The organism is Micromonospora sp. CNZ297 (assembly GCF_007827625.1).
Genome location: NZ_VISU01000003.1, coordinates 1 through 115,343, shown reverse-complemented (window position 1 = coordinate 115,343; position 115,343 = coordinate 1). Strand labels below are relative to the sequence as shown.

General features: G+C 71.4%; 105 protein-coding genes, 1 rRNA gene, 3 pseudogenes and 1 riboswitch. Of the genes and pseudogenes, 81 read left to right on the top strand and 28 right to left on the bottom strand.

All coding sequences use genetic code 11. The annotated features are described in order from the left end of the window. The first annotated feature begins 48 nt into the window (after positions 1-48). Positions 49-990 (top strand): acyl-ACP desaturase, encoded by a 942-nt coding sequence (locus FB454_RS06800; protein WP_145822668.1) that lies wholly within the window; start codon positions 49-51, stop codon positions 988-990. Between the two features lie 117 nt (positions 991-1,107). Here the strand turns inward: FB454_RS06800 and FB454_RS06795 are convergent, their stop codons facing one another. Then, entirely contained in the window at positions 1,108-1,608 is a 501-nt protein-coding gene (locus tag FB454_RS06795; protein WP_145822667.1) for a PaaI family thioesterase, read from the bottom strand. A 56-nt stretch (positions 1,609-1,664) separates the two neighbouring features. Here FB454_RS06795 and FB454_RS06790 point away from each other — a divergent pair, with 56 nt between their 5' ends. Together FB454_RS06790 and FB454_RS06785 are read left to right on the top strand one after the other, a co-directional pair. After that, a complete protein-coding gene (locus FB454_RS06790; RefSeq protein ID WP_013285477.1) occupies positions 1,665-2,141 on the top strand; it encodes a winged helix-turn-helix transcriptional regulator in 477 nt (158 codons plus the stop codon). Between the two features lie 202 nt (positions 2,142-2,343). Further along, positions 2,344-3,393 (top strand): S1 family peptidase, encoded by a 1,050-nt coding sequence (locus FB454_RS06785; RefSeq protein WP_013285478.1) that lies wholly within the window; start codon positions 2,344-2,346, stop codon positions 3,391-3,393. A gap of 59 nt (positions 3,394-3,452) precedes the next feature. Here the strand turns inward: FB454_RS06785 and FB454_RS06780 are convergent, their stop codons facing one another. Continuing rightward, a complete protein-coding gene (locus FB454_RS06780; protein WP_049794876.1) occupies positions 3,453-4,151 on the bottom strand; it encodes a DUF998 domain-containing protein in 699 nt (232 codons plus the stop codon). Between the two features lie 149 nt (positions 4,152-4,300). Between FB454_RS06780 and aspS the strand changes: the two genes are divergently transcribed. The 4 genes from aspS to FB454_RS06760 all read left to right on the top strand — a co-directional run bounded on the left by aspS (position 4,301) and on the right by FB454_RS06760 (position 9,011). Further along, on the top strand, positions 4,301-6,106 hold the full coding sequence (aspS, locus tag FB454_RS06775; RefSeq protein ID WP_013474880.1) for an aspartate--tRNA ligase: 1,806 nt from the start codon (positions 4,301-4,303) through the stop codon (positions 6,104-6,106). 64 nt (positions 6,107-6,170) lie between these two features. After that, on the top strand, positions 6,171-6,980 hold the full coding sequence (locus FB454_RS06770) for a sugar nucleotide-binding protein (RefSeq protein ID WP_145822666.1): 810 nt from the start codon (positions 6,171-6,173) through the stop codon (positions 6,978-6,980). Positions 6,981-7,041: 61 nt separating this feature from the next. Beyond that, a complete protein-coding gene (locus FB454_RS06765) occupies positions 7,042-7,665 on the top strand; it encodes an ArsR/SmtB family transcription factor (protein ID WP_013474882.1) in 624 nt (207 codons plus the stop codon). Then, positions 7,662-9,011, top strand: a complete 1,350-nt coding sequence (locus FB454_RS06760; protein ID WP_145822665.1) for an MFS transporter — start codon at positions 7,662-7,664, stop codon at positions 9,009-9,011. Before FB454_RS06765 ends, FB454_RS06760 begins: the two co-directional genes overlap by 4 nt. Positions 9,012-9,098: 87 nt before the next feature. On the opposite strand, the gene FB454_RS06755 is transcribed toward FB454_RS06760, so the two are convergent. Continuing rightward, positions 9,099-9,839 carry a GNAT family N-acetyltransferase gene (locus FB454_RS06755; RefSeq protein WP_145822664.1) on the bottom strand — a complete coding sequence of 247 codons (741 nt, stop codon included), beginning with the start codon at positions 9,837-9,839 and terminating at the stop codon, positions 9,099-9,101. A gap of 132 nt (positions 9,840-9,971) precedes the next feature. On the opposite strand from FB454_RS06755, the gene FB454_RS06750 reads away from it, so the two are divergent. The 11 genes from FB454_RS06750 to FB454_RS06700 all read left to right on the top strand — a co-directional run bounded on the left by FB454_RS06750 (position 9,972) and on the right by FB454_RS06700 (position 23,295). Next, complete coding sequence (locus tag FB454_RS06750; protein ID WP_013285485.1) at positions 9,972-10,184, top strand: hypothetical protein; 213 nt, start codon at positions 9,972-9,974, stop codon at positions 10,182-10,184. 74 nt (positions 10,185-10,258) lie between these two features. Next, entirely contained in the window at positions 10,259-11,749 is a 1,491-nt protein-coding gene (locus FB454_RS06745; protein ID WP_030271033.1) for a replication-associated recombination protein A, read from the top strand. A gap of 2,864 nt (positions 11,750-14,613) precedes the next feature. Then, positions 14,614-15,231: a hypothetical protein gene (locus tag FB454_RS06740; RefSeq protein WP_013285489.1), complete on the top strand. Its 618-nt coding sequence runs from the start codon at positions 14,614-14,616 to the stop codon at positions 15,229-15,231. A 146-nt stretch (positions 15,232-15,377) separates the two neighbouring features. Continuing rightward, on the top strand, positions 15,378-15,839 hold the full coding sequence (locus FB454_RS06735; protein ID WP_043324962.1) for a DUF948 domain-containing protein: 462 nt from the start codon (positions 15,378-15,380) through the stop codon (positions 15,837-15,839). Between the two features lie 32 nt (positions 15,840-15,871). Further along, complete coding sequence (locus FB454_RS06730) at positions 15,872-16,177, top strand: hypothetical protein (protein ID WP_013285491.1); 306 nt, start codon at positions 15,872-15,874, stop codon at positions 16,175-16,177. Beyond that, on the top strand, positions 16,174-18,855 hold the full coding sequence (alaS, locus tag FB454_RS06725; protein WP_145822663.1) for an alanine--tRNA ligase: 2,682 nt from the start codon (positions 16,174-16,176) through the stop codon (positions 18,853-18,855). The genes FB454_RS06730 and alaS overlap by 4 nt, the downstream gene beginning before the upstream one ends. Before the next feature lie 127 nt (positions 18,856-18,982). Beyond that, complete coding sequence (gene ruvX, locus FB454_RS06720) at positions 18,983-19,444, top strand: Holliday junction resolvase RuvX (RefSeq protein WP_013474890.1); 462 nt, start codon at positions 18,983-18,985, stop codon at positions 19,442-19,444. Further along, on the top strand, positions 19,441-20,640 hold the full coding sequence (gene mltG, locus FB454_RS06715; protein ID WP_013285495.1) for an endolytic transglycosylase MltG: 1,200 nt from the start codon (positions 19,441-19,443) through the stop codon (positions 20,638-20,640). Before ruvX ends, mltG begins: the two co-directional genes overlap by 4 nt. Continuing rightward, positions 20,640-21,452, top strand: coding sequence for a shikimate dehydrogenase (locus FB454_RS06710; protein WP_013285496.1), 813 nt, complete (start codon positions 20,640-20,642; stop codon positions 21,450-21,452). The genes mltG and FB454_RS06710 overlap by 1 nt, the downstream gene beginning before the upstream one ends. Positions 21,453-21,610: 158 nt before the next feature. Continuing rightward, positions 21,611-22,789, top strand: coding sequence for a chorismate synthase (gene aroC, locus FB454_RS06705; RefSeq protein ID WP_013285497.1), 1,179 nt, complete (start codon positions 21,611-21,613; stop codon positions 22,787-22,789). After that, positions 22,786-23,295 carry a shikimate kinase gene (locus FB454_RS06700; protein WP_013285498.1) on the top strand — a complete coding sequence of 170 codons (510 nt, stop codon included), beginning with the start codon at positions 22,786-22,788 and terminating at the stop codon, positions 23,293-23,295. The genes aroC and FB454_RS06700 overlap by 4 nt, the downstream gene beginning before the upstream one ends. A gap of 215 nt (positions 23,296-23,510) precedes the next feature. Here FB454_RS06700 and FB454_RS06695 read toward each other — a convergent pair whose 3' ends face one another. Next, positions 23,511-24,311 carry a cytochrome c oxidase assembly protein gene (locus FB454_RS06695; RefSeq protein ID WP_013285499.1) on the bottom strand — a complete coding sequence of 267 codons (801 nt, stop codon included), beginning with the start codon at positions 24,309-24,311 and terminating at the stop codon, positions 23,511-23,513. Further along, a complete protein-coding gene (locus FB454_RS06690; protein WP_013285500.1) occupies positions 24,308-24,850 on the bottom strand; it encodes a DUF2243 domain-containing protein in 543 nt (180 codons plus the stop codon). The genes FB454_RS06695 and FB454_RS06690 overlap by 4 nt, the downstream gene beginning before the upstream one ends. 92 nt (positions 24,851-24,942) lie before the next feature. On the opposite strand from FB454_RS06690, the gene aroB reads away from it, so the two are divergent. The 4 genes from aroB (at position 24,943) to nusB (ending at position 27,534) form a co-directional block, all read left to right on the top strand. Further along, a complete protein-coding gene (gene aroB, locus FB454_RS06685) occupies positions 24,943-26,019 on the top strand; it encodes a 3-dehydroquinate synthase (RefSeq protein ID WP_013285501.1) in 1,077 nt (358 codons plus the stop codon). After that, positions 26,016-26,456 carry a type II 3-dehydroquinate dehydratase gene (gene aroQ / locus FB454_RS06680; RefSeq protein WP_013285502.1) on the top strand — a complete coding sequence of 147 codons (441 nt, stop codon included), beginning with the start codon at positions 26,016-26,018 and terminating at the stop codon, positions 26,454-26,456. The genes aroB and aroQ overlap by 4 nt, the downstream gene beginning before the upstream one ends. An 86-nt stretch (positions 26,457-26,542) precedes the next feature. Next, a complete protein-coding gene (efp, locus tag FB454_RS06675; RefSeq protein ID WP_013285503.1) occupies positions 26,543-27,100 on the top strand; it encodes an elongation factor P in 558 nt (185 codons plus the stop codon). A 23-nt stretch (positions 27,101-27,123) separates the two neighbouring features. Next, positions 27,124-27,534: a transcription antitermination factor NusB gene (gene nusB, locus FB454_RS06670; protein ID WP_174361785.1), complete on the top strand. Its 411-nt coding sequence runs from the start codon at positions 27,124-27,126 to the stop codon at positions 27,532-27,534. 62 nt (positions 27,535-27,596) lie between these two features. Here nusB and bldD read toward each other — a convergent pair whose 3' ends face one another. Then, positions 27,597-28,085 carry a transcriptional regulator BldD gene (bldD, locus tag FB454_RS06665; protein WP_013285505.1) on the bottom strand — a complete coding sequence of 163 codons (489 nt, stop codon included), beginning with the start codon at positions 28,083-28,085 and terminating at the stop codon, positions 27,597-27,599. A gap of 286 nt (positions 28,086-28,371) precedes the next feature. Between bldD and pyrR the strand changes: the two genes are divergently transcribed. The 20 genes from pyrR to FB454_RS06565 all read left to right on the top strand — a co-directional run bounded on the left by pyrR (position 28,372) and on the right by FB454_RS06565 (position 52,945). Next, on the top strand, positions 28,372-28,953 hold the full coding sequence (gene pyrR, locus FB454_RS06660) for a bifunctional pyr operon transcriptional regulator/uracil phosphoribosyltransferase PyrR (RefSeq protein ID WP_013285506.1): 582 nt from the start codon (positions 28,372-28,374) through the stop codon (positions 28,951-28,953). Positions 28,954-29,011: 58 nt separating this feature from the next. After that, complete coding sequence (locus FB454_RS06655) at positions 29,012-29,938, top strand: aspartate carbamoyltransferase catalytic subunit (RefSeq protein ID WP_013285507.1); 927 nt, start codon at positions 29,012-29,014, stop codon at positions 29,936-29,938. Continuing rightward, on the top strand, positions 29,935-31,251 hold the full coding sequence (locus FB454_RS06650) for a dihydroorotase (RefSeq protein ID WP_013285508.1): 1,317 nt from the start codon (positions 29,935-29,937) through the stop codon (positions 31,249-31,251). Before FB454_RS06655 ends, FB454_RS06650 begins: the two co-directional genes overlap by 4 nt. Positions 31,252-31,312: 61 nt before the next feature. Beyond that, a complete protein-coding gene (carA, locus tag FB454_RS06645) occupies positions 31,313-32,485 on the top strand; it encodes a glutamine-hydrolyzing carbamoyl-phosphate synthase small subunit (protein ID WP_174361786.1) in 1,173 nt (390 codons plus the stop codon). Then, positions 32,478-35,825 (top strand): carbamoyl-phosphate synthase large subunit, encoded by a 3,348-nt coding sequence (gene carB, locus FB454_RS06640; RefSeq protein ID WP_145822662.1) that lies wholly within the window; start codon positions 32,478-32,480, stop codon positions 35,823-35,825. The genes carA and carB overlap by 8 nt, the downstream gene beginning before the upstream one ends. Positions 35,826-35,946: 121 nt before the next feature. Next, positions 35,947-36,954: a quinone-dependent dihydroorotate dehydrogenase gene (locus FB454_RS06635; RefSeq protein ID WP_145822661.1), complete on the top strand. Its 1,008-nt coding sequence runs from the start codon at positions 35,947-35,949 to the stop codon at positions 36,952-36,954. 102 nt (positions 36,955-37,056) lie between these two features. Beyond that, complete coding sequence (locus tag FB454_RS06630; protein WP_091328935.1) at positions 37,057-38,331, top strand: adenosylmethionine--8-amino-7-oxononanoate transaminase; 1,275 nt, start codon at positions 37,057-37,059, stop codon at positions 38,329-38,331. A gap of 85 nt (positions 38,332-38,416) precedes the next feature. Then, positions 38,417-39,256 (top strand): orotidine-5'-phosphate decarboxylase, encoded by an 840-nt coding sequence (pyrF, locus tag FB454_RS06625; RefSeq protein WP_145752697.1) that lies wholly within the window; start codon positions 38,417-38,419, stop codon positions 39,254-39,256. Between the two features lie 175 nt (positions 39,257-39,431). Then, entirely contained in the window at positions 39,432-39,749 is a 318-nt protein-coding gene (gene mihF, locus FB454_RS06620; protein WP_013285515.1) for an integration host factor, actinobacterial type, read from the top strand. A gap of 25 nt (positions 39,750-39,774) precedes the next feature. Next, complete coding sequence (locus FB454_RS06615; RefSeq protein WP_030271049.1) at positions 39,775-40,326, top strand: guanylate kinase; 552 nt, start codon at positions 39,775-39,777, stop codon at positions 40,324-40,326. A gap of 3 nt (positions 40,327-40,329) precedes the next feature. Next, positions 40,330-40,596, top strand: a complete 267-nt coding sequence (gene rpoZ / locus FB454_RS06610) for a DNA-directed RNA polymerase subunit omega (protein WP_013285517.1) — start codon at positions 40,330-40,332, stop codon at positions 40,594-40,596. Between the two features lie 14 nt (positions 40,597-40,610). Next, positions 40,611-41,819, top strand: a complete 1,209-nt coding sequence (gene coaBC, locus FB454_RS06605; protein WP_013285518.1) for a bifunctional phosphopantothenoylcysteine decarboxylase/phosphopantothenate--cysteine ligase CoaBC — start codon at positions 40,611-40,613, stop codon at positions 41,817-41,819. A gap of 97 nt (positions 41,820-41,916) precedes the next feature. Next, complete coding sequence (gene metK, locus FB454_RS06600; protein WP_013285519.1) at positions 41,917-43,107, top strand: methionine adenosyltransferase; 1,191 nt, start codon at positions 41,917-41,919, stop codon at positions 43,105-43,107. Positions 43,108-43,166: 59 nt separating this feature from the next. Beyond that, on the top strand, positions 43,167-45,212 hold the full coding sequence (locus FB454_RS06595; RefSeq protein WP_145822660.1) for a primosomal protein N': 2,046 nt from the start codon (positions 43,167-43,169) through the stop codon (positions 45,210-45,212). A gap of 229 nt (positions 45,213-45,441) precedes the next feature. Continuing rightward, positions 45,442-46,422 carry an AAA family ATPase gene (locus FB454_RS06590; protein ID WP_013285521.1) on the top strand — a complete coding sequence of 327 codons (981 nt, stop codon included), beginning with the start codon at positions 45,442-45,444 and terminating at the stop codon, positions 46,420-46,422. A 94-nt stretch (positions 46,423-46,516) separates the two neighbouring features. Beyond that, the gene (locus FB454_RS06585) at positions 46,517-47,779 is read left to right on the top strand and encodes a cytochrome P450 (protein WP_186461542.1); all 1,263 of its coding nucleotides are present in this window, start codon (positions 46,517-46,519) and stop codon (positions 47,777-47,779) included. A gap of 42 nt (positions 47,780-47,821) precedes the next feature. Then, complete coding sequence (gene def, locus FB454_RS06580) at positions 47,822-48,382, top strand: peptide deformylase (RefSeq protein WP_030271057.1); 561 nt, start codon at positions 47,822-47,824, stop codon at positions 48,380-48,382. 5 nt (positions 48,383-48,387) lie between these two features. Further along, complete coding sequence (fmt, locus tag FB454_RS06575; protein WP_013285524.1) at positions 48,388-49,314, top strand: methionyl-tRNA formyltransferase; 927 nt, start codon at positions 48,388-48,390, stop codon at positions 49,312-49,314. Beyond that, positions 49,311-50,960: a transcription antitermination factor NusB gene (locus FB454_RS06570; protein WP_145822658.1), complete on the top strand. Its 1,650-nt coding sequence runs from the start codon at positions 49,311-49,313 to the stop codon at positions 50,958-50,960. Before fmt ends, FB454_RS06570 begins: the two co-directional genes overlap by 4 nt. Positions 50,961-51,196: 236 nt before the next feature. Then, positions 51,197-52,945 (top strand): M28 family metallopeptidase, encoded by a 1,749-nt coding sequence (locus FB454_RS06565; protein ID WP_013285526.1) that lies wholly within the window; start codon positions 51,197-51,199, stop codon positions 52,943-52,945. A 43-nt stretch (positions 52,946-52,988) separates the two neighbouring features. On the opposite strand, the gene FB454_RS06560 is transcribed toward FB454_RS06565, so the two are convergent. After that, positions 52,989-53,879: a septum formation family protein gene (locus FB454_RS06560; protein WP_013285527.1), complete on the bottom strand. Its 891-nt coding sequence runs from the start codon at positions 53,877-53,879 to the stop codon at positions 52,989-52,991. A 77-nt stretch (positions 53,880-53,956) separates the two neighbouring features. After that, positions 53,957-54,844, bottom strand: coding sequence for a septum formation family protein (locus tag FB454_RS06555; RefSeq protein WP_013285528.1), 888 nt, complete (start codon positions 54,842-54,844; stop codon positions 53,957-53,959). Positions 54,845-55,105: 261 nt separating this feature from the next. Between FB454_RS06555 and rpe the strand changes: the two genes are divergently transcribed. From rpe to FB454_RS06470, 17 genes and pseudogenes are all read left to right on the top strand, one after another. Next, entirely contained in the window at positions 55,106-55,786 is a 681-nt protein-coding gene (rpe, locus tag FB454_RS06550; RefSeq protein WP_013285529.1) for a ribulose-phosphate 3-epimerase, read from the top strand. A gap of 1 nt (position 55,787) precedes the next feature. After that, positions 55,788-56,744, top strand: a complete 957-nt coding sequence (locus FB454_RS06545; RefSeq protein WP_013285530.1) for a response regulator — start codon at positions 55,788-55,790, stop codon at positions 56,742-56,744. A 73-nt stretch (positions 56,745-56,817) separates the two neighbouring features. After that, a riboswitch (FMN riboswitch) is annotated at positions 56,818-56,990 on the top strand. Positions 56,991-57,160: 170 nt separating this feature from the next. Next, positions 57,161-58,222 (top strand): bifunctional diaminohydroxyphosphoribosylaminopyrimidine deaminase/5-amino-6-(5-phosphoribosylamino)uracil reductase RibD, encoded by a 1,062-nt coding sequence (gene ribD / locus FB454_RS06540; RefSeq protein ID WP_013474908.1) that lies wholly within the window; start codon positions 57,161-57,163, stop codon positions 58,220-58,222. 1 nt (position 58,223) lies between these two features. Beyond that, positions 58,224-58,845, top strand: a pseudogene (locus FB454_RS06535) (riboflavin synthase); the annotation flags it as partial. Next, positions 58,835-59,530, top strand: a complete 696-nt coding sequence (gene pnuC / locus FB454_RS06530; RefSeq protein WP_013285533.1) for a nicotinamide riboside transporter PnuC — start codon at positions 58,835-58,837, stop codon at positions 59,528-59,530. The pseudogene FB454_RS06535 and the gene pnuC, both read left to right, overlap by 11 nt. Continuing rightward, positions 59,527-60,792, top strand: coding sequence for a bifunctional 3,4-dihydroxy-2-butanone-4-phosphate synthase/GTP cyclohydrolase II (locus FB454_RS06525; RefSeq protein WP_145822657.1), 1,266 nt, complete (start codon positions 59,527-59,529; stop codon positions 60,790-60,792). The genes pnuC and FB454_RS06525 overlap by 4 nt, the downstream gene beginning before the upstream one ends. 4 nt (positions 60,793-60,796) lie before the next feature. After that, complete coding sequence (gene ribH, locus FB454_RS06520; protein ID WP_145822656.1) at positions 60,797-61,294, top strand: 6,7-dimethyl-8-ribityllumazine synthase; 498 nt, start codon at positions 60,797-60,799, stop codon at positions 61,292-61,294. A gap of 44 nt (positions 61,295-61,338) precedes the next feature. Continuing rightward, positions 61,339-61,602 (top strand): phosphoribosyl-ATP diphosphatase, encoded by a 264-nt coding sequence (locus tag FB454_RS06515; protein ID WP_013285536.1) that lies wholly within the window; start codon positions 61,339-61,341, stop codon positions 61,600-61,602. A 43-nt stretch (positions 61,603-61,645) separates the two neighbouring features. After that, positions 61,646-62,491: an ATP phosphoribosyltransferase gene (hisG, locus tag FB454_RS06510; protein ID WP_013285537.1), complete on the top strand. Its 846-nt coding sequence runs from the start codon at positions 61,646-61,648 to the stop codon at positions 62,489-62,491. Continuing rightward, positions 62,488-63,450, top strand: coding sequence for a DMT family transporter (locus FB454_RS06505; protein ID WP_013474911.1), 963 nt, complete (start codon positions 62,488-62,490; stop codon positions 63,448-63,450). The genes hisG and FB454_RS06505 overlap by 4 nt, the downstream gene beginning before the upstream one ends. Then, on the top strand, positions 63,447-63,920 hold the full coding sequence (locus tag FB454_RS06500; RefSeq protein ID WP_030271068.1) for a PH domain-containing protein: 474 nt from the start codon (positions 63,447-63,449) through the stop codon (positions 63,918-63,920). Before FB454_RS06505 ends, FB454_RS06500 begins: the two co-directional genes overlap by 4 nt. A gap of 325 nt (positions 63,921-64,245) precedes the next feature. After that, a complete protein-coding gene (gene infC, locus FB454_RS06495) occupies positions 64,246-64,893 on the top strand; it encodes a translation initiation factor IF-3 (RefSeq protein WP_013285540.1) in 648 nt (215 codons plus the stop codon). A 19-nt stretch (positions 64,894-64,912) separates the two neighbouring features. Further along, a complete protein-coding gene (gene rpmI, locus FB454_RS06490) occupies positions 64,913-65,107 on the top strand; it encodes a 50S ribosomal protein L35 (protein WP_007075851.1) in 195 nt (64 codons plus the stop codon). Positions 65,108-65,139: 32 nt separating this feature from the next. Continuing rightward, positions 65,140-65,532 (top strand): 50S ribosomal protein L20, encoded by a 393-nt coding sequence (rplT, locus tag FB454_RS06485; protein ID WP_013285541.1) that lies wholly within the window; start codon positions 65,140-65,142, stop codon positions 65,530-65,532. 32 nt (positions 65,533-65,564) lie between these two features. Then, positions 65,565-66,449, top strand: coding sequence for a TrmH family RNA methyltransferase (locus tag FB454_RS06480; RefSeq protein WP_145822655.1), 885 nt, complete (start codon positions 65,565-65,567; stop codon positions 66,447-66,449). Positions 66,450-66,617: 168 nt separating this feature from the next. Next, a complete protein-coding gene (pheS, locus tag FB454_RS06475; protein WP_013285543.1) occupies positions 66,618-67,679 on the top strand; it encodes a phenylalanine--tRNA ligase subunit alpha in 1,062 nt (353 codons plus the stop codon). A gap of 26 nt (positions 67,680-67,705) precedes the next feature. After that, a complete protein-coding gene (locus tag FB454_RS06470) occupies positions 67,706-70,267 on the top strand; it encodes a phenylalanine--tRNA ligase subunit beta (protein WP_145822654.1) in 2,562 nt (853 codons plus the stop codon). A 70-nt stretch (positions 70,268-70,337) separates the two neighbouring features. On the opposite strand, the gene FB454_RS06465 is transcribed toward FB454_RS06470, so the two are convergent. Then, positions 70,338-71,222, bottom strand: coding sequence for a Crp/Fnr family transcriptional regulator (locus tag FB454_RS06465; RefSeq protein WP_255368071.1), 885 nt, complete (start codon positions 71,220-71,222; stop codon positions 70,338-70,340). A gap of 214 nt (positions 71,223-71,436) precedes the next feature. Between FB454_RS06465 and FB454_RS06460 the strand changes: the two genes are divergently transcribed. The 11 genes from FB454_RS06460 (at position 71,437) to argH (ending at position 83,769) form a co-directional block, all read left to right on the top strand. Beyond that, a complete protein-coding gene (locus tag FB454_RS06460) occupies positions 71,437-72,201 on the top strand; it encodes a hypothetical protein (protein ID WP_255368336.1) in 765 nt (254 codons plus the stop codon). Beyond that, positions 72,198-74,456, top strand: coding sequence for an NACHT domain-containing protein (locus FB454_RS06455; protein ID WP_071095710.1), 2,259 nt, complete (start codon positions 72,198-72,200; stop codon positions 74,454-74,456). The genes FB454_RS06460 and FB454_RS06455 overlap by 4 nt, the downstream gene beginning before the upstream one ends. Further along, on the top strand, positions 74,453-75,271 hold the full coding sequence (locus FB454_RS06450) for a hypothetical protein (protein ID WP_255368070.1): 819 nt from the start codon (positions 74,453-74,455) through the stop codon (positions 75,269-75,271). The genes FB454_RS06455 and FB454_RS06450 overlap by 4 nt, the downstream gene beginning before the upstream one ends. Positions 75,272-75,406: 135 nt before the next feature. Further along, a complete protein-coding gene (gene argC / locus FB454_RS06445; RefSeq protein WP_145822653.1) occupies positions 75,407-76,408 on the top strand; it encodes an N-acetyl-gamma-glutamyl-phosphate reductase in 1,002 nt (333 codons plus the stop codon). Beyond that, positions 76,405-77,577 carry a bifunctional glutamate N-acetyltransferase/amino-acid acetyltransferase ArgJ gene (argJ, locus tag FB454_RS06440; protein ID WP_120570482.1) on the top strand — a complete coding sequence of 391 codons (1,173 nt, stop codon included), beginning with the start codon at positions 76,405-76,407 and terminating at the stop codon, positions 77,575-77,577. Before argC ends, argJ begins: the two co-directional genes overlap by 4 nt. Beyond that, positions 77,574-78,461 carry an acetylglutamate kinase gene (gene argB, locus FB454_RS06435; RefSeq protein ID WP_145822652.1) on the top strand — a complete coding sequence of 296 codons (888 nt, stop codon included), beginning with the start codon at positions 77,574-77,576 and terminating at the stop codon, positions 78,459-78,461. The genes argJ and argB overlap by 4 nt, the downstream gene beginning before the upstream one ends. After that, positions 78,458-79,657: an acetylornithine transaminase gene (locus FB454_RS06430; RefSeq protein WP_114920023.1), complete on the top strand. Its 1,200-nt coding sequence runs from the start codon at positions 78,458-78,460 to the stop codon at positions 79,655-79,657. The genes argB and FB454_RS06430 overlap by 4 nt, the downstream gene beginning before the upstream one ends. Further along, positions 79,654-80,580 carry an ornithine carbamoyltransferase gene (gene argF, locus FB454_RS06425; protein ID WP_145822651.1) on the top strand — a complete coding sequence of 309 codons (927 nt, stop codon included), beginning with the start codon at positions 79,654-79,656 and terminating at the stop codon, positions 80,578-80,580. Before FB454_RS06430 ends, argF begins: the two co-directional genes overlap by 4 nt. Next, a complete protein-coding gene (locus FB454_RS06420; protein WP_030271075.1) occupies positions 80,577-81,089 on the top strand; it encodes an arginine repressor in 513 nt (170 codons plus the stop codon). The genes argF and FB454_RS06420 overlap by 4 nt, the downstream gene beginning before the upstream one ends. Next, positions 81,086-82,291 (top strand): argininosuccinate synthase, encoded by a 1,206-nt coding sequence (locus FB454_RS06415; protein WP_145822650.1) that lies wholly within the window; start codon positions 81,086-81,088, stop codon positions 82,289-82,291. Before FB454_RS06420 ends, FB454_RS06415 begins: the two co-directional genes overlap by 4 nt. A 14-nt stretch (positions 82,292-82,305) precedes the next feature. Beyond that, a complete protein-coding gene (gene argH, locus FB454_RS06410) occupies positions 82,306-83,769 on the top strand; it encodes an argininosuccinate lyase (protein WP_030271078.1) in 1,464 nt (487 codons plus the stop codon). A gap of 275 nt (positions 83,770-84,044) precedes the next feature. Here the strand turns inward: argH and FB454_RS06405 are convergent, their stop codons facing one another. The 3 genes from FB454_RS06405 to FB454_RS06395 form a co-directional block, all read right to left on the bottom strand. Next, positions 84,045-84,398, bottom strand: a complete 354-nt coding sequence (locus FB454_RS06405; RefSeq protein ID WP_145822649.1) for an MmcQ/YjbR family DNA-binding protein — start codon at positions 84,396-84,398, stop codon at positions 84,045-84,047. A 72-nt stretch (positions 84,399-84,470) separates the two neighbouring features. Beyond that, positions 84,471-84,896, bottom strand: a complete 426-nt coding sequence (locus FB454_RS06400) for a hypothetical protein (RefSeq protein WP_013285554.1) — start codon at positions 84,894-84,896, stop codon at positions 84,471-84,473. A 154-nt stretch (positions 84,897-85,050) separates the two neighbouring features. After that, entirely contained in the window at positions 85,051-85,689 is a 639-nt protein-coding gene (locus FB454_RS06395; protein WP_047892358.1) for a DNA-3-methyladenine glycosylase, read from the bottom strand. A gap of 139 nt (positions 85,690-85,828) precedes the next feature. Between FB454_RS06395 and FB454_RS06390 the strand changes: the two are divergent. Both FB454_RS06390 and FB454_RS34795 read left to right on the top strand, forming a co-directional pair. Beyond that, positions 85,829-86,590: pseudogene (locus FB454_RS06390) on the top strand (CE1758 family FMN-dependent luciferase-like monooxygenase); the annotation flags it as partial. Between the two features lie 857 nt (positions 86,591-87,447). Further along, positions 87,448-88,470, top strand: coding sequence for an endonuclease domain-containing protein (locus FB454_RS34795; protein WP_186461540.1), 1,023 nt, complete (start codon positions 87,448-87,450; stop codon positions 88,468-88,470). A gap of 279 nt (positions 88,471-88,749) precedes the next feature. On the opposite strand, the gene FB454_RS06380 is transcribed toward FB454_RS34795, so the two are convergent. The 4 genes from FB454_RS06380 to FB454_RS06365 all read right to left on the bottom strand — a co-directional run bounded on the left by FB454_RS06380 (position 88,750) and on the right by FB454_RS06365 (position 92,822). After that, positions 88,750-88,977, bottom strand: a complete 228-nt coding sequence (locus FB454_RS06380; protein ID WP_145755138.1) for a GntR family transcriptional regulator — start codon at positions 88,975-88,977, stop codon at positions 88,750-88,752. A 755-nt stretch (positions 88,978-89,732) separates the two neighbouring features. Continuing rightward, positions 89,733-90,692 (bottom strand): phage major capsid protein, encoded by a 960-nt coding sequence (locus tag FB454_RS06375; protein WP_145822648.1) that lies wholly within the window; start codon positions 90,690-90,692, stop codon positions 89,733-89,735. A 532-nt stretch (positions 90,693-91,224) separates the two neighbouring features. After that, positions 91,225-91,764: a hypothetical protein gene (locus FB454_RS06370; protein ID WP_145822647.1), complete on the bottom strand. Its 540-nt coding sequence runs from the start codon at positions 91,762-91,764 to the stop codon at positions 91,225-91,227. 719 nt (positions 91,765-92,483) lie between these two features. Next, on the bottom strand, positions 92,484-92,822 hold the full coding sequence (locus FB454_RS06365) for a hypothetical protein (RefSeq protein ID WP_145822646.1): 339 nt from the start codon (positions 92,820-92,822) through the stop codon (positions 92,484-92,486). Positions 92,823-94,775: 1,953 nt separating this feature from the next. On the opposite strand from FB454_RS06365, the gene FB454_RS06360 reads away from it, so the two are divergent. Beyond that, on the top strand, positions 94,776-95,699 hold the full coding sequence (locus tag FB454_RS06360; protein ID WP_145822645.1) for a hypothetical protein: 924 nt from the start codon (positions 94,776-94,778) through the stop codon (positions 95,697-95,699). A 522-nt stretch (positions 95,700-96,221) separates the two neighbouring features. Here FB454_RS06360 and FB454_RS06355 read toward each other — a convergent pair. Continuing rightward, positions 96,222-96,755 carry a tyrosine-type recombinase/integrase gene (locus FB454_RS06355; RefSeq protein WP_145822644.1) on the bottom strand — a complete coding sequence of 178 codons (534 nt, stop codon included), beginning with the start codon at positions 96,753-96,755 and terminating at the stop codon, positions 96,222-96,224. A 245-nt stretch (positions 96,756-97,000) separates the two neighbouring features. On the opposite strand from FB454_RS06355, the pseudogene FB454_RS06350 reads away from it, so the two are divergent. Both FB454_RS06350 and FB454_RS06345 read left to right on the top strand, forming a co-directional pair. Beyond that, a pseudogene (locus FB454_RS06350) lies at positions 97,001-97,381 on the top strand (5,10-methylene tetrahydromethanopterin reductase); the annotation flags it as partial. Then, positions 97,378-98,004, top strand: coding sequence for a CE1759 family FMN reductase (locus FB454_RS06345; RefSeq protein ID WP_013285557.1), 627 nt, complete (start codon positions 97,378-97,380; stop codon positions 98,002-98,004). The pseudogene FB454_RS06350 and the gene FB454_RS06345, both read left to right, overlap by 4 nt. Before the next feature lie 178 nt (positions 98,005-98,182). Here the strand turns inward: FB454_RS06345 and FB454_RS06340 are convergent, their stop codons facing one another. Beyond that, on the bottom strand, positions 98,183-99,067 hold the full coding sequence (locus tag FB454_RS06340) for a universal stress protein (RefSeq protein WP_013285558.1): 885 nt from the start codon (positions 99,065-99,067) through the stop codon (positions 98,183-98,185). Positions 99,068-99,137: 70 nt separating this feature from the next. Continuing rightward, the gene (locus tag FB454_RS06335) at positions 99,138-100,046 is read right to left on the bottom strand and encodes a universal stress protein (protein ID WP_047892360.1); all 909 of its coding nucleotides are present in this window, start codon (positions 100,044-100,046) and stop codon (positions 99,138-99,140) included. 158 nt (positions 100,047-100,204) lie between these two features. Here FB454_RS06335 and FB454_RS06330 point away from each other — a divergent pair, with 158 nt between their 5' ends. Next, a complete protein-coding gene (locus tag FB454_RS06330) occupies positions 100,205-100,675 on the top strand; it encodes a cyclic nucleotide-binding domain-containing protein (protein WP_013285560.1) in 471 nt (156 codons plus the stop codon). A gap of 12 nt (positions 100,676-100,687) precedes the next feature. Here FB454_RS06330 and pflA read toward each other — a convergent pair whose 3' ends face one another. From pflA to ppdK, 5 genes are all read right to left on the bottom strand, one after another. Further along, complete coding sequence (gene pflA, locus FB454_RS06325; protein ID WP_145822643.1) at positions 100,688-101,473, bottom strand: pyruvate formate-lyase-activating protein; 786 nt, start codon at positions 101,471-101,473, stop codon at positions 100,688-100,690. After that, positions 101,470-103,713 (bottom strand): formate C-acetyltransferase, encoded by a 2,244-nt coding sequence (gene pflB, locus FB454_RS06320; protein WP_123109675.1) that lies wholly within the window; start codon positions 103,711-103,713, stop codon positions 101,470-101,472. Before pflB ends, pflA begins: the two co-directional genes overlap by 4 nt. Positions 103,714-103,779: 66 nt before the next feature. Continuing rightward, the gene (gene adhP / locus FB454_RS06315; RefSeq protein WP_145822642.1) at positions 103,780-104,790 is read right to left on the bottom strand and encodes an alcohol dehydrogenase AdhP; all 1,011 of its coding nucleotides are present in this window, start codon (positions 104,788-104,790) and stop codon (positions 103,780-103,782) included. A gap of 167 nt (positions 104,791-104,957) precedes the next feature. Beyond that, entirely contained in the window at positions 104,958-105,401 is a 444-nt protein-coding gene (locus FB454_RS06310; protein ID WP_145822641.1) for a hypothetical protein, read from the bottom strand. A 12-nt stretch (positions 105,402-105,413) separates the two neighbouring features. Then, positions 105,414-108,074: a pyruvate, phosphate dikinase gene (gene ppdK / locus FB454_RS06305; protein ID WP_145822640.1), complete on the bottom strand. Its 2,661-nt coding sequence runs from the start codon at positions 108,072-108,074 to the stop codon at positions 105,414-105,416. 133 nt (positions 108,075-108,207) lie between these two features. Between ppdK and FB454_RS06300 the strand changes: the two genes are divergently transcribed. The 3 genes from FB454_RS06300 to FB454_RS06290 all read left to right on the top strand — a co-directional run bounded on the left by FB454_RS06300 (position 108,208) and on the right by FB454_RS06290 (position 110,858). After that, complete coding sequence (locus FB454_RS06300) at positions 108,208-108,711, top strand: GNAT family N-acetyltransferase (protein WP_030271092.1); 504 nt, start codon at positions 108,208-108,210, stop codon at positions 108,709-108,711. Between the two features lie 9 nt (positions 108,712-108,720). Beyond that, positions 108,721-109,356: a hypothetical protein gene (locus tag FB454_RS06295; RefSeq protein ID WP_013285567.1), complete on the top strand. Its 636-nt coding sequence runs from the start codon at positions 108,721-108,723 to the stop codon at positions 109,354-109,356. 146 nt (positions 109,357-109,502) lie between these two features. Continuing rightward, on the top strand, positions 109,503-110,858 hold the full coding sequence (locus FB454_RS06290) for a hemolysin family protein (RefSeq protein ID WP_013285568.1): 1,356 nt from the start codon (positions 109,503-109,505) through the stop codon (positions 110,856-110,858). Positions 110,859-110,888: 30 nt separating this feature from the next. On the opposite strand, the gene FB454_RS06285 is transcribed toward FB454_RS06290, so the two are convergent. From FB454_RS06285 to FB454_RS06270, 4 genes are all read right to left on the bottom strand, one after another. Beyond that, positions 110,889-111,206, bottom strand: coding sequence for a hypothetical protein (locus tag FB454_RS06285; RefSeq protein WP_013285569.1), 318 nt, complete (start codon positions 111,204-111,206; stop codon positions 110,889-110,891). Further along, a complete protein-coding gene (locus FB454_RS06280) occupies positions 111,193-111,573 on the bottom strand; it encodes a hypothetical protein (protein ID WP_013285570.1) in 381 nt (126 codons plus the stop codon). The genes FB454_RS06285 and FB454_RS06280 overlap by 14 nt, the downstream gene beginning before the upstream one ends. Beyond that, positions 111,570-112,796 (bottom strand): divalent metal cation transporter, encoded by a 1,227-nt coding sequence (locus tag FB454_RS06275; protein ID WP_145822639.1) that lies wholly within the window; start codon positions 112,794-112,796, stop codon positions 111,570-111,572. Before FB454_RS06275 ends, FB454_RS06280 begins: the two co-directional genes overlap by 4 nt. An 86-nt stretch (positions 112,797-112,882) precedes the next feature. Then, complete coding sequence (locus FB454_RS06270) at positions 112,883-113,272, bottom strand: PaaI family thioesterase (RefSeq protein ID WP_013285572.1); 390 nt, start codon at positions 113,270-113,272, stop codon at positions 112,883-112,885. Between the two features lie 101 nt (positions 113,273-113,373). On the opposite strand from FB454_RS06270, the gene tyrS reads away from it, so the two are divergent. Together tyrS and FB454_RS06260 are read left to right on the top strand one after the other, a co-directional pair. Then, entirely contained in the window at positions 113,374-114,657 is a 1,284-nt protein-coding gene (tyrS, locus tag FB454_RS06265) for a tyrosine--tRNA ligase (protein WP_030271096.1), read from the top strand. A 609-nt stretch (positions 114,658-115,266) separates the two neighbouring features. Then, a 16S ribosomal RNA gene (locus FB454_RS06260) occupies positions 115,267-115,343 on the top strand; the annotation flags it as partial.

Here is a 115,343-nt window from a genome sequence, read left to right as displayed (position 1 = left end):
CGTTTCGACCTACGGTGGCGTAAGTTACGCCACCGTAGGGAGAACGTCGTGACCGTGCTCAGCCAGACCGCTCTGCTCACCGAACTCGAGCCGGTGGTCGAGAAGAACCTCGACCGCCACCTGTCGCTGGCCAAGGAGTGGTTCCCGCACGAGTACGTGCCGTGGAGCGAGGGCCGCACCTTCGACGGCCCGCTGGGCGGCGAGGCCTGGTCGCCGGAGGACTCGACGCTGCCCGAGGTGGCGCGTACCGCGCTGATCGTCAACCTGCTCACCGAGGACAACCTGCCGTCGTACCACCACGAGATCGCCACCCTGTTCGGGCGCGACGGCGCGTGGGGCACCTGGGTGCACCGGTGGACCGCCGAGGAGGGGCGGCACGGCACGGCGATCCGCGACTACCTCACGGTGACCCGGGCGGTGGACCCGGTGGCGCTGGAGCGGGCCCGCATGGTGCACATGTCGGCGGGCTACCAGAACGTCCACGACCAGGAGATGCTGCACTCGCTGGCGTACGTGTCGTTCCAGGAGCTGGCGACCCGCATCTCGCACCGCAACACCGGCCGGGCCACCGGCGACCCGATGTGCGAGGCGCTGCTGGCCCGGGTGGCCGCGGACGAGAACCTGCACATGGTCTTCTACCGCAACCTGCTCGGCGCGGCGTTCGAGCTGGCGCCGTCGCAGGCGATGCGCGCCGTCGCCGACGTGCTGGCCAACTTCCAGATGCCGGGTGTCGGCATCGACGGCTTCGCCCGCAAGTCGGTGGCGATCGCGCTGGCCGGGATCTACGACCTGCGCCAGCACCGCGACGAGGTGGTGATGCCGGTGCTGCGCCAGTGGAACCTGTTCGAGGTGACCGGCCTGAACGCCGACGGCGAGGCCGCCCGTGACCAGATCGCCGCCCACCTGGAGACCCTGGAGACCCAGGCGTCCCGCTTCGAGGACCGCCGAGCCGCCCGAGCCGCCCGCGTATCCGCGACGACCCAGGCCTGACCCCCGCCCCCTCTCCCTGCTTTCCCGCGCGATCTTGCACTTACGGCCCCCGCATTTGCCGCGAAACCGGCGCCGCGGGGGCCGCAACTGCAAGATCGCCGAGAACGGGCGGGGCGGTCAGGGGAGGGGGAAGATGAGGCAGGTCGAGGTGGCGTGGGCTACCAGGCGGCCGGCCGGGTCCGTCAGGCGGGCCTCGGCCAGGGCGGTACGGCGGCCTCGCTGGAGCACCGTGCCCTCACACCGCAGTGTGCCGGTGTCGACGGTGACCGGGCGCAGGAACTTCACGTTGAGGTCCAGCGACGTGAAGCCGACCCCGGCCGGCAACGTGGTGTGCACGGCGCACGCCGCGGCGGTGTCCAGCAGCGTGGAGATGACGCCGCCGTGCACCGTGCCGAGCGGGTTGTAGTGGAACTCCTGCGGCAGCAGCTCGACCGCGACGCGCCCCTCCTCGGCCTCCATCCGGGACATGTCGACGAGGTGCATGATCGGCGGCGCGTCCAGCTCGCCGGCGATCATCGCCTGCATCAGCTCCAGGCCGCTGCGCCGGCCCAGGTGCGCGGCGCCGGCCGCCGGGTCGGACCAGGTGAACGTGCGGGTGCGCTCCTGCGTCTGCGTCATGGACTCAGCCTCGCAGCGCGTTGCTGAGTCTGTCAATCAGACCTAGCCTGGTCGGCATGAGACCCGCGGCACTGGACTGGTCGGTGGAGAACTGCACCATCGCGCGCGCCATGGAGATCCTCGGCGAGCGGTGGACCCTCGTCGTGCTCCGCGAGGTCTTCAACGGCGTACGCCGGTTCGACGACATGCGGGTGCGGACCGGCATTCCGCGCCAGGTGCTGACGAACCGGCTCGCCATGCTCGTCGAGCGCGGTGTGCTGCGCCGGGAGCCGTACCGCGAGCCGGGCAGCCGGCCGCGCCACGAGTACCGGCTCACCGAGATGGGCCTGGACCTGTGGCCCGTGCTCGTCGCGGTGCTCGGATGGGGTGACCGCTACCTGGCCGACCCGGAGGGCTCGCCGCTGAGCGTGGCGCACCGTGACTGCGGCGCCGAGGTCCGGGTCGCCTTGCGCTGCGGCGAGGGGCACGAGATCACCGGGGCGCGGGACGTGCTGCCCCGCCCGGGTCCGGGCGCCCGTCGCCGTACGCCCTGAACCGGCTCTGACAGATGATGTCGATGTTGTTGCTCCGGCGTTACATCGGGCGCGGGTGCGAATCCGGGCAAAGTCATGTCTTGCTTACGATCTTAAATATGTGAATACTTTGGGCACCCGGGCGGTTTCCCCAGGTCGCCCGGGTTGTCCTCGGGCGCGCCCCCATGACAGCGCCCGTTCACCCCCATTCGGAGGTTGTTACATGCGACCCACGAGGTCCACGCTCCGCCGCGCCGCCGCAGTCGCCGTCGCCGGCACCCTGGTCACCGGCTCGCTGCTCGGCGCACCCGCGCAGGCCGCCCCCACGGCCCTCTCGCCGGACGCCGCCGCCACCCTCGTCGAGAAGCTCGGTGCCCGCGCGGCCGGCACGTACGCCGACGCCAGCGGCAAGATGGTCGTCACGGTGACCGACACCGCGACCGCCCGCCAGGTGCGCGCCGCCGGTGCCATCCCGAAGATCGTGGCCCGCGGCGCGGACAAGCTCAACGCCGCCACCAGCGAGCTGGAGCGCTCCGCCAAGATCCCCGGCACCGCCTGGTGGACCGACCCGGCCACGAACCAGGTCGTCGTCTCCGTCGACAGCACCGTCACCGGCGCCAAGCTGGAGCGGGTCAAGGCCGCCGCCGCCCGTCACAACGGCGCGATCCGCATCGAGGCCGAGGCCGGCACGCTCAGCACCCGGATCTCCGGCGGCCAGGCCATCTACGCCGGCGGCGGGGGCCGTTGCTCGCTCGGGTTCAACGTCCGCAGCGGCTCGACCTACTACTTCCTCACCGCGGGTCACTGCACCAACATCTCGTCGAGCTGGTACAGCAACTCCGCGCAGACCAGCCTGCTCGGCACCCGGACCGGCACCAGCTTCCCGGGCAACGACTACGGCATCGTCCGGCACAACAACTCGGCCAACGCGGCCGGCAACGTGTCGCTCTACAACGGCAGCTTCCAGGACATCACCTCGGCCGGCAACGCGTACGTCGGCCAGTCCGTCCGCCGTTCCGGCAGCACCACCGGCCTGCGCAGCGGCAGCGTCACCGCCCTCAACGCGACCGTGAACTACGCCGAGGGCAGCGTCTCCGGCCTCATCCGCACCAACGTCTGCGCCGAGCCGGGCGACAGCGGCGGCTCGCTGTTCGCCGGCACCGTCGCGCTCGGCCTCACCTCCGGTGGTAGCGGCAACTGCCGCACCGGTGGCACCACCTACTTCCAGCCGGTCACCGAGGCCCTCAGCCGCTACGGCGTGAGCGTCTTCTGATCCACGCACCGCTGTGAACGGGCCGCCGGGTGACCGGCGGCCCGTTCCGCGTACCCGTCTCAGGTGCCTGCCCCGAGGCGGCCCGGACCGACCGGCGGTCCGTCCGGGCGCGGCGGGTCCGACGGCCGGACCGTCCAGTGCCGGTGGGCCCGCCGCGCCGACAGCACCGCCGCCAGCGGCCAGAGCGTCACCGCGAGCGCCGCCACCCGCTCGGCCAGCCCGGTCCGGGAGCCGCCCGTCACCTCCGCCACCGACCAGCCGAACAACGCCAGCAGCACGGCCGTCACGGCCAGCGCCACCGGCCGGCGGAACGCCCACGGCGGCCGGCCCGCCGGGGAGGCGGCCACCTCGCGCGGCACCCTGCGGGGCAGCCGCAGCGCCGACCCGGCCGGCCAGAGCGCCAGCGCGAGCACCGCCACGGTGGCCACCACCCCGTGTGCCGGGGAACCGCCCACCTGCGGCCGGGGGAACGCGATGAGCGCGACGGTGGACACCCCGCCGACCGCCAGCAGGAAGCGGCTGGGCAGCCCGGCGGCGTGCAGCGCGGCGGCGGTGGCGCAGTAGCAGCAGCCGAGCAGCACCAGCGCGCCGCCCATCAGCCACGGATCGGTGGCGCCCTCACCGGCCAGCTCGCTGATCGTGTCCCGCACCGGGTCGTACCCCGGCCCCTGGCGGGCGCCCGCCACCGTCCAGCCCGCCACCAGCAGCGCGGGCGCGGCGGCCGCGGTGACCACGGCCCAGCTCGGTACGGCACGCACCCGGCCACGGTAGACCGCCGGACCCGGCCCGCACGGCGCTTTCGCCACCGTCGGGGTGGACCGGCTCGACGGGTGCCCGGGAGCGGGCCCGCCCGCCCTGACAGAATGCGGGGGAGCAGTGAGTGGACCAGATTGAGGAGACGCCAGCCGTGATCCGTACCCACAATGCCGGAAGCCTGCGCGCCGCGGACGCCGGCTCGACGGTGACGCTCGCCGGGTGGGTGGCCCGCCGGCGCGACCACGGCGGTGTCATCTTCGTCGACCTGCGCGACGCCTCCGGCGTCGTGCAGGTGGTGTTCCGCGAGGAGGACGCGCACGCGCTGCGCAACGAGTTCTGCGTCAAGGTCACCGGCGAGGTGACCCGCCGCCCGGAGGGCAACGAGAACCCGGACCTGCCCACCGGCGAGGTCGAGGTGACCGCGTCCGAGCTGGAGGTGCTCTCCGAGGCCGCGCCGCTGCCGCTGCCGGTGGACGACCAGATCGAGGCCGGCGACGACATCCGGCTCAAGTACCGCTACCTGGACCTGCGCCGGGGCGGCCCGGCCAAGGCCATGCGGCTGCGCTCGCGGGCCAACCAGATCGCCCGCGGCGTGCTGCACGAGCGGGACTTCCTGGAGATCGAGACGCCGACGCTGACCCGCTCCACCCCGGAGGGCGCCCGCGACTTCCTGGTGCCGGTGCGGCTGCAGCCGGGCAGCTGGTACGCGCTGCCGCAGTCGCCGCAGCTGTTCAAGCAGCTGCTGATGGTCGGCGGCATGGAGCGGTACTACCAGATCGCCCGCTGCTACCGCGACGAGGACTTCCGCGCCGACCGGCAGCCGGAGTTCACCCAGCTCGACATCGAGATGTCGTTCGTCACCGAGGACGACGTGATCGACCTCGGCGAGGCGATCGTCTCGGCGCTGTGGAAGGACCTCGCCGGCTACGAGATCGCCCGGCCGATCCCGCGCATCACCTGGCACGACGCCATGTCCCGCTACGGCTCGGACAAGCCGGACCTGCGCTACGGCGTGGAGCTGACCGAGCTGACCGACTACCTGCGCGGCACCGAGTTCCGGGTGTTCGCCGGCGCGATCGACGCGGGCGGCTACGTCGGCGCGGTGGTCATGCCCGGCGGCGCCTCGCAGACCCGCAAGGAACTGGACGGCTGGCAGGACTGGGCCAAGGCGCGCGGCGCGCGCGGCCTGGCGTACGTGGTGCTGGACGCCGAGACCGGCGAGGCGCGCGGCCCGGTGGCGAAGAACCTGTCCGAGGCGCACCTGTCCGGCCTGGCCGACGCGGTCGGCGCGAAGCCCGGCGACGCGGTCTTCTTCGCCGCGAGCACGAACACCCGCGAGGCGCAGGAACTGCTCGGCGCGGCCCGGATCGAGATCGCCAAGCGGGCGAACCTGATCGACGAGAGCGCCTGGGCGTTCTGCTGGGTCGTGGACGCGCCGATGTTCGAGCGCACCGACGAGGGCGGCTGGACCGCCGTGCACCACCCGTTCACCTCGCCGAACGCCGAGTGGGTGGACCGGTTCGAGGAGGCGCCGGACCGGGCGCTGGCATACGCGTACGACATCGTCTGCAACGGCAACGAGATCGGCGGCGGCTCGATCCGTATCCACCGTGGCGACGTGCAGCAGCGGGTGTTCGACCTGCTCGGCATCACCGCCGACGAGGCGCAGGACAAGTTCGGCTTCCTGCTGGAGGCGTTCAAGTACGGCGCCCCGCCGCACGGCGGCATCGCGTTCGGCTGGGACCGGGTCTGCATGCTGCTGGCCGGCGCGGACTCGATCCGCGAGGTCATCGCGTTCCCGAAGACCCGGGGCGGCTTCGACCCGCTGACCGGCGCGCCCACCCCGATCACCGGGCAGCAGCGCGCCGAGGCCGGCATCGACGCCAAGCCGAAGGCGCCGGCCGGCCCGCACGCCGGCACCGCCGGTCCGGCCGCGCCGGTGGCCGACCCCACCTGATCCTCGCCTCGTCGAAGGGCCCGCGTCATGATGACGCGGGCCTTTTCGATCTTCAGGGGGACTGATGCGTCTGCTCGTGGTGGGAGCCAGCGGCTTCCTCGGCGCCGAGGTGTGCCGGCAGGCGGTCGCCGCCGGGCACCGGGTGGCCGGCACGTACCAGTCCGCCACCGTGGCGGTGCCCGGCGTCGCGCCGCACCGGCTCGACGTGACCGACCGCGCCGCCGTGCGCGAGCTGCTGACCCGGGTACGCCCCGACGCGGTCGTCGCCACCCCCTACCGGTACGACGACTGGGCGGTCACGGCGGACGGGGCGGCCCACATCGCGGTCGCCGCCGCCGAGGTGGGCGCCCGGCTGGTGCACCTGTCCAGCGACGCGCTGCACGCCGGGCGCCCGAAGCCGTACGCGGACGAGGACGTGCCCACGCCGCTGCACCCGTACGGGGCGGCGAAGGCGGCGGCGGAGACGGCGGTGCGGGCGGTGGATCCGGGCGCGGTGCTGGTGCGGACGTCGCTGATCGTGGGGGAGGGCAGCAAGCAGATCCGGCTCTGCCGGGACGCGCTGGCCGGCCGGGCCACGTTGTTCACCGACGAGCTGCGCTGCCCGGTGCACGTCGCCGACCTCGCCGCCGCGGTGCTGGAGCTGGTGCCGGGCGGCTACGCCGGGCTGCTGAACGTGGCCGGGCCGGACGCGGTGAGCCGCGCCGAGATGGGGCTGCTGGTGGCCCGGCACGACGGGGTGGACGCGGGCGGGCTGCGGACGACCACGATCGCCGCCGCCGGACTGCACCGTCCGGGCGAGGTGGTGCTGGAAACCAGCCGTGCCGCGGGGCTGCTGCGGACCCGGCTGCGCGGGATCACCGAGCTGTACGGCTAGTTGCACAGATTCTTTGCAAGCATCTTGTGCACGGAAAGTGTGCACAGATATTGTGCATCTCATGGAGGAGAAGAAGCGGCCCGAGGAACGCGCCGTACGCATCGACCACCGTCAGGTTCGCGCGCTGGCCCAGCCGCTGCGCATGCGGCTGATCGGGGCGCTGCGCGTGGCAGGCCCGTCCACCGCCACCGCCCTGGCCGAGATGCTCGGCACCAACAGCGGCGCGACCAGCTACCACCTGCGCCAGCTCGCCGAGGTCGGTCTCGTGGTCGAGGACCCCAACCTCGGCACCGGCCGGCAGCGCTACTGGCGGGCCGCGCACGACGTCACCAACTGGGAGTCGAGCGACTTCGACGACGACCCCGACTCGCGGGCCGCGATCGAGTGGCTGGAGGCCGACTACGTCCGCTTCTTCGCCGGACACGCCGAACGCTGGTTCGCCCAGCGGCACCAGTGGGGACCGGCCTGGCGCGACGCGTTCGGCATGGGCGACTTCTTCATGCGGATCCCGGTCTCCCGGCTCGAAGCGATCAAGGAGGAGGTCTTCGCGCTCTTCGAGCGGCACCGCGACGAGACCGACCCCGACGATCCCGACGCCGAGACGGTCCAGCTCTACCTCGCCGCCCTCCCGATGGACGCGGCGTTCCCGCGGCCCGCCCCGCCGTCCACCGAGGAGAAGCCGTGACCGCGCTGTCCGTACGCCAGATCCGGTTCCGCTACCTCACGCTGTACGGCCTGCGCTGGCTGCCCAGCGGCCTGCTCATGCCGGTGATGATCCTGCTGATGCAGGAACGCGGGCTCACGCTGTCGCAGATCGGCCTGGTCGCCACCGCGCAGGGCCTCGTCGTGCTGGCGCTGGAGCTGCCCACCGGCGGCTTCGCCGACGCGCTCGGCCGCAAGCCGGTGCTGGTCGTCGCCTGGGTGCTCGGCCTGGGCTCGCTGGCGCTGATGGCGGTCGCCGACTCGTTCTGGATGTTCTTCCTGGTCTGGGCGTTGCAGGGCGTCTACCGGGCGCTCGACAGCGGCCCGATGGAATCCTGGTACGTCGACGCCACGCTCGCCGTCGACCCGAAGGCCGAATACGAGCGCGGCCTCGGCTGGGCCGGCACCGTGATCGGCGTCGCGATCGGCGCGGGCGCGCTGCTCAGCGGCGGCCTGGTCGCGCTCGGCCCGGTCGGCCCGGTCAGCGCGCTGGCCCTGCCGGTGATCGTCGCCGCCGTGCTCCAGGCCGTCTCCATCGTGGCGCTGCTGGCGCTGATGGCGGAGCGGCGGCCCGCGTCCGGCCCGGCCGCGCTGCGCGCCTCGGTGGTCGACGCACCCCGGATGGTCGGGCAGGCCGTCGGGCTGCTGCGCCGCAACCGGGTGCTGGCGGCCCTGGTCGCCGTCGAGCTGTTCTGGGGCTTCGGCATGGTCACCTTCGAGTCGCTGCTCCCGGTACGCCTCGCCGACGTGCTCGGTGACCCGGACCGCGCGGCGGCGCTGCTCGGCCCCGCCGGCACGGCGGCCTGGCTGGCGAACGCCGCCGGTGCCGCGCTCACCCCGTTCCTGCTGCGCCGCCTCGGCGCCGCCCCGGCCGCCGCGCTGATGCGCATCCTGCAGGGCGTGACTGTGGTCGGCATGGGTCTGCTGGCCGGCCCGGTCGGCGTGCTCATCGCGTACCTGGCCTGCTACGCCGTGCACGGCGCGTCGAACCCGCTGCACATGGGACTGCTGCACCGGCAGGTCGACGGCCCGTACCGGACCAGCGTGCTCTCGCTGAACTCGATGGCCGCCCAGCCGGCCGGCGCGCTCGGCGCGGTGACGCTGACCGCGCTGGCCGACGCCACGAGCGTCAGCATCGCCATGGTCGTCGGCGCGGTGATGCTCGCCGTGGCCGCGCCGCTCTACCTGCCGGCCTGGCGCGCCGCCCGCCGCAACACGCAGGACGTCACCGTGGAACCGGAGTCGACGGTAGGCGGCCCCGGCCACGCCGGCCCGCCCCTCGACGCGGCCCCCGCGGTGGCCGCGCCCGCTCCCGCCGGCCGCGACTGAGCCGACCGGCCGGGTGGAACGTCATGGGTGTCTCGGACGTCGTTCGACACCCATGGCGTTCCACCCACGCCGTCGGGGCGTCGCGCGTCAGGCGAGCTCGACGGAGGTGCGGCGTTCGGCGGCGGTGAAGCCGAGCCGGCGGTACAGCCGGATCGCGCCCACGTTGTCCGGGTAGACGCCCAGCGCCACGGCGTCGTACCTGCCGAACAGGGCGCATGTCATCCCGGCGGTCAGCGCCGCACCCAGCCCTCGGCCGCGATGCCCCGGTGCGACAGTCAGCCCGGCCAGGAAGCCGATGTCGCCGCGGCTGCGATCGGCGCCGCAGGCGAGCAGGCGGTCACCGTCGCGGATGCCGTACCAGTCGACGATGCCCGGCTCGCCCGGCCGCGACGTGGTGGCCGGGAACGCCTCCTCGATCAGCGCGGCCAGGGTGGGGTGGTCGGCCTCGGTGAGGCGTACCACCCGCTCCTGCTCCGGCTGGTGCGGCGGCGGGCCGGTGGCCCAGAGGAGGTCCCACTCGGTCAGCCGGGCCACCGGCAGCCGCGCGGCCACCTCGTCCGGATCGGCGTGGGACAGGTTGACCGACTGGCCGGCCCGCAGCGTCCCGTCCGCCCGCTGGGCGGCGAACACGTCGAGCGCCGGGCCGGGGGCGCCGACCGCCCCGCCGGCCGACCAGCCACCCGGTGGCAGCAGCCATCCGACCGCGCCGTCGTGCCGCCATCCCCGTACGGCCAGGCCGCGCCGGAGCGCGTGCCGGGCGTACGGGTGGTGGCCGGCCGCGGCGAGCAGCCCCTCCCGTTCGGTCAGCGACTCGTCGACCGTGATCATTCCGCCAGCGTACGACCATCCCCGCTGGTACCGAGGGCCGAGGCACCGCCTGTTCCACGGTGGAGATTGACGAACAGACCGATTGGGTACATCCGTCGCCGACCTGCTGGGAACCCCCACCGGAGGAACGACATGCTCGCCATTCTCGCGGCCATCGTGTTCGGCTTCGCGCTGCTGCTCGACTTCATGAACACCGACCTCGGCGCGCCCGATCTGTTCAGCACCACGACGCTCATGCTCATCGGCTTCCTGCTGCTCTCGCTCTACCTCGCCGGGGTCGGCTCCGGCCCGCGCGGCGGCGGTGGCGGCCGGTGGTACCGGGGCCGGCGGCCGGGTCGCGGCTGACCGGAAAAGACCACCCGGGTCGGGGCGGCGGCGCGATTCCGGCGTCGTCGGCCCGGCCCGGTACTGTCTTCGTGATGGAATCGGACGCCCTCTTCACCCTCGGCGAGCCGGCCGGCGCACCCGCGGGCGCGGGCGGCGCCGACGGCTTCACCGACACCCGGGCGGACTCGCCCCTGCCGGTGCGGATGCGGCCGGCCGGCATCGACGAGCTGGTCGGGCAGGAGCACCTGCTCGCGCCGGGGGCGCCGCTGCGCCAGCTGGTCGAGGGCGCGGCGCCGATGTCGGTGATCCTCTGGGGGCCGCCGGGCAGCGGCAAGACCACCATCGCGCACCTCGTGGCCCGGGCCACCGACCGGCGGTTCGTGGCGATGTCCGCGCTCACCGCGGGCGTCAAGGACGTCCGCGCCGTGATCGAGACCGCCCGCCGGCAGCGCCGGTCCGGCGGCCCGCCGACGGTGCTGTTCATCGACGAGGTGCACCGGTTCAGCAAGACCCAGCAGGATTCGCTTCTCGCCGCGGTCGAGGACCGCACTGTCACGCTGCTCGCGGCGACCACCGAGAACCCGTACTTCTCGGTCATCTCGCCCCTGCTGTCGCGCTGCGTGCTGCTCACCCTCCAGGCCCTCGACGACGACGACGTACGCGGCCTGCTGCGCCGCGCGGTGGCCGACGAGCGCGGGCTCGGCGGCGCGCTGGTCCTGGCCGAGGAGGCGGAGGACCACCTGGTCCGGCTCGCCGGGGGCGACGTGCGCAAGGCGCTCACCGCGCTGGAGGCGGCGGCTGCCACCGCGACCGCGCTCGGCACCGGCCGGATCGACCTCGCAGTGGCCGAACAGGCGGTCGACGTGGCGGCGGTGCGATACGACCGCGACGGCGACGCCCACTACGACGTGACGAGCGCGTTCATCAAGAGCATGCGCGGCTCGGACGTGGACGCGGCACTGCACTGGCTGGCCCGGATGGTGGTGGCCGGGGAGGACGCCCGGTTCATCGCCCGCCGGCTGGTGATCTTCGCGAGTGAGGACGTGGGAATGGCCGATCCCACCGCGCTGACCGTGGCCACCGCGGCCGCCCACGCGGTCGAGTACGTGGGCCTGCCGGAGGCACAGCTGAACCTGGCCCAGGCGGTCATCCACCTGGCCACCGCGCCGAAGTCGAACTCGGCCACGACAGCGATCGGCGCCGCCGTCGCCGACGTACGCGCGGGTCGTGGCGGCGCGGTGCCGCGCGGGCTGCGCGACGCCCACTACTCCGGCGCGCGGGGCCTCGGCCACGGCGCCGGCTACCGCTACCCGCACGACGACCACCGGGGGGTGGTCACCCAGCAGTACGCTCCGGACGACCTCGTCGGAACCGACTACTACCAGCCCAGCGGGCACGGCGCGGAGCGGGCGGTGGCCACCCGGCTGCCGCTGCTGCGCCGGATCGTGCGCGGGCTGCCGGCTCCGGCGACCCGGGCGGAGGCCGGCGCCCCGGCCGCCGCGAACGGGGCCCGGGTGGGGGGCGGCGAGCAGTCCAGCGGGGCGAGTGAGGGCGGCAGCGACGCCGCCGAGGGGGGTCAGTAGTGATGGCGCGTGGTCCGGAGCGGCCGGCGGACGGCCCCGACGAGCGGCGCGACCCGCGCGGCAAGGGCCGCCGGTGGGGACGCGGCCGGGCCGAGCCCGAGCTGGACCCGACTGTCGTCGGCGAGGAACTCGGCTGGATCGACGACCTGCGTACCGCCAAGCAGCAGGGCGGCGAACTCGGACCGGACGGGGGCGTGCCCGCGCCGCGGCCTGACGCCGATCCGTCCTGGCCGGCCGGCGAGCCGTCCCGGCCACCCCGCCCGGCCGCCGCACCGGGGCCGGGCCCCGGCATGCCACCCGGCGGCCGACAGGCTCCGCGGCCCCCGGCACCGGGCTCCCCGCCGCCCTCGACCGGTCAGCCGGTTCCGCCACCCTCGCCCGCCGGCCGGCCCGGTACTCCGCCGGCCGGCGCGCCCCAGACTCCCGGCCGGGCCGTTCCGCCCCCGGCTGCCGCACCGCAGACTCCCGGCCGGGCCGTTCCGCCGCCCGCCGCGCCGCACACGCCCGGCCGGCCCCATCCGGGCGGGCCCGCTCCGGTCGGCCGAACCGACCCGACGCTGCCGCCCGTGACCGGCCGTCCGGGTCCGGCTGCGCCCCCGGCCGCCGGCCGTCCCGGGGGACCGGTCACCGGTCGACCCGGTACCGACCTGCCCCCGGCCCCCGGTCGACCGGGCATGGACACGCCTCCGCCGCCGGGACGGTCCGGCGTGGACACCGCCCCGCCGTCCGGCCGGCCCGGCGTGGACATGCCCCCGGCCCCCGGGCGTCCGGCCGCGGACACGCCGCCGGGGGCCCGCCCACCGGTCGTGGACGCGCCCTCCGGCGGTGGCCGTCCCGGCCCGGAGACGCCGCCCGGTGGTGGCCGGCCCGGTCCGCGTCCGCCGGTCATGCGCCGTCCCGACACGCCCGGTCCGGCCGCGCCGCCGGTGCGCCCCGGCGGTCCCGAGACCGGTGCCCCACGCCGGCCCGGTGACGGCCCCTGGCCGGGCGGCCCCGAAGCCGGCGCCCCGCGCCGCCCCGTCGACGGTCCGTGGCCCGGCGTGCCCGAGGCGCCCCGTCCGGCCGACGCGCCGTACCGCCGCCGCGTGGACGGACCCACCGGCCAGCAGCCGCCCGTCGCCGGCACCCGCGTCCCGCCCGCTGCGCCGCCGCCCGGCCGGGCACCCGCCGCCCCGGGCCGCCCGCCCGCCGACGGCGACAGCCGCGTACCGCCGACGCCCCGCGGCCGGCACGGAGCCGGGCCCGAGGTCCCGCACCAGGCCGATCCGACGATCCCGCCGCCGTCCGGCGGCCGCCGGGCCCGGCCGGACGACACCGCCGGCATCCAGCCGGTCTCCGGTGGTGCCCGCCGGGCGCGCGCCGAGGACGCCGACGCCGTCCAGCCCGTTCCGGGGGGACGCCGAGCGCGCCCCGATGACGTGGCACCCGGCACCCAGCCGGTCTCGGGGGCGGGCCGCCGGGCCCGTGCCGACGACGTTCCGCCCGGTACCCGGCCGGTCTCCGGTGCAGGCCGTCGCGCCGCGCCGGAAGGCGTCGTACCCGGCGGGCCGGCCGGACGAGCCGTTCCGGACGCCGCCCCGGTCTCCGGTGGCGGGCGACGCGCCCGGCACGACGAGCCCACCGGCGGCCACCACGTGCCCGCCCCTGGCGGCGGAACCGCAGCCGTGCCCACTCCGGGCACCGGCCGGCGGGCCGCCCCGGACCGCTCCCCGGTCGTACCGCGCAGCGGAAACGCGCCGGACCTGCCGGGCGCGCCCGTCTCCGGCAGCCCGGCGACCGGCCCGACCCCGCCCGCCGGCCGCCGCGGCGCGCCCGCCGGCCGCGGTGCCGCGCCCGACGGCCGCCGGACCGCGCCCGACGAGCCGGGCGGTACCGGCGTCGGCGCCGAGACACCCGGTCGCCGGGCCGCCCGTGACGACGCCGGTGAGCCGCGGCCGCAACGGCCCGACCGGCCCGCCGACTGGCTGCGGCAGGCGGGTCGCACGCCACACACCGACCCCGCCATGCCGGTCACCCGCCGCCCGGCCGGCCCTCCGGCCGACCAGCCGTCCGGCCGTTCCGAAGCGCCCGCCGGCCGGGCCGGCGTCGCCGTCCCGCCGGTGCGTCCCGAGCCGGGTACGCCGTCCCGGCGGCCCGGACAGCCCGGCCCCGATGTGCCGGCGCGCACCGAACCGGCGGTCCGCCCCGACCAGCCCGGCCCGGTCGTGCCCCCGGCCCGGCCTCAGCCGTCCGACCCGTCGCCCGGTAGGCCCGGCCCGGCCCGCGGCGCGGCCCGCCCCGGTGTCGCGCCCACTCCCGGCCCGCGCGGCGACGTCGAGCGCACGGGTGGGATCCCGGCGGGCGGTGGCCGTCCCGGTGGTGCCCCCGCGGGTCCGGCCGGTCCCGGTCCGCGTGGTGACGTCGATCGCACGGGGGGGATTCCGGCCGGTGCCGGCCGCCCCGGAGCCGGTCCGGCTGGACCCGGTGGTGACGGACGCGGGGTGGCACGCCCCGACGACACCCGGCCCGGTGCCGGGCCTCGTCCGCCGGTGGCCCCCGGTGCCAGAGGGCCGGCAGGCGACGGCCCGGTGCCGCCCGGTGCTCCGGTGACCGCCCGCGCGGCAGCCGGCGTGGCCCGCCCGGTCGCGCCGGACGAGCGGACCACCGGACGGGCGACGCCACCCGGAGCGGAGCCGGACCGGACCGGACCGGGCAACGCGGCGACACCGGCGGCGGCCCGGGCGGCTGTGGTCGTACCCCCGGGGGAGCCCGCGGGGCCACGGCCCGCTGCGGGCGGCGCGCCGCGGCCCGGCGGTCCCGGACCGGACGACAGCGGCGCGGAGGCCGGTGGTCTGCGCGGCGCCCGGTCGGAGCTGCGCCGGCAGATGCGCGAACGCAGCCGGCTGCGGCTGGGCATCCTCGCCCTGGTCAGCCTCGTGCTGCTCGGTGCGGTGCCGCTCTACTTCGGGATGCGTACGCTCAGCCGTGACCCGGTCTTCGACACCCTCGACGCGCTCGCCGTGCCCGCCTGGGCACAGAGCAACACGGTCGACAACGTCAGCGGCAGCCGCTGGTGCCTCCAGGACTGCCGCCTCCGTGAACGCTCCGTCGAGTCGGAGCAGGGGTGGAAGGAGACCGTCGCGGTCTACGAGGAGGCGCTGGCCGGGGACGGGTGGCGGCGCTGGAAGGTCGACCGTTGCCCGGACGAGAAGGTCCCTGGTAGCTACACCTGCTGGCGCCGGGACGAACTCACGCTCGACCTGTGGGTGCGCGACCGCACCTGCACGCCCCCGCCGGTGGACGGGGCGCCCGCGCCGACCGCGCCGCCCGCGCCCGCAGCGGCGGAGTGCACCGGCTCGTTGGTGTCGGTGAAGGTGCGCAACGCGATCGACGACGAGCGCACCGGACCGACGCCGACCACCGATCCGTCACTCACCGGTGAGGATCCGTACCCCACCCTGACCGACGACCCGCTGGGCGAGGCGACCCCCTCACCGTCGTGAGCCGACTTTCATCACGGACGGTAGGGTCTGGGGCTGGCACGCCCGTCCGTGCCCGGTGACCGGGTCGGCGTGGCGCGAAGTGGGTAGGTACGGTCGCGCGTTCCGGGGCGTCGGGTTCCGGGACACTGCTTGAGGAGGACGTGCGCGTGAACGGTAGCGAGGTCGCTTGGCTGGTTCTGGCCGGCGCGTTCCTGATGCTGGTGCTCGTGCTGGCGGTGCCGATCCTGCGGCTGCGGCACACCGTGGACGCGACGACCCGCATGATCAACGAGCTCAACGACCGCACCGCGCCGCTGCTCGGTGACGTGAACACCACTGTGAAGAACGTCAACGTGGCGCTGGAGCAGGTGCAGACCTCGCTGGACGGGGTGAACCTCCAGCTCGCCAAGGTGGACACCATGACCAGCCACGCGCAGAACGTCACCGCGAACGTGGCGAACCTGGCCACCGTGGTCTCCGCCGCCGCCGCGAACCCGCTGGTCAAGGTGGCCGCGTTCGGGTACGGCGTGCGCCGGGCCGCCTCCGCCCGCCGGCACGCCGAGACCGAGCGCGAGGTGCGCGACACGATCAAGCAGCAGCGTCGCGCCGCCAAGCGCGGCAACCGCTGACCCCGGCCGGCGTACGCGGGAAGGATGAGAACATGAGGCGGTTGTTCTGGCTGGGCATCGGGCTGGCCGTGGGCGTCCTGGTGGTGCGCAAGGCCACCCGGACGGCGCAGGCGTACACCCCGGCCGGCATCGCCAGCGGGCTGTCCGAGTCCGCCGGTGGTCTGGTCGAGTCGCTCCGGGCGTTCGTGGACGACGTCCGGGTCGGCATGGCCGAGCGTGAGCAGGAGATCCACGAGGCCTTCGCCCGCGGCGAGGTGTACGACGACCAGTTCGCCGAGCTGCGGGAGGACCCGCGTATCGGAGACCGAGAGATTTTCCCGGAGGACCACCAGCGATGAAGACGGCGGAGATCAAGCGGCGGTTCCTCGCCCACTTCGAGGCGAACGGGCACACCGTGGTTCCGTCCGCTCCGCTGCCCGCCATCAGCGACCCGAACCTGCTGTTCATCAACGCCGGCATGGTGCAGTTCGTGCCCTACTTCCTGGGCCAGCAGACCCCGCCGTACGCGCGGGCGACGAGCGTGCAGAAGTGCATCCGGACGCCGGACATCGACGAGGTCGGCAAGACCAGCCGGCACGGCACGTTCTTCCAGATGAACGGCAACTTCTCCTTCGGTGACTACTTCAAGTCCGGGGCGATCCCGCTCGCCTGGGACCTGGCCACGAAGCCGGTCGAGGCGGGCGGCTTCGGGCTGGACCCGGAGCGGATCTGGGCCACCGTCTACCTGGACGACGACGAGGCGTACGACATCTGGCGGGCCACCGGCGTGCCGGCCGAGCGGATCGTGCGCCGCGGCAAGGCCGACAACTTCTGGTCGATGGGCATCCCCGGCCCGTGCGGCCCGTGCTCCGAGCTGTACTACGACCGCGGCCCGGCCTACGGCCGCGAGGGCGGCCCGGAGGTCGACGAGGACCGCTACCTGGAGTTCTGGAACCTCGTCTTCATGCAGTTCGAGCGCGGTCCGGGCGTCGGCAAGGAGGACTTCCCGATCCTCGGTGACCTGCCGGCGAAGAACATCGACACCGGCATGGGCCTGGAGCGGATGGCCTCGCTGCTGCAGGGCGTGGACAACCTCTACGAGATCGACGAGGTCAAGCCGATCCTCGACAGGGCCGCCGAGCTGACCGGCAAGCGCTACGGCGTGCACTCCGGTCACGCGGCCAACGAGTCGCACCCGGACGACGTACGGCTGCGGGTGATCGCCGACCACGTGCGTACCTCGCTGATGCTCATCGGCGACGGGGTGACCCCGTCGAACGAGGGCCGGGGCTACGTGCTGCGGCGGATCATGCGCCGGGCGATCCGGGCGGTGCGGCTGCTGGGCTACCAGGACCGGGCGCTGCCCGAGCTGCTGCCGGTGGCCCGCGACTGCATGGCGCCGTCGTACCCGGAGCTGGCCGAGGACTTCGGCCGGATCTCCCAGTACGCGTACGCCGAGGAGGACGCGTTCCTGGCCACGCTGCGCGCCGGCACCACGATCCTGGACACCGCCATCGCCGAGACCAAGTCGGCCGGCAAGGCGGCGCTCTCCGGCGACAAGGCGTTCCAGCTGCACGACACGTACGGCTTCCCGATCGACCTGACCCTGGAGATCGCCGCCGAGCAGGGGTTGCACGTCGACGCGGAGGGCTTCCGCCGGCTGATGGCCGACCAGCGCAGCCGGGCCAAGGCCGACGCGCAGGCGCGCAAGACCGGGCACACCGACGTGTCGGCGTACCGGTCGGTGCTCGACGGCGGCGGTCCGGTCGAGTTCACCGGCTACACCGAGCTGAGCCGGGAGTCCCGGGTACGCGCGCTGCTGTCCGGCGGCGCCGCGGTCTCGGCGGCGGTCGAGGGTGACACGATCGAGCTGGTGCTCGACACCACCCCGTTCTACGCCGAGGGTGGTGGCCAGCAGCCCGACCAGGGGCTCATCACTGTGGGCGGCGGCCAGGTCGAGGTCTTCGACGTGCAGCAGCCGGTGCCCGGCCTGATCGTGCACCGGGCCAAGGTGGTGCGCGGCGAGGTGCGTTCCGGGGAGACCGGGTACGCCGAGATCGACGTTTCCCGCCGCCGGGCGATCTCCCGCTCGCACACCGCCACGCACCTGGTGCACCAGACGATGCGCAACTTCCTCGGTGAGTCGGCGACCCAGGCGGGTTCGCTGAACGCGCCGGGCCGGCTGCGGTTCGACTTCAACACCCCGACGGGTGTGGCGCCGAGCGTGCTGCACGACGTCGAGCAGCAGGTCAACGAGGTGCTGCTGGCCGACCTGGAGGTGCACGCGTTCGTCACCAGCCAGGAGGAGGCCCGGCGGATCGGGGCGATGGCCCTGTTCGGCGAGAAGTACGGCGAGCGGGTCCGGGTCGTCGAGGTCGGTGACTACGCCCGCGAGCTGTGCGGCGGCACGCACGTGGCCCGCTCCGCCCAGCTCGGCCTGGTGAAGATCCTCTCCGAGGCGTCGGTGGGTTCCGGCGTACGCCGGATCGAGGCGCTCGTCGGCATGGACGCGTTCGGCTTCCTGGCCCGTGAGCACCTGCTGGTGTCCCGGCTGGCCGAGCTGTTCCGGGTGCCGGGGGAGCAGGTCGCCGACCGGGTGGAGCAGACGGTCACCCAGCTGCGCGACGCGGAGAAGGAGCTGGAGAAGCTGCGCGCCCAGCTCGTGCTCGGCGGGGCCGGCGCCCTGGCGGCGCAGGCGAAGGACGTGCGCGGCGTCGCGTACGTCGGCACCGAGGCGCCGGAGGGCGCGGCGGCGAACGACGTGCGGACCCTCGCCCAGGAGATCCGGGGCCGGATCGACGCGGCCCGCCCGGCTGTGATCGCGGTGGCCGCCCGGGCCAACGGCAAGGCGTCGCTCGTGGTGGCCGTCAACCAGGCCGCCCGGGGGCGGAACCTGAGTGCGAAGGACCTGGTCAAGGCGGCGTTCTCCGGCCGGGGTGGCGGTAGCGACGACCTGGCCCAGGGCGGCGGCCTGCCCGCGACGGAGGCGCCGAACCTGCTGGTCACCGTCGAGCGGGCGGTCGCCGACGCGGCATGAGCGAACGCACCGAGCGGAGCGAGGGCCGTGAGCGCATGCCCGGCTGGCACGGCATGAGCGCACGGATCTACGCCAGGGCGGACCACCCGGTCCGCCCTGGCCCGTACCGGCGGGGAGGTGTCCGCCCGTGAGTGAGCTGTCCCGTGGCGTCCGGCTGGGTGTCGACGTCGGCCAGGTCCGGGTGGGGGTGGCGCGCTGTGATCCGCACGGCATCCTCGCCACGCCCCTGGTGACGCTGGCCCGTGATCTGACCGCGGAACCGGACGCGGTGCCCGCCGACATGGCCGAGCTGGTCCGGCTCGCCGCCGAGCACGAGGCGGTGGGGATCGTGGTCGGGCTGCCGGTCAATCTCGCCGGGAAGCACGGCCCCGCGGCGCTGAACGTATCAGCATATGCCAGCCGATTGGCTGATGTAATGAGGCCGATTCCGGTGACGCTGACGGACGAGAGGATGTCTACCGTCGTCGCGAGTCGTAGGCTGGCCGAACGGGGCGTCCGGGGAAAGCGCCAACGAGCGGTGGTCGACCAGGCCGCCGCGGTGGAGATTCTGCAGAGCTGGCTGGACGCACAGCGGAGGCGGACGCAATGATCGACGATCTTGATCTGGGGTTCGACGAGCCGGACAGGGGGGAGAAGGGCCGGCACCGGCGCGGCGCGGTGCGCCGTCGCCAGGGCAAGTCCGGCGGCGGCCGGGGCAAGACCCTTCTCGCACTCGCTCTCGCGCTGGTCCTGCTGGGCGGCATCGGCGGCGGCGCGTTCTACGGCTTCGACCGGGTCCAGAACTACTTCGTCACACCCGACTACGACGGCTCCGGCACCGGCGAGGTGACCGTCGAGATCAAGCAGGGCGCGCTGATCGCCGACATGGCCGACGCGCTCGTCGCGGCCGACGTGGTGAAGAGCACCAAGGCGTTCATCGAGGCCGCCGAGGAGAACTCGCGCAGCAAGAACATCCAGCCCGGCACGTACAAGATGCGCAAGCAGATGAGCGGTGACGCGGCGGTCGTGGCCCTGCTGGACCTCAAGAACAAGATCGTCAACGGGATCACCATTCCCGAGGGCCTCACCGCGAAGACGGTCTACAAGCGGCTCTCCGAGAAGACCGACATCCCGGTCAAGGACTTCGAGGCCGCGGCGAAGGATCCGGAGGCGCTCGGCGTACCGGACTGGTGGTTCAAGCGTTCCGACGGCAAGAAGGTCAACCCGTCGATCGAGGGCTTCCTGTTCCCGGACACCTACGAGATCCCACCGAAGGCCACCGCCGAGACGGTGCTCAAGCTGATGGTGGACAACTTCCTCACCGTCACCTCCGGCATGCAGTACGCGGAGAAGGTGCAGAAAGATCGCGGCGGCATCACCCCGTACGAGGCGCTGATCGTCGCCTCGCTCGCGCAGGCCGAGGCCGGCAACAAGGCCGACCTGGGCAAGGTCGCCCGGGTGGCCTACAACCGGGTCTACGGCGAGTTCCCCTGCAACTGCCTGGAGATGGACGTCACGGTCAACTACTACCTGGAGCTGACCGGGCAGAAGACCAAGGCGTCCAAGGACATGACCGCCGCCGAGCTGGACAACCCGAAGAACCCGTACAACCGCAAGCTGCGCGGGCTGGTCCCCTCGCCGATCAACAACCCCGGCAAGGAGGCGCTGGAAGGCGCGCTGAGCCCGCCGGACGGCAAGTGGCTCTACTTCGTGGCGATCAGCAGGGACGGCCGCTCCGCGTTCGCCGAGACCTACGCCGAGCAGAAGCGCAACGAGCAGAAGGCCAGGGAGGCCGGGATCATCTGATGGCCGATCCCCGCCGCGCCGCCGTGGTCGGCAGGCCGATCGCCCACTCGCTCTCCCCGGTGATCCACACCGCCGGGTACGCGGCGGCCGGGCTGACCGGCTGGTCGTACACCCGGATCGAAGCCGGCGCCGACGAGCTGCCCGGCCTGGTCGCGGGCCTCGGCCCCGAATGGGCCGGGCTGTCGGTGACCATGCCGGGCAAGGAGGTGGCGCTCGCGCTGGCCGACGAGGTCTCGCCGGCCGCCGCCGCCGTCGGCGCCGCCAACACGCTGGTACGCCGACAAGACGGCACTTGGTACGCGGACAACACCGACGTCACCGGCATGGTCGAGGTGCTCACCGGCGCCGGCTGCGTGGCCGGGGCGGTCGTCACCGTGCTCGGTGCGGGTGGCACCGCCCGGGCGGCCATCGCGGCGGCGGCCCGGATCGGGGCGGCCGAGGTGACTGTGGTGGCCCGCCGCCCGGAGGCGGTCGACGAGCTGCGCCCGGTCGCGGCGGCGGCCGGGGTGCCGCTCGCTGGCGCCGAGTGGGACGGCGCACCCTCCCACGCCCGCGCCGACCTGGTGATCTCCACAGTGCCCAAGGGCGTCGCCGACCCCCTGGCTGACAACTTCGACTGGCGGCCGGAGTCGGTCTTCTTCGACGTGGTCTACGACCCGTGGCCCACGCCGCTCGCGGCGGCGGCGCTCGCCGCCGGGTGCCGGGTGGTCTCCGGGCTGGACCTGCTGCTGGCCCAGGCGTTCGGCCAGTTCGAGCACTTCACCGGCGTCACCGCCCCACGCACCGCGATGCGCGCCGCGCTGCCGGTGTAAGGAAGGGCCCCTTCTTAACGCCTCCGGTAGAGGAAGGGTCCCCTGTTAACACCTCACCCGTCGGGCGGCGGACCAGCGTACGGAGGTGGCCTGTCCGGTTGGCGGGACGCGGCGGGCGGCGTACGCCGGTGACCACCGGGCGTGACAGACTGACCGTCGTGTTGCGCTGGCTGACTGCAGGTGAATCGCACGGACCCGCCCTCGTCGCGATGCTGGAGGGCGTACCCGCCGGCATCGAGGTGACCACCGGGGAGATCTCCGGCGAGCTGGCCCGGCGCCGGCTCGGCTACGGCCGGGGTGCCCGGATGTCGTTCGAGCAGGACGAGGTCGAGATCATCGGCGGGCTCCGGCACGGGGTGACGCTCGGCAGCCCGGTGGCGATCCGGGTCGGCAACTCCGAGTGGCCCAAGTGGCGCACAGTGATGGCCGCCGACCCGGTCGACCCGGAGGAGCTGGCGAGCCAGGCCCGCAACGCGCCGCTGACCCGTCCCCGCCCGGGTCATGCCGACCTGGCCGGCATGCAGAAGTACGGGCACACCGACGCCCGGCCGATCCTGGAGCGCGCCAGCGCCCGGGAGACCGCCGCCCGGGTCGCGGTGGGCACCGTCGCCAAGGCGCTCGTACGCCAGGCGCTCGGCGTCGAGATCGTCTCCCACGTGGTCGAGCTGGGCCCGGTGGCGGTCAAGCCGGGGCTGCGCCCCACGCCGGAGGACGCCGCGCGCATCGACGCCGACCCGCTGCGCTGCCTCGACGCCGAGGCAAGCGCCCGGATGGTCGCCGAGGTCGACGCCGCGAAGAAGGCCGCCGACACGCTCGGCGGCGTGGTCGAGGTGCTCGCGTACGGGGTGCCGCCGGGCCTGGGCAGCCACGTGCAGTGGGACCGCAAGCTCGACGCCCGCCTCGCGACCGCGCTCATGTCGATCCAGGCGATCAAGGGCGTGGAGATCGGCGACGGCTGGCAGCAGGCCCGCTCGCGCGGTTCGGAGGCGCACGACGAGATCGTGCCCACCGCCACCGGGGTGCGGCGGATCACCGACCGGGCCGGTGGCCTGGAGGGCGGCATCACCACGGGTGAGCCGCTTCGGGTGAAGGCGGCCATGAAGCCGATCTCGTCGCTGAACCGGGCGCTCGCCACCATCGACGTGACCACCGGCGAGCCGGCCACCGCGATCAACCAGCGCTCCGACGTGTGCGCGGTCCCGGCCGCTGCGGTGGTGGCCGAGGCGATGGTCGCGCTGGTGCTGGCCGAGGCGGCGGTGGAGAAGTTCGGCGGCGACTCGATTGCCGAGATGCGCCGCAACCTCAACGGTTACCTCGACAGCCTGGTGATCAAATGAGCACCCGGCCGGTCTGCGTGCTGGTCGGGGCGCCCGGCTCCGGCAAGACCACTGTCGGCACGGCGCTCGCCGAGGCGCTCGGCGTCGACTTCCGGGACACCGACGCCGACATCGAGAACCTCGCCGGCAAGCCCATCCCGGAGATCTTCGTGGACGAGGGCGAGGAGCACTTCCGTACCCTCGAACGGGCCGCCGTGGCGGCGGCGCTCGCGTCGCACGCGGGCGTGCTCGCGGTCGGCGGCGGCGCGGTCCTGGCCGAGGAGAACCGGGCCGCGCTGATCGGCCACACGGTGGTGCACCTGTCGGTGGAGCTGCCCGACGCGGTCAAGCGGGTCGGTCTGGGCGCCGGGCGGCCGCTGCTCGCGCTGAACCCGCGCGCCACGCTCAAGCACCTGATGGACCAGCGCCGCCCGCTCTACGCCGAGGTGGCGACCGCGACTGTGGTCACCGACGGCCGTACCCCGCAGGAGCTGGCCGCGGAGATCGCCGCCCTGCTCAAACCCTGACAACGCCCCGCCCCCGCCGTGTCCGGCTCTCTCGGTGGAACGCCGTGGGTGTCTCGCGGGCGTTGTGACACCCGTGGCGTTCCAGTCGGCGGGGATGCCGCGGATGAGTGGAACGCCGTGGGTGTCTCCCGAGCGTTGTGGCACCCGCGGCGTTCCAGTCGGCGTGGAGGACGCCGCTGGGTGGAACGCCATGGGCGGGTGAGAAGGCGCGCCGGTCAGGCGTTGGCCGCAGCGGCCCTGGCCGTCCGGCGTCCGGCGCGGCGGCGCCGGGCCGGTTCGGGCCGCCAGGTGGCGAGCAGCGCGAGCGCCAGCGCGATCTCGGCCAGGTCACCCAGGTAGTACATGAGCGTGGCCCCGGCCCGCAGCTCGGCGGCGGTGGCCGGCACGTCCACGAACAGCCCGGCGTAGAGCAACTGGGCGATGGTGGCGTGCGCGGCCACCCCGACCCCGATCACCACCAGCCGCACCGGTACGCGCGGGCGGTGCGGTCCCGGGTCCGGCCCGGCGATCGACCAGGCGAACAGGCAGCCGCTCAGCAGGAAGTGCAGGTTCACCAGCGTGTGCAGGGCCGGGCTGTCCAAGGTGGCCCGGTACAGCGGGGTGAGGTAGAGCAGCCAGAGCCCGCCCGCGGTGAGCAGCAGGCCGGTCACCGGGTGGCCGAGCACCCGCGCTACCGGATGCCGCAGCAGGTGGACCAGGGCCCGGCCGGTACGCCGGTCCAGCGTGCGCAGCAGCAGCGTGACCGGTGCGCCGAGCACCAGCGCCAGCGGCGCGAGCATGCCGATCAGCAGGTGCTGCCACATGTGCCCGACGAAGTCGCCGGCCGGCCACAGCAGCCCGGCCACCAGCAGCAGCGCGCCCAGACCGAAGCTCGCCGTGCGGGCGTGCGGCCAGCCCGGCCCGCCCGGGTCGCGCAGCCGCAGCGCGGCGGCCAGGTACGCCCAGGACATCGCCACCGGGATCAGCGCGGTCACCGGGAAGCCACCGTCGGCATGCCCGGCGTGGGCCACTGTCACCGGCGCTCCGGCGGGCAGAGGTCCACCGCGCGGGCCCGGCGCTGGATCGCCCAGCCCGCAGCGATCAGCACCACGCCGAGGGCGAGGAACCCGAGGTCCCACCAGAGCTGGTTCGGGCCGCCGCGGACGTGGTGGATGCCGAGCAGGTGGTGGTCGACGATGCCCTCGACCAGGTTGAACAGGCCCCAGCCGATCAGCGCCCAGCCCCACAGCATCGGCGAGCGCCACAGCCGGCCCCGCGAGTGGGTGACCCGGGAGTAGAGCAGGGCCAGACCGGTCAGCACCGCCACCCAGGTGACCACGTGGAACAGGCCGTCCCAGAGCGTGTTCATCTGCAACCCGGGCACGGTGTCCACCGGGTACTCACGCACGCCGATCCGGTCGCTGCCGGTGCTGCTGAGCATGTGGTGCCACTGGAGGACCTGGTGCAGGACGATGCCGTCGACGAAGCCGCCCAGCCCGACGCCGAGGATCGTGGCGGGCAGCCGGATGCTCGTCGCGGACTCCGGTCGGGTCGCGTGTGCCCTCGTCTCGCTCATTCCGGCCGCCCTACCCGCGGTGCGGCCGGTCAAACACCCAGGGAGTGGACAGTCGCCGCGCGGGGGCGGCGCGCTGGACTAGGCTGCCCGCGATGGACGAGGTGACCCGGATCCCGGTCGGCGGCGAGCGGCCGTACGACGTGCTCGTGGGACGTGACCTGCTGAACCCGCCGCCCCGGCTGCTGCCGGGCGCCGAGCGGGTGGCCTTCCTGCACGCGCCGCCGCTCAAGGCACTCGCCGACCGGCTCGCCGACGGTGTCCGCGAGGGCGGCGTGACGCCGCTGCTGATCGAGGTGCCGGACGCGGAGGCGGGCAAGCACGTCGACGTGGCGGCGGCCTGCTGGGACCGGCTCGGCGACGCCGGGTTCACCCGTACCGACGCGGTGGTCGGGGTGGGCGGCGGCGCGGTCACCGACCTGGCCGGGTTCGTCGCTGCCACCTGGCTGCGCGGCGTGCGCTGGGTGCCGGTCGCCACGTCGCTGCTCGGCATGGTCGACGCCGCAGTGGGCGGCAAGACCGGCATCAACACCGCCGCCGGCAAGAACCTGGTCGGCGCGTTCCACCCGCCGGCCGGCGTGCTGGCCGACCTGGCGACTCTGGACAGCCTGCCCCCGGCCGACCTGGCCGCCGGGATGGCCGAGGTGGTCAAGTGCGGTTTCATCGCCGACCCGGTCATCCTCGACCTGGTCGAGGACGACCCGGCCGCCGCGCTGGACCCGGCCGGGCCGGTGCTGCGGGAACTGGTCGAACGCGCGGTCCGCGTGAAGGCCGGCGTGGTCGCCGGGGACCTGCGCGAATCCGGGGTACGCGAGGTGCTCAACTACGGGCACACGCTGGCGCACGCGATCGAGAAGGTGGAGGGCTACCGCTGGCGGCACGGTCACGCGGTGGCGGTCGGCCTGGTGTACGCCGCCACGCTGGCCCGGCTCGCCGGCCGGCTCGACGCGGCCGACGCCGAGCGGCACCGCCGGGTGCTGGCCGCGCTCGACCTGCCCACCGGCTACCGGGCCGACGCCTGGCCGGAGCTGCTCGCCGCGATGCGGGTGGACAAGAAGGCCCGGGGCAGCCGGCTGCGGTTCGTGGTGCTCGACGGGCTCGCCCGCCCGGCGATCATGGAGGCGCTGCCGGACGACCTGCTCGCCGCCGCGTACGCGGAGATCAGCTCGTGAGGGTGTACGTGCTCAACGGGCCGAACCTGGGCCGGCTCGGCACCCGCCAGGTCGACGTGTACGGGGTGACCAGCTACGCCCAGCTCGTGGCCGACTGTGAACGGCACGGCCGGGAGCTGGGCCTGGACGTGGTGGTCCGGCAGACCGACGCCGAGCACGAGATGCTCGCCTGGCTGCACGAGGCGGCCGACGAGGCGGCGGCGGTGGTGCTGAACCCCGCGGCCTGGTCGCACTACTCGATCGCGGTCCGGGACGCCTGCGCCATGCTGCGCGGCCCCCTGGTCGAGGTGCACATCTCCAACATCCACGCCCGGGAGGAGTTCCGGCACCACTCGGTGGTCTCCGCGGTGGCCACCGGCGTGATCTGCGGCCTGGGCGTGGACGGCTACCGGCTGGCGCTGCACCACCTGGCCGCCCGGCTCGCCGCAGGAGCCTGAGCCGGTCCGTTCCGTGGCGCGAGTCCGATTCGACAGAGCGAGTAGACTTGGCCGGTCTGTCCGCCAATTGATGATCAAGGCAGGAAATGGCCACCACCAACGACCTGAAGAACGGCCTGGTACTCAACCTGGACGGCGAGCTGTGGGCCGTCGTCGAGTTCCAGCACGTCAAGCCCGGTAAGGGTGGTGCCTTCGTGCGCACCACGCTGAAGAACGTGCTGTCCGGCAAGGTGGTCGACAAGACCTTCAACGCGGGCACCAAGGTCGAGACCGCGACCGTGGACAAGCGCACCATGCAGTACCTGTACGCCGACGGCGAGGACTACGTCTTCATGGATCTGGAGACGTTCGACCAGATCACCGTCCCCGGCGGCACCGTCGGCGAGGCCGCCAACTACCTCCTCCCCGAGGCCGAGGCGACCGTCGCCACCCACGAGAGCGTGCCGCTGTACATCGAGCTGCCGACCTCGGTCGTGCTCGAGGTCACCTACACCGAGCCGGGCCTGCAGGGCGACCGCTCGACCGGCGGCAACAAGCCGGCCACCGTCGAGACCGGCGCGACCGTGCAGGTGCCGCTGTTCATCACCACCGGTGAGAAGATCAAGGTCGACACCCGCGACGGCCGTTACCTCGGCCGAGCCTGATGGCCGAGGGCCCCAAGCAGCAGATGCCGGCGCGCCGCAAGGCGCGCAAGCGGGCGCTGGACGTGCTCTTCGAGGCCGACCTGCGGGACCGCCCGCCGGTCGAGGTGCTCGCCGGTTACCTGGAACGGATCGAGCAGCCGCGCCCCGACCACCTCGGCTACGCGGTCGGGCTGGTCGAGGGCGTGGCGGCGCACCTCGACCGGATCGACGAGACGATCGCCAGCTACGCCGAGGGGTGGACGCTGGAGCGCATGCCGGTGGTCGACCGCAACCTGGCCCGGATCGCCGTGTACGAGCTGCTCTACGTCGACGAGATCGACGACGCGGTGGCGATCAGCGAGGCCGTGGAGCTGGCCCGGCAGATGTCGACCGACGACTCGCCCCGCTTCCTCAACGGCATCCTCGGCCGGATCGCCGAGTACGCCACGCGCTGACGCGCCGCAACGACGAAGGGCCCGTGCCGACCGGCACGGGCCCTTTCGTCGTACGGGGGATGTCAGGACGCGAAGAACGCCCGCGGGTCGGCGACCAGCACGCCGTGCTCGGTCAGCCGCTCGATCAGGCCCGACGGCGAGGCGTCGTAGACGATCGCGAGGGCGCGCAGGTCGTCGGCGCGGATCGAGAGCACCCGGCCGTTGTAGTCGCCGCGCTGCTGCTGGATGGCGCGCGCGTAGCGGGCCACGTACGCGAGGTCCTCGGAGGCCTCGTCGTAGAGCCGCTCCAGGTCCAGGACGATCTTGCTGGTGGGCTCGTGACGCACCCCGCTGCCGTCGGGCAGCAGCTCCGAGACGGGAACGCGGTAGAAGTCGGCCAGCTCCGCCAGGCGGGACACGGTGACGGCGCGGTCGCCGCGCTCGTACGAGCCGACCACCACGGCCTTCCACCGCCCGTTCGACTTCTCCTCCACCCCCTGCAGGGACAGGCCCTGCTGCTGGCGGATGGAGCGCAGGCGGGCGCCCAGCGACTTGGCGTATTCAGAGGGCATTCGGACACTCCCAGTGCTGTTCGGGTTCCCCGAGCTATCGCTACGGAGCGTGACGGTACGGGGATTGCGACATGTGGTCAAGTGTTGCCGTCCACCGGGTCCGGCACCCACGTGTGGCTTGTCCCCATTTCTCCGGGCTGACCAGCAGGTCAGGACCGGCGGCGGGCAGCCCGGTGACCGCTGGTAACGTGGCGTGAAGCCCCGGTCCGGGCCCCGCGCGGGCCTGCCGGAGCAGACCAGACGTCCTTTAACGACCCGTCCCGTGAGGCGGGGAAGGAGGTCCGCCGTGGCCTACCCACCGGCTGCCCACTCGTCGCCGCCGCGACAACCCTCGGTGAAGGTGATCCTCGCCGCAGCGGACGTGTCGCGGGTGGTCGACCGCATCGCCCACCAGATCCTGGAGAAGACCCAGGGCGCCGCCGACACCGTGCTGCTCGGCATCCCGACCCGGGGCGTGCCGCTCGCCCACCGCCTCGCGGCCCGGATCAGCACCTTCGAGGACGTCACAGTCCCGGTCGGCGTGCTCGACATCACGCTCTACCGCGACGACCTGCGCCGGCACGCCACCCGCGCGGTCGGCCCGACCGACCTGCCGCCCGGCGGGATCGACGGCAAGCGGGTGATCCTCGTCGACGACGTGCTGTTCTCCGGCCGCACCGTGCGGGCCGCGCTGGACGCGCTCAGCGACGTCGGCCGGCCGGCGTCCGTGCAGCTCGCGGTCCTCGTCGACCGCGGCCACCGCCAGCTGCCGATCCGCGCCGACTACGTCGGCAAGAACATCCCCACCGCCCTGGCCGAGAACGTCAAGGTCACCCTCGCCGAGACCGACGGCAGTGACGAGGTACGGCTGTACGGAGGCTCACTGTGAGCGCGAGGAGCGCAGCGAAGCGGAGCCCCGCAGTCGCGAACGAAAGGCGGCGACACGCATGATCCGGCACCTGCTCTCCGGCGCCGATCTGGACGCCGGCACCGCCACCCTGGTCCTGGACACCGCCGCGGAGATGGCGACGGTGGCCGGCCGCGAGGTCAAGAAGCTGCCCGCGCTGCGCGGGCGCACCGTGGTCAACCTCTTCTACGAGGACTCCACCCGCACCCGGATCTCGTTCGAGGCGGCCGCCAAGCGGCTCAGCGCCGACGTGATCAACTTCTCCGCCAAGGGCTCCAGCGTGGCCAAGGGGGAGAGCCTGAAGGACACCGCGCTCACGCTCCAGGCCATGGGCGCGGACGCGGTCGTCGTCCGGCACCCCGCCTCCGGCGCACCGCACCGGCTCGCCGAGTGGGTGGACGGATCGGTGGTCAACGCCGGTGACGGCACCCACGAGCACCCCACCCAGGCGCTGCTCGACGCGTACACGATGCGGTCCCGGCTGGGCCGCCTCGACGGCCTGCACGTGGCGATCGTCGGCGACGTGCTGCACTCCCGGGTGGCCCGCTCCAACGTGCTGCTGCTGTCCACCCTCGGCGCGAAGGTGACACTGGTCGGCCCGCCCACCCTCATCCCGGTCGACATCGCCGCCGCCCTGGCCACCGGCACCGACGTCTGTTACGACCTCGACGCCGTTCTCCCAGATGTGGACGTGGTGATGATGCTGCGGGTGCAGCGCGAGCGGATGGGTGACTCCTACTTCCCGTCGGCCCGCGAGTACGCCCGACGCTACGGGCTCGACGGGCCGCGCATGCGCCGGCTGCCCGAGCACGCGATCGTCATGCACCCCGGCCCGATGAACCGGGGCATGGAGATCACGCCCGAGGTGGCCGACTCGCCCCGCTCCACCATCGTCGAACAGGTCGCCAACGGGGTCTCCGTGCGGATGGCCGTGCTCTACCTGCTGCTCGGAGGGAACAACCGGTGACCGCGTACCTCATCACAGGCGTCAGCATCGTCGGCGGCGAGCCGACCGACCTGCTCATCCGCGACGGCGTGGTGGCCGGGACGGGCCGCGGGCTCGCCGCGGACGACGCCACAGTCATCGACGCGACCGGCCTGGTCGCGCTGCCCGGCCTGGTCGACCTGCACACCCACCTGCGCGAGCCCGGCCGGGAGGACGCCGAGACGGTCGAGTCCGGTTCCCGGGCGGCGGCACTCGGCGGCTACACGGCGGTGTGCGCGATGGCGAACACCTCCCCGGTGGCGGACACCGCGGGCGTGGTGGAGCAGGTCTGGCGGCTCGGCCGGGAGGCCGGCCTGGTCGACGTGCAGCCGATCGGCGCGGTCACCGTCGGGCTGGCCGGCGAGCGCCTGGCCGAGCTGGGCGCGATGGCCGACTCGGCCGCCGGGGTGCGGATCTTCTCCGACGACGGGCACTGCGTGTCGGACCCGCGGCTGATGCGCCGGGCGCTGGAGTACGTCAAGGCGTTCGACGGCGTGATCGCCCAGCACGCCGAGGAGCCCCGGCTGACCGAGGGCGCGCAGATGCACGAGGGCGAGGTGTCCACCCGCCTCGGCCTGACCGGCTGGCCGGCCGTCGCCGAGGAGGCGATCATCGCCCGGGACGTGCTGCTGGCCGAGCACGTCGGCAGCCGGCTGCACGTCTGCCACGTCTCCACCGCCGGCAGCGTCGAGGTGCTGCGTCAGGCCAAGGCGCGCGGGGTACGGGTCACCGCCGAGGTGACGCCGCACCACCTGCTGCTCACGGACGAGGTCGTGAGCGGGAGGAGTGAGCTTGCGAACAACTGGAGCCCAGCGGGCAGCTACGACCCGGTCTTCAAGGTCAACCCGCCGCTGCGCACCGCCACCGACATCGCCGCGCTGCGGGAGGCGCTGGCCGAGGGCGTGATCGACATCATCGCCACCGACCACGCGCCGCACGCCGTGGAGGACAAGGAGTGCGAGTGGGCGTACGCCCGGCCGGGCATGCTCGGCCTGGAGACGGCGCTGTCGATCGCGCTCGACGTGTTCGGTCCCCGCTGGGACCTGATCGCCGAGCGGATGTCCCGCACGCCGGCCCGGATCGCCGGGCTGGCCGGGCACGGCCTCGACCCGGCGCCCGGCGTACCGGCCAACCTGACCCTGGTCGACCCGGCCGCCCGGCGCGTCGTCGAACCGGCGGAGCTGGCCAGTCGCAGTCGCAACACCCCGTACGCCCGCATGACGCTGCCGGGTCGCATCGTGGCGACCTTCCTGCGCGGCGAGCCGACGGTCCTGGACGGAAAGGCTGTCAAGTGAGCGCGAGGAACGCAGCGGAGCGGAGTCCCGCAGTCGCGAACGAAAGGCGGGCCCGGTAATGGTGAAGCGTAGATCGGCGATCCTCGTCCTGGAGGACGGGCGCACGTTCCACGGCGAGGCGTACGGCAGCGTCGGGGAGACCTTCGGCGAGGCCGTCTTCAACACCGGCATGACCGGCTACCAGGAGACGCTCACCGACCCCTCGTACCACCGGCAGGTGGTGGTGCAGACCGCGCCGCACATCGGCAACACCGGCGTCAACGGCGAGGACGACGAGTCCGACCGGATCTGGGTGGCCGGGTACGTGGTGCGCGACCCGGCCCGGATCAGCTCCAACTGGCGGGCCGGCGGCGGCCTGGAGGACCGGCTCGCCGCCGAGGGCGTCGTCGGCATCAGCGGCGTGGACACCCGGGCGCTGACCCGGCACCTGCGCGAGCGCGGCGCGATGCGGGTCGGCATCTCCAGTGTCGAGGACGACCCGGCCGCCCTGCTGGAGCGGGTCCGCCGCTCGCCGCAGATGGTCGGCGCGAACCTGTCCGACGAGGTGACCACCGCCAAGCCGTACGTCGTCGAGGCGCAGGGCGAGCACCGGTTCACGGTGGCGGCTGTGGACCTGGGCATCAAGCGCAACGTGCCGCGCCGGCTCGCCGCCCGCGGCGTCACCACCCACGTGCTGCCCGCCGGGTCGACTATCGAGGACCTGCTCGCCACCGGCGCGGACGCGGTCTTCTTCTCGCCCGGCCCGGGCGACCCGGCGACCGCCGACGGCCCGGTGGCGCTGGCCCGGGAGGTGCTGACCCGGCGGATCCCGCTGTTCGGCATCTGCTTCGGCAGCCAGATCCTCGGCCGGGCGCTCGGCTTCGGCACCTACAAGCTGGGGTACGGCCACCGCGGCATCAACCAGCCGGTGCTCGACCGGGCCACCGGCAAGGTCGAGGTGACCAGCCACAACCACGGCTTCGCGGTGCAGGTGCCGGGTGCCGGGGACGGCGCCGTGGTGCCGGATCAGGTGATCCAGACCGAGTTCGGCGGTGTCCAGGTGTCACACGTCTGCCTCAATGACAACGTGGTCGAGGGGCTGCGGGCCGTGGACGTGCCCGCCTTCACCGTCCAGTACCACCCGGAGGCGGCGGCCGGCCCGCACGACGCGGACTACCTCTTCGACCGTTTCGCCGAGTTGATCGAAGGCCGTGGCTTCGACCGGAACCACAGTGAAGGCGGAAAGAATGCCTAAGCGGACCGACCTCAAGCACGTCCTGGTGATCGGCTCCGGGCCGATCGTGATCGGACAGGCCTGCGAGTTCGACTACTCCGGCACCCAGGCCTGCCGCGTGCTGCGCAGCGAGGGGATCCGGGTCAGCCTGGTCAACTCCAACCCGGCGACGATCATGACGGATCCGGAGTTCGCCGACGCCACGTACGTCGAGCCGATCACCCCGGAGTTCGTCGAGCTGGTCATCGCCAAGGAGCGTCCCGACGCGCTGCTGCCGACGCTCGGCGGGCAGACCGCGCTGAACACCGCTGTCGCGCTGCACGAGGCGGGCGTGCTGGAGAAGTACGGCGTCGAGCTGATCGGCGCGAACATCGAGGCGATCAACCGGGGCGAGGACCGGCAGCTGTTCAAGGAGATCGTCGCGAAGGCCGGCGTACGGCTGGGCCTGGACGATCCGTCGGCGCTGGTGCCGCGGTCGCGGGTCTGCCACTCGATGGACGAGGTCCGCGAGACGGTCGCCGAGCTGGGCCTGCCGGTGGTCATCCGGCCGTCGTTCACCATGGGCGGCCTCGGTTCCGGCATGGCGCACACCGACGAGGACCTGGAGCGCATCGCCGGTTCCGGCCTGGCGGCCAGCCCGGTGCACGAGGTGCTCATCGAGGAGAGCGTGCTCGGCTGGAAGGAGTACGAGCTCGAACTGATGCGCGACCGCCACGACAACGTGGTGGTGGTCTGCTCGATCGAGAACGTCGACCCGATGGGTGTGCACACCGGCGACAGCGTCACCGTCGCGCCGTCGATGACGCTCACCGACCGGGAGTACCAGCGGCTGCGTGACCTCGGCATCGCGGTGCTGCGCGAGGTCGGTGTGGACACCGGCGGCTGCAACATCCAGTTCGCGGTGAACCCGGCCGACGGTCGGATCGTCGTGATCGAGATGAACCCGCGGGTGTCGCGCTCCTCGGCGCTGGCGTCGAAGGCCACCGGCTTCCCGATCGCGAAGATCGCCGCGAAGCTCGCCATCGGCTACACGCTCGACGAGATCCCCAACGACATCACGCTGAAGACGCCCGCGGCGTTCGAGCCGACGCTCGACTACGTGGTGGTGAAGATCCCCCGGTTCGCGTTCGAGAAGTTCCCCGGCGCCGACCCGGAGCTGACCACCACGATGAAGTCGGTGGGCGAGGCGATGAGCCTGGGCCGCAACTTCACCGAGGCGCTGAACAAGGCGATGCGCTCGATGGAAACCAAATCATCCGGTTTCTGGACCGTCCCCGACCCTCAGGACGCGACCCGGGAGAACACCCTCGCGGCGCTGCGCACGCCGCACGACGGCCGGCTCTACACGGTCGAGCGGGCGCTGCGCCTCGGCGCGTCGATCGCCGAGGTGTCCGAGGCGTCCGGCGGCATGGACCCGTGGTTCCTGGACCAGATCGCCTCGCTGGTCGAGCTGCGCGCCGAGATCGTGGACGCGCCGGTGCTCGACGCCGCCCTGCTGCGCCGGGCCAAGCGGGCCGGCCTGTCCGACCGGCAGCTCGCCGCACTGCGTCCCGAGCTGGCCGCCGAGGACGGCGTCCGGACGCTGCGGCACCGGCTCGGCGTCCGGCCGGTCTACAAGACGGTGGACACCTGCGCGGCCGAGTTCGAGGCGACCACGCCGTATCACTACTCGACCTACGACTCGGAGACCGAGGTGGCGCCCTCGGCGCGGCCGAAGGTGCTCATCCTGGGCTCCGGGCCGAACCGGATCGGTCAGGGCATCGAGTTCGACTACTCGTGCGTGCACGCGGTCCAGGCGTTGCGGGACGTGGACTACGAGACCGTCATGGTCAACTGCAACCCGGAGACCGTCTCCACCGACTACGACACCGCCGACCGGCTCTACTTCGAGCCGCTGACGTTCGAGGACGTGCTGGAGGTCTGGCACGCCGAGGACTCCTCCGGCAAGGAGGCGGGCGGCCCCGGCGTCATCGGGGTGATCGTGCAGCTCGGCGGGCAGACCCCGCTGGGCCTGGCGCAGCGGCTCAAGAACGCCGGGGTGCCGATCGTCGGCACCTCCCCGGAGTCGATCCACCTGGCCGAGGAGCGTGGCGCGTTCGGCGCGGTGCTGGCCCGGGCCGGGCTGCGCGCGCCCGCGCACGGCATGGCCACCTCGTACGACGAGGCGAAGGCGATCGCCGACGAGATCGGGTACCCGGTGCTGGTCCGCCCCTCGTACGTGCTCGGCGGGCGCGGCATGGAGATCGTGTACGACGACGCCACGCTGCGCGACTACATCGGCCGGGCCACCGCCATCTCGCCGGACCGGCCGGTGCTGGTGGACCGGTTCCTGGACGACGCCATCGAGATCGACGTGGACGCGCTCGTGGACGCCGACGGCGACGTCTACCTGGGCGGCGTGATGGAGCACATCGAGGAGGCCGGCATCCACTCCGGCGACTCGTCCTGCGCGCTGCCGCCGATCACCCTGGCCGGCTCGCACCTGGCCCAGGTGCGGCACTACACCGAGCAGATCGCCCGCGGCGTCGGGGTGCGCGGCCTGCTCAACGTCCAGTACGCGCTGCAGGGCGACATGCTCTACGTGCTGGAGGCCAATCCGCGCGCCTCCCGGACCGTACCGTTCGTCTCGAAGGCCACGGCGGTGCCGCTGGCGAAGGCGGCGGCCCGGATCGCGCTCGGCGCCACCGTCGCGCAGCTGCGCGCCGAGGGGATGCTGCCGCCCACCGGCGACGGCGGCACCATGCCGGCCGACGCGCCGATCGCGGTCAAGGAGGCGGTGCTGCCGTTCAAGCGGTTCCGCACCCCGTCCGGCAAGGGCATCGACGTGCTGCTCGGCCCGGAGATGAAGTCCACCGGCGAGGTGATGGGCATCGACACCGGCTTCGGCCAGGCGTTCGCCAAGTCGCAGGCCGCCGCGTACGGGTCGCTGCCGACCGCCGGGAAGATCTTCGTCTCGGTCGCCAACCGGGACAAGCGTGGCATGATCTTCCCGATCAAGCGCCTGGCCGACCTGGGCTTCGAGATCGTGGCCACCACCGGCACGGCCGAGGTGCTGCGCCGGCACGGCATCGCCTGCGAGCAGATCCGCAAGCACTATGAGTCGGGTGAGGGCGCGGACGCGGTCTCGCTGATCCTCGGCGGGGACGTGGCGCTGGTGGTGAACACGCCACAGGGTTCCGGGGCGAGCGCCCGTTCCGACGGGTACGAGATCCGCAGCGCGGCGGTGAGCGTGGACATCCCGTGCGTCACCACCGTTCCCGGCGCCGCAGCCGCCGTCATGGGCATCGAGGCCCGCATCCGGGGCGACCTGAAGGTCCGCCCGCTGCAGGATCTCCACGCCGCCCTCCGGGCGGGCGAGTGACCCCGCGCCTCAACGCGCCGATCATGAGGTTGACGGCGGATTTGGAGATCCACATCGCCGTCAACCTCATGATCGACGGGGAAACCGGGCGGGCCGGGCGGGCCGGGCGGGGGGCCGGGGCGTGATCTTCGAGAAGGTGGTGCGGCCCCGGCTGTTCTCGCTCGCGGGCGGGGACGCGGAGGGGGCGCACGAGTGGACGCTGGCGCGGCTGGCCGCGGTGTCCCGGCAGCCGGCGGTCCTCGCCGCGCTGCGGGCGGCGTACTTCCGGTCGGCGCCGCGCACCGTGTTCGGGGTGCGCTTCCCCAACCCGGTCGGGCTGGCGGCCGGGATGGACAAGAACGGGCTCGCGCTGCCGGCCTGGCCGGCGCTGGGCTTCGGTTTCGTCGAGGTCGGCACCGTGACCGCGCACGCCCAGCCGGGCAACCCCCGGCCCCGGCTGTTCCGGCTGCGCGACAGCGAAGCCGTGATCAACCGGATGGGCTTCAACAACGCCGGTGCCGAGGCGCTGGCGGACCGGCTGGCCGCGTTGCCGCGCCCGCTCGGCGTGCCGCTGGGCATCTCGCTCGGCAAGTCCAAGGTGACCCCGCTGGACGAGGCGGTCGAGGACTACCTCGCCTCGTTCCGGGCGCTCAAGGATCACGGCGACTACTTCGCGGTGAACGTGTCCTCACCGAACACCCCCGGGCTGCGGTCGCTTCAGGACCGGTCCCATCTGGACGCGTTGCTCGCCGCGCTGGTGGGAGAGAAGCCGGTGCTGGTGAAGATCGCCCCGGACCTGACCGAGCCGGCCGTGGCCGAGCTGCTGGAGGTGTGCCTCGACCGGGGCGCGGCCGGGGTCATCGCCACCAACACCACACTCGCCCGGGACGGGCTCGCCCCGGCCGACCGGGAGCGCGCCGCCGAGGCCGGCGGGCTGTCCGGCCGGCCGCTGACCGCCCGGGCCCGGGAGATGGTCGCCTTCGTGCACCGGGAGACCGGCGGCCGGCTGCCGGTGATCGGTGTGGGCGGCATCCTGCACCCCGACGACGCCACACGCATGTTCGACGCCGGCGCCTCCCTGCTCCAGCTCTACACCGGCTTCATCTACCGGGGCCCCGCCCTCACCCGAGCCATCACAACCCGAACCTGACCCGCGCGATCTTGCAGTTCCGGCCCTGGCACACCGCCCCATTCCGGGCGCTGCCGGGGCGGCAACTGCAAGATCGCGGGGGAGAGGGCCGAAGGAGGAGACGTGACGCCCGAGGAGATCCTGGAAGCCGACCGGCGGCACGTGTGGCACCCGTACGCCCCGATGCCCGGCGCCGGCGCGCCCTACGTGGTCGACAGCGCCGCGGGGGTGCGGCTGCGGCTCGCGGACGGGCGGGAGCTGGTCGACGGGATGTCGTCGTGGTGGGCGGCGATCCACGGCTACCGGCACCCGGTGCTCGACGCCGCGGTGACCGACCAGCTCGGGCGGATGAGCCACGTCATGTTCGGCGGGCTCACCCACGAGCCCGCCGTACGCCTGGCGCGCACGCTCGTCGAGCTGACCCCGGACGGCCTGGAACACGTCTTCCTGGCCGACTCCGGCTCGGTGAGCGTCGAGGTGGCGGTGAAGATGTGCCTGCAGTACCAGCGGGCGCTGGGACGCCCGCAGCGACGCCGGCTGGGCACCTGGCGGGGCGGCTACCACGGCGACACGTTCCACCCGATGAGCGTCTGCGACCCGGAGGGTGGCATGCACCATCTCTGGGGCGACGTGCTGCCCCGGCAGGTGTTCGCGCCGGTGCCGCCGCCCGGCTTCGACGCGGCGCCGGACCCGGCGTACGAGGCGGCGCTGGTGGAGGCGGTGGAGCGGCACGCCGGCGAACTGGCCGCGGTGATCGTGGAGCCGGTCGTCCAGGGCGCCGGCGGGATGCGGTTCCACCACCCGCACTATCTGCGCGTGCTGCGCGAGGTGACCCGGCGGCACGGCATCCTGCTGGTGTTCGACGAGATCGCCACCGGCTTCGGCCGGACCGGCCGGATGTTCGCCGCCGAGCACGCCGGCGTCACCCCGGACGTGCTCTGCGTCGGCAAGGCGCTCACCGGCGGGTACCTGACGCTCGCCGCGGCGCTGTGCACGCCCGAGGTGGCGCGGGCCATCTCCGCCGACGGGGTGCTGGCGCACGGGCCGACGTTCATGGGTAACCCGCTCGCCTGCGCCGTCGCCAACGCCTCCCTGGACCTCCTGCGGGCCGGGGACTGGGCGGGACGGGTGACGGGCATCGCCGAGGGCCTGCGGGCCGGCCTGGCGCCGTTGCGGGACGCGCCCGGTGTGGCCGACGTACGCGTGCTCGGCGCGATCGGGGTGGTGCAGCTCGACCACGAGGTGGACCTGCCCCGGGCGACCGCCGCCGCGGTGGCCGAGGGGGTGTGGCTGCGCCCGTTCCGGGATCTCGTCTACACGATGCCGCCGTACGTCTGCGACGCCGCGGACGTGGCGCGGATCGCGGCCGGAGTGGCCGCGGCGGTCAAGGCCGGCTGAGCCCGGCCGGTTCGACAGGGCGCGACGGGAGGCCCGTCGCCGGACACGCCAGGCGGCCCGGAGCCGCCGGGAGAGGGAGAGACGCATGGAGACGTTCGGCGCCCGTCTGCACCGGGCCGTGGCGGAACGAGGGCCGCTCTGCGTGGGGATCGACCCGCACCCCGGGTTGCTGACCGCCTGGGGCCTGTCCGACGACGTGGCGGGCCTGGAGCGGTTCTGCGCCACCGTGGTGGAGGCGATCGGTGACCGGGTCGCCGTGGTCAAGCCGCAGTCGGCGTTCTTCGAGCGCTTCGGCGCCCGGGGCGTCGGCGTGCTTGAGTCAACTATCCGACAGTTGCGAGATTTGGGAGCGCTCACTCTGCTCGACGTCAAGCGAGGTGACATCGGCTCTACCGTCGCCGCGTACGCCTCGGCGTACCTCGATCCATCCAGCCCTCTGTATGTCGACGCGGTCACCGCGAGCCCCTACCTGGGAGTAGGTTCGCTCGCCCCGATGTTCTCCACCGCCGCCGAGCACGGTGGCGGGGTCTTCGTCCTGGCGCTCACCTCCAACCCGGAGGGTGCCTCCGTGCAGCGCGCCGTGGGCGTCGGCGGGCGCACCGTCGCGCAGACCGTGATCGACGAGATTTCCCAGCTCAACCGCGGTGCGGAGCCCCTCGGCAGCTTCGGTCTGGTGGTCGGCGCGACAGTCGGTGAGACGGGTCACGATCTGGACTCGGTCAACGGTCCGCTGCTCGCGCCGGGGCTGGGCGCGCAGGGCGGAACGCCCGCCGGGTTGCGTACCGTGTTCGGCGCCGCGCTGCCGTGGGTGCTGCCGTCGTACTCCCGGGAGGTGCTCGGCGCGGGCCCCGACCCGGCCGGCCTGCGGGCCGCCACCGAGCGGGTGCTGGCCGACTGCCGGGCCGCCCTGGGCACGGCGGACTGACTGACGGCTCGGTCACTTTGGGTTGATCATCGCGCGTCCACGTTGCCGAAATCTCCGTTGACCGCTAGTTTTCCCCGCGCTGGGAACCACGGACCCCTTTGGTTGCCAGCGACACCACGTTTCACAGATGCGGTGGGGCGCTCAGCCCGCCGTACTAGGGACCTGAGGAGAACTGGTGCCGCTCCCGTCACTGACCCCCGAGCAGCGCGCTGCCGCGCTGGAGAAGGCCGCGGAGATCCGCAAGGCCCGCGCTGAGCTGAAGGAGCAGCTCAAGCAGGGCAAGACCACCCTCGCCACCGTCCTCGAGCGGGCCGAGTCCGACGACGTCGTGGGCAAGCTGAAGGTTTCGGCCGTGCTCCAGGCGATGCCGGGCATCGGCAAGATCCGGGCCACCCAGATCATGGAGAAGCTCAAGATCGCGGACAGCCGTCGCCTGCGCGGCCTCGGCGAGCAGCAGCGCAAGGCTCTGCTCGGAGAGTTCGCCGCCAACTGAACGGCCCGCCGTGTAGAAACAAGCGGTGAGCACGGATGACGAGGCGCGCTCGGCGGCTCGGCTCACTGTCCTGTCCGGTCCCTCCGGGGCCGGCCGGAGCAGTGTCGTCGAGGCGGTCCGGGCGCGCCTTGCGTCTGTCTGCGTGCCGGTGGTCGCCACCACCCGCCCACCCCGTCCGGACGAGCGTGACGGCGTCGACCGCGTCTTCCTCGACGCGCCCGGCTTCGACCGGCTGATCGCCGCCGGGGAGCTGCTGGAGTGGTGCCGGATCGGGCCGTACCGCCGGGGGGTGCCCCGGGCCGAGGTGCGGGCGCGGCTCGCGGAGGGACGGCCGGTGCTGCTGCCGCTGGACCTGGCCGGCGCGCTGGCGGTACGGGTGGCGGCGCCCGGCGCCCGGCTGGTGCTGCTCGCGCCCCCGGCGTACCGGGCCGACCCGGACGTCGCGGCCCTCTTCGCCCATGCCGTGGCACACGACCACACCGAACGCGCCGCGGCGGAGCTGGTAGGATTGCTCGGTTCGTCCTTCCTGGCTCCGGCCCGACCGCCCGCGGGCGGCGCACGAGACGCAGAGGTTTAATTCGTGGGATCCATCGCCACCAACCCCGAGGGCATCACCAACCCGCCGATCGACGAGCTGCTCGAGAAGACCACCTCGAAGTACGCGCTGGTCATCTTCGCCGCCAAGCGCGCCCGTCAGGTCAACGCCTACTACAGCCAGCTCGGTGAGGGCCTCCTGGAGTACGTCGGCCCGCTGGTGGAGACCACCCCGCAGGAGAAGCCGCTCTCCATCGCCATGCGCGAGATCAACGCGGGCCTGCTCACCGCCGAGCCGACCGACCAGCCGTAACCCCGCCCGCGCCGATGCCCGCCGAGATCGTCCTCGGGGTCGGCGGCGGCATCGCCGCCTACAAGGCGTGTGAGCTGCTCCGGCTCTTCACCGAGTCGGGTCACCGGGTCCGGGTGGTGCCGACCGCCTCGGCGCTCCGCTTCGTCGGGGCGCCGACCTGGGCGGCCCTGTCCGGCCGGCCGGTCGCCGACGACGTCTGGTCCGACGTGCACGAGGTGCCGCACGTGCGGCTCGGGCAGCACGCCGACCTGGTCGTGGTCGCCCCGGCCACCGCCGACCTGCTCGCCAAGGCCGCCCACGGCCTCGCCGACGACCTGCTCACCAACACGCTGCTGACCGCCCGCTGCCCGGTGCTGCTGGCCCCGGCCATGCACACCGAGATGTGGGAGCACCCGGCGACCGTCGCGAACGTGGCCACGCTGCGCTCGCGGGGCGTCCGCGTGATCGAGCCGGCCGTGGGCCGGCTCACCGGGCGGGACACCGGCAAGGGCCGCCTGCCCGACCCGGCGGAGATCTTCGCGGTGGCCCGCCGGGCCCTGGCCCGCGGCGTCGAGGCCGAGGCCGATCTGGCCGGCCGGCACGTGGTGGTCACCGCCGGGGGCACCCGCGAGCCGCTGGACCCGGTCCGGTTCCTGGGCAACCGGTCGTCCGGCAAGCAGGGGTACGCGTTCGCCCGCGCCGCCGTGGCCCGGGGCGCCCGGGTCACGCTCGTCGCGGCCAACGTGGCGCTGCCCGACCCGGCCGGGGCGGACCTGGTCCGGGTGGGCACCACCGAGGAGCTGCGCGACGCCACGCTGGCGGCGGCCGCCGACGCGGACGCCGTGGTGATGGCCGCCGCGCCCGCCGACTTCCGGCCGGCCAGCTACGCCACCGGGAAGATCAAGAAGTCCGACGACGGTGTCGCGCCGACCATCGAGCTGGTCACCAACCCGGACATCGCCGTCGAGCTGGGGCGGCGTCGCCGGCCCGGGCAGGTGCTGGTGATCTTCGCCGCGGAGACCGACGACGCGGAGGCCAACGGCCGGGCCAAGCTGGCCCGCAAGGGGGCCGACATGATCGTGGTCAACGAGGTCGGCGTGGACAAGGTCTTCGGCGCCGACACCAACGCGGCCACCGTGATCGGCGCCGACGGCGCCGTGCACCGGCTGCCCGAGCAGCCCAAGGAGGCCCTGGCCGACGCCGTCTGGGACCTCGTCTGTCCGCGGCTGCCGTCGCGTTCCTGACGGTTGGTCGACCCGCGTTCATCGCGTCGCGGCGGAACGATGATGACTAAACTGCCGCCGAGCGACCTTTAAAAGTCTTCACATGCTTAGGAGTGCCGTGACACGTCTCTTCACGTCCGAATCGGTCACGGAGGGCCACCCGGACAAGATCGCCGACCAGATCAGTGACGGCATTCTCGACGCGCTGCTCGCCCAGGACCCGCACAGCCGGGTCGCGGTGGAGACGTTGATCACCACCGGTCAGGTGCACGTGGCCGGCGAGGTGACCACCAAGGCGTACGCCGACATCCCCACCATCGTCCGCGAGACCATCCTCGGCATCGGCTACGACTCGTCGAAGAAGGGCTTCGACGGCGCTTCCTGCGGCGTCAGCGTGTCCATCGGCGCCCAGTCGCCGGACATCGCCCAGGGCGTCGACAACGCCTTCGAGCTGCGTACCGGTGGGTCGGAGAGCGCGCTGGACGCGCAGGGCGCCGGCGACCAGGGCATGATGTTCGGCTTCGCCTGCTCCGAGACGCCCGAGCTGATGCCGCTGCCGATCGCGCTGGCGCACCGGCTGGCCCGGCGGCTCGCCGCGGTCCGCAAGGACGGCACGATCCCGTACCTGCGGCCGGACGGCAAGACGCAGGTCACCATCGAGTACGACGGGCTGCGCCCGGTCCGGCTCGACACCGTCGTCGTGTCCAGCCAGCACGCGGCGGACATCTCGCTGGAGTCGCTGCTCACCCCGGACATCCGGGACCACGTCATCGCCCCGGAGCTGGAGGGCCTCGGCCTGGAGACCGAGGGCTACCGGCTGCTGGTCAACCCGACCGGGCGGTTCGAGATCGGCGGCCCGATGGGTGACGCCGGCCTGACCGGCCGGAAGATCATCGTGGACACGTACGGCGGGTACGCCCGGCACGGCGGCGGCGCGTTCTCCGGCAAGGACCCGTCGAAGGTCGACCGGTCGGCCGCGTACGCGATGCGCTGGGTGGCCAAGAACGTTGTGGCCGCCGGGCTGGCCGAGCGGTGCGAGGCGCAGGTCGCGTACGCGATCGGCAAGGCGCACCCGGTGAGCCTGTTCATCGAGACGTTCGGCACCGAGACCGTGCCGGTCGCCTCGATCGAGAAGGCCGTGGCCGAGGTGTTCGACCTGCGTCCGGCCGCCATCATCCGGGACCTGCACCTGCTGCGCCCGATCTACCAGCAGACCGCCGCGTACGGCCACTTCGGCCGGGAGCTGCCGGAGCTGACCTGGGAGGGCACCGACCGGGCCGCCGACCTCAAGTCGGCCGCGGGAGCCTGACCGCCACCACGCGCCGCGACCGGCGACCCGCGCAGGGGTCGCCGGTCGCGCGCGTCTGCGTGGACGTGCCGCTGCCCCACCTCGACCGCCCGTTCGACTACCTGGTGCCGGAGGCGCTCGACGCCGACGCCCGGCCCGGGGTGCGGGTGAAGGTACGGTTCGCCGGGCAGCTCGTCGACGGCTGGCTGCTGGAGCGCGCCGAGTCGTCCGAGCACCCGAAGCTCGCGTACCTGGAGAAGGTCGTCTCCCCGGTGCCGGTGCTGTCCCCGGAGGTGGCCCGGCTGGCCCGCGCGGTCGCCGACAGGTACGCCGGCAGCCTCGCCGACGTGCTCCGGCTGGCGGTGCCGCCCCGGCACGCCCGCGCCGAGAAGGCCGTCACGACGGACACGCCACCCACCGACGAGCCCGCGCCCGACGGCACCGAACCTGACGGCAGCCCCACCGACGGCACCGCGCCTGCCGACGGCACCGCGCCTGCCGACGGCACCGCGCCCGGGGGCGTACCGTCCGAGGCCGCCGACGCGGGGGCCCGGCCGGGTGGCCGGGCGGAGGTGGATCCGCGCGGCTGGCGGGACTACCCGGCCGGGCCGGCGCTGCTGCGCGCGCTCACCGACGGCCGGCCCGCCCGCGCGGTCTGGTCGGCGTTGCCGGGGGAGGACTGGGCCGACCGGTACGCCGACGCGGTCGCCGCCACGGTGGCCGGTGGCCGTGGTGCCGTGGTCGTGGTGGCCGACGCCCGTGACCTGGACCGGCTCGACGCCGCCCTGACCGCGGTGCTCGGCGCGGGACGCCACGTCCGGCTCGCCGCCGCCGACGGTCCGGCCCGCCGCTACCGGGCCTTCCTCACCGCCCGGACGGGCGGGGTGGACGTGGTGATCGGCACCCGGGCGGCGATGTTCGCCCCGGTGCGGCGGCTCGGCCTGGTGGCGATCTGGGACGACGGCGACGACCTGCACGGCGAACCGCGGGCGCCCTACCCGCACGCCCGGGACGTGCTGCTGACCCGGGCGCAGCTCGGCGACATCGCCGCGGTGGTCGGCGGCTACGCCCGTACCGCCGAGGCGCAGTTGCTGGTGGAGACCGGCTGGGCGCGCGAGGTGGTGGCCGACCGGGCGGTGGTGCGCGCGCGTACCCCGGCCCTGGCGCCCACCGGCGACGACCCGCAACTGGCCCGCGATCCCGGCGCGGCCTCGGCACGGCTGCCGAGCCTGGCCTGGACCACCGCCCGGGACGCGCTGCGCGCGGACCTGCCGGTGCTGGTGCAGGTGCCGCGCCGGGGTTACGTGCCGTCGGTGGCCTGTGCCGACTGCCGCGCCCCGGCCCGCTGCCCGCACTGCGCCGGGCCGCTCGCGCTGCCGTCGGCGCAGGGCACGCCCGCCTGCCGCTGGTGCGGGCGGGTGGCCGCCGCGTACGCCTGCCCGGAGTGCGGCGGGCGGCGGCTGCGCGCCTCGGTGACCGGTGCCCGGCGGACCGCCGAGGAGCTGGGCCGGGCGTTCCCCGGCGTGCCGGTGCGGACCTCGGGGCGGGAGGAGGTGCTGGCGACGGTGCCGGGCGGCGCCGGGCTGGTGATCGCCACCCCGGGCGCGGAGCCGGTCGCGGAGGGCGGGTACGGCGCGGTGCTGCTGCTCGACTCGTGGGCGCTGCTGACCCGGGCCGACCTGCGGGCCGGCGAGGAGGCGCTGCGGCGCTGGATGGCCGCCGCCGCGCTGGCCCGGCCCGGTACGGCAGGTGGCCGGGTGGTGGTGGTCGCGGACGGCGCGCTGGCCCCGGTGCAGGCGCTGCTGCGGTGGGACTCCGCCTGGTTCGCGGCCCGGGAACTGGCCGAGCGGCGCGAGCTGGGCTTCCCGCCGGCGGTCCGGATGGCGAGCGTCACCGGCGCGGCCGAGGCGGTGGCCGACCTGCTCGCCGGCGCCCGGCTGCCGGGCGACGCCGAGGTGCTCGGCCCGGTGCCGGCCGACGAGGGCCGGGAGCGGATGCTGGTACGCGTGCCCCGGTCCCGGGCCGCCGCGATGGCCGAGGCGCTGCACGCCGCCGCCGGGCAGCGCAGCGCCCGCAAGGCGGCCGACCCGGTACGGCTCCAGGTCGATCCGCTCACCCTGTTCTGATCGGACGCGATCGCGTGACAGTGCGCACGCGGACCCTCGCGCACGGTCGTGACCTGGGGTTTGCCGCACACCTGGTCCGGCAATCGAGTAGCGGGCGGTGATAGCATCGCCCGTCATGCCCAGCCGTGCGGTTTTCCCGCGCGGGACGCGGCGCGGCGGGTGCCAGAGCACGTCGGGCCGACACGGATTCGATGTCGTCAGTCAGCCGGTGAGCAGGGGTGGACCAGTCGTGACCGTTCGTCAGTCGATCGTCTTCAACGGTGACCTCGGCAGTGGCAAGAGCACCGTCTCGGTCGAGATCGCCAAGCGGCTCGGGCTGCGCCGGGTCAGCGTCGGCGACCTCTACCGCCAGATGGCCCAGGAGCGGCAGATGACCGCCCTCCAGCTCAACCTGCACGCCGAGCTGGACCAGGCCGTCGACGGGTACGTCGACCAGCTCCAGCGCGACATCGCCGCCTCCGGTGAGTCCCTGGTCATGGACTCCCGCCTGGCCTGGCACTTCTTCACCGACGCGCTCAAGGTGCACATGATCACCGAGCCGACCGAGGCGGCCCGGCGCGTGCTCGCCCGCCCGTCCGGCCCGGCCGAGAGCTACACCTCGCTGGAGGAGGCGCGGGCCAAGCTGCGCGAGCGCAGCGAGAGCGAGCGCGGCCGGTTCATCGTCCGGTACGGCGTCGACAAGGCCCGCCTGCGCAACTACGACCTGGTCTGCGACACCACCCGGGCCAACCCGGAGCAGGTCATCCAGCACGTCATCGACGTCTACGAGGGCCGCCTCGGCGCGGACGTGCTGCGCGCCGGCCGGCCGCTGCTGCTGCTCGACCCGAACCGGGTGTACCCCACCGAGGACGTGTCGACGCTGCGCGGCCTCTGGGACTCCGACGCCGCCGCCGAGGCGGCCGGACGCGACGAGGAGCCGGAGCCGCTGAGCATCGGCTACACCGGCGAGTACTTCTTCGTCGTCGACGGCCACCGGCGGCTCAGCGCGGCGGTGCGCGCCGGCCTGCCGATGGTCCCGGCCCGGCTGGTCGCCGAGGTGGACGAGCCGGTGGTCGGCGGGATCAGCGCCGTCGACTTCTTCACCGCGCAGGCCCGCCCGGGGCTCATCCACGACTGGGAGGACGCGCACGGCATCACGCTGCCGCTGCCGGAGCACGCGCTGCTCGGCGGCGGCCCGGTGCTCGCCGGGGAGCCGGGCGCCGGCGCCTGACCGCCGGGGACACCGCCACCTCGCCGTCACGGGTTCACCCGATCCGGCGGGCCGGAGCATGATGAAGGCCTCCGATGCCTGGGGAGGCGGAATCGTGGATCCGACCGACGCGCTCGCGCTGCTGATGTCCCCCGAGGGTCGTCTCGACCCCTATCCGACGTACGAGCGGCTGCGCGCGCACGGCCCGGTGGTCCAGGCCGGGCCGGTCTTCTACGTGGTCACCGGCTACGCCGAGGCCGACGCGATCCTGCGCGACGCCCGGTTCGGGGTGATGGACGACGCGCTGCGCGACCAGTTCATGCCCGGCTGGCGGGAGAGCCCGGCCGTGCTGTCGATCTCCCGGTCGATGCTGCGCACCAACCCGCCCGACCACAGCCGGATGCGGCGGCTGGCCGCCGGCGCGTTCACCCCGCGCCGGATCGCCGCGATGCGCGACGTGGTGCGGGCGCAGGCCGACGAGCTGGTCGACGCGATGCTCGCCGCCGACGAGCCGGTCGACTTCATGGCCGCGTTCGCGTACCCCCTGCCGGTCGGCGTGATCTGCGCGCTGCTCGGCGTGCCGGCGGCGGACCGGCCGCTGTTCCGGCGCTGGGCCACCGACCTGACCGGCGTGCTCGAACCGGAGATCACAGCCGACGAGCTGGCGGTGGCCGACCGGGGCGCGACCGAGCTGCGGGGCTACTTCACCGAGCTGGTGGCGGCCCGCCGCCGGGCCCCGGCCGACGACCTCACCACCGCGCTGGTCCAGGCGCACGACGGTGGCGACCGGCTCTCCGGCGACGAGCTGCTGGCCAACCTCATCGTGCTGCTGGTGGCCGGCTTCGAGACCACCACCAACCTGCTCGGCAACGGCCTGGTGGCGCTGCTGGAGCATCCGCGCGCCGCGGCGGCGCTGCGCGAGCGGCCCGACCTCGCCCCCGCGTACGTCGACGAGCTGCTGCGCTACGACTCACCGGTGCAGCTCACCTCGCGGATGAGCACCGCGCCGTCCCGGTACGGCGACGTCGACCTGCCGCCGGAGAGCTGGGTCATCGTGCTGCTCGGCGCGGCCAACCGTGATCCCCGCCGCTATCCCGATCCGGCCCGCTTCGACCCGTGGCGGGCGCAGATCGCGCCGCTCTCATTCGGCGCCGGGCCGCACTACTGCCTCGGCGCGGCGCTGGCCCGGCTGGAGGCGCAGGTGGCGTTCCCGCTGCTGCTGCGCCGGCTGCCCGGGCTGGCAGTGGCGGGCCGGCCCGAGCGGCGGGTCCGGCTCACCCTGCGTGGTCACGCCACGCTGCCGGTGAGCGTGGGGTGGGAGGCGGCCCCGGTCACCGTTCCCGGTACGCCACCCGGGGCGGCCGGGCCGACTCCGTAGACTGGACGCGCATCGTTCGACCCAGACAAGGAGCCACGCCGAGTGACCGTCCAGCCCATCCGTCTGTTCGGCGATCCGGTGCTGCGCACGCCGGCCGACCCGGTCGTCGACTTCGACGCCGAGCTGCGCAAGCTGATCGCCGACCTGACCGACACGATGCGCGAGCAGAGCGGCGCCGGCCTGGCCGCGCCGCAGCTCGGGGTGGGCCTGCGGGTGTTCACCTTCGACGTCGACGACGTCCTCGGCCACCTGGTCAACCCGGTGCTGGAGTTCCCCGACGAGGAGGAGCAGGACGGCCCGGAGGGCTGCCTGTCCATCCCCGGGCTCTACTTCGACACCAAGCGCCGGCAGAACGTGATCGCCAAGGGCTTCAACGGCTACGGCGACCCGTTGCAGATCGTCGGCACCGGGCTGATGGCCCGCTGCGTGCAGCACGAGACCGACCACCTCGACGGGGTGCTCTTCGTCGACCGGCTCGACGCGGCCGGCCGCAAGGAGGCCATGAAGGCGATCCGCCAGGCCGAGTGGTACGACCAGGCCGCGCCGCCGACGGTCAAGCTCAGCCCGCACGCCGCCGGCAACCCGTTCGGCCTGGGGCGGTGACCCGGATGCGCCTGATCTTCGCCGGCACGCCGGCTGTCGCCGTACCGGCCCTGGACGCGATCGCCGCCTCCGGGCACGAGCTGCTCGCCGTGGTCACCCGCCCCGACGCCCCGGCCGGGCGGGGCCGGGGACTGGTCCGCTCGCCGGTCGGCGCGTGGGCCGACGCGCACGGCGTCGAGGTGCTCACCCCGGCCCGTCCGCGTGAGCCGGAGTTCCTCGACCGGCTGCGCGAGCTGGCGCCGGACTGCGTACCGGTGGTCGCCTACGGCGCGCTGGTGCCGCCGGTGGCGCTGGAGATCCCCCGGCACGGCTGGATCAACCTGCACTTCTCCCTGCTGCCCGCCTGGCGCGGCGCCGCGCCCGTGCAGCACGCCGTGCTGCACGGCGACGAGCTGACCGGGGCCAGCGTCTTCGAGCTGGAGGAAGGGCTGGACACCGGCCCGGTGTACGGCACCGTCACCGACGAGATCCGTCCCGCCGACACCTCCGGTGACCTGCTGGAACGGCTCGCGCACTCCGGCGCCGGGCTGCTGGTCGCGGTCCTCGACGCGATCGGCGCCGGCACCGCCCGGGCCGTGCCGCAGCCGGCCGACGGGGTCTCACTCGCCCCGAAGCTCACAGTGGAGGACGCCCGCGTCCGCTGGGGCGACCCCGCGTTCGCGGTGGACCGGCGCATCCGCGCCTGCACGCCCGCGCCCGGCCCGTGGACCACGTTCCGCGACGACCGGGTCAAGCTCGGCCCGGTCACCCCGCTGCCCGACGGCCCGGAGCTGAAGCCGGGGGAGCTGCACGTGGAGAAGTCCGGTGTGCTGGTCGGCACCGCCACCACGCCGGTGCGCCTCGGCGAGGTGCGCGCCGCAGGCAAGAAGGCCATGCCCGCCGGCGACTGGGCTCGCGGCGCCCGGGTCACCGCCGGCGAGGTGTTCGCGTGACGGGGCCGCAGCGCCCGGACCGGCCCGTCGAGGGCGAGCGTCCCGGGGGGTACGCGCGTGAGCACGGCGACCGGCCCGGCGGCGAGCGCCGGGGCGACGACCGTTTCGGCGACCGTGAGCGTGGCGCCCGGCAGCGCTCCGACCGGCCCGCCGCGGACCGGCGTGCCGGCGACCGGTTCGGCGGCGACCGTGAGCGCGGCGACCGGCGGGGCGGGGACCGGCCCGGCGGCGACCGGCGAGGCGGGGACCGGTTCGGTGGGGACCGGCGGGGCGGGCGTCCGGCCCGTCCGGCAGTCGACCTGCCCCGGCAGATCGCGTACGAGGCGATCGCGGCGGTGCACCGCGACGACGCGTACGCCAACCTGGTGCTCCCGGCGATGCTGCGCGAGGCCGGGCTGACCGGCCGGGACGCCGCGTTCGCCACCGAGCTGACCTACGGCACGCTGCGGCACACCGGCACGCTCGACGCGATCGTCACCGACGCGGCCGGGCGGGACGTGCAGCGCATCGACCCGCCGGTGCGCGACGCGCTGCGGCTCGGGGCGTACCAGATCCTGCACACCCGGGTGCCCGCGCACGCCGCGGTGTCCTCCACCGTGGACCTGGTCCGGTCCGTGGGGCCGGGCGCCACCGGGTTCGCCAACGCGGTGCTGCGGGAGATCACCAGCCGGGACGCCGACGCCTGGGTGGCGAAGCTCGCCCCGGCGCAGGAGACCGACCCGATCGGGCACCTCGCGCTCGCGTACAGCCATCCGCAGTGGATCGTGCGGTCGTTCGCCGAGGCACTCGGCGGCGACATGGGCGAGACGACTCGGCTGCTCATCGAGGACAACGAGCGCCCGCCGGTGCACCTGTGCGCCCGGCCGGGCCTGGCCGATCCGGTGGCGCTCGCCGACGAGGTGGGCGGCGCGCCCGGCGCGTTCTCGCCGTACGCGGTCTACCTGCCCGGCGGCGCGCCGGGCGATCTGCCGGCGGTGGCCGACGGCCGCGCGCACGTGCAGGACGAGGGTTCCCAGTTGGTGGCGGACGCGCTGGTGGCGGCACCGCTGGACGGCCCGGACGGCCGGTGGCTGGACCTGTGCGCGGGTCCGGGCGGCAAGTCGGGCCTGCTCGGCGCGCTCGCCGCGGCCCGTGGTGCCCGGCTGACAGCTGTCGAGGTGGCCGAGCACCGGGCCCGGCTGGTCGCCCAGGCCACCCGCGGGCTGCCGGTGACTGTGGTGCACACGGACGGGCGCACAGTGGGCAGCGACCCGAAGCTGCCGGAGGAGCACTTCGACCGGGTGCTCGTGGACGCGCCGTGCACCGGGCTGGGCGCGCTGCGCCGTCGCCCGGAGTCGCGGTGGCGCCGCCAGCCGTCGGACCTGCCGCCGCTGACCCGGTTGCAGCGGGAACTGCTCACCGCCGGGCTGCGGGCGGCCCGGCCGGGCGGCCTGGTCGCGTACGTGACGTGCTCGCCGCACGTGGTGGAGACGCACGTGACGGTGACCGAGGCGGCCCGGCGGTGCGGCTTCGACGTCGACTTCGTCGACGCGCGGCCGTTGCTGCCGGCCGGCATGCCGGGCCTGGGCGACGGCCCCACTGTGCAGCTCTGGCCGCACCGCCACGGCACCGACGCCATGTTCCTGGCGGTCCTCCGCCGGGTCTGACCCACCTCTCCTCGCAGTCGATCAAGGAGTTCGTGTCGCCTGGGCCGCCGTGCCCGGACACGAACTCCTTGATCGTCATGCGGAGAAATGGGGAGGGATGGAGCGTGTGCGGCATCCCGGTGGGGAGAGGGGGCCGGTGGGATGTGACAGCCCGTTGACTGTTTGATCGATGCATGTAACTGTTTCGACCACCGGTCCCGGCACCCCCGCCCGCCGAACCCCCACGAGGAGTCTCCATGAGACGCAGAACGCCGACCACGAGCCTCGCGCTCGCCCTCGTCGCCACCCTGACGACGGCGAGCCTGGCCGGCACCGCCTCCGCCGCGCCCGCTCCGGCCGCCGCCCCCGCCCCGGCCGTCGCCGCCCTCGCCGCGCCGGACGTCTCCCTGAGCAACATCCAGGCCCACCTCACCCAGTTCAACTCCATCGCCACCAGCAACGGCGGCAACCGGCGCTCCGGCTCGGCCGGCTACACGGCGTCGGTCAACTACGTCAAGGGCAAGCTGCAGGCCGCCGGCTACACGGTCACCGAGCAGAACTGCTCCACCTGCACCTACCCCGGCAACAACCTGATCGCCGAGTGGCCGCAGGGCCCTTCCGACCAGGTCGTCATGTTCGGCGCCCACCTGGACGGCGTCTCCGCGGGCCCCGGCATCAACGACAACGCCTCCGGCTCGTCGGTGCTGCTGGAGAACGCGCTGGTGCTGGCCGCGCAGAACCCGACCATGACCAAGCGGGTCCGGTTCGCCTGGTGGAACGGCGAGGAGCAGGGCCTGCAGGGCTCCAAGCACTACGTCAACCAGCTCAGCTCCACCCAGCGGGGCTACATCAAGGGCTACTACAACTTCGACATGGTGGGCTCGCCCAACGGTGGCTACTTCATCAACCGGATCACCTCGGCCACGGCCGCGCCGCTGAAGGCGTACTGGGACTCGTTCGGCATCTCGCCGGAGGAGAACACCGAGGGCCAGGGCCGCTCGGACGACTACTCGTTCGCCAACGCCGGCATCCAGACCTCCGGCTACGCGGCGGGCGCCAGCTACACCAAGAGCTCGGCGCAGGCCAGCAAGTGGGGCGGCACTGCCGGTGCGGCGTACGACGGGTGCTACCACCGCTCCTGCGACAACACCAGCAACATCAACACGACCATCCTCAACCGGGCCGCTGACGGTGTGGCGTACGCGATCTGGCAGCTCGCCGTCGGCGGCGGCACGCCGTCCAACGACTTCTCCGTCTCGGTGAGCCCCACCTCCGGCAGCGTCGCCCGGGGCGGCTCCACCACCGCCACGGTCAGCACCGCCACCACCGCCGGCAGCGCGCAGACCGTGGCGCTGTCCGCCAGCGGCGCCCCGAGCGGCGTCTCGGTGAGCTTCAGCCCGTCCTCGGTCACCTCGGGCGGCTCGGCCACCATGACCGTCACCGCCTCGTCGACGGCCACCACCGGCACGTTCACGCTCACCGTGACCGGCACCGGCTCGGCCACCCGCACCGCCAGCTACACGATCACCGTGACCGGCGGCAGCGGCGGCTGCACCGGCGGCCAGCTCATCGGCAACAGCAGCTTCGAGTCCGGCACCACGCCGTGGACGGCCAGTTCCGGCGTGATCACCAACAGCTCCAGCCAGGCGGCCCGCACCGGGTCGTACAAGGCGTGGATGAACGGGTACGGCTCCTCGCGTACCGACACGCTGTCCCAGTCGGTCACGCTGCCGTCCGGGTGCAGCAGCTACACGTTCTCGTTCTGGCTGCACATCGACTCGGCCGAGACGACCACCTCGACCGCGTACGACAAGCTCACAGTGCAGGTCGGTTCGACGACGCTGGCCACGTACTCGAACCTGAACAAGGCCACCGGCTACACCCAGCGCACCTTCAACCTGGCCGCGTACGCCGGTCAGACGGTCACGCTGAAGTGGACCGGGGTCGAGGACTCCTCGTTGCAGACCAGCTTCGTCGTGGACGACGTGACGCTGCAGGTCGGCTGAGCGGTCCCGGGCGGGGTGGGCGCCGGCCCGCCCCGCCCGGGTCTCACGTGATCGGCAGCGCCTTCGCGCCCGCGCCCTTGACCGACCGGGTCAGCGAACGTTCGGAGACCCACAGGAAGCACTGCACGCCCCGGTCACCGTCGCGCCACTGCTCCTCGAACGGGTGGTAGATGATGGTGCCGGCCCGGTACTGCATGTTGCCGTCGTTCGGCAGCCCGGCGTACTTGGCGATCAGGCCGCGGCAGGCCTTGTGCGTGCGCAGCGGCGTGCGTTCGAACTCGGCGTAGCTGATGTCCGGCGCCTGGTAGACGCCGACGAACTCGGCGTGGTGCTTGCTGGTGCAGGCCACCGGCCGCATCGACTGCACCTCGTCCTTGCTCAGCTTCGGGTTGAAGCAGCCGAGCGCGAGCTTCGAGCCGGGCTTCAACGCACCCCGCAGACTGCCGGTGCGCTGGGCCACGGCACCCTCGTCCAGATCGGTGATCTCGGCGACGTCGCAGCGGTACCAGCGGGCCCCGCCGGACCACGCGAGCGCCGAGGGGAAGACCACCGCCAGGCGTAGCCGCCCGCCGCGCCAGTCCCCGCCGACGGCCCGGGTGACCTGCCGGGCGCAGTCGGCGTGCGCGGCGCGCACGCCGGCCGAGCCGGTCCGCGGCGGTGCGGAACGCTCCGCCTCCGCGCCGGTCATCGTGCCCACGTGCAGTGTCTCGGTGCGGTGCGGGGTGGCGCAGTCGACCGGCTGGTAGCCGCTGAGGTAGCCGACGTCGGCGACAGTGGGATGACAGGCCCCGCTCTGCGGCACGAAACCGACCGGCGCGGCGAACGCGGGCCAGTCGTCGACCAGGTCCCGGTCCACTCCGGCTGGCGCGGCACAGCCGCCGAGCGCCAGCGCCAGCGCCGCGCCCACTGTGACCGCCACCCGCCATCGCCGCATCCCGACCGACCTCCCCCGCGCATCCGGCGCCGCCCGGTCGACCGGTACGCCTCGGCGGTGCAGCATACGGCAGCCGCTCAGGTGACCGGGAGTCCCTCGGGTCCGGCGCCGCGCACCGAGCGGTTCAGCTTGCGGTCGTCACTCCACAGGAAACAGCGCACGCCCCGGTCGCCCTCCTCCCACTCCCGCTGCGACGGCGGGTAGAAGATGGACCCGGCCCGGTACGGCAGTTCGGCGTTGTCCGGCACCTCGGCGAACGCGGCGATGAGCGTCATGCAGCGCCGGTGCGTGGCGGGCGCGCCCCGGGTGAACTCCGCCCAGCTCATGTCGCGTTCCTCGTACACGCCGACGAACTCCGCCCGGTGCGGTTCGGTGCACAGCACCGGGGCCATGTAGTTGAGGTTCTGGCCGATCAGCTTCGGGTCGAAGCACCTGTGCACCAGCGGGTTGTCGCCGACGAGCGCGCCCCGCAGGCTGCCGACCCGATTGACCGGGCGGGTGTTGTCGATGCTGTCGGTCTCGGCCAGGTCGCAGCGGAACCAGCGGGCGCCGGACGTCCAGGCGGTGACGGTGGGCAGCGCGATGTTCAACGTGAGCCGGGCGGCGCGCCAGTCCCCGCCGATCATCTCCCGGGCCCGCTGGTCGCACTCGGCGCGCGCGGTCCGCAGCGCCGGTGAGCCCGGTTCGGGGCGTACGCCCTGCGCCGCCGGCCCGCTGAACCGGCCGACGTGCACGGTCTCGGCCAGGTGGCTGCCCGCGCAGTTCACCGTCTCGTACGTGGCGGCCGCCACCACTGTGCTCAGCCGGGGCAGGCACGCCTCGGTCGCCGGGACGAACAGTTGCGGCACCGGCAGCGCCGCCCAGTCGTCGATCAGGTCGCCGTCGGCCCGATGCACCTGAGCGCAACCTGCGAGCACCGCAGTCGCGGCGCCGGCCAGCGCGAGCACGTGGAGCCACCGTCGCATCGTCCGCCCCTTCCGGGAGAGATGACAGCCGGTCGTCATAGGCCCGACCGGCGTCCCCCGCGCCCGGGCGTGCAGCATACGTGACCGTCCCTGTAGGAGTTTCGTCATCTTTCAATCGATCGGCCAGTCACCGGCGACTATTCGTGCCGATTTTTTCTCCGGACGGCCGGATGGTGCACCGCGGGTGACGGAAGGATCACCACTGGTCGCTCCGGGAGCCGTGCCGCTACCTCCGGATCACCGCGTTCGTACACTGGCCCCGTGACCGTACCGCCGCCGATCGTCGCGCCCAGCATCCTGGCCGCCGATTTCGCCCGCCTCGCCGACGAGGTCCGTGCCGTGGAGCCCGCCGCCGACTGGCTGCACGTCGACGTCATGGACAACCACTTCGTACCCAACCTGACCATCGGGCTGCCGGTGGTGCAGAGCCTGCGCGCCGTCACCGGGATCCCGTTCGACGTGCACCTGATGATCACCGACCCGCGCCGCTGGGCGCCCGGGTACGCCGACGCCGGGGCGTACAACGTCACGTTCCACGCCGAGGCGTGCGACGACCCGGTGGCGCTGGCCAAGGACCTGCGCTCGGCCGGGGCGAAGGCAGGGCTGGCGATCGACCGGGACACCCCGATCGAGCCGTACCTCGAACTGCTGCCGAGCTTCGACACGCTGCTGATCATGACGATCAAGGCCGGCTTCGGCGGCCAGCGTTTCCTGCCGCAGCTGCTGGACAAGGTGCGCGCGGCCCGCCGGCACGTCGACAGCGGGCACCTGGAGCTGCGCATCGAGGTCGACGGCGGCATCGCCGCGGACACCATCGAGCAGGCCGCCGCGGCCGGCGCCGACGCGTTCGTCGCGGGCACCGCCGTCTACGGCGCCGACGATCCCGCGGAGGCGGTACGCCGCCTGCGGGGCCTGGCGGAACGCGCGATGACCGGGGCCTGAGATGGACCCGGCCGGCGAGCGACCCGACGTGATCCTCGTCGTCGACGACGACGAGGACATCGCCCGCTTCGTCGAGTTCAACCTGCGCCTGCACGGCTTCGAGGTGCTGCACGCCGCCGACGGCCAGGAGGCGCTGGAGGTCATCGAGCGGCAGCGGCCCGACCTCGCAGTCGTCGACCTGATGATGCCGCGCATCGACGGGCTGGAGCTGACCCGGCGGCTGCGCGCCGACCCGATGACCTCGGCCCTGCCGGTGATCATGCTGACCGCCAAGGGGATGACCCAGGACAAGGTCAACGGGCTCAGCGTCGGCGCGGACGACTACCTGGTCAAGCCGTTCGACACGCTGGAACTGGTGGCCCGGGTCAACTCCACGCTGCGGCGCAACAAGGAGTTCCGGGAGGTCTCGCCGCTGACCGGGCTGCCCGGCAACAGCCGGATCCGGCGGGAGATCAGCGACCGGGTACGCAACGGCGTCGACTACGCCGTCGGCTACATCGACATCGACCGGTTCAAGAGCGTCAACGACCGGTACGGCTTCGTGCGCGGCGACGAGTTCATCTCGGCGCTGGCCCGCAGCCTGCACCGGGCGGTGGTGTCGATCGGGCTGCCGCCGGCGTTCCTCGGCCACGTCGGCGGCGACGACTTCGTCATCGTCTGCGCGCCCAGCCAGGTCCGGCCGCTGACCAGCCGGGCCGTCGTCGACTTCGAGAAGGCCGCCGACGCGCTCTACGACGCCACCGACCGGGAACGCGGCTTCGTCGAGCTGAAGGACCGGCGCGGCAACATCCGCCGCGCCGCGCTCGTCACGCTCTCCATCGGCGTGTCGCTGTCCGATTCCGGCAAGCGGTTCACCGACCCGCTGGAGGCGATCGCGGTGGCCTCGGAGATGAAGACGGTGGCCAAGAGCCAGCCGGGCTCGTACGTGGCGGTGGACCGCCGGCGCGGCGTCACCTGACCGGTCCTGTGAGGTAGCTCGCCTCTGTGGCGCGCGCCCGGGCGGAACGTGTAAGACTTCCCCTATACCCACCACGCGCTGGCGGGGCTCGGTGAAATTCCGAACCGGCGGTGATCCACGGTCCGACCGTGGTAAGCCCGCGACCCGGACGGCTTCGGCCGGACGGTGGACCTGGTGAGAATCCGGGGCCGACGGTTGGGGTGCGGCTCGTCCGCCCCCAGAAAGTCCGGATGGGAGACAGCGCGCGGAACGGGGGAGGCCCCTGCCGGCCGCTGAGCACCCTCAGCCGCCGCGTGGGCTCCCCGGGGTCGGCGTCGCCGTCCCCGGGTTCTCCGCCGCCGCGTGTCCGCGGCTTTCGTGGCCGTTCCTCCCGGACCCCGCCCGCGCGCGACCGGCGAGCGGGAGGACAGGCGGCCATGGCGAGCGTCTCCGTCGACGAGGCGATGCGTCGTGCCATCGAACTGGCCGCGCGCGGCCTCGGCGCCACGAGCCCCAACCCGGTGGTCGGCTGCGTGCTGCTCGACACCGACGGCGAGGTCGTCGGCGAGGGCTTCCACGCGTACGCCGGCGGCCCGCACGCGGAGATCGTCGCGCTGGCCCAGGCCGGCACGCGGGCCCGCGGCGGCACCGCGGTGGTCACCCTGGAACCCTGCGACCACACCGGCCGCACCGGCCCGTGCAGCCACGCGCTCATCGCCGCCGGGGTGTCCCGCGTGGTGATCGCCGTGCCCGACCCCAACCCGGTCGCCTCCGGCGGCGCCGCCACGCTGCGCGCCGCCGGGGTCCAGGTCGCTTTGGGGGTACGCGCGCAGGAGGCCGAGGCCGGCAACGTCGCCTGGCTCACCTCGATGCGCCGCGGCTGGCCGTACGTGATCTGGAAGTACGCGGCCACGCTCGACGGGCGTTCCGCCGCCGCCGACGGCACCAGCATGTGGATCACCTCCGAGGCGGCCCGGATCGACGTGCACGCGCTGCGCGGCACCGTCGACGCGGTGCTCGCCGGGGTGGGCACCGTGCTCACCGACGACCCCCGGCTGACCGCCCGCAACCTGCGCGACGGCACCATGGCCATCCGGCAGCCGCTGCGGGTGGTGGTGGACAGCTCGGGGCGTACCCCGGCCGACGCCCGGGTCCGCGACGGCGCCGCCCGCACGTGGATCGCCACCGCCGCGGAGGTCGGCGCCGGGCCGGACGGCCGGGTCGACCTGCCGGCGCTGCTCGCGGAGCTGCACCACCGGGGCGTGCGGGCCGCGCTGCTGGAGGGCGGGCCGACGCTGGCCGGCGCGTTCCTCGCCGCCGGCCTGGTCGACAGGATCGTCGGGTACGTCGCGCCGAAGCTGCTCGGCGCCGGCCCGACCGCGCTGCTCGACGCGGGCGTGAGCACCATCGCCGACGCCATCGATCTGGAGATCACCGACGTTACGCGGGTCGGTCCCGACCTGCGGATCACCGCGCTGCCCCGGAAGAGGGAGGGCTGACATGTTCACCGGCATCGTCGAGGAACTGGGCGAGATCGTCCGGAGCACCGAGACCGGCGACGACTCCGCGCTGGTCGCCATCCGCGGCCCGCTCGTCACCTCGGACGCCCGGCACGGCGACTCGATCGCCGTCAACGGCGTCTGCCTCACAGTGGTCGACGTCGACGGCGGCGTGTTCACCGCCGACGTGATGGGCGAGACGCTGCGCCGCACCGCGCTCGGCGCGCTGCGCCCCGGCGACCCGGTCAACCTCGAACGGGCCGCCGCACTCAACAGCCGTCTCGGCGGGCACCTGGTGCAGGGCCACGTCGACGGCGTCGGCGAGATCGTCGCCCGGGAGCCCGCCGCGCAGTGGGAGACCGTCCGGTTCCGGCTGCCCGCCGGGCTCGCCCGGTACGTGGTGGAGAAGGGCTCGATCACCGTCGACGGCGTGTCGCTCACAGTCGCCGAGGCGGGCGACGACTGGTTCTCGGTCGGCCTGATCCCCACCACGCTGAAGCTCACCGTGCTCGGCACGAAGCGGATCGGCGACCCGGTCAACCTGGAGGTCGACGTGCTGGCCAAGTACGTCGAGCGGCTGCTCGGCGACCGCGGCGCGGGGGGTGCCCGGTGATGGGCCCGCTCGGCTGGCTGCTCGACGCCCAGGTGCACGTGGCCGGCTCGCCGGTGCTGGTCCGGGAGATCGTCGGCAACGTCTTCGGGCTCGGCTCGGCGCTGCTCGGGCTGCGCCGCGTGGTCTGGGCCTGGCCGGTCGGCATGATCGGCAACGCGCTGCTGTTCACCGTGTTCCTCGGCGGCGTCTTCGTCACCCCGCAGGCGCACGACCTCTACGGCCAGGCCGGCCGGCAGGTCTTCTTCTTCGCCGTCAGCGTGTACGGCTGGTGGCGCTGGTCGCGCAACCGGCGTGCCGGTGGCGGGGAGGAGCCGGCCGTGGTGCCGCGCTGGGCCACCTGGCCGGAGCGGCTCGGCCTGCTCGTGGCCGCCGCCGTCGGCACCGCCGCCGCGTACCCGGTGCTCGCCGCGCTCGGCTCGTGGGGGCCGCTGCCGGACGCCTGGATCCTGGTCGGCAGCCTGCTCGCCACGTACGGCATGGCCCGCGGCTGGGTCGAGTTCTGGCTGATCTGGATCGCCGTCGACGCGGTCGGCGTACCGCTGCTGCTGCGCGGCGGCTTCTACCCGTCGGCCGCCATGTACCTGGTCTACGGCGCGTTCTGCGCCGCCGGCCTGTACAGCTGGTGGCGCACCTCCCGGGCCGTCGCGACCGCGCCCGCCCCGATCCCGGCGACGTACTCGGAGGCCGTGGCATGAGCACGTTCGGTTCGATCGAGCAGGCGGTGGCGGACATCGCCGCCGGGCGTCCGGTGGTCGTGGTCGACGACGAGGACCGCGAGAACGAGGGCGACCTGATCTTCGCGGCCGAGCTGGCCACCCCGGAGCTGGTCGCGTTCATGGTCCGGTACACCTCCGGCTACATCTGCGTGCCGCTGACCGAGGACGAGTGCGACCGGCTGGATCTGCCGCCGATGCACCACACGAACCAGGACCGGCGCGGCACCGCGTACACGGTGACTGTGGACGCCCGGGAGGGCGTCAGCACCGGCATCTCGGCCGCCGACCGGTCGCACACCATCCGGCTGCTCGCCGACGCCGCCACCGGCCCGACCGACCTGGCCCGGCCCGGTCACGTGGTGCCGCTGCGCGCCCGCGCCGGCGGGGTGCTGCGCCGTCCCGGGCACACCGAGGCGGCGGTGGACCTGACCCGGATGGCCGGGCTGCGCCCGACCGGGGTGCTCTGCGAGCTGGTGAACGACGACGGCACCATGATGCGCCTGCCGGACATGGAGAAGTTCTGCGCCGAGCACGGGCTGACGCTCGTCACCATCGCGGACCTGATCGCACACCGGCGGCGTACCGAGAAGCAGGTCGAGCTGGCCGCCGAGGCCCGGATGCCCACCCCGTACGGCGTGTTCCGGGCGCTCGGCTACCGCGCCGAGCACGACCCGGCCGAGCACGTCGCGCTGGTCATGGGCGACCTCGGCGACGGGCGGGACGTGCTGGTGCGGGTGCACTCCGAGTGCCTCACCGGCGACGTGTTCGGCTCGCTGCGCTGCGACTGCGGGCCGCAGTTGCAGGCCGCCCTGGCCCGGGTCGCGCAGGAGGGCCGCGGCGTGGTCCTCTACGTGCGCGGGCACGAGGGCCGGGGCATCGGCCTGCTGCACAAGCTGCAGGCGTACCAGCTCCAGGACCAGGGCCGCGACACCGTGGACGCGAACCTCGACCTGGGCCTGCCGGCCGACGCCCGCGACTACGGCACAGGTGCGCAGATCCTCTACGACCTGGGTGTCCGGTCGATGCGGCTGCTGACCAACAACCCGGCCAAGCGGGCCGGGCTGGAGGGGTACGGCCTCACCGTGACCGGCCGGGAGGGGCTGCCGGTGCGGTCCAACCCGGAGAACGTGCGCTACCTGCGCACCAAGCGGGACCGGATGGGCCACCTGCTGGACGGACTGGACGAGGTGACCGAGGCGCCGATGGGCCGCCCGGTCGCCGGTGACGAGATCGGAGCGTAGGGCGATGGCTGGTTTCGGTGAGCCGGGCGTGACCGCGGTGGACGCCGCCGGGATGACTGTGGGCGTGGTGGCCGCCCGGTGGCACGGCGACCTGACCGACCACATGACCGAGCGTGCGGTGGCCGCCGCGCAGGCGTGCGGGGCGCGGGCAGTGGTGGCCCGGGTGGCCGGCTCGGTGGAGCTGCCGGTGGTGGCCCAGGCGATGGCCCGCCGCTACGACGTGGTCGTCGCGCTCGGCGTGGTGGTACGCGGCGCGACGGCGCACTTCGACTACGTCTGCAAGTCGGTCACCGAGGGGCTGACCCGGGTGGCGCTGGACGAGGGCAAGCCGGTGGCGCACGGGGTCCTCACGGTGGACACCGTCGAGCAGGCCCGCGACCGGGCCGGGCTGCCCGGCTCGGCCGAGGACAAGGGCTGGTCGGCGACCGTGGCCGCGCTGGACGCCGCCCTGGCCGTCCGCGCCCTCGACGCCCAGTCCGCCCAGCGGGTCGGCTTCGCCTGACCCACCCGGCCCGTCACCAGGAGCGGCTGGAAGAATCGCCTTCCGTGAAGACGTTCGAGGAGTTGTTCGCCGAGCTGCAGGCCAAGGCCGCCGCCGGCACCCCGGGCTCGGGCACCGTCGAGGCGCTCGCCAAGGGCGTGCACTTCATCGGCAAGAAGGTCGTCGAGGAGGCGGCCGAGTCGTGGATGGCCGCCGAGCACGAGGGCCCGGAGCGGGCCGCCGAGGAGATCTCCCAGCTGCTCTACCAGGCGCAGGTGCTGATGCTCGCCACCGGCCTGGAACTGAAGGACGTCTACCGACATCTCTGAGTGCCCGTCCGCTGATCATCCGATCGAACGAAGGAGCACTCCCATGCTGCGTGTCGCAGTACCCAACAAGGGCGCCCTGGCCGAGTCGGCCGCCGGGATGCTGCGCGAGGCGGGCTACCGCCAGCGCACCGACCCGAAGGACCTCGTCTGCCGGGACGAGGCCAACGACATCGAGTTCTTCTACCTGCGCCCCAAGGACATCGCCACCTACGTCGGCTCCGGTGACCTGGACGTCGGCATCACCGGCCGCGACCTGCTGATCGACTCCGGCGCGCCGGCCGAGGAGATCGTCGACCTCAACTTCGGGCGGGCCACGTTCCGGTTCGCCGCCCGGCCCGACGACGTCGCCTCCGTCCAGCAGCTCGGCGGGCACCGCATCGCCACCGCGTACCCGGGTCTGGTCGAGCGGCACCTGGCCGAGCTGGGCGTCAAGGCCGACGTGATCCGCCTGGACGGCGCGGTGGAGAACGCCATCCGCCTCGGCGTCGCCGACGTGGTCGCCGACGTGGTGGAGACCGGCGCGACGCTGCGCCAGGCCGGCCTGGTGGTCTTCGGCGAGCCGCTGCTGCGCTCCTCGGCGGTGCTGGTCCGCCGCGCCGGCGCGCCCGGCGGCGCCCAGCAGGAACAGTTGCAGCGCCGGCTGCACGGCGTGCTCGTCGCCCGCCGGTACGTGATGCTCGCCTACGACGTGCCGGCCGGCCTGCTCGACCGGGCCAGCTCGCTGACCCCGGGCATCGAGTCGCCCACCGTCTCGCCGCTGCACCGGGAGGGCTGGGTCGCGGTGCAGGCGATGGTGCTCCGCGACGACGTGCACCGGATCATGGACGAGCTGTACGAGCTGGGCGCCCGCGCGATCCTCGTCACCAACATCCACGCCTGCCGGCTGTGAGACCGCTGCCGCTCCCGGCCGCGCTCGCGGTGGTCGTGGCCGGCGGCGTGGCCTCGGCCGCCCAGGGCGCGGTCAACGCCGAGATGGGGGAGCGGACCGGTGCCCCGGTCCTCGGCGCGGTCGTCAACAACCTCGGCGGCTGCCTGCTGGTGCTGGCCGGGATCGTGGCGCTGCCGTCGATGCGCGCCGGGCTGGCCGGGCTGCGCCGCTCCGGGCTGCCGTGGTGGGCGTACCTCGGCGGGGTGGGCGGCGCGGTGATCGTGCTGGTCGCCCCGGTGGTGGTGCCGGTGCTCGGGGTGGCGGTGTTCACGATCGCCCAGGTGGCAGGCGGCAGCCTCGGCGGTCTCGCGGTGGACCGGGCCGGGCTGGCCGCGACCGGACGGATGCCGCTCACAGTGCCCCGGGTCGGCGGCGCGGTGCTCGGCGTCGGCGCGGTGGCCCTCGCCCAGCTCGGCCGCCCGGTCGGTGACCTCGCGGTCGGGCTGGTGCTGCTCTGCGTCCTGGGCGGGCTGGCGGTGGCGGGGCAGTCCGCGCTCAACGGCCGGGTCGCCGCCTCGGTCGGCCCGGCCGCCGGCCTCGCTGTCAACTTCGCGGTCAGCACAGTGCTGATCGGCGCGGTCGCGGCGCTGACCGGAGCGCTCGCGAGCCAGCCCCGCTGGCCTGCCCAGTGGTGGCTCTACGTCGGCGGCCTGCTCGGCGTCGGCATCGTGCTCTCGCTGCTGGTCGGGGTACGCGCCGCCGGGGTGCTGCGTACCGGCCTGGCGCTGGTGGCCGGGCAGCTCGGCGGCGCGCTGCTGCTGGACCTGGTGCTGCCCGGCGGCCCCGGTGTCCGGCTGCCGGTGCTGGCCGGCGCCCTGCTCACGCTGCTCGCCGTGGTGGTCACCAGCCTGCGCCGGCGTGGCCCGGACCGTGTGGCGGCCGAAGGCGCGCCCGAACCGGATGGCAGACTGGTCGGGTGAGCGATTCCGTGGTGACCGTGCGACCCCGCCGCGTCCGGGTCGTCTGCTGGGTGTCGGCCGTCACGCTGATCGTGGTGTTCAGCCTCGTCGCGACGTCGCTGACCGGCGCCACCGGCAACGGCTACGGCACGTTCCAGCGCGGCGACCAGTTCGCCATGATCGGCCTGGGTGTCTTCGGCGCGCTCGGCTTCCTGCTGTTCACCCGCCCTCGCGTGATCGCCGACGCCAGGGGCGTCCGGGTGCGCAACGTGTTCAGCTCGTACGAGCTGCCGTGGGAGGTCGTCCGCGGTGTCCGGTTCGACAGGGGCGCCCCGTGGGCCAGCCTGGAGCTGCACGACGACGACCTGCTGCCGATGGTCGCCTTGCAGGCCGCCGACAAGGAGAGCGCGGTCGAGGCGGTCCGCGCGTTGCGCCGCCTGCACCAGGCGCACCTGGCGGCGCTGTCCGCCGGCCAGTCGGCACCCCGCTGACCAGCGAGCCCGGTTTGGGCGGGCCTGGGCCGAGGGTGTAGTGTTGCGGAGTCGACCAGACTGCCCCCGTCCCTGACGCGCGGGCGGTCGAGAAGCGGAGCGCCCGCTCCCACCCGAGTCGCCGCCACGGTGGCCGGGTCCGGTCCCCGGTTTCGGGCACGTCCCGACGCCGGATGCGCGATCCTGTGATCGTGCCGACCGGTCGAGTGGGCCCTGGCATACGCCGGGGCCTTCTGCTTTCCGGGTCGGCTCCCACCCGGGAGCCCACGGAGTCGGCACCGTAGGAGACTCGACTCGAGGAGGCCCCATCAGCGTCGAACCACGCGTGAACGAGCAGATCCGGGCACGTGAGGTCCGACTGGTCGGCCCTGAGGGTGAGCAGGTGGGCATCGTCCCGCTGGAGCGCGCCCTGCAGCTGGCCGCGGACGTCGACCTGGACCTGGTCGAGGTTGCGCCGATGGCGCGCCCGCCGGTGTGCAAGCTCATGGACTTCGGCAAGTTCAAGTACGAGAGCGCACTGAAGGCGCGCGAAGCGCGGCGTAACCAGCAGCAGACCGTCATCAAGGAGATGAAGCTCCGGCCGAAGATCGACCCGCACGACTACGAGACCAAGAAGGGTCACGTGGTGCGGTTCCTCAAGGCCGGCGACAAGGTCAAGGTGACGATCATGTTCCGCGGTCGGGAGCAGAGCCGCCCGGAGCTGGGCTACCGGCTCCTGCGCCGGCTCGAGTCCGAGATCACGGACCTTGGATACGTCGAGGCCGCGCCGAAGCAGGACGGCCGAAACATGATCATGGTTCTCGCTCCGCACCGGGCCGTCAAGGCCTCCGCGGTCGCCGCCACGGCGTCCCGCGGTGGACCGCGCGACCGGGCAGCGGAGGAACCGGCCGCTCCGGCCGGCGAGACCCCGGCGGCCGGCGAGACCGCAGCAGCCGGTGAGACCGGCACGACCGCTGAGACCAGCGGCCAGTAACAGGGGAGAAGACGTTCCAATGCCGAAGATGAAGAGCCACACGGGTATGGGCAAGCGGGTCAAGGTGACCGGCAAGGGCAAGATCGTTGCCCAGCAGGCCGGCCTTCGCCACAACCTGGAGAAGAAGCCCAGCACCCAGACCCGTCGGCTGACCGGCACCGTCGAGCTGGCCAAGGCCGACACCAAGCGCATCAAGAAGCTGCTCGGCCGCTGACGCGAGCCACCTGAACCGAAGAAGGAGTTGAGATGGCACGCGTCAAGCGGGCTGTGAACGCCCAGAAGAAGCGTCGTACCCTGCTGGAGACCGCGAGCGGTTACCGCGGTCAGCGCTCCCGGCTGTACCGCAAGGCCAAGGAGCAGGTGCTGCACTCGATGCAGTACTCCTACCGGGACCGTCGCGACCGCAAGGGCGACTTCCGGCAGCTCTGGATCCAGCGGATCAACGCCGGCGCCCGGGCCAACGGCCTGACCTACAACCGCCTGATCCAGGGCCTGCGCCTGGCCGGCATCGAGGTCGACCGGAAGATCCTGGCCGACATGGCCGTCAACGACGCCGCCGCGTTCGCGGCGATCGTCGAGCTGGCCCGCGCCGCCGTGGCGGCCGAGGGCACCGGTGGCGCCGCGGCTCAGGCCGCCTGACCCACCCCGTACGGCAGATCGAGGCGTCTCCCATGCAGTCACAGTCGCAGGGGAGGCGCCTCGACGCCGTTCCCGGACCGTTCACCCCGCGTACCCCGAGGGTCGTTGCCGCCCGCCGGTTGCAGCGCCGGCGCGACCGCGACCAGGCCGGCCGGTTCCTGGCCGAGGGGCCGCAGGCGGTCCGGGAGGCGCTCGCCCGCGCCGGCACCGTGGTCGAGCTGTTCGGCACCCCGGCGGCACTCGACCGGTACGCCGACCTCGCGGCCGCCGCCGCCCGCGCCGACGTGCCGGTCTCCGAGGTGACCGACGACGCGCTCGCGGCGCTCACCGAGACCGTCGCGCCGCAGGGCCTGGTGGCGGTGTGCCGGCACCTCGACGTACCCCTGGAGCAGGCAGTGGCGCGCGGGCCGCGCCTGGTCGCGGTGCTCGCCGGGATCCGTGACCCGGGCAACGCCGGCACCGTGCTGCGCACCGCCGACGCGGCGGGCGCGGGCGCTGTGATCTTCGCGGGCGAGGCGGTCGACCCCTACAACGGCAAGTGCGTGCGGGCCTCCGCCGGCAGCCTCTTCCACGTCGACGTGGTGCGCGCCGCCGACCCGCTCGCCGCCGTCGAGGCGCTGCGGGCCGCCGGCCTGGAGATCCTGGCCACCACCGGGTACGGCGACAGCGACCTGGACGACCTCGCCGACGCGGGCCGGCTGGCCGCCCCCACCGCGTGGCTGTTCGGCTCGGAGGCGCACGGCCTGCCCGACGAGCTGACCGGCGCCGCCGACGCCCGGGTCCGGGTGCCGCTGCACGGGCGCGCGGAGAGCCTGAACCTGGCTGCGGCGGCGGCCGTCTGCCTGTATTCTTCCGCCAGAGCACTGCGTGTCCCCCGGGGCACGCGAGAGACAGCAGGGGAGTCCGCCTCGTCATGAACGCGCCACGGCGTTCGTTTAGCCAGCCCGCCGGTGTCGGCGGGCGGCGGGCCTGACCCTTCCCCCTGCACGACTCCCCACCGGCGGGCTGCGGCGAAGCCGCGCGTCCGTAGACTCGCCTAGCCACCCGCGAGGGTCGGCGCCGCCGTGAGGGAGTGCCCGTTCACCATGAGCTACCGCAACGATCCGTACGACCCGAAGCAGGTCGCCCTGCTCGACCCGGACGCCCTGGCCGGGGCTGTGGCAGACGCCGAGAAGGCGTTCGCCGAGGCCACCGACCCGGACGCGCTCACCGCGCTGCGCCCCGCGCACCTCGGTGACCGGTCCCCGGTGTCGCTGGCCCGCCGGGAGATCGGCGCGCTGCCGCCGGCCGCGAAGGCCGACGCTGGCAAGCGGGTCAACGAGGCCCGCCGGGCCATCGAGTCCGCGTACGCCGCCCGGCAGGAGATCCTGGACCGGGAACGGGCCGCGCGGGTACTGGTCGAGGAGCGGGTCGACGTGACCCTGCCGTACGACCGCCGGCCGCGCGGAGCCCGCCACCCGCTGAGCGTGCTGATGGAGCAGATCAGCGACCTGTTCATCGGCATGGGGTACGAGGTGGCCGAGGGCCCCGAGGTCGAGCTGGAGTGGACCAACTTCGACGCGCTGAACATCCCGGCCGACCACCCGGCGCGCGGCCTGATGGACACGTTCCACATCGCACCCGAAGGCTCGGGCCTTGTTCTCCGCACCCACACGTCGCCGGTGCAGGCGCGCACCATGCTCAGCCGCAAGCCGCCGATCTACGTGGTGGTGCCCGGCCGGGTCTACCGCACCGACGAGCTGGACGCCACCCACGCGCCGGTGTTCCACCAGGTCGAGGGCCTCGTGGTGGACAAGGGCATCACCATGGCGCACCTGCGCGGCACGCTCGACCACTTCGCCCGGGCCATGTTCGGCGAGGGTGCGAAGACACGCTGGCGGCCGCACTACTTCCCGTTCACCGAGCCGTCGGCGGAGTTCGACGTCTGGTTCCCGGAGCACCGGGACGGTCCGCAGTGGGTCGAGTGGGGCGGCTGCGGCATGGTCAACCCGCGGGTGCTGCGCGCCTGCGGCATCGACCCGGAGGTCTACTCCGGATTCGCGTTCGGCATGGGCATCGACCGGACCGTGATGGTCCGGCACGGCGTCAGTGACATGCGGGACATGGCCGAGGGCGACGTGCGGTTCACCCGCGCGTTCGGCGCCTGAGCTACGGGAACGGTGGTTTAACAGTCATGCGAGTCTCTGTCAGTTGGCTGCGGGAGTACGTGGACCTGCCGGCCGACCTGCCCACCGGCGACCTGGAGCAGGCGCTGGTCGACCTCGGCATCGAGGTCGAGTCCGTGGTGGACCTGCGCGAGTCGGTCACCGGCCCGCTGGTCGTCGGCGAGGTCCTGGAGATCGAGGAGCTGACCGGCTTCAAGAAGCCGATCCGCTTCTGCCGGGTCGACGTCGGCGCCGCGAACGGCACCGGTGAGCCGCAGGAGATCGTCTGCGGGGCGCGCAACTTCGCCGTGGGCGACAAGGTCGTGGTGATCCTCCCCGGCGGCGTGCTGCCCGGCGGGTTCGCGATCGGCGCGCGCAAGACGTACGGGCGCAACTCCCACGGCATGATCTGCTCGGCGCAGGAGCTGGGGCTCGGCGACGACCACTCGGGCATCGTCGTGCTGCCCGAGGACGTCAAGGCCCAGCCCGGCGACGACGCCCGGCCCGTCGTCGGCCTGGACGACGTCGTGGTCGAGATGGAGATCACCCCGGACCGCGGGTACGCGCTGAGCGTGCGCGGCATCGCCCGGGAGCTGTCGCACGCGCTCGGCGTGCCGTTCCGCGACCCGGCCGACGCGCCCGCGCCCGGCGCGACCGCCGAGCCGGCGTACCCGGTCGAGGTCCGTGACCCGGTCGGCTGCGACCGGTTCGCGGCGCGGATGGTGCGCGGCGTCGACCCGACGGTCGAGACGCCCGGCTGGATGCGGCAGCGGCTCACCGTGGCCGGGGTACGCAGCATCTCGCTCGCCGTCGACATCACCAACTACCTGATGCTCGAACTCGGCCAGCCGATGCACGCCTTCGACGCGGACCGGATCGCCGGGACGCTCGTGGTGCGCCGCGCCGAGGTGGGGGAGAAGCTGACCACGCTGGACGGGGTGAACCGCACGCTGTCCGCCGAGGACCTGGTCATCTGCGACGAGACCGGTCCGATCTCGCTGGCCGCGGTGATGGGCGGCGAGACCAGTGAGGTGCTCGCCTCCACCACGAACGTGCTGTTCGAGGCGGCGCACTGGGATCCGGCCACCGTCGGCCGTACCGCGCGGCGGCACAAGCTGTTCAGCGAGGCCGCGAAGCGCTGGGAGCGGGGCGTGGACCCGGCGCTGCCGCTCGTCGCGCTGGAGAAGGCGGTCCGGCTGCTCACCGACCTCGCCGGTGGTACGGCAGGCGAGGAGGTGCTCGACATCGACCACGTCGCGCCGCGTCCGCCTGTCACGCTGCCGGTGGACCTGCCGTCGCGGCGCGTCGGCGTGACCTATTCGCCGGACCGCGTGGTGGAGCTGCTGGAGCAGGTCGGCTGCACCGTCACCCGCGGCACCGACCGGCTCGCCGAGGACCCGGGCGCCGTCGGCACGGCCGGGGTCGGCCCGGGCGCCGGTGCCGGTGAGGTGCTGACCGTCACGCCGCCGAGCTGGCGGCCCGACCTGACCGACCCGGCCGACCTGGTGGAGGAGGTGGTACGCCTCGACGGCTACGACCGCGTGCCGTCGGTGCTGCCCACCGCGCCGCCCGGCCGGGGCCTGACCTGGCAGCAGCAGCGTCGCCGGGCCGTCGCCCGCTCGCTCGCGGAGCGCGGCTACGTCGAGGTGCTGGCGCAGCCGTTCGTCGCGCCGGAACTGGTCGACCAGCTCGGCCTGCCCGCCGACGACCCGCGCCGCCCCGCGGTACGGCTGGCGAACCCGCTGTCGGAGGAGGAGCCGCTGCTGCGCACCACGCTGCTCGGCCCGCTGCTCGGCATCGTCAAGCGCAACGTCGGCCGGGGCCAGCGGGACGTGGCGATCTACGAGATCGGCACGGTCTTCCACCCGCGTCCCGGTGCCGGCACCCCGCCCGCGATGGGCGTGGACCGGCGGCCCACCGACGAGGAGTTCGCCGCCGCCGACGCGGTCGTTCCCGCCCAGCCCCGGCACGTCGCGGTGGCGCTCACCGGCGAGATCGAACCGGCCGGCTGGTGGGGCGCGGGCCGCACGGCCGGCTGGGCGGACGCCGTCGAGGCGGGCCGGGCGGTGCTCGACGCCGCCGGGATCCCCGTCGACCGGGTGACGGTACGGGCCGGCGAGCGGGCGCCCTGGCACCCGGGCCGCTGCGCCGAACTGGTGGTGGACGACGTGGTCGTCGGCCACGCCGGTGAGCTGCACCCGGCCGTGCTGGCCGCGCTGGAGCTGCCCCGGCGTACCAGCGCCATGGAACTGGACCTGGACGCGCTGCCCGCCGCCCCGCTGGCGGCCGGGCCGACCATCTCCACGTTCCCGCCGGCCCTGATCGACGTGGCGCTGGTGGTGGACGACTCGGTGCCGGCGGCCGACGTGCGGGCGGCACTGGTCGAGGGCGCGGGCGCGCTGCTGGAGGACGTCCGCCTGTTCGACGTCTACACCTCCGAGCAGCTCGGCGAGGGACGTAAGTCGCTGGCGTACAAGCTGACGTTCCGCGCCCCGGACCGGACCCTCGCGGGCGAGGAGGCGGTGGCCGCGCGCGACGCGGCGGTAGCGGTAGCCGCCGAGCGCTTCGGCGCCACCCTGCGCGGCGCATGAAAGGAGGGGCCCCCTCTTAACGCCTCCGGTAGAGGAGGGGGCCCCTTTTAACAGCCGTCGACCGTACGGCTCACTCGTCGTCGGAAGGCAACTCGCCGAGGCCTCGCAGGCCTGGTAGATCCCGGACCGTTATCCGCCGGTAGTCCGTGTCCACGAGCCGCTCAGCGCGTAGCTCGCGCAGGGCCTTCTGAATCGATGTCTCCGCCGCACCACAGATCGTGGCCAGTTCCGGCTGGGTCAGGCGGACGTCGATGACCACACCTTCCGGACTCCGCCTACCGTGCGTCCGGCACAGCTCCGCGATCACCCGGGCCACGCGGATCTTTACGTGGTACGAGGTGAAGTCGATGCGGCGGCGGTTGGACCAGCGCAGCCGATCCGCCACCATCGCCGCGAGTTCGAGCGCGGATGCGGGGTGCTCCTTGAGGAATCGGGTGAACCGGTCTCTGGGAATGACGCTGTACCGCGTGGGGCCGCAGGTGGTGATTGTGGCCGAGCGGGGTTGATCGTTCAGGGCGGACATCTCACCGACCAGGTCACCACCGACGCGCAGTGAGAGCAGCGCCGACCGACCGTCGGGGAGACTCGCCGTCACCTTGGTCAACCCTTCCTCCAGGAGCACCAGGTGCGATTCCCGGACGCCCTCGTGGATCAGGATCTGACCGGCGGGTACCTGACGTCGGACACCGAGACCCAGGACGATCTCCCGATCTGCCGGGCGCAGCCGCCGGAGGAAGGTCCCGTACGGCCACTCGGCCTGGGGCGGTGCCCCTCGACGCATCGACAACCCCATTCTCGCCAGCCAGCGAAGACCGTCGAAGCGTAGCCGAAGCTGAGCGGAGCGCGACGCGTGGCGCATCAGTGCGGCGACTCCGACGTAGATCGCCACCACGGACAGCACTGCCGCCGGGTGCCAGCCCGCGTCGAGAAGCAACTCGCTGAGGACGTCGATCATGTGTCCAGTCCATCGCGGCTCCGCCTGCCGAATCCCGGACGAAGACGGGAAGACCGGTTCCGGACAGGCACGGCGGATGCCGTACTTCTACGGGGTGCGGCTCGGGCGACCCGGATTCGATGTCCCTTGTGGTCCCGCCGGTTCCGGCGGGAGAGTGACGAAGGGGCGACACCGGATGCACCATCCCGAGCGACGAATGTTGATCAGCGTGGACATGGAGCGGTACAGCCGCCGCAGCAATGTCCAGCAGTACGAGGCGCAGCAGGAGTTCCGGCGCCTCCTGCATGAGGCCGCCGCGTTGGTCGGACTGGACCGGACGCAGTGGCATACCCAGCAGGCCGGTGACGGGGAGTTGGCGATTGCCCCGCGGGACGCCCCCGAGGCGCTCATCATCGGCCGATTCGTCCCGGAGCTCAACCGACGGCTGCGTGCGTACAACGTCAGCCGGGTGCCCGCGGCGCGGATCCGCTTGCGGGTGGCCGTCCATCAGGGCCTCGTACACCTGGACGGCGCGAACGGCTTCCCGGGTTCGGCAGTCGTCCTCGTCTGCCGGCTCTGCGACTCCGAGCCGCTCAAGCGGGCTCTTGCCGCCTTCCCGGATGCTGGAGTCGCGCTCGTCGTCTCCGACGACATCTTCCGGAACGTCGTCCAGGAATACCCCGAGGAGATGCGGCCCGAGCGGTTTCGCAAGGTTCAGGTGAGCCACCCGGACAAGGGCTTCGAGGAGACCGCCTGGCTCTACGTGGTCGACGAGGACATGTCGTCGTTGCCGATCGGCGAACCGCGAACGGTAGACCCGGCAGGCGACGTCGAGTCCGACTCCATCGGCCGTTCGGTCGAACCGCCGCATTCCGGCGACGCCGGCATCCGGATCGGCAGCCTCCAGGTCCATGGGCAGAGCGCTGTCGGCCCGAACGCGACAGCGATCGGATCGGTCGGCCGCGACGCGATCATCGGCCGGGACGGGACCGAACGATGATCGCCCACGTGCCCCCGCCGGAGACCGACGGCGTCCCGGTGCCGGTCCCGCCGGTCCACCCGGATGACGGCGGAGAGGCTGTACGCGCCACGGTCGACGGGGCCGACCCTGGCGCCGATCCGTCGGATGCGGATGAGCAAGGCCTCGCGGAGGAGACGGAGGAGACGGAGGAGACGGAGGACGATCCGTCTCTCGACCCGCGCGAGATCATCGGCCGGCTCTCCGCGCTGCTCGGCGCACCGGCGGGGATCGAGGTCGGGGATGTACACGTTCAGGGCCAGAACGCGACCGGGACCGGAGCCACCGCCATCGGCGCGATGCACGTCACCATGGCCGGCGTCGGGGACGGCCGGAGCTGGTCGGAGACGTTGAGTGGAGCCACAGTCCGACAGTCCGCGGACGGGTACGCGCCGGCGTCGAGCGATCAGCACCTCGACCGACGGCTCAAGCGCCGAGGGCTGCTGTGTCTCTCCGGACCGGAAGGTACGGGCCGCTACACGGCGGCATGTCTGGCCTCCGCCAGACGGCACGGCTACGACCGGGTGGGCCTGATCAACGTGGAGAGCCTCGGAGATCTGATCCGGACAGCCGGCATCCTCCGAGCCGGGCACGGTTACGTCCTGCCCCTTAGCGACGCGGCGATCCGGGAACTGGACGGCATGACCCTGGTCGGCGCGGCAGCTCGGGCCGAGGCGGTGGGCTGCACGGTGGTGCTCGTCGGTGATTTCCAGTCGCGGGGCAGGGAGTTCACCGACCAGATCGTCGAGCATCGGCCTCCCGGCGCTGCGGATGTCTTCCGGGCCCAACTACGGCGGCATCTGCGCGGCCGGTGCGTCGGGCGATGTGGCAACGAGTGCGTCGGAGCGTGCGTCGATCGCTATGTCGAGGACGAAGCCGTCGGGCACCCGCTGATGATGGCCTACCTGCGCGGCGATCCGCGCCCGGGCGAGGTGGTCCGCTTGGTGGATTCCATCGCCCGCAACCCCGTGAACGGCATGGATCTGACGCAGCGGTTGGAACGCCTGCTGCCGGGGCAGGTGCGGGAGCGGGCGGCTCGCATTCTCGACTGTTCCGACGGGCAGCACCCGTCGGAGTTCTGGGCTGCCGGCGATCGTCGTGCGTTCCGCATGTCCTGCGCGGTACTCGCCGGCCAGCCGGTGTCGGAGGTCCACCACGCCGCACGATTGTTGACCGGGCCTGCGGCGGACGACCTGCCGCAGGCGGTCATGCCTGGCCGCGGGTCCGCGCTTGACGAGTTGATGGGGCCCGAACTTCGTCAGGCGGTGCGGGTGGTCGACGACGATCGAGTGCCGGGCGGGCGACGAGTGGAGTTCATCCCGGCCAACGACGCACTTCGTTCCAGCCTCCTGGAGGTCGCCTGGCAGGACTGGTGGCACCCGGAGCGGCTTCTGCGGTGGTGGATTGATCTCGCCCGCAGCGACGTGCCCGGCGTCCGGCAGGCCGCAGCGGGCGCCATCGGCTGGTCGGCAAGTCTCGCGGTGCGCTCCGCGTTGCTAGCCGTGGACGAGTTGGCACGGGAACGACGCGCCGGTGTGCGTCAGACGGCGGCCATCGCTCTGGTCGCGATGGCCATGCAGCCCTCGCTGCGTCATCGGCTTCGCGCCGAGTTGGACCGCTGGGCCGACAGTGGCACGGCGCACCGCCGGGACACCGTGGCTCGGGCCTACGCTCTCGGCCTCGCTCGTCTCTGGCCCGAGAGCGCGCTGCTCCACCTGCGTCAGGTGGCGGAGGCGCGGATGCAGCGCTGGCACAACTCCGTGGTCCGGGGCCTCGTGGAGGTGTACGACGCGGGGTACACGGCGGAGGTGACGGCCACGCTGGCGGAGTGGGCCGTCTCGGCCCACCCGGAGGTGCGCCTGCACGCCGGCCGGGCGCTGCGGATCCTGGCCGACCGGTGGTCACCCGCGCCGCGGGAACACTGGCCCGAACTGCTCGACCTGACACGGCGTGGCACCGTCCAACTACAGGATCTGGCCACCTGCTGGGCCGCCGCGCTCGCCATCCCAGGAACCGCGTTTCGAGCCTGGCGAACGCTCGGTTTCTGGCTCAGCCGCGCGGACGGACAGCCTGAGGTGGCGTTGTACTGCCGTCAGCTGCTCACGGCGGTGGTGGCCGGCCGAGAGCCCCTCCGGCGTCGCTTGGACCACCAGATTCAGCACGTCTGGCAGCCCTTGATGCCCGGCAACTCCCTACTCGACGACGTACGACGACTCACGAACGAGGAACAGAGATGACCACCCCTCCCGCAGCGCCTTCGAGCACCCCTTCCTCCGCTCCGGATCAGCCGGCACGCCGCTGGTGGCACACCGTCTTCCCGCCCGCCCCGTCGACCATCGCCTCCCCCACCCCGGCTGCTCCCGTCGCCGTGTCGTTTCGCCAGGAGGCCCCGCAGCCCCTCCTGGTGCCGGCGAAAGGTGACGCCTTTGACTTCCGCCTGTACGCCGTCTACGTCTGGACGGCGCACCGGATGACATTCGAGGAACTGCGCTTCCGGGCCGAGGGCTACCTGACGTGGGCGTGTGGCATTCTCCGGGAACAAGCGGTCGAGTTGGCCCGGCGGCATGAGCCGCACCGCTCCCACGAACTGGAGCAGGCTCTGAACGCGCATCTGTCCGGCCAGCGCTGGCCCCGTCAGGCGACAGCCCCCTCCTTCACCGCCCAGGTCCGTGTCAGCCCCGACGAGCGGGTCCGCGAGCGGCTGCGGCCGTACTGGGAGGACCGGATCAAGTTGGAGTGCGACCACGAGCTGCAGAAGGTCAGGGCCCGCCAGGCCGATGACCTGACCCGACGGTGGTGCGCGGTGCTCCAGAATCTCGAAGGCGACCCGGTGACGATGCATGCCGCCCGGCTGACCGGGGAGCAGTTCGCCGAGGTGTTCCGTCGGTACGTGGCAGAGCGCCGGGAAACCGTGCCGGAGTTGGTGGAACTGCTCCGGGAGGCGGTCCGGGGTCACAACGACTTGAACATGGGCCCGTCGGAGTACACCCAGGCCTGGGATGCGGCCCTCCGCACCTATGAGCGTCAGCACGGGCTCGTCGAGCGAGGTTGACCCGGCCGGGCTGGCCCTCCCTGGGCGGGATCGGAAGGGCCAGCCCGGCCGCAGCTTCATGCAGTAGGCTGCATGAACTTGCACTGCTCGCCTTGCCGCTGGTAACCTTCTCTGCATAGTCATGCGGAGGTGGGTATGGGCATTCGGGTTGCCGTGGCCGGGGCGAGTGGATACGCCGGGGGCGAACTGCTGCGCCTGCTCGCCGGTCACCCCGAGTTCGAGCTGATCGCCGCCACCGCACACAGCCAGGCCGGCCAGCCAGTTACCGCCGTACACCCGCACCTCGCGGGCCTCGACCTGGTGTTCGCCGCGACCGAACCGGCGACCCTCGCCGACGCGGACCTGGTCTTCCTGGCCCTGCCGCACGGGCAGTCCGCGGCGCTCGCCGCGGCGCTGCCCGACCCGGTCAAGGTGGTCGACCTCGGCGCTGACCACCGGCTGCGCGACGCCGGCGCCTGGTCCCGCTACTACGGCGGCGAGCACGCCGGTGCCTGGACCTACGGGCTGCCCGAGCTGCCCGGCCAGCGGGCCGAGATCGCCGCCGCGACGCGGGTCGCCAGCACCGGCTGCTACGCCGTGGCGACCACGCTGGCGCTGGCGCCGCTGATCGCCGCAGGCGCGGTACGCCCCGACGACGTGGTGGTGGTCGCCGCCTCCGGCACCTCCGGCGCGGGCCGGGCAGCCAAGGCCCATCTGCTCGGCAGCGAAGTGATGGGCGACCTGACCCCCTACAAGGTGGGCGCGCACCAGCACGTGCCGGAGATCAAGCAGGCCACCGGCGCGACCGGCCTGTCCTTCACCCCGGTGCTCGCGCCGATGCCCCGGGGCATCCTGGCCACCGTCACCGCGGTGCCCACCGGCGACGCCGACCCGCGCGCGGTGCTGGCCGCCGCCTACGCCGACGCGCCGTTCGTGCACGTGCTGCCCGAGGGATCGTGGCCGCACACCGCGGCCACCGCCGGGTCGAACTCCTGCCACCTCCAGGCGACTCTGGACGTCGACTCGGGCCGGGTGATCGTGGTCAGCGCGATCGACAACCTGGGCAAGGGCGCGGCCGGCCAGGCCGTGCAGAACGCCAACCTGATGGTGGGTCTCCCCGAGACCACCGGTCTGTCCGTGTTTGGAGTGGCCCCGTGAGCGTCACCGTCCCCCGTGGGTTCCGCGCCGCAGGTGTCGCGGCCGGACTGAAGTCCTCCGGCGCCGCCGACGTCGCCCTCGTGATCAACGACGGCCCGGACGCCGGCGTGGCCGGTGTGTTCACCGCCAACCGGGTCAAGGCCGCACCGGTGCTGTGGAGCCAGCAGGTCGTGCACGGCGGCGTCGTGCGCGCCGTGGTGCTCAACTCCGGCGGCGCGAACGCCTGCACCGGCCCGGCCGGCTTCCAGGACACCCACGCCACCGCCGAGCACACCGCCGCCGCGATCACCGCGGCGAACGCGCGGCTGATCGTCGGCGCGGGCGAGGTCGCGGTCTGCTCGACCGGCCTGATCGGCGAGCGGCTGCCGATGGACAAACTGCTTCCCGGCGTACGCGAGGCGGTGCGCGGCCTGTCCCGCGACGGCGGCCCGGCGGCCGCCGAGGCGATCATGACCACCGACACCCGGCCCAAGACGACTGTGGCGCAGGGTACGGGCTGGACCGTCGGCGGCATGGCGAAGGGCGCGGGCATGCTCGCCCCGGCCATGGCCACCATGCTCTGCGTGCTCACCACCGACGCGGTGGCCGGGCCGGACGCCCTGGACGCCGCGCTGCGCGCCGCCACCCGGATCACGTTCGACCGGATCGATTCCGACGGCTGCATGTCCACCAACGACACGGTGCTGCTGCTGGCCAGCGGCGCCTCCGGCATCGAGCCGACCGCCGAGGAGCTGACGGCCGCGGTCACCGCCGCCTGCCACGACCTGGCCCAGCAGCTCCTGGCCGACGCGGAGGGCGCGACGAAGGAGGTCGCGATCGAGGTGGTCGGCGCGGCGAGCGAGGACGACGCGGTCGAGGTGGGCCGCACGGTGGCCCGCAACAACCTGGTGAAGACCGCGCTGTTCGGCAACGACCCGAACTGGGGACGGATCCTCGCCGCGGTCGGCACCACGGCCGCCGTGTTCGAGCCGGACGGCGTGGACGTCGCGGTCAACGGCATCTGGGTGTGCCGGGGCGGCGCCGCCGCCGAGGACCGCGCCAAGGTGGACCTCACCGGCCGCGGCGTCACGGTCCGGATCGACCTGCACGCCGGCGCCGACGCCGCCACCATCTGGACCAACGATCTGTCCCACGCGTACGTCCACGAGAACTCGGCCTACTCCACATGAACCTCTCCGCTGACCTCACCCGGGCCCAGGCCAAGGCCGCCACGCTGATCGAGGCGCTGCCCTGGCTGGCCCGTTTCTCCGGCGCCACGGTCGTGGTCAAGTACGGCGGCAACGCCATGGTCGACCCCGAACTCCAGCGGGAATTCGCCGCCGACATGGTGTTCCTGCGCTACGCCGGCCTGAAGCCGGTCGTGGTGCACGGCGGCGGCCCGCAGATCTCCGCCATGCTCGGCCGCCTCGGCATCGCCAGCGAGTTTCGGGGCGGCCTGCGGGTCACCACCCCGGAGGCGATGGACGTGGTCCGGATGGTCCTGGTCGGTCAGGTCGGCCGGGAACTGGTCGGGCTGATCAACGCGCACGGCCCGTACGCGGTCGGCCTCTCCGGCGAGGACGCGGGGCTGTTCACCGCGGTGCGCCGTCCCGCGTACGTGGACGGCGAAGCGGTCGACGTGGGCCAGGTCGGCGACGTGGAGTCGGTGAACGTCTCGGCGGTCACCGACCTGATCGAGGCCGGCCGGATCCCGGTCATCTCGACAGTCGCGCCGGACGCCGACGGGGTGCTGCACAACCTCAACGCGGACACCGCCGCCGCCGCGCTGGCGGTGGCGCTGGACGCCCGCAAGCTGGTCGTGCTGACCGACGTGCCCGGCCTGTACGCCGACTGGCCCGACACGTCCAGCCTGATCAGCGAGATCACCGCGGACGACCTGGCGAAGCTGCTGCCGTCCCTGGAGTCGGGCATGGTCCCGAAGATGGAGGCCTGCCTGCGGGCGGTGCGCGGGGGAGTACCCGCCGCGCACGTCGTCGACGGCCGGGTCGCCCACTCCACGCTGCTGGAAGTGTTCACGTCGGAGGGCTTCGGAACGATGGTGATCGAGTCATGAGCACGCTGGTGCAGCGGTGGAACGCCACCATGATGGACAACTACGGCACGCCGCCGCTGGCGCTCGTCTCCGGCTCCGGCGCCGTCGTGGTCGACGAGACCGGCCGGGAGTACGTCGACCTGCTCGGCGGCATCGCCGTCAACGCGCTCGGCCACGCCCACCCGGCGGTGGTCGCAGCCGTCAGCAAGCAGGTCGCGACGCTCGGGCACGTGTCGAACCTGTTCGTCGCCGAGCCGCCGGTGGCGCTGGCCGAACTGCTGCTCGCGCTGGCCGGCCGCCCGGGCCGGGTGTTCTTCGCCAACTCCGGCGCGGAGGCCAACGAGGCCGCCTTCAAGCTGTCCCGGCTCACCGGCCGCCGGCACGTGGTCGCCACCCACGGCGGGTTCCACGGCCGGACCATGGGCGCGCTGGCGCTCACAGGGCAGCCCGCGAAGGCCGACCCGTTCCGCCCGCTGCCCGGCGACGTGACCCACGTGCCGTTCGGCGACGCCGACGCGCTGGCCGAGGCGGTCACCGACGACACCGCCATGCTGATCATCGAGCCGATCCAGGGCGAGAACGGCGTGATCGTCCCGCCGCCCGGCTACCTCGCCGCGGCCCGGCGGATCACCGCCGCGCACGGCGCGCTGCTGGTGCTGGACGAGGTGCAGACCGGCGTCGGCCGGACCGGCCACTGGTTCGCCCACCAGGCCGAGGGCGTCGAGCCGGACGTCGTCACGCTCGCCAAGGGCCTCGGCGGCGGGCTGCCGCTGGGCGCCTGCCTGGCCTTCGGCCGGGCCGCCGACCTGCTCACCCCCGGCTCGCACGGCACCACGTTCGGCGGCAACCCGATCAGCTGCGCCGCCGCGCTCGCTGTCGTCTCCACGATCGCGCACGAGGGCCTGCTCGACCACGTCAAGCGGATCGGCGAGCGGCTGCGCCGGGGCGTCGAGGCGCTCGGGCACCCGCTGGTACGTGAGGTACGCGGCTCCGGCCTGCTGCTCGGCATCGTGCTCGACCAGCCGGTCTCCGCCGCCGCCGCGGCAGCGCTGCGCGAGGCGGGCTTCCTGGTCAACCCGGTGCAGCCGGACGTGGTCCGGCTCGCCCCGCCGCTGATCCTCACCGCGGCGCAGGCCGACGCGTTCCTCGCCGCGCTGCCGGCCGCGCTGTCCGCCGCCGCGCCCGACGCCACGACCCCGACGGAGGCTCCCGCATGATCCGCCACTTCCTGCGCGACGACGACCTCACGCCCGCCGAGCAGGCCGCCGTGCTCGACCTCGCCGCCCGCATGAAGGCCGATCGGTACGCGCACCAGCCCCTGACCGGGCCGAAGTCGGTGGCGGTGCTGTTCGACAAGCAGAGCCTGCGCACCCGGATCTCCTTCGACGTGGGCATCGCCGAGCTGGGCGGGCACCCGCTCGTGGTGGACACCCAGGTCACCCACTTCGGCCGGGGCGAGACGCTCGCCGACGCGGGCCGGGTGCTGTCCCGCTACGTCGCCGCGATCGTGCTGCGCACCCACGGCGACGACCGGATCGCCGAGGTCGCCGCGCACGCGACGGTGCCGGTGGTCAACGCGCTGACCGACACGTACCACCCCTGCCAGCTGCTGGCCGACCTGCTCACCGTGCGGGAACGGTTCGGCGGCACCGCCGGGCGGATCCTCACGTACGTGGGCGACGCGGCGAACAACATGGCGCACTCGTACCTGCTGGCCGGCGCGACCGCCGGGATGCACGTGCGGATCGCCGGCCCGGCCGGGTTCCAGCCCGACCCGGAGATCGTGGCCCGCGCCGAGAAGATCGCCGCCACCACCGGCGGTTCGGTCCAGGTGCTCACCGACCCGGCCGAGGCGGTACGCGGCACGCACGTCGTCGCCACCGACACCTGGACGTCGATGGGGCAGGAGGAGGACGGACTGGACCGGACCACGCCGTTCCTGCCGTACCAGGTCAACGCCGCGCTGCTCGGCCACGCCGACGCCGACGTGATCGTGTTGCACTGCCTGCCCGCCCACCGGGGCGAGGAGATCACCGACGAGGCGCTCGACGGCCCGCACAGCGCGGTGTTCGACCAGGCGGAGAATCGGCTGCACGCCCAGAAGGCGCTGCTGACGTTTCTCCTGGAGGAATCCGCATGACCGCTCCGCTGACCCGCGCCGCGCGACACGCCCGCATCGTCGAGCTGATCCGCGACACCCCCATCCACTCGCAGACCGAGCTGGCCGACCTGCTCGCCGGCGACGGCATCCAGGTCACCCAGGCCACCCTGTCGCGCGACCTGAAGGAACTGGGAGCGGTGACCGCGCGCGGCGGCGACGGGCGGGGCGTCTACCTGATCCCGGAGGACGGGCACCGGCCGCTGCGCGACGCCGAGGGCGCACCGGCCCGGCTGGTCCGGCTGCTGCGGGAGCTGCTCAACGGCGTCGACTCCAGCGGCAACATCGCGGTGCTGCGTACCCCGCCGGGCGCGGCGCAGTACCTCGCCAGCGCACTGGACCGGGCCGGCCTGTCCGAGATCGTCGGCACCATCGCCGGCGACGACACCATCCTCGTCGTGGCCCGCGAGGCCGACGGCGGCGCCGCGCTGGGTGAGCGGCTCGCCGCGTGGGCCCGCCGCGACGACCCAGTCGAAGGGGGCACCTCGTGACCGAGCGGGTCGTCCTCGCGTACTCCGGGGGCCTGGACACCTCGGTCGCCATCCCGTACCTGGCCGAGCGGACCGGCGCGGAGGTGATCGCGGTCGCTGTCGACGTCGGCCAGGGCGGCGAGGACATGACAGTGATCCGGCAGCGCGCGCTCGACTGCGGCGCCGTCGAGTCCGAGGTGGTCGACGCCCGCGACGAGTTCGCCGCCGACTACTGCCTGCCGGCGATCCGGGCCAACGCCCTCTACATGGACCGCTACCCGCTGGTGTCCGCGCTGTCCCGGCCGCTGATCGTCAAGCACCTGGTCGCGGCGGCGCGCGCCCACGGCGGCACGATCGTGTCGCACGGCTGCACCGGCAAGGGCAACGACCAGGTCCGGTTCGAGGTCGGCCTGGCCGCCCTCGCGCCCGACCTGAAGGTCGTCGCACCGGCCCGGGACTTCGCCTGGACCCGGGACAAGGCGATCGCGTACGCCGAGGAGAAGGGGCTGCCGATCGACGTGTCGGCGAAGTCGCCGTACTCGATCGACCAGAACCTGTGGGGCCGGGCCGTGGAGACCGGCTTCCTGGAGGACATCTGGAACGCCCCGGTCGAGGACCTCTACGCGTACACCGAGGACCCGGCGTCGGAACGCGACCCGGACGACGTGGTGATCACGTTCGACGACGGCGTCCCGGTCGCGATCGACGGCGAGACGGTCACCCCGTACGAGGCGATCCGGGAGCTGAACCGGCGGGCCGGGGCGCACGGCGTGGGCCGGCTCGACATGGTCGAGGACCGGCTGGTCGGCATCAAGAGCCGCGAGGTGTACGAGGCACCCGGCGCGCTCGCCCTGATCACCGCCCACCAGGAGCTGGAGGCGGTCACAGTCGAGCGGGACCTGGCCCGGTTCAAGCGCGGCGTCGACCAGCGCTGGGGTGAGCTGGTCTACGACGGGCTCTGGTTCTCGCCGCTGAAGCGCGCGCTGGACGCGTTCATCGACGACGCGCAGCGGCACGTCACCGGCGAGGTGCGGCTGCGCCTGCACGGCGGCCGGGCGGTGGTCACCGGCCGGCGCTCCGAGGCGAGCCTCTACGACTTCGGCCTCGCCACCTACGACACCGGCGACACGTTCGACCAGTCGCTGGCGAAGGGATTCGTACGACTGTGGGGACTGCCCAGCACGATGGCCGCGCAACGGGACGCCCGGATGGGAGGGGCCTGATGGGGGGCACCACAATGGGTGGGGTGGACGACAAGAGCCTGACCGAGAACAGCGCCCCCGCCAACCGGACGAGCCTCTGGGGCGGCCGGTTCGCCGGCGGTCCCGCCGAGGCGCTCGCGCGGCTGTCGGTGAGCGTCCAGTTCGACTGGCGCCTCGCCCCGTACGACATCGCCGGTTCCCGCGCGCACGCCCGGGTCCTCGCCGGCGCCGGCCTGCTCGACCCGGACGAACTGGGCCGGATGCTGGCGGCGCTGGACGACCTGGAGGCGGCGTGCGCCTCCGGCGCGTTCCGCCCGACAGTCGACGACGAGGACGTGCACACCGCGCTGGAACGCGGCCTGCTGGAACGGCTCGGCAGCCTCGGCGGCAAGCTGCGCGCCGGCCGGTCCCGCAACGACCAGGTCGCCACCGACCTGCGGCTCTACCTGCGCGACCACGCCCGCGGCGTGGCGGCCCGGCTGGTCGAGCTGGCCGAGGCCCTCGTCGAGCAGGCGGAACGGCACGTGGACACCGCCGCGCCGGGCATGACGCACCTGCAGCACGCCCAGCCGGTGACGTTCGGGCACTGGCTGCTGGCCCACGTGCAGCCGCTGCTGCGCGACCTGGAACGGATGCGCGACTGGGACGAGCGGACCGCTATCAGCCCGCTCGGCGCGGGCGCGCTGGCCGGCTCGGGACTGCCGCTGGACCCGGTGGCGGTCGCCAAGGAGCTGGGTTTCCGCACCTCGTTCGCCAACTCGATGGACGCGGTCGCCGACCGCGACTTCGTGGCCGAGTTCCTGTTCGTCACCGCGATGATCGGCGTGCACCTGTCCCGCCTCGGCGAGGAGGTGGTGCTCTGGACCTCGCAGGAGTTCGGCTGGGTCGAGCTGGACGACGCCTTCGCCACCGGCTCGTCGATCATGCCGCAGAAGAAGAACGCGGACATCGCCGAGCTGGCCCGGGGCAAGTCCGGCCGCCTGGTCGGCGGCCTGATGAGCGTGCTCACCATGCTCAAGGGCCTGCCCATGACGTACGACCGGGACATGCAGGAGGACAAGGAGCCGGCGTTCGACGCGGTCGACACGCTGGAGCTGCTGCTGCCCGCGCTGGCCGGGATGATCTCCACGATGACGGTCCGGGTGGACCGGCTGGTCGCGAGCGCGCCGTCGGGCTTCTCGCTGGCCACCGAGGTCGCCGACTGGCTGGTGCGGCGCAACGTGCCGTTCCGCGACGCGCACGAGATCACCGGCAAGCTGGTGGCGCTGTGCGCGGCCCGCGACTGCGCGCTGGACGAGGTGTCCGACGCCGACCTGGCCGCGGTGAGCGAGCACCTGGACCCCTCCGTGCGCGACGTGCTCTCGGTGCGCTCGGCGCTCGCCGCCCGCATCACGCCCGGCTCCACCGGCCCCGGCCCGGTCGCCGACCAGCTCGCCGCCGCGGCGGACAAGCTGACCGGCTGGCGGGAGTGGGCCGCCGAGCGGGTCGTACCCCGCTGACCTGCGCGGCTGGTCCGGGCAGGGCTCGCCCCGTCCCGGACCAGCCGCACGCCCCACGCCGGGCGCCCGGCGCGGCGCCCCGCGCCCCGCGCCGAGATCTTGGTACGAAATGGCCCCCATAGGGGCGCTAAGCTTCCAAGATCTACAGCGGTCCTGCCTTGTGGAATGCGGATCCTGCCTTGCGGGACCTCGGTCTGCGGTCTCGGACTTCGGACTCCGCCGCTCGGTGCACCGTCCGATCCAGCGCTGTTCGGTGCTCTGTCCACGTTCTCCGGTCAGCCGGTGGGGCGCTCGCGTTTCGGGAGCTTGGCCACCACCGCGTCGTACGAACCGTCGACCGCCTCGATCAGCTCGTCGTCCGGGATGCCGCCGGAGAGCCGCAGCGTGTTCCAGCCCGACCGGCCGATGTAGGGGGAGGGGCGTGCGTCGGCCGGGAACCGGTGCAGCCACTCGTCGGCCACCTCCCGGGACGCCCCGCACTTCACCCCGAGACGGGCCTCACCGTCGGGGGAGCCGAGGAACGCGAAGATGCGGCTGCCCACCTTCACCACCTCGTCGCCCTCCCACGGCCGGTCGAGCCAGGCTCCCGGCTTGGCCAGGCAGTAGGCCAGCATCTCCTCGCGCGTCATCGCGTCCTCCCGTGCCGTCGTCCGGCACAGTCTCGCCCGCCGCTGTGACAGCCCGCGCCGCCGGGCGGCCGGTCAGTCGCCGGTGCCGGTGCGGACGGTGAGCCGCTCGTAGCGCTGCCGGGCCGCCTGGGCGCTGCCCAGCCCCAGCCCGAAGGCGATCGCCTGCCAGGTCATGCCCCGCCCGCGGGCCACCTGCAACAGGCCGGCCTCCAGCGCGTCCACCTCGGCCCGCACGTGCGGGATCAGCGTCAGCGCGGCCATCAGGTCGGCCTGGTCGACGGGCTCCTCACCCTCGTCCAGCTCGGCGCCCCCGGCCAGCGCCATCACCAGCGTGGCCGCCTCGTAGGCGTCGGGCACGTCGGGGTGGGCGTAGCGCCGGCGGCGGGAGTTGGTGCCGGCGTGCCGCTCGGCGATCCGCAGCAGCGCCGCGTAGTTGCGGTGCGCCCGGGCCTGGGCAGCATCCGGAGCGGTGAACGGGTCGTTGTCCACGGTGACCATGCCGTCCATCCCACACCCAAGAATGACCTGTTGTCAACACCCTGTTGAAAGTCATTCGTGCACAACGCCGTGCCTCCGGGGCGTGGTGAGAAGACGGCGCGTCATGCACGACAGACGCGCCGCGGGGTGTTCCGGGTTGCCCGGAACGGCCGATTCAGGCCGGTGAGTTCCGCACCGGGGCGGCCGGGGCGGGCCGGCGGCGCGGCGTGTGCCGCCGGTAGACGCTGACGCTGGGCTCGTCCGCCAGCCAGAACCGCCACGGCAGGTCGTGCGCGGCGGCGACCCCGACGCGCGGCCCGGCGACGATCCGCGCCGGGTCGACGGGGCTCGCCGGTGGCGTCAGCAGCAGCGGGCCGTTGCCGTCGATCGCCGAGGTGCCGTTCGCCTCCCGCCCGAGCCCGAGCGCGGTGACCAGCCGGGCCGGCCCGCGGGCCAGCTCCCGGTCGGCGGCGCGCGGCCGGCGCTCGCGAGCGGTCTCGATGCCGTCGACCACCTCGCCCGCGCGCAACAGCACCGCCGCCGCCTCGCCGTCGCGACCGCAGACGATGTTCGCGCACCAGTGCATGCCGAACACGAAGTACACGTAGACGTGCCCTGCGGGCCCGAACATGACCCTGTTGCGCGGCGTCGGCCCGCGGTGGGCGTGCGACGCCGGGTCCTCGCCGGTGCCCGCGTACGCCTCGACCTCGGTGAGCCGGACGGTGACGCCGCCGGACGACACGGTCCAGCCGAGCAGCGTCCGCGCGGTGTCGGCGACCTGCGCGGCGGGTGCGTCGAGCCAGGGGTACGTCATCGCGGCAAGGGTAGTCGGTGGGCGGCGCGTGATCCGGGCCACGCGGGGGTGGGCAGCCACCGGAATAGTTGACTCGTCAAATATGTTGTGAGGAGCGATCCCGGGCCGACCGGTCCGGACCCCACGCGAGGAGCTGGTCATGCAGTTCGGAGTCTTCACCGTCGGTGACGTCACCGTCGACCCCACGAACGGGCGGATGCCGTCCGAGCGTGAGCGGATCAAGGCCATGACCGCCATCGCGCTCAAGGCCGAAGAGGTCGGCCTCGACGTCTTCGCCACCGGCGAGCACCACAACCCGCCGTTCGTGCCGTCGTCGCCCACCACCATGCTCGGCTGGATCGCCGCGCGCACCGAACGGCTGCTGCTGTCCACCTCGACCACGCTGATCACCACGAACGACCCGGTGAAGATCGCCGAGGACTACGCGATGCTCCAGCACCTGGCCGACGGCCGGGTGGACCTGATGATGGGCCGCGGCAACACCGGCCCGGTCTACCCGTGGTTCGGGCAGGACATCCGCAACGGCATCCCGCTGGCCATCGAGAACTACGACCTGCTGCACCGGCTGTGGCGCGAGGACGTGGTCGACTGGAAGGGCCGGTTCCGTACGCCGCTGCAGTCGTTCACCTCGACCCCGCGCCCGCTCGACGGCGTACCGCCGTTCGTCTGGCACGGCTCCATCCGCAGCCCGGAGATCGCCGAGCAGGCCGCGTACTACGGCGACGGCTTCTTCGCCAACCACATCTTCTGGCCCAAGGAGCACACCCAGCGGATGGTCGGCCTCTACCGCGAGCGGTACGCGCACTACGGCCACGGCTCGCCGGACCAGGCCGTCGTCGGCCTCGGCGGGCAGGTGTTCATGCGCCGCAACTCCCAGGACGCGGTACGCGAGTTCCGCCCCAATTAACGGACACTCACCTAGAGTTCCCGGAGTTTTGGATCTACTCAATGACAGGCACATAATATCACACCTGTCAAATCTGAATAAAAGAAGGATGAAAAAGAATTAGGGATAAGGACTAGGGGATGGTTTTATCAAAGGTGCGCTAATCGCGCGGCTATGGTATAACCGATAGACAGCGGCACGCAGTGCCTATGGCCCCTATGGGGCTACCAAACACGCGCCGAACGGCGCATCATCCTACGGGATTCCTTCATTAGGGGGAGTCCCTTTTTTGTTGTCCAAAACAATCCGGAGGAACTATGGATACGCAAGGAATCATCAGTGCCTTTCCGATGATTGCTACGGCTACGGATGAACACAGGGAAGAACGGGAACCCTTACGGGATCGGTTCTTCAGAGACTCCGAATATCTAGCAGGCAAGGGAAAGCTAGACGGCACACACAAGGCAGTTTTACAGCTACAGGTTTCCATGTGGGTTTTTGCTGCCGTGCCTCAGGAGGCTTACGACAGGGCTAGAAGCCACCTAGATACGCTCCTAGCAGAAGTCAGGCATGAGGAATCGCCAGAGGCGAGGATTGCCGTTCTACAGGAACGGATCAGGGGGGTTGAGAAAGAAAGAGCGCTTGGCTTCTATGACATGGATAGCGAACGAGACAGAGCGAACTACCAAGCCAGGATTGACCGGCTAGGTAAGCAAATTGAGATGATTCGTAGGGAAGCTCAGAACTAAAGAACCAACGGAATCAGCCGGGAGGAATCCCGGCTTTATTTATGCCCTGGTAATGATCTTGAACGTAGTTCATTAGAAATCTTAGATTTCGCTTGAAAGGAATGATGGATTTTGGAAGTTCAGATGAAGAAGTGCAGTAGTCGCACCTGTGATGATCCCTGGAAGCCGGTAACGGAGTTTGGGAAGAATAAACGACAAAAGGATGGACTCAACTACTACTGCAAGCCATGTGCAAATGCGTCGGGCAGGAAGTATAAGCAGGAAAATAAAGAGAAGATCCGAGAGGCAAGTAAGGACTACTACAAAAGAAACCGCGAGTCGATTATTGAGCAGCAGAAAGAATACAACAGGGAGAACCGCGCGAGGTTGACGGAGTACAAGAGAGACTACGTCGAAAAGAACCGAGACAGGATCGCTGAATACAGGAGAGAATACGACGAGAGGAACCGCGAAAAAATTGTGGAATATCGGGCGGATTACTACGCCAAAAACAGGGAGGCATTTGTCGTACGAGGCAAGGAATACAGGGCGAACAATAAAGATCGAATTAGTGAGAGAATGAAGAATTATGCCCTGCTGAAGAAATATGGTCTAACGGTTGAAGACGTAGAAGCTATGCGAATTAGTCAGAACGACGCATGCGCAATTTGTGGAGGAACAGACGAGCGGCTAGTAGTTGACCACTGTCACGAGACAGGCCCCGCTAGAGCCCTCCTGGACGATAGTTGCAATTTCGGTATTGGAAAGTTCTCTGACAACTCAAACCTTTTGATGAAAGCTGCGGATTACCTGGAATCCAGGAAGCTTCACCCGCTAGTTATCCCTGATATTCCTGTACCTGCCGGTTATCGGAAAACCAAGAGGGATTATCACCTAATCAGAACCTTTGGCATTACTAGTCAACAGTACGATTGGCTGCTAGAGCAGCAGAATTACGGCTGTGCCATTTGTGGGGAGAAGTGCAAGACGTATGCAAACCTGCCGGTAGATCATTGCCACGATTCAGGCAGGGTTAGGGGTTTGCTCTGCACTGCGCATAATTCAGGTCTAGGGCTACTTCAAGAGTCACCCGACGTAATCCGCTCTGCGGTGAAGTACCTAGAGAAGTATTCAACCAACGAAGAAACCCATGCCCTAGCGGCATGAGATTGGAGAAAAGATGTTACGAGTAAGTGTGATGAGTCCAGACGAGTTCTTAGCCAAGCATGGCGACAAGAAGATGAGTGACTACGAAGTCAGGGAGATTCCTGGTGTCTGCTCTGTCTACTACAATCCTGCTAACGGAAATCTCATCATCGTTAGGGAGAATGAAGAAGAGTAGGCGTCTGCCTAGGAGTTATTTAGAGGGCTTCAGAGCCTCTGTAACGAGAGAACATAACCGGGAGGTACCTCAGGGTACCCCCGGCTTTTTTCGTGCCTCTGTCGTTATGGCTTTTTGCCTGTAATGAAGTAGCCGACACCCTGCCTGCCTTCTACCTCACCAGAAACCATCAAACGCTCTAGCGCACGTCGAGCTGTCCCTACAGAACAATCGAACTGATCCGCGATTTCAGGCAGTGAAGGAAGCTTGTCACCGGTTTTCAACTGACCGGACTCAACACTTGAGCGGATTGAATTAATGATCCGGCGGTAAGCCGGTACGTATCCCTCCATACGGAAATTAGATCACTCCCTATATCCGGCACTGTCCGCAATGTCTCTTGTGTCAACACTGCTCACTCTGTCAACACTGCTACTAGGGTGGCGTCTGTCAGGGCAGGAACCACACGGAGGGGTGAGGGCTAGTGAAGCTGAGAAGGCTTCTAAACCGGCTGAGAGGGCTTCTGCGCCGTCAACAGCCCCAGGAGGTACCCGAGGCAGGCCCGGCCACGTACTACCCGCACAGAGGCGGTGCAACGGCTGGACGACGGATCTTCGATGAGCCGACGCAGATCATCCGTACGACTCCGCTGTTGACGCCTGCTGCGGAGTGGAGGGCTAGCCACGCCTTCCGGCGGAACGGAGGGGAGCAGCACTATGAAGACTGATGATCTGGACACGGTTCTAGTCGGGACCGCTCCCGTGTCCCTCGTGTTGCATTCCTCTGGTGTTGCCGTAGGGCACGCATTCTTCACCCCTAATTTCGTCATCCTGGTCAACTCAGACGCTTCTCAGATCATCAAAACGACGGAGGATCACCTAGACGCATGGCTGGACCGGCTGAGTGTTTCGATGGGTAAGCCTGTCGAGATATGGAGCTAGCTCCAAAAGGCTCTACGAGCCGTATGGTCGTGAGTACAACCGAATAGAAACAGAGACAAAAAAAAGACCCTCTCCCTAGAGAACCTTGGACGTAGTTTCCTTGGAACTTTAGAGAGAGGGTCTTTTGTGTTTTCGCAAATGTTCCTGACCAGGAGAAGTCAGAAGCTTTAGCTACCGGCAGTGCCAGAGGCTACAACCAGAGCGAACGGAGAGCGGCTAGAAGTAGTGTTCTGGTAAGTCGCAGGGTTTGCGATACCAAAACCGACTCTCATAACCACACGGAGAATTTTAGAGTCCTGCTGCATCGCATTGAAGATGACCGCACCGTTTGAATCAGTCACAACCGCATCAGTGTGAACGGTGTAAGTCACGTCCTGGCGGATACCTAGGAGTGCCTTATTCCAATCACCAGCGATCACGGATACGTCCTGATCCCATGCGCCATTAGTGCTTTCAACAGCCGGAAGACCGTAAAGCGCGTTTCCGCCATCTTCACCGACAAGAGTAGTAAACAGCGGTCCACCGTTATCGTCACGCTCGCCAAGCATGTCCCACTTAAGACCATTGCGAGTAGCAAAGGCGTTAACCGAGAAACCATCGGCAACAACAAGCTTTGCCGCACCTGCAACAAGCTTTCCGAAGTCGTCAGGGTTAGAAGTCGGACGGTCTACGTAGTTACCAGCAGCAACAGCGCTAGAGTAAACCGAGGTGTTCCAAGAGGCAGGCTTGTTCACGCCGAACAGAGCAGCGTTATCAATCTTACGTCCCATTGCCTCAGCAACAAGAGGCTTAACCTCTTCCCAAATCGGGATCTGAGAGTCATCAAAGAACTCATCCGGAACGATAACCAGAGTCGCTAGTGCCTCTGCGGTCAGCTCGACACCATCAAACTTAACGGTAGTGGTCTGCTTCATTCCAGTGTCGCCATCAACCCAATACGCCTCGGGAAGACCCGAGATAAGAGGCTGACGAGACTTCTTGCTAGTCATCGGAACCTTACGCGCTAGGCGCATAACAACCGACTCAGAAGCAGCAGCCTTAACTACGTCATTAGCTACCTGAGTAGGCATTTCAATAGCCGTATTCTGAGAACGGCTAACCATCTGTGAATCATTTAGATATGCCATTTGTGTAAATCCTTAATGTAGTAATCGATAAATAGACATCGGCACGGCAAAGAACAGAGCCATGCCGTCGATTACTCACCAGGAGTTTTCTTCGCTATGAATCTTCGAGATTCGGGAAGAACATGCTTGCGACCCATGTGGTGTATCTAGGCGACTGGTCCGAAAACCTGTAACCCGATTAGGTCATAGAACCGCGAACGTTGTTGCGGTGAAGGGGAGTCACCGGGACTCCCTAGCCCTCTGTATTAGAGGGAAGCTTGATTTATCGCCATTACTTAGAGTGCGGCCGGCTCGAACGGAGAGTAACAATTCTCTAGATGGCTTTTTGCTTAAGAAACGTCTGTCCAAGCATCATCGGGGATTTCCACGCCGGTTACCTGTACCTGCGAGAAGGAATCAATCCTTCCGTTCACCTTTAGATATGCCATGACAGGGCCGATAGGGTCGGCTGTTTCGTCGTCAAGAGTTGTCTTGCTGATAGGGACAGCGGCAAGGATGCCCTTATTAGTTCTGTCCCTGAATAAGAGGATGTTCATGAGTTCTTCTTCCTGAAGGGCTTACGTGCTGGAACGTATGGCGTTCCGTTCATGGTGTCGACCAGAGCAGTAACCGCCTTGTCTACAATCCTCCGCTCGTAAGATGCATTAGCAGGCTTCTCGCCTAGCGCATACTGCTTATAGATTGCCGCGCGATAGCGCAGAGGTAGCTGTCTAAAGGCAGCCTTGATATCGGCTGCCATATCCATTGCGTCAGAGCCTCTTAGAAGTGATTCGTAGTCATACGGGATATCGGACTCATCCAGCGGTCCGGAGAAGACGGAATCAAGTAACCCTGCCACCTCAGACTTCCGATAGAAATACTGATCCTGGGAGTGCAACAGCTCTGCTCTCTGCTCATCGCAAATCATGTGGCAAATCTTTCTAGCCATAGCGACGGGGCGACCGATTGAATCCATTACGTCCTGAGACTCTTCTAGGATCGGCTTTAACCGGAAGAAGACAGCATCAAAATCCAGTCCTGGATAATCGGCAATAACATTAGACGTGATCTTATGAGCGTCTAGCGACACCATTACTTCACCTCCTGATATTGCCGGATTGGAGAGCCTGAAAAGAGGCTTTTAGGACATGAATTGCACCGCACGGCCCGTTATCCCTAGGCCGTACGGAAACTTAGCCGCAGCCCCTTCACCGGGCGGCGAGATTCGATCTAGGGGTTATCCCCCCATCCCCATGCATCATCAGACATAGGAATAACTCCGAAGAAATACACACGCATACTCAGCCATGCATTATGAAACACACATTCTTTATGCTGAACGCTTATGCAATGAGACATATGAACGAGAGATCATCAGACGTGTCTTGTTTATTGTCTAATGAATTCGCCACTATATGCGTAACTCATTAGCTCTACATAATTAGTCTTTGTGTTTATCTGTGATCTTCTGCGGATAGCCTCAGACAGCCTGAGGGCTGCGAGGTAGACCAGGACCAGGGAGCAGAGCGCTACGGCCGTTAGAAACGCTCTGAAGCACGCTAGCCGTACGTGCTAGGCGTGTTGGTTGGTGTGTGGTCTGGTTGTGCGTCAGCACCAGGGGGAGGGTTTGCCGCTAGGCGGGGGAGTCAGAAGAGATCCCCGTATCTGATAGTCGCTGCCCCAGCAGGAACGCTGCTAGGGATTACTGTCATAGACCGGGACTATCGGAGGATCAAACTAACAACCTGCTTTGCTGGATATCCTCTGGTGTTGGATGTCCGGGGTAAGGAATCTTGGGGCTATTCGCTGCGCTCATAGCCACCCCCCAGGAATAAGAGAGTTAGCAAACAGCGTGACTTCTAAGAAGTCGATGACGTAAACATTGGGCGAGATTTCCTCGCCATGCTCTGCGCAGTATTTCCGGAGTTCTTCAAGGTATGAAGGGGAGTTGGTAACAGGAGTCGAGAGGAAGTAGTCACTCTCGTGTAACCCGTTGTCTCTATAGGTTGACTTGAGAATGTCAGTCATCTCATCAACCCCACATGTACCGATAGAAACCCTTCCGCCATTGCCCTTGAGAACATATAGACGTCTTAGGTAATTATCGGTTCCCCTCTCGGGAGTCTGGTATGGACCGATTCTGTCGTGCATTTCAAACCCCCTTTTAGGGATTAGGTGGGAAAGGAAGGGGATGAGAAAGGGCCGGGCTGCCGCTCCGACCCAATCTCCGATACTAATACCTTTGTTACACATGAGAGGAACTATTTACATAGCTCCTAAACCACCGGGCTTATTCGGCGGAAACTTAAAGGGGGTTGGCGAAAGGAAAAGAAAACCAACCCCCGTTGTGTTACGAGAAAATACCCTAGGAGTAGAACGATGATTAGAACAAGCGAAGCTTGCCTAAGAACCTTTCGGTTCGTCTGAAAGACCGTTCCGTATTGGTATTACTAGCCTCCGACAGATCAGAGGATGGAGGGAACCCATTCCCTCTCAGGCACCCCGGGAAGCTTGTTGCCGTAGCTGTCCCATGGGTTAGCTCCGAACATCTGGCATGGAACTAGCCGACGATAGAAGGTGTGAAGGGCAATCATGTCGACGCACCAGCGATTAGGCCCGGCGGACGGGCCGGAAGTAGCGCGATAACCGTGCTCCTGTGCTACGGCTTCTAATCGGCGTAAAGCCTCGGAAGCCTGTGCTTCCGATAAGTCATCGGTATAGATACGTCTAGGACGAGTAGAAGAGACTTCGTTACGGACACGATCAACCACGCTTGCGAGGTTGTCTGTAACGCCGATCTCGCAATGTCCCGGAATCAGTTCAATAGCGTAAACAATCATGGTGGGTTTCCTTATTGGCTGTTTGAATATCTCACCCCTAGTAAGGCGGGTGAGTTTTCAGGATCTAGGACATACGGCACTTTAAAGAGGGGTACCCATAGGGTCGCTGCAAGCAGCTCCGGTTACGGCATAAGTAGAAGCGAGGAACGGAACACCCTAGGGCAAAGCAAGCTTTGCCAGTATCGGCATCTGAATTTCAGAACCAGAATCCTGCGACCGTAAGGGAGCTTTCCCTCTAAAAGAATCAGAGAATTTCTAGGGAAGTTATTGCCAGTAGGAATGAAAGGGAATACCGGCATCTGAAAGTCAGAAGTCTAGATACTCCTGGCGTCGCAGACGCCATTATCTCTAACAACTATCCAAGAGAAGAATCTCTAAATTCTTCTTAGACATACTCATGCCGAAGTAGATTTCGGTTTTGTTTAATCTTCTAGGGCAACCCTTTTCTTGGGTTGCCTATTATTTGTTTGTTTTAGTTCTTGGAAGAGGGGTTTTAGGGGAGGAACCTTCTTGCCGAACCTCTCACCCTCTATAAGGCGGGTTACCTTCCGGGAACCCAGGACATCAACCCCGGGATTGAAGGTAGTTGTGAGATAGCTCACGTCTGACTCCTCCCCCCATAGGGGAGCTATTACTTCAGTAGTGAGACGGGAGAAATTGTCAGACCCCGTTGCTATGATCTTGCTACCGGCCAGCTAGACCGGACAATAGAAGACAGCTTTAGCCGTAGGCAATCAAGGATCATTCTTGGTTGCCTTTTTTCATGGAAATTTTCAGGAGAAAAGATGAGTAATAACGATCAGTGGATTTCTAAACATCCTCTTTACAAAACATGGAGCAACATTAGGCAAAGATGCCTTAAGCCAACCAACCCAAGCTATCCGCATTACGGAGGAAGGGGAATCAAGATGCATTCTGATTGGGAGAATAATGCCAAGCCCTTCATTGCATGGCTAGAAGACAACCTAGGGCCTAAGCCAGAAGGGTTTACGTTGGACAGGATTGATGTAGATGGTGACTACGTGCCCGGCAATCTACGTTGGGCTGATTGGAAGACCCAGAGAAGTAACCAGAGGGCCAGACCGCGACCGCGTAGGCAGATTAGGACCAAGCCAAGCAGTATGCAGCCAGAAACACAGGAATACAGGGTTTGCGAGAAGTGTAGGGAAGGTTACGACACGCTTCTGTTCTCTGCCGACTCACCTGCATGCCTGCTGTGCATGCCCTTAGAAAATCTAGACATGATTATTGGAGATGACTAAACATGGAATTCAACGAGAACACCTTAGTAAGCGGGGAGGAAATCGGACCGTTCTTAGGCCGGGTTATTTCTGCCGAACTTTCTAAGTACCGTCTACCTACCTCACAGGTTCTTAGAGTGCCTAACGGCTCGAATCAGGGTGGAGACAGAGAACAGATTGCCTATCTCGTTAAGCGTCAGATGATGGAATACACGGAAGGGAATCGTACGTACTGGCATCCTGATGCGATTGCCGAACATCACGCCGAACAGGCGAGTATTGCAGGCGAGGATTACTACAGCCGGAAGTATCCCGACAAGACTAAGCATTACAGCGCACTAAAGTATCTCAAGCTAGAAGTAGCTAGACGAGTAAACGCAGAGGTGGAGAAGTTAGGGATTTCGACTGCCGAAAAGGAGTCGGCACTAAAAGGGTACGCACAGACTCAGCTAGAAGCATGGCCGAACGTTAACCCGATGATCCTGCGAGCGTTAGCCGATAACCGCATGAGGGATTCTTGGCGTGAAGCCCTGCTATCGCACTACCGGGACGGCATCCCGGTAAAGGAAATCCCTTCCGGTAAGCAGTACATCTCCAACGGCTTAAAGAATCTTGCCATGATTTTAGAGAACCCTAGATGGAGCGATATTGAATACTCGCATCTGATGATGCACCGGGATCATGTGATCCCGGGCTACGTAGCTAATGCCTCTGACTATGAACAGCGCTTATACGCTCAGCTTCATAAAGAGTGCTACGGCTATGAGGCAGAGATGTTCCAATACCGCTATCCGCTTCATGTGCGCCGGATTGGGGACGCTGCTCCTGGTGCCAGTGATCTAGCTCCGACGCTTGTGGGCAGCTTTCCTCCTGGTCTAGACATCCTCGCATCGGGAGAGGTAGCCAGAGACAGCCTAGGGGAGTCCGAGAGCGTCAAGGGTGGGTAGGACTACCCCCCATGCTCCCCAACCCTTCTACGGGCTTCTGAGGGCCGGTTACGGGGCATGCTCCCTAGTGCACGCTCATAGCGGCATGAGAGACAGCAGGAGTAATCCCGTTCGGTTCTGCTGCTGTCCGCATAGGGGTACTGATAGACGTGAAGGGTTAGCCCACAACCGGAACACTTCCGATAGCGGTTATCGAATGGCTCTACTAGCCGACTCGTCGTATCTAATTCTTTCATAATTCCTCCTAAGAGTTGACGGGTAATTCATCCCGGAATTAGAAGGCTAGGAAGAATTAGAGGATGAGGGCATAAAGAAGCCCCGGACTAATGCCGGGGCATTCTCTAAGAAGATAGCTATTTAGAATTGCTGCAATCCGCTAGCTCTCCTGTGTTGGTGAACTGAAACCAGCTATGCATGTCTAGGGCTTCTGAACAGACAGGGCAGGAATCCTGACGAAGCATCATCTTTTTAAGGGCTTCTAGCATCGGCTTATTAACGTATACCCTCTGATGCTTTGCCATGTCAGTTACCAAGCCTGTTCATCAAATCCGAAAGATCCCGCTGTCTTGCATGCGTGTAGAAGGTTAGCGAGGTTTCAACCTTCGTATGCCGCATCTGCATTTGCAGTTGCTTAGGCGTAGCTCCGTTGTCTACCAGATGACAGGCAAAGAGGTGTCGCAGCATATGCGGAGAAAGCTCCGTACCAAGCATGTAAAGGGATCGGCGTTTGATGCCGGTATGAATCGTCGCGTGATGCTTGGAGAAGTCGTCTGCTTCTCGGTACATCTCAGCAAACCAAGACGGAACGATTACCGGCCCTGATGACTTTGCCGGAAGGATCTGGTGATCTGGCGTCCGTTGCTTGTCGATCAGGATTGTTGTTCCTTTGATCTTCTGCCGAACACAGGCTTCCCCTAGTCTCATGCCAGCAAACAGGGAAGAGAATGCCTGTAGCTCATAGCGGCTGTCCCGGAAGGCTTCTACAACCTCTTGGAAGTCCGGGAGTTCATAAGCCTTGCTCTTAGCTCTCGGCAAAGGAACTTTGATGCCAAGCATGGAACGAATGTTAGTCGCGTGCTTCCGCCGTGTGGATTCGGTCAGAATCCTTTGCAGTCTGCGAGATACGAATCTGATTGAAGCTTCGGAGAAAGGAACGTCCTCCAAATCAAGGGCTTTTAGGGTCTGAAGGTAATTCCGGTAAGTCGAATCCCTAATACTTCTCTGTTCTAGATTCTCTAGGGCTACGTCTTTGCATGTCGGCCCGTAGGGCTTCTTTTCATGCAGAGTCACGGATCTACTCCTTCATGCGCCGCAACTCCCAGGACGCGGTACGCGAGTTCCGCCCCTACTTCGACAACGCCCCGGTCTACGGGCACGGGCCGTCGCTGGAGGAGTTCACCCGCGAGACGCCGCTGACCGTGGGCAGCCCGCAGCAGGTCATCGACCGCACGCTGGGCTTCCGCGAGTACGTCGGCGACTACCAGCGGCAGCTGTTCCTGATCGACCACGCCGGGCTGCCGCTGAAGACGGTGCTGGAGCAGCTCGACCTGCTGGGCGAGGAGGTGGTACCGGTGCTGCGCAAGGAGTTCGACTCGCTGCGTCCCGCGCACGTGCCCGAGGCGCCCACCCACGCGAGTCTGCTGGCCGCCCGTGACGCCGCCCCGGCCGGGGAGCAGCGATGACCAGCCGTACCCTCGCGGTCGTCTCGGCCGGTCTCGGCCAGCCGTCGTCCACCCGCCTGCTCGCCGACCAGCTCGCCGCGGCCGCCCGCGACGAGCTGGCCGGCCGCGGCGCCACTGTGGAACTGCGCGTGGTCGAGCTGCGCGAGCACGCCCACGACGTGGTGAACCACCTGCTCACCGGCTTCGCCCCGGCCGCGCTGCGGCGGACGCTCGACGAGGTGGCGGCCGCAGACGGGCTGATCGCGGTGACGCCGATCTTCAACGCGTCCTACAACGGGCTGTTCAAGTCGTTCTTCGACGTGGTCGACCGGGACGCGCTCGCCGGCAAGCCGGTGCTGCTCGGGGCGACCGGCGGCACCGCCCGGCACTCGCTGGCGCTGGAGCACGCGGTCCGGCCGATGTTCACGTACCTGCGGGCGGCGACACTGCCCACGGCGGTCTTCGCCGCACCGGAGGACTGGGCCGGCGACGACGGCGACAGCGCGCTGCGGTCCCGGATCCGCCGGGCCGGAGCCGAGCTGGCCGAGCAGGTGGACCGCCGCCCGCCCGCGACCGGCCCGGCCGACCCGTTCGCGCTCACCACCGACTTCGCCGACCTGCTCGCCGGCCGCGACCCGTCCTGACGCCTGGGCGGGTCGGCGCGGACCCGACAGCTACCGGCCGTGGCCGTCGCCGGAGAACCACGCCGGGGAGCTCGTTATGACTGAGAGGCATAAATATGCCTCTCAGTCATAACGCTTGCAGGACATCTCTCTGGCCGGGCGGACCGGTCCGGACCGGGCCGGCCAGCCGCGCGGCGCGTCAGTCGTCGGCCGGCTCCGGCCGGTGGGCGACGAGCACCGGGCAGTGGGAGTGCTGCACCAGCGCCTGGCTGACCGAGCCGAGCAGCAGCCCGGCGAAGCCGCCCCGGCCCCGGGAACCGACCACCACGAGCGACGCCTCACCGCTGGCCTCCCGGAGCGCGGTCTCCGGCGAGGCGGCGGTCACGGCCCGTTCCGCCACGCGCAGGTCCGGGTGCGCCGCCCGGACCCGGGCCGCGGCCTCGGCCAGCAGCCCGGCCGCCTCGGCCCGCGCCGCGGTGGACGCCTCCGCCGCGACCTCCGGCGCGACTGCGCCGCGTTCGGGCGACCGGACGTGCATCAGCACCAGCTCCGCGTCGCGCCGGTCGGCCTCGTCCGCCGCCAGCTCGATCGCGTACGCGGCCGAGTCGGAGCCGTCCACGCCGACCAGCACCGGACCGTCCACCGGGATCGGCTGCTCCTCCGGGCGGACGATCAGCACCGGGCAGTGCCCGTGCTGCGCGAGCTGCCCGCTGACCGAGCCGAGCAGCAGGCCGGCGAAGCCGCCCACGCCCCGGCTGCCCACCACGACCAGTTCGGCGCGGCGGGACTCCTCGACCATCGTGGCGCCCGGGCCGCCGGCGACCTGGCGCACCTGCACCCGCAGGCCCGGGTGCCGCTCGGCCAGGTCGGCGGCGACCGACTCCAGCATCTTCTCCGACTCCGCGGTGGGCGCCGGCACCCCCAGGTCGTACGGGTTGAGCGGCACGCCGTACCCCATCGGGTGCAGGTAGCCGTGCACGAGCAGCAGCGGCCGGGAACGGGCGACGGCGGTCGCGGCGGCCAGGTCGGCGGCGGCCAGGCTGGACGGCGATCCGTCCACTCCCGCCACGACGGGTCGGTTCATCTGGTGCTTTCCCTCCGGTCGGCTCAGGCCATTGTGGCGCTGCCGGCCCCGGCCGGGCCGGTGAACCGGCTCAGTGGGTCCGGTCGCCCCGGTGCCGGACGACGGCGAGCGGGCTGTGGCAGTGGTGCAGCACGGCGTGGCTGACCGAGCCGAGCAGCAGCGCACCGAGGCTACCGCGCCCGTGCGCGCCGACCACCGTCAGCTGCGCGCCGACGGACTCCTCGACGAGCACCCGGGACGGGGTGGCGGCGGCGACCAGCTTCGGCCGTACCGTGACCTCCGGGTACCGCTCGGCCCAGCCGGCGATCGCCTCGGCCAGCACCCGCTGCTCGTCGGCGCGCAGTTCCTGCGGGTCGTACGCCAGCGGCACGACGTCGCCGAACGCCTCCCGGTAGGTCACCGGCTGCGGGTACAGCCAGGTGTGCACCACGACCAGCTCGGCGCCGCGCGCCGCGGCCTCGGCGAACGCGAACCCGACCGCCTCGTTCGAGAGCGCGGAGCCGTCCACGCCGACCACCACCGGGCCGTCGGCGCGGGCCTCACCCCGGGCCACGAGCACCGGGCAGTCCGCGCGGGCGGAGAGCTGCACCGCGGCGGAGCCGACGAGGAGTTCGGCGAAGCCGCCCAGTCCCCGGTGACCAAGCACGAGCAGCGCGGCGTCGCGGCTCTCCCGCAGCAGCACCGCCACCGGCCCGCCGTCGACGACCGCGCCGGTCACCGCCAGCTCCGCGTCGACCTTGCGGGCCTCGTCCACCGCCTCCTCGACCAGCTTCTCGGCCTCCTGGCGCAGCACGATGTCGGGCAGCACCGGGGCGACCATGCCCAGTGGCGTGCCGACCAGGGGCCACAGGAAGGCGTTCACCACCCGCAGCGGCCGGTGCCGCAGCACCGCCTCGCGTGCGGCCAGCCGTACCGCGTCCAGCGCGGACGGGGAGCCGTCCACGCCCACCACGACGGGGGCACCGGTTCTGTCGGTCATCACGTCCTCCTTCGGTTCCCCCTCAGCCTGCGCCGACGGCCCCCACCTGGGCAGAGTCGATCCGCCCGGCACGTCCGGGACCATCGGCCCCTACCGGTCGGGGCGGCGGCGGGGTGGAATGGGACCAGTGCTCCCCTCCTGTCGACCCTGGAGGCGCGATGACCCCGCTGGAGATGCTCCGCGTCCACCCCTTCCTGGCCGGGCTGCCCGACGAGTGGCTGCCCCGGCTCACCGGTTACGCCCGCCCGGTGGTCTGGCACCCCGGGCACCGGCTGTTCCGCGCCGGCCAGCCGGCCGACCGGTTCTGGCTGGTCCGCGGCGGCCAGGTGGCGCTCGACTTCCCGGTGCCGGGCCGCGGTGACGTGGGCATCGAGACGATCGGGCCGGGCGGCGTGCTCGGCTGGTCCTGGCTGTTCCCGCCGTACCGCTGGCAGTTCGGCGCGGTCGCCACCCAGCGCAGCACCGCCGTCGAACTCGACGCCGACGGGGTACGTCGGCTGATGGAGTCCGACGACACGCTCGGCCGTCAGCTCACCACCCGGTTCATGAGCGTGGTGGTGGACCGCCTCCAGGCGTCCCGGGTCCGGCTGCTCGACCTGTACGGCTACCCGACGGCGGCGGCCAGCTGAACCGGCGCGCCGTCAGGTGACGGTGAGACCGCGGGCGGCGAACTGGCCGCGTACCCGGGTCAGCAGGCCGGCATCGGGCGGCTCGGTGTCCGCCAGCGGGAACGTCAGGCCCAGCTCGGCGTACTTGTGGGCGCCGAGCCGGTGGAACGGCAGCACCTCGACGCGCTGCACCGTCGCCAGCCCGGCGGCCACGTCGGCCACCCGCTCCACCTCGTCGACCGCGTCGGTCAGCCCGGGCACCAGCACGTACCGGATCCAGATGGGCGTACCCCGGTCGGCCAGCCGTTGCGCGAACCGCAGCGTCGGCGCGAGCCGGCCGGTGCCGGTGACCCGGCGGTACGTCTGCGGGTTGCCCGCCTTCACGTCGAGCAGCACCAGGTCGGTGGCGTCCAGCAGCGCGTCGTCGGCGCGGACGCCGAGGAAGCCGGACGTGTCGAGCGCGGTGTGCAGGCCGAGGTCGTCGTGGCAGCGGCGTAGCAGTTCCCGGGTGAACGCCGGTTGCAGCAGCGGCTCCCCGCCGCTGACAGTGACGCCACCGCCCGCCACCTGGATGAACCGGCGGTACCGGGTGGCGAGCGTGACCATCTCGTCCACGGTGCGGCGGCGGCCGCTGCGGCCGTACCAGGTGTCCGGGCTGTGGCAGTAGCGGCAGCGCAGCGGGCAGCCGGCCAGGAAGACCACGAACCGGGTGCCCGGCCCGTCCACCCCGACCGAGGTGTCCCACGAGTGCACCGCGCCGGTGACGGCACCCGGTGCCGCCGCAGTGACCTGCGGCGGCGCGGGCAGGCGGCCGTTCACAGCGACCCGTGGAAGGTCCGCGACACCACGTCGCGCTGCTGCTCCGGCGTGAGCCGGACGAAGTTCACCGCGTACCCGGACACCCGGACGGTGAGCTGCGGGTACCGCTCCGGGTGCGCCATCGCGTCCAGCAGCGTGGCCCGGTCCAGCACGTTGACGTTGAGGTGGAACCCGCCGGCGTCCGCGTAGCCGTCGAGCACACCGGCCAGGTTCGCGATCCGCTCGTCGCGGGTGTGACCCAGGCCGTCCGGCGTCACGGTGCCGGTGAGCGAGATGCCGTCGCGGGCCGCGTCGTACGGCAGCTTCGCCACCGACAGCGCCGAGGCGACCAGACCGTGCGTGTCCCGCCCGTTCATCGGGTTCGCCCCCGGCGCGAACGGCTCACCGGCGCGCCGGCCGTCCGGCGTGTTGCCGGTGTGCTTGCCGTACACCACGTTCGAGGTGATGGTGAGCACCGACATGGTCAGCTCCGCGTCGCGGTACGTGCGCTGCCGGCGCAGCTTCTCCGCGAACGTCTCGACCAGCCACACCGCGATCTCGTCGGCCCGGTCGTCGTCGTTGCCGTACGTCGGGAACTCGCCCTCGACGGCGAAGTCGACGGCCAGGCCGGTGGCGTCGCGCAGCACCTTCACCCGGCCGTACCGGATGGCCGACAGGCTGTCCACGGCGACCGACAGGCCGGCGATGCCGGTGGCCATGAACCGGCGCACCGGGTGGTCGTGCAGCGCCATCTCCAGCCGCTCGTACGCGTACCTGTCGTGCTGGTGGTGGATCACGTTCAGCGCGTCCACGTACGTCTGCGCCAGCCAGTCCAGTGTCCGGTCGTACGCGGCCAGCACCTCGTCGTAGTCGAGCGTCTCGCCGCCGACCGGCGCGGCCGGCGGGGCCACCTGCGTGCCGGTCAGCTCGTCCCGGCCGCCGTTGATCGCGTACAGCAGCGCCTTCGCCAGGTTCGCCCGGGCGCCGAAGAACTGCATGTCCCGGCCGACCCGCATGGCCGACACGCAGCAGGCGATCGCGGTGTCGTCGTCGTACGCCGGGCGGATCAGCTCGTCGTTCTCGTACTGGATGGCGCTGGTGTCCAGCGACACCTGGGCGCAGAACCGCTTGAAGCCCTCGGGCAGCCGCGGCGACCAGAGCACAGTCAGGTTCGGCTCGGGCGCCGGGCCGAGGTTGTAGAGCGTCTGGAGGTAGCGGAACGCGGTGCGGGTGACCAGCGGCCGGCCGTCCGCGCCCATCCCGCCGAGCGACTCGGTGACCCAGGTCGGGTCGCCGGAGAACAGCTGGTCGTACTCGGGGGTGCGCAGGAAGCGGATGATCCGCAGCTTGATCACGAAGTCGTCGATCAGCTCCTGCGCGCCGCTCTCGTCGAGCCGCCCCTCGGCGATGTCCCGCCGCAGGTACGCGTCGACGAACCCGGCGGTGCGGCCGAGCGACATCGCGGCGCCGTTCTGCTCCTTCGTGGCGGCCAGGTAGGCGAAGTACAGCCACTGGATCGCCTGCGCGCCGGTGGCGGCCGGGCGGGAGATGTCGAAGCCGTACGAGGCGGCCATCTCCTTCAGCTCACCGAGCGCGCGGATCTGCTCGGCCAGTTCCTCCCGGTCGCGGATCACGTCGTCGGTGCTGCGCCGGTCGTCCAGCGCCGCCTTGAGCGCGCGGCGCTCCTCGACCAGCCGGTCCACGCCGTACAGCGCCACCCGGCGGTAGTCGCCGATGATCCGCCCGCGCCCGTACGCGTCGGGCAGCCCGGTGATCACGTGCGAGCGCCGCGCGGCCAGCACGTCCTGCGGGTACGCGTCGAAGACCGCGTCGTTGTGCGTGCGGCGGTACCGGGTGAAGATCTCGTGCACCCGCGGGTCCGGTTCGCGTCCGTACGCCCGCAGCGCCGTCTCCACCATCCGCAGCCCGCCGGCCGGCATGATCGCCCGCCGCAGCGGCGCGTCGGTCTGCAACCCGACGATCAGCTCCCGCTCCCGGTCGATGTAGCCCGGTGCGTGCGAGGTGATGGTCGACGGGGTGGCCGCGTCGACGTCGTACACGCCGCGCCGCCGCTCCTCGCCGAACATCTCCCGCAGCCGGTCCCACACCGCGAGCGTGCGCGGCGTCGGCCCGGTGAGGAACGACGCGTCCCCGGTGTACGGCTCGTGGTTGTGGCGGACGAAGTCGGCCACGTCGACTGTCTCCTGCCACGCTCCGGCGTGGAATCCGCGCCAGGGGGCCAGGGGTTCGGTGGCGGTCATGTCGGTCCCTCTCCGGGCGTCGGCGGTGGCCCGGTCCCCGCCGGGTGCGGGGACCGGGGACGGGGGTCAGGGCTGGAGCACGAGCCGGGCGGCGACCCGGCCGGCGAGGACGTCGTCCACCGCGTCGTTGATGTCGTCCAGCTTGCGGGTCTCGTAGACGACCCGGGTACGGCCGGCGGCGTGCAGCGCGAAGACCTCGGCCAGGTCCGCGCGGGTGCCGACGATCGAGCCGAGCACCGTGATGCCCTTGAGCACCGTCTCGAAGACGGGCAGGGTGATCGCGTTGTCGGCGGGCAGCGACACCAGCACCAGCCGGCCGCCGCGGCGCAGCGAGCGGTGCGCCTGCTCGATCACGCGAGGGCTCGCGGCCAGCACGATCGCCACGTCCACGCCGCCCAGCGCGGTGATCCGCTCGACCGGGTCGGTGGTGGCGGCGTCGACGGTGTGCGCGGCGCCGAGCGAGGTGGCCAGCTCCAGCTTCTCGGCGGTCACGTCCACCGCGATCGTCTCGGCGCCGAAGATCTGGGCGTACTGCTGGGCGAGGTGACCCAGGCCGCCGATGCCGAAGATCGCGACCCGCTCGCCCGGCCGCACCCCGGCGACCTTGACGGCCTTGTACGTGGTGACGCCCGCGCAGGTCAGCGGCGCGGCCTCGAACGGGTCCACGCCGTCGGGCAACCGCACCGCGTACCGGGCGGCGGCGACCGCGTACTCGGCGTGCGCGCCGTCGATGCTGTAGCCGGTGTTGCGCTGCGACTCGCACAGCGTCTCCCAGCCGGTCACGCAGTACTTGCAGGTGCCGCAGGCCCAGCCGAGCCAGGCCAGGGCGACGCGGTCGCCGACGGCGTGCTCGGTGACGCCGGGGCCGACCTGCTCGACCAGGCCGACGCCCTCGTGACCGGGGACGAACGGCGGGGTGGGCTTCACCGGCCACTCGCCGCGGGCGGCGTGGATGTCGGTGTGGCAGAGTCCGCTGGCTTCGATGCGGACCAGGATCTCGCCCGGCCCGACCTCCGGCACGGGACGCTCGGTGATCTCCATCGGACGGTCGAACGCGGTGACGACACTGGCGCGCATCGGGGGCCTCCCTCTCTCGTTCTCCCCCTCAGCGTCGTCCACCCGGGAGCGTCCGGGCAGGGGCGCAGGACCGCGGTGACCCGGGACCAACGGCCCTCCTCGCGGGCGCGCGGGGGAACGGCGGTACGGCCGCCGGTGACGTACCGGCGGCCGTACCCCTGGGGTGGTCAGCGGTCGACGACCAGGCGGCGGGCCCGCAGCAGGCGCGCCCACCAGGGCCTGTGGTCCGGGCGCAGCCGCGGCGCCGGCACGCCGCGCAGGCTGACCCATCCGCCCGGACCCATGGTGACGGTGCCGACCGACGGCGGGCGGCGCCGCGACCACACCGCCACGGCGGCGGTGAGCGCGGCCACCGCGAACGCGCCGGTGGCGGCGGCGACCAACTGGTCGGGTTCGACCACGCGCCGGTAGCGGACCCGGCCGCCGGCCGCGACGAAGACGCCGACCGGGCGGCCGTCGCGGTTCACCGGCACCAGCGCGGCGTCCCCGGGCAGGTCCAGCACCGGGCCGACCGGCCCGGCCGGGGCGGGGGCGGGAGTCGCGGCCTGCGGCGGCGCGGGCCGGGGGAGCGGCGTGACAGCCGGTCCGGTCGGGTTGAAGATGGCGGTCATGGTGCTGCCCTCCTAGCGGGAGTCGGACTTCTCGGTTCGGGCCTCGACGGCGGCCCGGCCGGCGGCCAGCCGCGCCACCGGCACCCGGTACGGCGAGCAGGAGACGTAGTCGAGCCCGGCGTCGGCGAAGAACCTGATCGATTCCGGGTCGCCGCCGTGCTCACCGCAGACGCCGACGGTCAGGTCCGGCCGGGCCGCCCGCCCCTCGGCGACGGCGAGGCGGACCAGCCGGCCCACGCCGGTGGCGTCGATGCTCTCGAACGGCGACACCGGGAAGATCCCCCGCTCCAGGTACGTGGAGAAGAACGCGCCCTCCACGTCGTCCCGGGAGAACGCCCAGGTCATCTGCGTCAGGTCGTTGGTGCCGAAGGAGAAGAAGTGCGCCTCGGCGGCGATGTCCCCGGCGGTCAGCGCCGCCCGGGGCGTCTCGATCATGGTGCCGACCGGGATGTCCGGTGCGTCAGGCACCTCGGCCAGCACCCGCCGTGCCTCGTCCGCCACCGCGGCGAGTTCCCGCACGTCACCGACGAGCGGCACCATGATCTCCGGGCGCGGGTCACCGCCGGCCCGGACCCGCTGCGCGGCCGCCTCGGCCAGCGCCCGCACCTGCATCGCGAACAGGCCCGGCACCACCAGCCCGAGCCGTACGCCCCGCAGCCCCAGCATCGGGTTCGTCTCGTGCATGCGCCGCACCGCCGCCAGCAGCACGCCGTCGTGGCCCGGTTCCTCGCCGCGCGCCTGCGCGCCCGCCACCCGGGCGGTCAGCTCGGCGAGCGGAGGCAGGAACTCGTGCAGCGGCGGGTCGAGCAGCCGTACGGTCACCGGCAGCCCGTCCATCGCGGTGAGCAGTCCGACGAAGTCGGCCCGCTGCAACGGCAGCAGCTCGTCCAGCGCGGCGCCGACCTCGGCCGGGCCGTCGGCCAGGATCAGCCGCTCGACCAGTTCCCGGCGCTCGCCGAGGAACATGTGCTCGGTGCGGCACAGCCCGATCCCGGCGGCGCCCAGCTCGCGGGCCCGGCGGGCGTCGTCCGGGGTGTCCGCGTTGGCGCGGACGCCGAGCGTGCGGACCGCGTCGGCGTGGCCGAGCAGCCGGTGCACGGCGGCGATCAGCGGGTCGGCCTCCGGCCGCAGCTCACCGGTCAGGTACCGGGCCACCGGCGACGGCTGCACCGGCACCTCGCCGAGCCAGATCCGCCCGCTGGTGCCGTCGATCGAGATCACGTCGCCGGCGCGCACCACCTGCTCGCCCACCGTGAACTCACCGCGTTCGGCGTCGATGCCCAGCGCCTCGGCGCCGCACACGCAGGTCCGGCCCATGCCCCGGGCCACCACCGCGGCGTGCGAGGTCTTCCCGCCGCGCGAGGTGAGCACCCCGGTCGCGGCGATCATGCCGGGCAGGTCGTCCGGGTTGGTCTCCGGCCGGACCAGGATCACCGGTCCGTCGGCCGCCGCCGCGGCGGCCGAGTCGAAGACCACCCGCCCGACCGCGGCGCCGGGCGAGGCGCCGACGCCGACCGCGAGCGGCTCGGGCGCGCCGGCGGCGTCGAAGGCCGGGAACATCAGCTGGGCGAGCTGCGCCCCGCTGACCCGGGTGAGCGCCTCGTCGGCCGTGATCAGGCCCTCCTCGGCCAGTTGCGCGGCGATCACGAACGCCGCCGCCGCGGTGCGCTTGCCGACCCGGGTCTGGAGCATCCACAGCCGGCCGCGCTCGATGGTGAACTCGACGTCGCACAGGTCGCGGTAGTGCCGCTCCAGCGTCGCCATGATCTCCCGCAGCCGGTGGAAGCTCGCCGGGTCCAGCCGCTCCAGCTCGGTCAGCGGCACCGTGTTGCGGATGCCCGCCACCACGTCCTCGCCCTGCGCGTCGGTCAGGTAGTCGCCGTACACGCCGGGGGCGCCGGTGGCCGGGTCGCGGGTGAAGGCCACACCGGTGCCCGAGTCCGGGCCGAGGTTGCCGAACACCATCGCCATCACGTTGACGGCGGTGCCCAGGTCGTCCGGGATGCGCTCCTGCCGCCGGTAGATCCGGGCCCGCTCCGAGTGCCAGGACTCGAACACCGCGCGCACGGCCAGGAACAGCTGCTCGTGCGGGGCCTGCGGGAAATCGTGCCCGACGTGCCGGGTGAAGATCTTCTTGTACGTCTCGACCAGGTCGCGCAACTGGTCGGCGCCCGGCCCGCCCGGCCCGGCGGTGGCCCGCAGCGCGGCCAGCTCGTGCTCGAACTCCTCGGCCGGGATGCCGTGCACGGTCCGGCCGAACATCTGGATCAGCCGCCGGTACGAGTCCCAGGCGAACCGCTCGTCGCCGGTGCGGGCGGCCAGCCCGGCCACGGTGGTGTCGTTGAGCCCGATGTCGAGGATCGTCTCCATCATCCCCGGCATCGAGTACCGCCCGCCGGAGCGCACCGCCAGCAGCAGCGGGTCACGTGGGTCGCCCAGCCACCGGTCCAGCCGCGCCTCGACCTCCCGCAGATGCGCGTTGATCTCCTCGTACAGGCCGTCCGGCGGCGCACCGGTGGCCAGGTACGCCCGGCACGCGTCGGTGGTGACTGTGAACCCGGGCGGCACCGGCAACCCGAGCCGGGTCATCTCGGCGAGGTTCGCGCCCTTGCCGCCGAGCAGGTCGGCCCGGCTGCGGTCACCCTCGATGAAGTCGTAGACGTACTTCGACATGGTCCGGCCTCCTCGGCTGAGTCGTTCCACCTCCTTGGTAGCCGGGCCGGGCGGCGGCGCGGCAGGGCCGGACGGGACACACACCGGGCCGGAGGTCCCGAGAGTGTCGGGGGGTGCCCGTATCGTTCCGGCCGTGACCAACGAGGTGCTGCTCCGCCCGGTGCGCGACGACGACCTGCCCGCCTTCTTCGCCCACGAGCAGGACCCGCAGGCGAACTGGATGGCCGCGTTCGGCCCGAAGGACCCGTCCGACCGGGCCGCGTTCGACGCGCACTGGGCGCGCATCCGCGCCGACGAGCGGATCGTGAACCGCGCCGTCGTCGTCGGCGGCCGGCTGGTCGGGCGGGTGGCCGCGTTCCCGGTCGGCGAGCAGACCGAGGTCAGCTACTGGATCGACGCGGCGCACTGGGGGCGCGGCCACGCCACCGCCGCGCTGCGCGCGCTGCTGCGCGAGGTGCCGCACCGGCCGCTGCACGCTCGCGCCGCGAAGGACAACGCCGCCTCGCTCGCGGTGCTGCGCAAGTGCGGCTTCGTCGTGATCGGCGAGGACTCCGGGTACGCCCCGTCGCGCGGCACCGAGGTCGAGGAGTACGTCCTGGAGCTGCCCGCCGAGGGGTCTGACCAGGCAGACCGCTAGTCTCCCCGGGTGAACTGGCTGGAACTCGTCGGCTGGGCCGGCTCCGCGCTGCTGGTCTGGTCCCTGCTGCAGACCCGGATCCTGCGGCTGCGCGCGCTCAACCTGGTCGGCTGCCTCATCCTGATCGGCTACAACACCGCCGTGCAGGTCTGGCCGATGGTCGGGCTGAACGTGGTGCTCGCCGTGATCAACGTCTGGTACCTGCGCAAGCTGCTGGCGACCCGGCACGACGAGCAGACCTACCAGGTGGTCGAGGTGGGCACCGGCGACGCGTTCCTGGCGCACACGCTGCGGGTGCACGCCGCCGACATCGCCCGGTTCAACCCGGGCTTCCGCTGGGATCCGGCCGCCGCCGACCGCTCGGCGTTCCTCGTGGTACGCGCCGACGAGGTGGTCGGCGTGATGCTCTCGCACGCCGAACCGGGCGGGGTGGCCCAGATCGACCTGGACTACGTGACACCGCCGTTCCGCGACTTCACGCCGGGGGAGTTCGTCTACCGGCGCAGCCGGCTGTTCACCGACCGGGGCTTCCGCCGGGTGGTCAGCCCGCCCGGCATGATCGCCCCCTACTACCACCGGCTCGGGTTCCGCCCCGAGGGCGGCGCGTACGTGCTCGACCTGCCGGTCCCCGCCACGAGCGGGTGAACTCGGCACCCGCCGCCCGACGCTCAGTGATCACACAGGATTCAGGCGCGGGCCCGCGGGGCAACAGAGGGCCACGCCGACCGGATCTACCGGCCGGCGAGTCGGCCATCGGCCGACCCGGATCGGGCCGAGGGAGATAACCGGTCGTGCAGAGCTACTGGAGCCAGCTTGCCCTGGTCGGTGTGCTGGTGATCCTCAACGCGGTGTTCGCCGGCAGCGAGATGGCCCTGGTCTCCCTGCGCGACAGCCAGGTGCAGCGGCTGGAGCGCAGCAGCCGCGGCGGACGGACCCTTGCCCGTCTCGCGAAGGACCCGAACCGGTTCCTGGCCACGATCCAGATCGGCATCACACTCGCCGGGTTCCTGGCCTCCGCCGCCGCCGCGGTGTCCCTGGCCCGGCCGCTCGTCCCGCTGCTGGGCGTCTTCGGCAACGCCGCCGAGACCGTCGCCATCGTCGCGGTCACCCTGGTGCTCACGTTCGTCACGCTCGTCTTCGGTGAGCTGGCCCCGAAGCGCATCGCCATGCAGTCGGCCGAGCGGTGGGCGCTGCTGGTGGCCCGTCCGCTGGACGTGCTGTCCAGCATCACCCGGCCCGCCGTCTGGCTGCTGGGCGCGACCACCGACCTGGTGGTACGCCTGTTCGGCCTGGACCCGAAGGCCGAGCCGGACGAGATCGGCCCGGACGAGCTGCGCGACATCGTGGCCGGCAACCACGGCTTCACCAAGGAACAGCGCACGATCATCGCCGGCGCGGTGGAGATCGCCGACCGGCAGTTGCGGGCGGTGCTCGTACCCCGGTTGCAGGTCTTCACGCTCGACAGCGGCACCACCGCGGAGGCCGCGCGGCTCGTCCTGGCGGCGACCGGCCACTCCCGGGCGCCGGTGGTCCGCCACGGCGGCCTGGACGAGGCGGTGGGCGTGATCCACCTGCGGGACCTGGTCGGCGTCTCCGACGACCGGCCGGTCGACGAGATCGCCCGACCGCCGATGCTGCTGCCCGACTCGCTGCCCGTGGTCGACGCGCTGCGCCAGTTCAAGGCCGAGCGCCAGCACATCGCGCTCGTGGTCGACGAGCGCGGCGCGGTCGACGGGATCGTGACGCTGGAGGACATCCTGGAGGAGATCGTCGGCGAGATCTACGACGAGACCGACCGGGACCTGCGCGCCGTGCGCACCGAGGCCGACGGCACGCTGGTGCTGCCCGGCACGTTCCCGGTGCACGACCTGACCGACCTCGGCGTGGAGCTGCCGAACCGGCCGGCGGGCGACTACACCACTGTCGCCGGGCTGGTGCTGATCTGCCTCGGGCACATCCCGACGGTGGCGGGGGAGCAGGTGACCGTGGACGGCTGGGAGCTGTCGGTGGCCGGCGTCGACCAGCGGGCCATCACCGAGGTGCACGTCCGCCGCCGCGGCCGCCACGACGGCTCCCCGGACGGCGACACCACCGACGGCGCCGCCGGCCCGGCCGACGCCCCCGAACTCGACGAGGCACGCCGCTGACCGGCCCCGGCCGGTCCCCCGGCGCCCGGCTCAGCGGTGCCCGGCCGGCGGGCCGAACGGGAAGCCGGGCACCGGCGGAAGCAGCTGCACCGCGTCGGCGGGCAGCTGGCGGGTGCTCCGCCCGACCAACCGGGCGATCACCCGCAGCAGCCACGGCCCGGACGGGTGCAGCTCGGGGCCGATCAGCCGGCTGATCACCCGGGTCCACCAGTGCCCGGCGACGATCACGTCGGTGATCCGCAGCCGGTCCGGCGGCCACCCGCCGCGCACCACCACGTCCACCACCCGGCCCAGCCGCCGCCCGTGCAGGTCGTACGCGGTGCGGCCGAGCAGCTCACCCGCTCGCACGACCGGACCCCGGAATGCGCTCGATCAGGTGCCGGCGCAGCCACGCCTCCACCGGTGACGGCGGCAGGTCCGTCGCCGGGCAGCGCAGCCGCACCGCACTGTCCACCCGGGCGACCTGGGACAGCGGTACGCGCAACGGCGGCACCGGCGGGTCGTCGGTGAACCGGTCCGCCACCGCCACCAGCAGCCGCCCGACCCGCCCGCCGATCCGCTCGCCGAGCGCGCCCTGCCCGGTGAGCAGGCTGTCCACGTACGGGTAGCCCTCGTCGTCGACAGCGAACGCGATGTCGTCGACGCGCCCGACCAGCAACCCGTCCACGTCGACGATCTGCCGGTCGAGCAGCCGCCTGGCGAGCTGAACCCTCATGGCCCCATCCCCGTCATGATCGCCAGTGGGATCGCCGCCACCGAGGCCGCGACGATGAGCAGCAGGAACACCGCGCCGAGCAGGTTCAGCCACCGCCCGTTGACCCGGTCGCCGAGATACCCGCGGTCGTTGGCCACGACCAGGATCGGCAGGTACGTCAGCGGCAGCACCACCGCGCTCAGCACCAGCATGTACTCGGTCAGCCGCACCGGGTCCACAGTCGTCATCAGCATCACCACACCGAGCAGCAGACCGACGAGCAGCACGCTGTGGAACCGGGCCGCCTCCCGGGGGCGGACCCGCTTGCCCCACTGCCACCCGAAGTACTGCGCCGCCGCGTACGCCGCCGACAGCCCGGTCTCCAGCGCCGCGCCGAACGTCACCGCGAAGAACGCCAGCACCGCGGCGGCCAGGCCGGCGCCGCCGAGCGCCGTCGCCACCGGCCGCGCCACCTCGTCGAGCGCGCCCAACGACGCCTCGGACGGGTGGTAGGCCACCGTCGCCACGGCGACCAGCGACAACGCCAGGAACCCGCCCACCGGGAAACCGATCAGCACGTTCGAGCGGGCCTGCGCCAGGTCCGCCGCGCCCCACCGCTCCTCGACGCCGCCGGAGGAGAAGAAGAACACCTCGTACGGACTCACAGTCGAGGCGAACAACGCCACAGCCACGAACCAGTACAGCGGCCAGCCGTGCCCGGACGCGCTGACCTGCCACACGCCCTGCCCGAGTGCCGGCCAGTCGGTCGGCAGCGCCACCAGCGCGACAGCGAACACCAGCAGGGTCAGCCCGGCCAGGCCGAAGATCCGCTCCATCAGCTCGAACCGCAGCCGCCACAGCACCAGCCAGACGGCCAGCGCCGCGAGCGGCACCCAGAACAGGTGGCTCAGCCGGGTCGCCAGTTGCAGCGCCAGCGCCACCCCGCCCAGCTCCGCAGCGAGCGTGACCACAGTGACCAGCCACGACGCGACCAGGTTGAGCAGCGCCACGCGCGGCCCGAGACGCTCCCGGACCAGGTCGAACACCGCCCGTCCGCTCACCGCCGCGATCCGGCCGGCCATTTCCGCGTACGCGCAGATGCCGACCACCCCGACCAGCAGCACCCAGGTGTGGGCCATGCCGAACAGCGCGCCGGCCTGACTGGCCGCCACCAGGTCACCGATGTCGACGAAGCCGCCGACCGCCGACAGCACGCCGAGCGTGGCGGCGAACAGCTTCCTCACGTCGGATCGGGAGCGGATGTCCTCACCGAGGCGACGATATCGGCGTCAGTGCCCCTTTTCGGGCTGAATCGGCGAGCCCGCGGATGTCAGGCGGCGGTGAGGTTCTGCAGCCGTACCTGACCGCGCGCCACCAGCCGGCTGTCGGCGTCGGTGATCTCCACGAGCCAGAGCTGCTGGCTGCGGCCCCGGTGCACCGGCGTGCCGACAGCCGTCAGCTCGCCGTCCCGCACCGCGCGCAGGAAGTCGGTCTGGTTCGACACCCCGACCACGTTGCCCTTGTCGCCCAGCCAGAGTGCGCCGCCGATGCTCGCCGCCGTCTCCACCACCGAGCAGTAGACGCCGCCGTGCTGGATCCCGTACGGCTGGTGCAGCTCCGGGCGCACCTTCCAGCGGATCACCACCCGGTCCCCGCTGACCTCGTCGAACGTCAGGCCCAGCAGGGCCACGAAGCCACCGGTCATGTTCGGCATGTCCACCGCGGTTCCTCCTCGCGTTCGACGGCGCCGCCAGCCTAGTCGGCCGCACCTCGGCAAACCCGGTACGGGCCGGGCCCGGTGATGGGGGAGAATCGGTGACCGTGACCGACAGCAACCTCCCGCAGGGGCGGGACTCCCTGACCGACGACCTGCTGTGGCGGGGCCTGATCCAGGACTCGACCGGCCTCGACGAACTGCGCGAGCTGCTCGACGGCGGGAGCACCACCTTCTACGTGGGCTTCGACCCCACCGCGCCGAGCCTGCACATCGGCAACCTGATGCAGGTCGTCATGGCCCGCCGGCTCCAGCAGGCCGGGCACCGTCCGCTGCTGCTCGTCGGTGGCGCCACCGGGCAGATCGGCGACCCGAAGGAGAGCGCGGAGCGGACGCTGAACCCGCCCGAGGTGATCGCCGGCTGGGTGGAGCGCATCCGCGAGCAGCTCTCGCCGTTCGTCACGTACTCCGGGGAGAACGCGGCCCAACTGGTCAACAACCTGGACTGGACCGGCGAGATGTCGGTGGTGGAGTTCCTCCGGGACGTCGGCAAGCACTTCCCGGTGAACAAGATGCTCGCCCGCGAGGTGGTCAAGGCGCGGCTGGAGACGGGCATCAGCTACACCGAGTTCAGCTACCAGCTCCTCCAGGCCAACGACTACTTCGAGCTGCACCGCCGGCACGGCTGCCGGCTCCAGTACGGCGGCTCCGACCAGTGGGGCAACATCACCGCCGGGGTGGACTACATCCGGCGGCGCGGCGCCGGGCCGGTGGAGGCGTTCACCACGCCGCTGGTCACCAAGGCCGACGGCACCAAGTTCGGCAAGAGCGAGACCGGCACGATCTGGCTCGACCCGCAGATGACCAGCCCGTACGCGTTCTACCAGTTCTGGGTCAACGCCGACGACCGGGACGTCAGCCGCTACCTGCGGTACTTCAGCTTCCGCTCCCGTGAGGAGCTGGAGGAACTTGAGAAGGCCACAGCGGAACGCCCGCAGGCGCGCCTGGCCCAGCGGGCGCTCGCCGAGGAGCTGACCACGCTCGTGCACGGCGAGCGGGAGATGGCCCAGGCGGTCGCCGCGAGCCAGGCGCTGTTCGGGCGCGGCTCGCTCGACGAGCTGGCCCCGGAGACGCTGCGCGCCGCGCTGACCGAGGCCGGCCTGGTGCACCTCGACGAGCTGCCGGACGTGGCCGGCCTGCTCAAGGAGTCGGGCCTGGTGCCGAGCATGAAGGAGGCACGGCGGGTCATCGCCGAGGGCGGCGCGTACGTCAACAACACGCGTATCTCCGAGGTGGACGCCACCGTGTCGGCGGACGACCTGCTGCACGGCCGCTACCTCGTACTGCGCCGGGGCAAGCGCTCGTTCGCGGGCGTCGAGCTGCGCGGATAGCCGCCTGTCGACTGTGTGACGCGGGACGCGCCCAGCGGATTTGACGATCACTCCGCTGGGCGCGTAACTTTCTCTCTGCCAGCGCGGAACGGACGAAACAGGGCGAAAGACCTGGAAGGCCGGAGCGCAGGACCTGAGAACCGGGTGGTGCCCCGGATTCGCCGGGAGGCGGATTTGGCGAGGCGGAACCGACCGGGTAAGGTTCTCGGCCGGTAGGGAAACGGACGGGCCAGCGGGAAAACCGCGGGCGGCCGGCCTACCGAATTCCTCGGAACGACCGACGGAAGTCGGTTGAATCGGGGTGCCCGGTAAAAGGTGACGCACGACAAACTGGTTGACACCGGTTTGACACGGCAGAAACCACCGGGTAACGTAGTAAAAGTGCCCGGCGCGAGAGCGGCGGGTGGTTGAACGAAATGCCCCGGCTGGGGGTTCCGCGGTTGTGGGGCCTGGTGGTTGGTGTGTGGTTGTTCTTTGAGAACTCAACAGGGTGCTTGTAAAGCCAGTGCCAATTGTTTTATACCCCGTACTGGTCAGGCCTTTTGGTTTGGCTGGTTGGGATTCCTTTGGCAACACTTTTGTTGCCAGGTTATGCTGTTCGACAAGTTTTTGTTGGAGAGTTTGATCCTGGCTCAGGACGAACGCTGGCGGCGTGCTTAACACATGCAAGTCGAGCGGAAAGGCCC

Coding starts and splice junctions, on each gene's coding strand:
- FB454_RS06795 (WP_145822667.1), bottom strand. CDS start 1,608: ATGACGCAGACGCAGGAGCGCACCCGCACGTTCACCTGGTCCGACCCG.
- FB454_RS06790 (WP_013285477.1), top strand. CDS start 1,665: ATGAGACCCGCGGCACTGGACTGGTCGGTGGAGAACTGCACCATCGCG.
- FB454_RS06785 (WP_013285478.1), top strand. CDS start 2,344: ATGCGACCCACGAGGTCCACGCTCCGCCGCGCCGCCGCAGTCGCCGTC.
- FB454_RS06770 (WP_145822666.1), top strand. CDS start 6,171: ATGCGTCTGCTCGTGGTGGGAGCCAGCGGCTTCCTCGGCGCCGAGGTG.
- FB454_RS06765 (WP_013474882.1), top strand. CDS start 7,042: ATGGAGGAGAAGAAGCGGCCCGAGGAACGCGCCGTACGCATCGACCAC.
- FB454_RS06755 (WP_145822664.1), bottom strand. CDS start 9,839: ATGATCACGGTCGACGAGTCGCTGACCGAACGGGAGGGGCTGCTCGCC.
- FB454_RS06750 (WP_013285485.1), top strand. CDS start 9,972: ATGCTCGCCATTCTCGCGGCCATCGTGTTCGGCTTCGCGCTGCTGCTC.
- FB454_RS06745 (WP_030271033.1), top strand. CDS start 10,259: ATGGAATCGGACGCCCTCTTCACCCTCGGCGAGCCGGCCGGCGCACCC.
- FB454_RS06740 (WP_013285489.1), top strand. CDS start 14,614: ATGCGCGAACGCAGCCGGCTGCGGCTGGGCATCCTCGCCCTGGTCAGC.
- FB454_RS06730 (WP_013285491.1), top strand. CDS start 15,872: ATGAGGCGGTTGTTCTGGCTGGGCATCGGGCTGGCCGTGGGCGTCCTG.
- alaS (WP_145822663.1), top strand. CDS start 16,174: ATGAAGACGGCGGAGATCAAGCGGCGGTTCCTCGCCCACTTCGAGGCG.
- mltG (WP_013285495.1), top strand. CDS start 19,441: ATGATCGACGATCTTGATCTGGGGTTCGACGAGCCGGACAGGGGGGAG.
- FB454_RS06710 (WP_013285496.1), top strand. CDS start 20,640: ATGGCCGATCCCCGCCGCGCCGCCGTGGTCGGCAGGCCGATCGCCCAC.
- FB454_RS06700 (WP_013285498.1), top strand. CDS start 22,786: ATGAGCACCCGGCCGGTCTGCGTGCTGGTCGGGGCGCCCGGCTCCGGC.
- FB454_RS06690 (WP_013285500.1), bottom strand. CDS start 24,850: ATGAGCGAGACGAGGGCACACGCGACCCGACCGGAGTCCGCGACGAGC.
- aroB (WP_013285501.1), top strand. CDS start 24,943: ATGGACGAGGTGACCCGGATCCCGGTCGGCGGCGAGCGGCCGTACGAC.
- efp (WP_013285503.1), top strand. CDS start 26,543: ATGGCCACCACCAACGACCTGAAGAACGGCCTGGTACTCAACCTGGAC.
- nusB (WP_174361785.1), top strand. CDS start 27,124: ATGCCGGCGCGCCGCAAGGCGCGCAAGCGGGCGCTGGACGTGCTCTTC.
- bldD (WP_013285505.1), bottom strand. CDS start 28,085: ATGCCCTCTGAATACGCCAAGTCGCTGGGCGCCCGCCTGCGCTCCATC.
- FB454_RS06655 (WP_013285507.1), top strand. CDS start 29,012: ATGATCCGGCACCTGCTCTCCGGCGCCGATCTGGACGCCGGCACCGCC.
- carB (WP_145822662.1), top strand. CDS start 32,478: ATGCCTAAGCGGACCGACCTCAAGCACGTCCTGGTGATCGGCTCCGGG.
- pyrF (WP_145752697.1), top strand. CDS start 38,417: ATGGAGACGTTCGGCGCCCGTCTGCACCGGGCCGTGGCGGAACGAGGG.
- coaBC (WP_013285518.1), top strand. CDS start 40,611: ATGCCCGCCGAGATCGTCCTCGGGGTCGGCGGCGGCATCGCCGCCTAC.
- fmt (WP_013285524.1), top strand. CDS start 48,388: ATGCGCCTGATCTTCGCCGGCACGCCGGCTGTCGCCGTACCGGCCCTG.
- FB454_RS06565 (WP_013285526.1), top strand. CDS start 51,197: ATGAGACGCAGAACGCCGACCACGAGCCTCGCGCTCGCCCTCGTCGCC.
- FB454_RS06560 (WP_013285527.1), bottom strand. CDS start 53,879: ATGCGGCGATGGCGGGTGGCGGTCACAGTGGGCGCGGCGCTGGCGCTG.
- FB454_RS06555 (WP_013285528.1), bottom strand. CDS start 54,844: ATGCGACGGTGGCTCCACGTGCTCGCGCTGGCCGGCGCCGCGACTGCG.
- FB454_RS06545 (WP_013285530.1), top strand. CDS start 55,788: ATGGACCCGGCCGGCGAGCGACCCGACGTGATCCTCGTCGTCGACGAC.
- ribD (WP_013474908.1), top strand. CDS start 57,161: ATGGCGAGCGTCTCCGTCGACGAGGCGATGCGTCGTGCCATCGAACTG.
- pnuC (WP_013285533.1), top strand. CDS start 58,835: ATGGGCCCGCTCGGCTGGCTGCTCGACGCCCAGGTGCACGTGGCCGGC.
- FB454_RS06525 (WP_145822657.1), top strand. CDS start 59,527: ATGAGCACGTTCGGTTCGATCGAGCAGGCGGTGGCGGACATCGCCGCC.
- ribH (WP_145822656.1), top strand. CDS start 60,797: ATGGCTGGTTTCGGTGAGCCGGGCGTGACCGCGGTGGACGCCGCCGGG.
- hisG (WP_013285537.1), top strand. CDS start 61,646: ATGCTGCGTGTCGCAGTACCCAACAAGGGCGCCCTGGCCGAGTCGGCC.
- rpmI (WP_007075851.1), top strand. CDS start 64,913: ATGCCGAAGATGAAGAGCCACACGGGTATGGGCAAGCGGGTCAAGGTG.
- rplT (WP_013285541.1), top strand. CDS start 65,140: ATGGCACGCGTCAAGCGGGCTGTGAACGCCCAGAAGAAGCGTCGTACC.
- FB454_RS06480 (WP_145822655.1), top strand. CDS start 65,565: ATGCAGTCACAGTCGCAGGGGAGGCGCCTCGACGCCGTTCCCGGACCG.
- pheS (WP_013285543.1), top strand. CDS start 66,618: ATGAGCTACCGCAACGATCCGTACGACCCGAAGCAGGTCGCCCTGCTC.
- FB454_RS06470 (WP_145822654.1), top strand. CDS start 67,706: ATGCGAGTCTCTGTCAGTTGGCTGCGGGAGTACGTGGACCTGCCGGCC.
- FB454_RS06465 (WP_255368071.1), bottom strand. CDS start 71,222: ATGATCGACGTCCTCAGCGAGTTGCTTCTCGACGCGGGCTGGCACCCG.
- FB454_RS06460 (WP_255368336.1), top strand. CDS start 71,437: ATGGAGCGGTACAGCCGCCGCAGCAATGTCCAGCAGTACGAGGCGCAG.
- FB454_RS06455 (WP_071095710.1), top strand. CDS start 72,198: ATGATCGCCCACGTGCCCCCGCCGGAGACCGACGGCGTCCCGGTGCCG.
- FB454_RS06450 (WP_255368070.1), top strand. CDS start 74,453: ATGACCACCCCTCCCGCAGCGCCTTCGAGCACCCCTTCCTCCGCTCCG.
- argC (WP_145822653.1), top strand. CDS start 75,407: ATGGGCATTCGGGTTGCCGTGGCCGGGGCGAGTGGATACGCCGGGGGC.
- argB (WP_145822652.1), top strand. CDS start 77,574: ATGAACCTCTCCGCTGACCTCACCCGGGCCCAGGCCAAGGCCGCCACG.
- FB454_RS06430 (WP_114920023.1), top strand. CDS start 78,458: ATGAGCACGCTGGTGCAGCGGTGGAACGCCACCATGATGGACAACTAC.
- argF (WP_145822651.1), top strand. CDS start 79,654: ATGATCCGCCACTTCCTGCGCGACGACGACCTCACGCCCGCCGAGCAG.
- FB454_RS06420 (WP_030271075.1), top strand. CDS start 80,577: ATGACCGCTCCGCTGACCCGCGCCGCGCGACACGCCCGCATCGTCGAG.
- argH (WP_030271078.1), top strand. CDS start 82,306: ATGGGTGGGGTGGACGACAAGAGCCTGACCGAGAACAGCGCCCCCGCC.
- FB454_RS06405 (WP_145822649.1), bottom strand. CDS start 84,398: ATGACGCGCGAGGAGATGCTGGCCTACTGCCTGGCCAAGCCGGGAGCC.
- FB454_RS06400 (WP_013285554.1), bottom strand. CDS start 84,896: ATGGTCACCGTGGACAACGACCCGTTCACCGCTCCGGATGCTGCCCAG.
- FB454_RS06395 (WP_047892358.1), bottom strand. CDS start 85,689: ATGACGTACCCCTGGCTCGACGCACCCGCCGCGCAGGTCGCCGACACC.
- FB454_RS34795 (WP_186461540.1), top strand. CDS start 87,448: ATGAAGAAGTGCAGTAGTCGCACCTGTGATGATCCCTGGAAGCCGGTA.
- FB454_RS06380 (WP_145755138.1), bottom strand. CDS start 88,977: ATGGAGGGATACGTACCGGCTTACCGCCGGATCATTAATTCAATCCGC.
- FB454_RS06375 (WP_145822648.1), bottom strand. CDS start 90,692: ATGGCATATCTAAATGATTCACAGATGGTTAGCCGTTCTCAGAATACG.
- FB454_RS06370 (WP_145822647.1), bottom strand. CDS start 91,764: ATGGTGTCGCTAGACGCTCATAAGATCACGTCTAATGTTATTGCCGAT.
- FB454_RS06365 (WP_145822646.1), bottom strand. CDS start 92,822: ATGCACGACAGAATCGGTCCATACCAGACTCCCGAGAGGGGAACCGAT.
- FB454_RS06360 (WP_145822645.1), top strand. CDS start 94,776: ATGGAATTCAACGAGAACACCTTAGTAAGCGGGGAGGAAATCGGACCG.
- FB454_RS06355 (WP_145822644.1), bottom strand. CDS start 96,755: ATGCTTGGCATCAAAGTTCCTTTGCCGAGAGCTAAGAGCAAGGCTTAT.
- FB454_RS06345 (WP_013285557.1), top strand. CDS start 97,378: ATGACCAGCCGTACCCTCGCGGTCGTCTCGGCCGGTCTCGGCCAGCCG.
- FB454_RS06340 (WP_013285558.1), bottom strand. CDS start 99,067: ATGAACCGACCCGTCGTGGCGGGAGTGGACGGATCGCCGTCCAGCCTG.
- FB454_RS06335 (WP_047892360.1), bottom strand. CDS start 100,046: ATGACCGACAGAACCGGTGCCCCCGTCGTGGTGGGCGTGGACGGCTCC.
- FB454_RS06330 (WP_013285560.1), top strand. CDS start 100,205: ATGACCCCGCTGGAGATGCTCCGCGTCCACCCCTTCCTGGCCGGGCTG.
- pflB (WP_123109675.1), bottom strand. CDS start 103,713: ATGACCGCCACCGAACCCCTGGCCCCCTGGCGCGGATTCCACGCCGGA.
- adhP (WP_145822642.1), bottom strand. CDS start 104,790: ATGCGCGCCAGTGTCGTCACCGCGTTCGACCGTCCGATGGAGATCACC.
- FB454_RS06310 (WP_145822641.1), bottom strand. CDS start 105,401: ATGACCGCCATCTTCAACCCGACCGGACCGGCTGTCACGCCGCTCCCC.
- ppdK (WP_145822640.1), bottom strand. CDS start 108,074: ATGTCGAAGTACGTCTACGACTTCATCGAGGGTGACCGCAGCCGGGCC.
- FB454_RS06280 (WP_013285570.1), bottom strand. CDS start 111,573: ATGAGGGTTCAGCTCGCCAGGCGGCTGCTCGACCGGCAGATCGTCGAC.